Below are 100,872 nucleotides of genomic sequence, written 5' to 3' on the forward strand. Positions count from 1 at the left end.
TCGAGACAAGGGACTCAGTCTTCGATGAAGTGGTGCTGGGGGACTCGGTGCGGGTTTCGGCAGCTTCAGGGGACTGCCTCCCAGCTTGCCGGCGTCTCAGCCGGCGCGGCGGGCGCGAGCGGCGCGCCGCTTGAGAGCGCGACGTTCGTCTTCGCTCAGACCGCCCCAGACTCCGGCATCCTGACCGGACTCGAGGGCCCATTGCAGGCAGGTCTCTGCGACTTCACAGCGGCGACAGACAGTCTTTGCTTCCTCAATCTGGAGCAGCGCGGGTCCGGTGTTGCCGATCGGGAAGAAGAGCTCCGGATCCTCATTGAGGCATGCTGCACGGTGTCGCCAATCCATGGTGACCTTTCGACGAATTCAGTGAACGCGGTTGATCACACCCGAATTCCGGGCGTGCAACTCTCACAGTCAAGGTTCACATAACGCAATTGGGCGCACAAGGGTCCGGCAGTGTGAAATTTCTGACAAGAATTTTGACCATTGTCCTGCTATGAGGGCGATCGCGCAAATCGGTCCGCAATTCGTCCCCTCGCCCCCGGGGCAGCGTCTCCCCTTAGACTGTCAGGCACATGCAGACTGCAGATGAATGCAGACAGACATCTCGTGAACCAATGGAGGAATCATGACCAACGATCTCGCCGGCGCCCGCATCGTCTCTGTGGGCGGTCACACACCGCAGGTCGATCCGGACGCATTCGTCGCAGCCGGTGCCACCCTCGTCGGTGATGTGCATGTGAAGAAGGGAGCGAGCGTCTTCTACGGCTGTGTGCTGCGCGCCGAGGCCGCCCCGATCACGATCGGTCAGGACTCGAATGTCCAGGACAACACCGTCATGCACACCGACGCCGGCAAACCCGTCGTCATCGGTGCCCGGGTCTCCATCGGCCACCAAGCTCTCGTGCACGGTGCCGTCGTCGACGACGACGTGCTCATCGGAATGCACTCCACTGTGCTCAACGACGCCCATATCGGCAGCGAGTCCCTCATCGCCGCGGGCGCGGTCGTCCTCGAGGGCACACAGATTCCGGCACGGTCCCTGGTCGCCGGTGTTCCCGCGAAGGTGCGTCGGGAGATGACCGACGAAGGAGTGGAGAAGGTCCGGCAGAACGCCCAGTCCTATGTGCACCTGTCGACCCTGCACAAGGACACCGCCGAGGTGGTCGATCCGGGCTGACCGGACCGATCCCGAGTCGACCCGGCGGGGCCGTTCGCAAGCGTCGTGGCGATTTGAGACAATCTGAGTGTGAACACTGAATTTGATTCCACTGCAGATCGCGTCGTCATCATCGGCGGCGGCCCCGGCGGCTACGAAGCCGCACTCGTCGCGGCTCAGCTCGGTGCCGACGTCATGCTCATCGAGGCGAATCGATGTGGTGGTTCCGCCGTGCTCACCGATGTCGTGCCGTCGAAGTCGCTCATCGCCACTGCCGAGATGATGGATGAGATCGAGCGTTCCGGCGGGCTCGGAATCCGGATCGAGAACGCCGAGGACACCGAGTCCGGTGATCGCCGAGTCACCGCCGACCTCGAAGCGGTCAACAAGCGCATCCTCTCCCTGGCCGACGCTCAGGCCAACGACATCTACGAAGGCCTCATCCGGGCCGGTGTCAAAGTCATCCAGGGCAGGGCGACTCTGGCCGGTCGGGACCAGGTCCACGTCGTCGAATCCGGTGGCACCGAGTACACTCTCGAGGCTTCGACGATCCTGCTCTCGGTCGGCGCCCATCCGCGTGAGCTGCCCACCGCGCAGCCCGATGGTGAGCGCATCCTGACGTGGACCCAGCTCTACGACCTCGACGAGCTGCCCGAGCATCTCATCGTCGTCGGCTCCGGTGTCACCGGCGCCGAGTTCGCGTCGGCCTACCGTGCCGTGGGCACCGAGGTGACCCTCGTGTCCTCGCGTGAGAAGGTCCTGCCCGGACAGGACGAGGATGCAGCCGATGTGCTCGAATTCGTCTTCCGCAATAAGGGGATGAACGTCCTCTCCCGCTCCCGTGCCGCCTCGGTGACCCGCACCGACGACGGAGTCGAAGTCGTGCTCGCCGACGGCCGCCGCGTCGAGGGATCCCACTGCCTCATGGCGGTCGGTTCGATTCCGAACACCGAAGGTCTCGGCCTGGAGAAAGCCGGTGTGCGGGTCAGCGAATCCGGACACATCGTCGTCGATGGGGTCTCGCGGACATCGCGGGCCGGGATCTATGCCGCCGGTGACTGCACCGGAGTGCTGCCGTTGGCCTCGGTGGCCGCGATGCAGGGCCGGATCGCCATGAACCACGCACTCGGCGACGCGGTGCAGCCGCTCAAGCTGCGCAATGTCGCATCGAACGTGTTCACTGCGCCCGAGATCGCCACCGTGGGCTTCACTCAGCAGAACTACCGCGAGAACCCGACGGACATCGACACCGTGATGCTGCCGTTGGATACGAATCCGCGCGCCAAGATGCTCGGCATCGAGGACGGATTCGTCAAGATCTTCGCTCGACGCGGATCCGGCTCCATCCTCGGCGGTGTCGTCGTCGGACCCCGTGCCAGCGAGCTCATCCTGCCGATCACCATGGCCGTGGAGAACCGGCTGACCGTCGATCAGCTCTCCGCCTCCTTCGTCGTCTACCCATCGGTGAGCGGATCGCTGACCGAAGCGGCACGAAAGCTCCACCGCCACCTCTGAAGCCTCGAAACGGCGATCTCGCGAAAGTTCTGCTCCGCAGCTGTCGATCTTCTCGCTCCTCGACCGTCATGATGGTGTCAGGCCGCCCGGCATGACATGTGGAATGACGAAGGAGAACGAGATGAAGTACGCACTTCTGCTGATGGGACGCACACAGGATCCTGACTGCGGTGAGGACGGCGGAGCGGATCCGGACGAGTTCATGGCATTCGACCAGGAGATCAGCGAGGCCGGGGTCGTCGTCGGCGGCTTCGCCCTCGAAGGGCCCGAATTCGGTGTCCGCGTGAGTGGATCCGGAAGCGAGTCCCTTGTGACTTCGGGTCCGTTCGCCGAATCGAACGAATTCGTCGGCGGCAGCTACGTCATCGACGTCGCCGATATCGACGAGGCGATCGCCTGGGCGAAGAGGAGCCCCGCCGCGAAGACCGGACACATCGAGATCCGTCCGGTGGCCGACTACTGATGGACCCTGACCCCGATTCGGCCGCGCGTGTCCTCAGCGCCATCGGCGAGGAGGACTACGGGCGGCTGCTCGCGGCGCTGGTCACCCGGTTCCGGGACTTCGACCTCGGCGAGGAGGTGGACACGGCGGACCTGCCCGACGACGGTCTCGGCCTGTTCTTCACCTGCTCCCACCCGACCCTGCGCGAGGACGAACGCATCGTGCTCATCCTGCGCTTCCTCTCGGGACTGACCACTGCCGAGGTGGCTGCCGGGTTCCTCATCGAGACCGCGACGATGCAGCAGCGGATCGTCCGCGCCAAGCAGCGGATCCGCAAGACCGGGATTCCTTTCGGCCGCCCTGCGCCCGCTGAGATCGGCGACCGGCTGCCCGGAGTGCTGCGCGTCCTCTCCCTCATCTTCACCCAGGGCATCAACGCCACTGCAGGACGCGAACATACTCGAGTCGATCTGCAGCTCGAAGCCATCCGCCTGACCCGACTGCTCGTCGGATATCTGCCCGAGCAGACCGAAGCACGCGGACTGCTGGCCCTGCTCCTGCTCACCCGAGCCCGTGATCGCGCTCGGGTGACCGAGGACGGTCGGCCGGTGCCGCTGGCCGATCAGGACCGCAGCCGGTGGGACTCCCGCCTCATCGCCGAAGGCACCGGGATCGTCGGAGCGGCCGCCGGGGAACCGGGGGCCGGGGCCTTCACCATCCAGGCGGCGATCGCTGCCCTCCACGCCGACGCGGCGACGTTCGCCGATACGGACTGGAAGCAGATCCTCGTGCTCTATCGGATGCTTGCCGACCTCGACCCGTCGCCGGTTGTGGCTCTCAACACCGCGATCGCCCTCGGCCAGGTCTCAGGACCCGAAGCGGCCATGATGGCCCTGGACGAACTTGCCGATGACCCGCAGCTGCGGCGACACAGGCCCTTCCACATCGCCAGAGCCATCACCCTCGACGAACTCGGCCTCACGACCGAAGCTGAGGACGCCTATGCCGCCGGTCTGGAATGCCCCGGCAACGATGCCGAATCCGAATACATCACTGCCCGGATCACCGATCTTCAGCGGTGACCCGGGCAGGGATATCTGCATTCGGGACTGCCCGCATTCGGTGCGAACCGAATGCGGGCAGTCGACACTCCTCAGGCGGCGAAGCGGATGATCGCCTCACCGGACTTCACCGAGGCGCCTGCGTCGACGAGCACCTCGGAGACGGTGCCGGAGTGACCGGCCTTGAGCGGCTGCTCCATCTTCATCGCCTCGATGACGGCAAGGGTGTCACCGACTTCGACGGTGTCACCGGGATTGACGGCGATGGAGATGATGGTGCCCTGCATGGGAGCGTTGAGCGCGTTCGAATCGTCGGCGAGCTTCGCACCCTTGCGGCTGCTCAGCCCGCGTTTGCGCCGTGGCACGCTGGGGCTGGGAACATGACCGAGGTCCGAGATGACGTCCTTGGGGACCGACACGGTCATCCGACGGCCATCGACCTCGACCACAACACTGAAGCTGTCGGTTGCAGTACTCATCTGTTCTCCTAGCGGTGGATCGACAAGCGGATTGACGAAAGCGGTTTCGAGCCAGTTGGTCCAGACCTTGAAATCGGTCGCGAAGGACGGTTCGTCCACGAGCACCCGGTGCAGCGGCAGCAGTGTCGAGACGCCCTCGATGCGGTATTCGGACAGCGCCCGACGTGCTCGTGCCAGGGCCTCGTCACGGGTGGCGCCGGTGACGACGAGTTTGGCCAGCATCGGGTCGAAGTCCGTGCCGACGACGCTGCCTTCGCCGATGCCGGAGTCCAGCCGCACGCCTGGGCCCGACGGCGCACGGTAGTTCTTCACCGCGCCGGTGGCGGGGAAGAACGTGGTCGGGTCCTCGGCGTTGATGCGGAACTGGAAGGAGTGTCCGCGCGCGGCGGGGAACTCATCCGGCAGGGTCTCACCCGAGGCGATGCGCACCTGCCAGCCGACGAGGTCGACTCCGGTGACCTCCTCGGTGACGGTGTGTTCGACCTGGATGCGTGCATTGGCTTCCATGAAGATGATCGTGCCGTCCTCTCCGAGGAGGAACTCGCACGTCGCGGCGCCGACGTAGCCGACGTGGGCGAGCAGACGAACCGAGGCTGCGGAGACGATGCGCTCCTGTTCGGCGGTGAGGAACGGGGCGGGCGCCTCTTCGATGATCTTCTGGTTGCGACGCTGCAGAGTGCAGTCGCGTGTGGACACGACCCGCACATTGCCGTGGGCATCGGCCAGGCACTGGGTCTCGAGGTGGCGGGGGCGCACGATCTGCTTCTCGATGAGGCACTCACCGCGGCCGAAGGCGCTCTGGGCCTCGCGGGTCGCCGCAGTGTAGGCGGCTTCGAGGTCCTCGGCGGCAGAACAGGCGCGAAAACCGCGTCCGCCTCCGCCGTGGACGGCCTTGACGACGACGGGGAACCCGATCCGGTCGGCCACTTCGGCGGCTTCGGCTAGATCGGCCACGGCACCGTCGGAACCGGGAGCGACCGGAGCGTCGACAGCCTCGGCGACGGCCCGGGCTCCGGACTTGTCACCGAGGAGCTCGATCGCTGCCGGGGGAGGACCGACCCAGATAAGCCCGGCATCGATGACGGCCTGGGCGAACTGCGCGTTCTCGGCCATATAGCCGTAGCCGGGATGGACGGCATCGGCGCCGGAGCGCTTGGCCAGGGCGAGGATCTTCTCGATGTCGAGATACGTCTCCCCGGCTCCGGATCCGTCCAGCAGCCACGCATCGTCGGCGAGTTCGACGAAATCGGCATCGGAATCGGCACGGGTGTACACGGCGACGGCCTTGATGCCGAGGTCGTGGGCGGCCCGGATGATGCGCAGAGCGATCTCACCGCGGTTGGCGATGAGGACCCGGCGGACGGCCCCGGTCGGAACAGTGGTGCTCAGAACCGAGGTCGTGGAGTCGGAGAGGACTGTGGTCATGGTGCTCCTTTGTATGATCACAGAACAATTTAGAGAACAGCACCAAGGGTTTGTAGGACAGCGATAAAAAATTGGGACGAGAACTTCAATGTCCTCGGGCGTGTCATCGAACTCGTCTCGAGTCTACCGCTGGAGAGTCCACAGATCGGGCCAGAACAGGCCCATATCGGTGACCAGTTCGCGTACGACGGGCAGGCTGAGTCCGAGGACGGTGAGATGGTCGCCGTCGAGCCGGTCGACGAAGGCGCCGCCGAATCCGTCGATCGTCAGCGCCCCGGCCACATGAAAGGGCTCTTCGGTAGCGATGTACGCCTCGAGCTCCTCCGGGTCGGGTGAGCCGATGAGCACCGAGGTGGCCGACCGCTGAGAGCGCAGTGCGCTGAGTTCGAAGGCCTTCGGGTCGGTTCGATCGGCGTGATCAGTGCTGTCGCGGCGGTCGTCAGCTCCTGCCCGCCCGGCAGTGCCGTTCGCTTGCGGAGTCCGGATGAGGACGGCGACGGTATGCCCCGAGTGCAGCGTCGTCCATTGACCGGCGATCGCCGACCACACTTCGCGAGTGCGGTCGGCCGTTCCCGGTTTGCCGATGGCCCGGCCGTCGAATTCGAGCAGGGAGTCGCCGGCGATGACGACTACGGTGTCCGCGTCCTCGAGCGCCGGGGGAGCGGAACCGATGATCCGGTCGATGACCGCGCGGGCTTTCGCTTCCGAGAGAGCCGTGGTGAGATCGCCGACGGAACCAGAGAATTCGTCTTCGATAGCGCGTTCGTCGACCTCGGAGACGATGATGACCGGGTCGATCCCGCCGGCTCGGAGGATCTGGCGTCGAGATGGAGACTGGGAAGCGAGGACCACAGGGATCACGAGACGGCCTCCGAGTGATTCGGGACCGAGTCGGCCCTGACGCCTTCTGTCACCGCTGATCCTTCGGCAGCTGACTGAGCCTCGGCACCGGGGATCAGTTCGTGACGGCGGGCGGTTTCGCCATTCTCCGGGATATCGAGGCTGCGGTCGACGACGACCGGGGCTGCGATGCGCTCGGCGATCGCCGACAGCAGGGTCGAGGACAGCTGTGCATAGCCGAGTTCGCTGGGGAATCGTCCCGAGTCGTTGAGCAGAGACCGGCGTGTCGTTCCGCTCAGTGATCCCGTCGACCGCAGCGGAACCGCATGTGCGGCCAGCGCTGCCAGCCATTGGGAACCGGCGAGGACCCGTGAGGTCCGCCGCAGCGACGTCTTGAGCGGATCGCGCAGGCCCGGCAGACCGCCGAGGTTGGGGCAGACGAGGACGAACACGGTGTAGCGGCCCTCGCGCTGGAGCCTGTTGATGGCCTGGTTGAGCACGGGAACGCCGATGGTCGCCTGGATCGGGTGGATGATGTCGCCGGTGCCGATCGAGATGATCGCGAACCGGCGGTCTTCGGTCCAGTGGTCCGAGAGCTGTCGAGAGAGCCACGGCGAGCGCAGAACCTCGTCGACCTGCCGATGCAGATCATCCGACAGCGCCGAGGGGCGAGCCGTGGTCTGGACCCGCACAGTGGTGCCTAGCATCCGCGCCAGTCCGCGGCCGATGAGAGTCGGTGGCGCCTGCTCGGGGTCGACGTCGACCCCGCAGAGCCACGAATCGCCGATGATGGCCAGGGCGGCGGAGTCGTCATCGTCGTTGTGTCGGGGAGCGGCGATCGCCTCGGCGAAGGTGGAGAAGCGGCGATTCTTGTCGTCGTCGAAGGAGCGGCGCAGCGATCCTGCCTGGTGGCGGAGCAGCCCCGCAGCCGAGGCACCGGCGCCGACGACGGTCGCTCCCATGGTCGCCAGCGTATAGATCAAGCGTCTTCCCACTGTTTCCCTCCTCCGGCGTCATCATTGCACCTTTGTCAGTGCTTCAACAACTATTGTTGGACCATGACGGAAAACGATCAGCAGCAACCTCCGAACCGATTCCGTGGGGCGTGGGAGGCGTTCCGGAGGGGACGCGGATCCTCGCGTTCCCGGTCCGAATCCGAGCCGACCCCGTCGCAGGCCGTCAGTGCCGAAGAGATCGCACTCAGTCGAATCGAAGCCGAGGCCAAACCGTATGTGGCTCCGGGTCTCAAGCTCGCTGCTGCGTGGTCGTGGCGGTCGATCGTCGTACTCGTGGCGATCGGCGTGGCCCTGTGGCTCCTGTCGAAGATCTCCAGCGTCGTGCTGCCCGTGCTCATCGCTCTGCTGTTGGCCGCTCTGCTCGCTCCGCTGACCGGGTGGCTGAAGAAGAAGCGTGTACCGCGCGGCGGGGCCGCTGCGATCTCCTTCATCGGTTTCATCGTCATCGTGCTCGGGCTCTTCGGCCTCGTCGGTCAGCAGATCTATTCCGGCATGCCCGATCTCGTCAGACAGGTCATCGCCGGTGTGTCCGGAATCAGCGGCTGGCTGGCCACGAGTCCCTTCGGCATCGACGCCTCGACGATCTCGAGCTATATCGACGAGGCGATCAAGACCGCGACGAGCTTCTTCCAGAGCAACAGCAGCCAGCTTCTCGGCGGTGCCCTGGAGGCCACCTCCTCGGTGGGCACCTTCCTCACCGGTATGGCCGTCTGCCTGTTCGCGACGTTCTTCTTCCTCTACGACGGGGAGAACATCTTCAGATGGGTCATGAACCTGCTGCCGGTCCCGGCGCGTCCTGTCGCCACGGGTGCGGCTCGGCGCGGGTGGACGACCCTCGTGCAGTATGTGCGGGTCCAGATCCTCGTCGCCGCCGTCGACGCGATCGGCATCGGCATCGGCGCTGCGTTCCTCGGGATCCCGCTGGTCATTCCCATGACCGTGCTCGTCTTCCTCACCTCGTTCGTCCCCGTCGTCGGCGCCATCGCCTCCGGGGCGGTCGCCGTGCTCGTCGCTCTGGTCTCGAACGGACTGGTCAGCGCGGTGATCATGTTGGCAGTGGTCATTGCGGTCCAGCAGATCGAAAGCCAGGTCCTCCAGCCTTTCCTGATGGGCAAGGCCGTGTCCGTCCACCCGCTGGCCGTGATCCTCGCGGTCACCGGAGGCGGTTTCCTCTTTGGCATCGTCGGTGCCCTCTTCGCCGTTCCCCTGGTGGCGGTGCTCAACAGCGTCGTCAGCTATATTGTGCGCACGAACGCCGGTGACTCCGAGGCCGCAGAGGATGACCCGAAGCGAGACCCGGACGAGCGGGGGGCCACCGCTGTCCTGGAGACCGCGAAGGAACGGCTCACCGACGCCGTCCGCGAATCCGCGGAAGACGAACGCGCATCAGGCTCCGAATCGACCGATTCGGGCGAATCTGGGACGACCGGTTCGGCCGAGCCCGGACGGTCGAAGAACGCCCTCGATGACTGAGTCTCGGGCGAGGATGAGTCTCGGGCCAGGATGATCCGGCAGGTCGCGTCCGAACGGCGATCCGACGAGGATCTTCTGAGCGGAGTGCCGACGAGGATCCTCTGAGCCGGAGTGCATAGAGAAGTGGGCGGGTGCGATCGCACCCGCCCACTTCTGTCTGTTCTGTCTGTCGATGATCAGCCGGTGAAAGCCTCGACGGAATCGACCTTGACCTCGATGGTCTTGCCGTTCGGAGCCTCGTATGAGGTCGTGTCTCCGGCCTTGACGCCGAGGACAGCCGCTCCGAGCGGAGACTTCTCCGAGAAGACGTCGATATCGGAGTCCCCGGCGATCTCGCGGTTGCCCAGCAGGAACCGCATGCTGTTGCCGGCGACGGTCGCAGTGACGACGGTTCCGGGGGCCACGGTCTTGCCGTCGCTGTCGTTCGAGCCGACCTTGGCGTTGCGCAGCAGCACCTCGAGCTGGCGGATGCGAGCTTCCTGCTTGCCCTGCTCATCACGTGCTGCGTGATAACCGCTGTTCTCCTTCAAGTCACCCTCGTCGCGGGCGGCTTCGATCTTCTCAGCAATCTCTGCACGACCCGGTCCGGAGAGATGCTCGAGTTCCTTCGACAGGCGGTCAAAGGCTTCCTGGGTCAACCATGTCTCTTCCTGGGTGACTTCCTCGGTCATGACTTCTCCTTCTTCGGTCGGTGCACTGACGGGCGTGTCAGGCAACGAAAAAACCGGGCGTATGGGCACGCCCGGAAGTTGAATGAAACTACAGTGTAACGCATCTGCAGAGAAAAACGATGAGTTCGATCACGTTGCCTGCCGCGAGTCGGAACTTCGCGGCCGCAAGCGGCGTCCTCGTGCGAGAACTATTCGAACCAGCAGGAGTCCGCGTGACCGGAGGCAGCCAGCTGAGTCGTCGCCAGGTCGACGTCGACGCGTTTCGGCGCATTCGGATCGGCGTTCGGATCGGCGGGAACGGTCACCTCGGTGAAGCCGACGATCGCTTCGTGCTCGTTCGTGGCTTGGACGATGCAGTGCACGTCGCGTTCCTGATCCGGAAATATTCCGACACTGACGTGCGTTGACGAGTCGTCGACAACCGAATATTCAAGAGTGCGCGGTGTCGTGGGATTCGTCTGCGGACGGAAGGCCCAGACAGCGATGACCGCGACCACAGCGGCGAGGACGACGACGGCGATGACCTTCGCTCGACGGCTCAGCTCTCGCGTGGGTCTGGTGGTCCGGCCGTAGCGATCATCATGCAGTGGTGGTGCCACTGTTACCTCAGTCATTGAATTCCTCATTAAGTACTTCGCGCACTAATCTAGAGTAGTCGATCCTCTGCCGGCGATCATGTCAGCCGCAGCGCCGGCAGGAGGTGGCCACCAGGCTGAATCGAAAGGGACATTTAGGATATGACTTCGCTTCCGTACCATGGGCTGCGCCTGTTGGCCGTCCATGCCCACCCCGACGACGAATCCTCCAAGGGTGCGGCAACGACCGCGAAGTACGCGTCTCTGGGTGCCCGGGTGCTCATCGCCACGATGACCGGTGGTGAAGCCGGCGACATCCTCAACCCCGCCCTGCTGCAGAGCCCGAAGGCCAGCCGCGATATCGCCGGTCTCCGTCGTGAGGAGATGGCGACGGCCGCCGCCGCTCTCGGCGCCGAACATGTCTGGGTCGGGCACGTCGACTCGGGGCTGCCCGACGGTGATTTCGACAACCAGACACCTCCCGGATGCTTCTATCGGGTCCCCGATGAGGTCGCGATGCTGCCCCTGGTGCACATCATCCGCACCTTCCGCCCGCAGGTGGTGACCACCTATGACGAGCTCGGCGGATATCCTCACCCCGACCACATCAAGAACCATGCCGTGACCATGGCCGCCGTCGAGGCCGCCGCTGATGCGGCCTCTCATCCCGAGCTCGGTGAGCCGTGGCAGGTGCAGAAGATCTACTTCAATCAGGACCTGTCGGCGAAGAAGTGGATCACCATCCACGAGAAGATGCTCGAAGCGGGACTCGACTCCCCGTTCGCCGACCACCTCGAGGATTTCAAGAAGCGCGACAATCAACGCCGCAACTGGCTGAGCACCCGCATCGACTGCTCCGAGTTCTTCTCTGCGCGCGATCGGGCGCTTCTCTCCCATGCCACTCAGATCGACCCCGAGGGCGGCTTCTTCTCCGCTTCTCGCAAGGCCGCTCGCACATACTGGCCGACCGAAGAATTCGAACTGGCGGTCGACCTCACCGGCCGGGAACCGCTGAACCGGGATCTCGACTTCCAGGAGACCGATCTGTTCGCCGGCGTGACCTTCGACGACGGTCGTCGCGTTCCCGATGAGGGGATGCTCCCGGACTCACCGGCCGACGACCTCGACGCCGAAGCAGCCGTCCCGACCGAAAGCGATGCCCGAGCATGATATTCGCGTCCTCTCCGACCCCGACCCCGGACGGAGGCGCACCGGACCCGGATCTGGTGACTCCCGGAACGATCGGCTTCCTGGCCACGCTCGTCATCGTCATCCTGACGATCTTCCTCATCCGGGATGCTCTGCGCCGTGTCCGTCGGGTGCGGGCCCGATCGGGTGCGAATGATGCCTACCCGATCCCGCTGCGCAGGCATGTGGTGCCCAACCAGTCGACGCTCTCAGGTCCGGAGGCACCCGAACCGGAGACCGGTGAGCGCGACACCGACGCAGCCGCCGATACCGGACCCTCCGATGCGCATCGCGGAGGAGGCTCGACGGAGGAGCCGATCGATTCCTCCGAATCCTCCGACGAACGGAATGGACGAGCCTGAGGCTCTGAGGTCCTGTGCCCACGCAATCGGCGCGATCACCGATCGGTGATCGCGCCGATTGCGTCCGTGCGGACTCAGCTGGAGGGCGGAGAGCCGGGGCAGACGGACAGGCCGTCCGGACTCGGCCGAACGAGGGTCAGTAGGCGGCGACGGCGGCGATGATGAGCGCGGCGAGATGGCAGCCGTAGCCGAGGATCGTGAGGATATGGAAGATCTCATGGAAGCCGAGCCACTTCGGTGAGGGGTTCGGCCGCTTGATCCCGTAGATCACGGCACCGGCGATATAGCACACACCGCCGAGGACGACGAGGAGGCCGACGGCGAAGTTCGTCGCCCAGATCTGAGGGATGTATCCGACTCCGGCGACCCCGAACCCGACGTAGATGGGCACGAAGAGCCACCTCGGCGCGGTGGTGAAGATCGTACGGAAGGCCACTCCGAGTGCGGCGGCGCCCCAGAGCACGGACAGCAGGAGGATCGCCTGGTCGGCGGTGAGCATCAGCACGGCCAGCGGAGTGTACGTGCCGGCGGTGATGAGGAAGATGTTCGCATGGTCGAGTCGCCGCAGAACCAGGCGGACACGGGTGCGCCAGCGGCCCCGGTGGTAGACGGCGGAGGTGCCGAAGAGCAGCATGCCGGTGACGGCGAAGACTGCGGCCGCGATACGCGATTCGATCGTCGGGGAGATGATCACCAACGCCAGACCGCCGAGCATCGCCAGAGGGAATGCACCGGCGTGGAACCAGCCGCGCAGCTTCGGCTTGACCTGACCCGCCAGTTTCGTCAGTTCGGCTCGCAGGGCCGAGCGGCGACGCGCGATGCGGTGGTCATCGGCGGGTGGCGCAGCATCCGCACCTGCTGAACCGACGGGCCCGGAGCCGTCGGGGACGACTGGAGAGGAATCGGTGAGCGAAGCGTTCATGGGTCCATAGTAGCCAGCGCGCCTGAGGCCGCGTTCAGCATCGTCGGCTAGTAGTCTTAGACAGTGTTCGAGCCGACCGACGACCCAGATGGAAGAGGACAGCTGTGGCGCGACCCGTGAACCTGCTCTATCGGCTGTACGAGCGACGGCTCAAGCGTGAGCTCGACAAGTCGGTTCCGGTTCCGCGGCACGTCGGGGTCATCACCGACGGCAATCGCCGGTGGGCGAGGGAATTCGGGGCCACGACCGCAGACGGGCACCGGGCCGGAGCGGCGAAGATCGTCGAATTCCTCGGCTGGTGTCACGAGATCGACGTGGAGATCGTCACTCTCTACGTTCTGTCCAAGGAGAACCTCGCCCGTTCGGCCGAAGAGGTGTCGATCCTCATCGAGATCATCTCGGACCTGGTGGAGAAGATCGCAGCGCTCGACGGCGTCGGCGTCCAGCTCGTCGGTGATCTCGAGATCGTTCCAGCGGATCTGCGGGCCCGCTTGGAAGCCGTGACGACCACCGCGGACTGCGGCATGCGAGTCAATGTCGCCGTCGGCTACGGCGGTCGGCAGGAGATCGTCAACGCGGTGAAGTCCCTGCTGCGGACTCGGGCCGACGACGGCACGGATCTCGAGTCCATCATCTCCGAGCTGTCTCCCGAGCAGATCGGCGATCACCTCTACACCAAGGGCCAGCCCGATCCCGACCTCATCATCCGCTCGTCGGGAGAGCAGCGACTCTCCGGCTTCCTCATGTGGCAGAGCGCCTACTCGGAGTTCTATTTCTGCGAAGCCTACTGGCCGGACTTCCGCCGCACGGATTTCCTCCGTGCCGTGCGTGACTACGGACTGCGGCAGCGTCGCTTCGGCAAATAGGGCCTGCCGGCGGCCCGCGCGGATCTGAAGCTGTATGACGGTGGAATCCCGCATTCACTCGAAGTTCATGACCTCGACTTGCCCGAACACGCGTGCCGCTGCCGTCTGCGGAGGCGAACCGGGTTAGGTTGACTGTAGTTGGTCGACACCAACCCGAGATCGGGGGATGTCAGAACCGGATCTCGGCGGAACTCACGCCTCAGAGGTCCTCATGGCTGAAAAAGTCCACACCTACGTTCTCGACACCTCGGTGCTGCTGTCCGATCCCGGAGCGCTGCTGCGCTTCGCCGAACATCACGTCGTCATTCCACTCATCGTCGTCTCCGAGCTCGAGGGCAAACGCAATCATCCCGAACTCGGCTTCACGGCTCGCAAAGCACTGCACATCCTCGACGACTTCCGTTCCGACTACGACCGATTGGATCAGCCCATCCCGGTCGGCGATGCGGGCGGAACGCTGCGGGTCGAGCTCAATCACATCGACGCCTCCACGATGCCGGTCGGCTTCGACCGGTCGGAGAACGACACCCGCATCCTGGCCGTGGCCCGCAACCTGTCGGCCGAAGGCTGTGATGTCGTCGTCGTGACCAAGGACGTGCCGATGCGGGTGAAGGCGTCGGCCCTGGGTCTGCACGCGGAGGAGTACCTGGCGGAGCTGGCCGTCGACTCCGGGTTCACCGGAATGAGCGAGCTCGGACTCGACGACGAGCAGATGAGCGAATTCTACGATTCGGGATCGGTCGTCACCGAGGAGGTCTCCGACGAGGTGGTCAACACCGGTGTCGTCATCACCTCACCGCGCGGATCCGGTCTGGGACGGGTGCGCACCGGCAATCGCGTGTCGATGGTGCGCGGGGACCGTGACATCTTCGGCGTCCACGGCCGATCGGCAGAACAGCGGATCGCCATCGACATGCTGCTCGACGACGCTCTGGGAATCGTGTCGATGGGAGGGCGAGCCGGAACGGGGAAGTCCGCGCTGGCCCTCATGGCCGGTCTGCAGAAGGTGCTCGAGGAGAACAAGCACTCGAAGATCATGGTCTTCCGCCCCCTCTATGCCGTCGGCGGGCAGAACCTCGGCTACCTGCCCGGCAGCGAGGGGGAGAAGATGAATCCCTGGGCGGAGGCCGTGTTCGACACCCTCAGCGCGCTGGTGAGCAAGAACGTCATCGACGAGGTGGTCAACAGAGAGATCCTCGAGGTGCTGCCGCTCACGCACATCCGAGGACGGTCGCTCCACGACGCATTCGTCATCGTCGATGAGGCGCAGTCGTTGGAGCGCAATGTTCTGCTCACCGTGCTCTCACGCATCGGGATGAACTCGAAGGTGGTGCTCACCCACGATGTCGCCCAGCGCGACAACCTTCGAGTCGGCAGGCACGACGGAGTCGCTGCGGTGATCGAGAAGCTCAAGGGCCACGAACTGTTCGCTCATGTCACGCTGACACGGTCCGAGAGGTCTGAGATCGCGGCTCTGGTCACCGATGTGCTCGAGGAGTTCGACCCGTTCCGGTCGTGAGCCTCTGCTCCGGTCACCGACCGCTCACGTTACCGCCGGTGTATCGCGCTGTGCGGTGAGCGGTCGACGCTGGGGCGAGCGGTCGACGCTGGGGCGAGCGGTCGACGGGGCTCGAAAGGAGCCGCCGACACGACACGGCGCCCGGACGATACCGTCCGGGCGCCGTCTCGATCTGTCAGACCGGAGACTTACTTGTAGCTGCCGATCATCGTGGTGACGTCGAGGGCCTTGTCGAGGTCGGCTTCGGTGATGGAGCCGTTCTCGACGAAGCCGAGAGCGATCGTCGCTTCCTTCACCGTCATCTTCTCGGCCACGGCATGCTTGGCGATCTTCGCAGCGGCCTCGTAGCCGATGACCTTGTTCAGCGGCGTGACGATGGAGGGGCTCGCCTCGGCGAGGAAACGGGCACGCTCCTCATTGGCGGTGAGTCCGTCGATCATCTTCTCGGCCATAACGGTCGAAGCATTCGCGAGCAGGCGGATCGACTCGAGCAGGTTCGAGGCCATGACGGGGATGCCGACGTTGAGCTCGAACGCGCCGTTGGTCGACGACAGCGACACGGAGGTGTCGTTGCCGATGACCTGAGCGGCGACCTGAATGGTGGCCTCACAGATGACCGGGTTGACTTTGCCGGGCATGATCGAGGACCCGGGCTGCAGGTCGGGGATGGCGATCTCGCCGAGGCCGGTGTTCGGTCCCGAGCCCATCCAGCGCAGATCGTTGCAGATCTTCATGTAGCCGTAGGCGATGGTCCGCAGCTGGCCGGAGGCCTCGATGAGTCCGTCGCGGTTGGCCTGCGCCTCGAAGTGGTTGCGTGCCTCGGTGATCGGCAGTCCGGTCTCCTCGGCGAGGATCTCGACCACCCGGGAGGAGAAGCCGTCGGGGGTGTTGATGCCGGTGCCCACAGCGGTTCCGCCCTGCGGGACTTCTGCCACGCGCGGCAGGGAAGCCTCGATGCGTTCGATTCCGTAACGGACCTGAGCGGCATAGCCGCCGAACTCCTGACCGAGCGTCACCGGAGTGGCATCCATGAGGTGGGTGCGGCCGGACTTGACGATGGAGGAGAACTCGTTCGCCTTCTTCTCCAGCGAAGTCGCCAGGGTGTCCATGGCCGGGATGAGGGTGTTGACCAGGGCCTTGGTCACGGCCAGGTGCACCGAGGTGGGGAAGACGTCGTTCGACGACTGCGAGGCGTTGACGTGATCGTTCGGGTGGACGTTGATTCCGTCGGCTTCGAGCGCCTTCGTCGCCAGCGAGGCCAGAACCTCGTTGGTGTTCATGTTCGACGAGGTTCCCGAACCGGTCTGGAACACGTCGATGGGGAAGTGGGCGTCGAATTCGCCTGCGATGACCTGATCGGCGGCGTTCTGGATGGCGGTGGCACGAGCTTCGTCGAGCACGCCGAGTTCGGCGTTGGCCTTGGCTGCGGCCTTCTTCACCTGTGCCAGTGCGGCGATGTGAGCGGATTCGAGGGTCTTGCCCGAGATCGGGAAGTTCTCGACGGCACGCTGGGTCTGTGCGCTGTAGAGGGCGTCTTTGGGGACTTTGACCTCACCCATGGTGTCGTGTTCGATGCGAAATTCTTCGGTCATTGTTGTCCTTTCCGTTGGGTGCCGGGGAAATGATTGCGGAGTTCAGGCTCGTAGGGCTGAACGGCTGACCACCGAGGTGGCCGGTCGCTCAAGAAGCATAGGTGGAGACCGCGGCCTCGTCGCCTCCGTATTGGGCGACGACCGTGGTGTGGCCATCGTGGAGTTGGTAGGTGAGTCCGACGATGATGAGTCGGCCCTCATCGACAGCGGTCTTGATGATCGTGGACAGCTGCATGATTTTGTCGACCGTGTCCATGGTGTTCTGACCGACGGTCTCGTTGATCGTGGTGCGCCCGTTCTTGCGGGCCCGGGCCACTGTCGGCAGGATGCGGGCGACGACGTCGGAGATGAATCCCGGGGGAGTCTCACCCGAGTCGTAGGCGTTGTAGGCGGCGGTCACGGCCCCGCAGCTGTCGTGGCCGAGCACGACGAGCAGGGGAGTGCCGAGCATCTCGACTCCGTATTCGAGCGAACCCAAGGTGACCGGGTCGACGACCTGTCCGGCATTGCGCACGACGAACATGTCACCGAGGCCGACATCGAAGATCATCTCAGCGGCGACTCGGGAATCCGAGCAGCCGAAGAGAGTGACGAACGGGGTCTGGCTGTCCGACAGGGATTCGCGTCGCGCCGTGTCCTGGTTGGGGTGTCGAGGGACATCGTCGACGAAACGCTGATTTCCCTCGAGGAGTCGCTTCCACGCCTGATTGGGCATTGCTTTCGCACCTGCTTCCGAATTGTGTGCATCGTACCCGGGCCCGGGTACGATTGGAGGTCAGACCAGTCCGCGGCGTGCGGCTTCTTCGGCGGCCTCCACGTATGAGTGGGTCTTCGCTGCCTGGTGCTCGGCGAAGACCTGACGGACGGTTCCCGACTTCGACCGCATCACCAGGGAATGCGTGGTGACGTGGTTGCCCTGGAACTTCACGCCATCGAGCAGATCGCCGTTGGTGATGCCGGTGGCGACGAAGTAGCTGTTGTCACCGGTGACGAGGTCATCGGTGTTGAGCACCTGGTTGACGTCGAGGCCGGCCTTGGAGGCGGCTTCGCGTTCGGTGTCGTCCTGCGGCCACAGACGGCCCTGGATGACTCCGCCGAGCGCCTTGATGGCGCAAGCGGTGATGATGCCTTCCGGGGTACCGCCGATGCCCATGAGCATGTCGACGCCGGTTCCGGGACGGCAGGCGGCGATGGCTCCGGCGACGTCGCCATCGGTGATGAGCTGGATGCGGGCTCCGGCGGCGCGGATCTCATCGATCATCTGCTGGTGGCGGGGACGGTCGAGGATCATCACCGTCACCGAGGCGGGATCCTTCGTTCCCTTCGCCTTGGCGACGCGGCGGATGTTCTCGGCGATCGGCAGACGCAGATCGACGGCATCGGCGGCGTCGGGACCGGTGACGAGCTTCTCCATGTAGAACACGGCAGAGGGGTCATACATCGCACCGTCTTCGGTCACGGCCATGACAGAGATCGCATTGGGCATGCCCAGAGCGGTCAGGCGAGTGCCGTCGATCGGATCGACTGCGACATCGCAGTGCGGTCCGCCGCCGTCGCCGACCTGCTCGCCGTTGAAGAGCATCGGAGCTTCGTCCTTCTCGCCTTCGCCGATGACGACGGTGCCTGCCATGCGGACGGTGGAGATGACATTGCGCATCGCGGCCACTGCTGCCCCGTCGGCGGCGTTCTTGTCGCCGCGGCCGACCCAAGGAGCGGCTGCGATGGCTGCGGCTTCGGTGACTCGGACGAGCTCCAGAGCCAAGTTGCGGTCGGGAGCATCCGACTCGACCTGAGCCTTCTGTGACCATGAGTCGGTCACTGCAACAGGCGGAGTCTCCTCATCAACTCGTCCTCGGTCATGGTGAGATTTCACGTCAACAGGCTCTTTGGAGTCACTCATGCTTCCAATTGTGCCACCCCTGTGATCGGGGTCGCGACAGCGGTGCCCCCTTGTGGCCGCAGTCACGTCCTCGGGCCGGAATTGGCCCTTCGCGCGCGAGCCGAGGACAATGGCGGTGTGAATGTCCGAAATGCTGCCGACGAGACGGGTGCTCGAGCTGTCGTCGACGAGGCGACGTCGAGTCCTGAGGGAGAGTCCATGGCTGACGAATCCGGAGTGATGCTGCCGGGGTCCCGGGAAGAGATGCGCTTCCTGCGCAAGAACTCGAACTGGGTCAATATGGTCATCGCGATCCTCGCCTGTCTCGCAGTCGCCGTCGGGATCCTGTTCCTCGCCCCGCAGCCCGAAGTCGACTCGGAACGTGTCGTCGACTACCAGGGGATCGCCGAGCAGTCCCAGGGCAACGCCGAGTTCGATCTCATCGTTCCGCAGATCCCGCGTGGATGGACGTCGAACGAAGCCAGCCTCGATCGGGTCGGCGACTCCGAGTACACGTCGTGGTACATGTCGTTCATCGGCCCCGACGACCAGTGGGTGAGCATCGAACAGGCCGAAGCGAGTGAGAACTGGGCGAAGCGGAAGACCGATGAGTCCGTCGCTGCCGAGAAGGTGACCGTCGGCGGTGCCGACTTCCAGATCTATCGGACCGAAGAGGCGAAAGAATACTGGGTCACGCACAAGGGCGATATGTATGTCGTCCTGAGCGCCACTGCCGCGCCGGACACCGTCAACAGCTTCGCCGATCAGGTGGCCGCCGAACTCAAGTGACCTCAGGCTGACCCAAGGTTTTATTCGGTGTCGTCCGAGGTCTCCTCACGGGCCTTGTCGAGGCGTTCCCGTGCTCCGTCGAGCCACGCCTGGCACCGGTCGGCGAGAGCCTCGCCGCGCTCCCACAGCCGCAGTGACTCTTCGAGCGGCAGGTTGCCGGTCTCCAAACGCTTGACGGTCATGACGAGTTCTTCGCGTGCCTGCTCGTAGCTGAGGGTGCTGATATCGGGCTGGTCCTGTTGGGTGGTCGGTTCGGTCATCGGTGTCTCCTTCGCAGAGTGAGTGGAGTGTGGAGCTGTGGTCATCCGTCGGTCGTCGAATCGTCCGTTTCCGGTGAGACGTCGGTGATCGCGGCATCGAATCGACCATGGGCGACCCGGACGTGGACGGTGTCGCCGGTCGTGACCTCGTCGGCACTGCGGACGGCCTGTCCCTCGTCGGTCTGAACCACGGCGTATCCGCGCTCCAGCGTCCGCAGGGGAGAGAGTGACTGGGCCTGGGAACGGAGGTGCTGGATCTCGTTCTGAGCTTGGATGAGCAGTCCGTTCGTCGCCTGCAGACTGCGGCGGCGGATCATCGTCAGTTCGTTCTCATGCGCGGTGATCATCGTCTGCGGTTCGGCGAGCACCGGCCGTGATCGTACGGCGGTGAGCATCTCCTGCTCTCGATCGAGGATGCGATTGACGGCAGCTTCGAGCTCGGCGCGGGCTCGCAGCAGATTCATGCCTTCCTCGGCGACATCCGGAACGATCCTCTTTGCCGCATCCGTGGGCGTTGACGCCCGCATGTCAGCGACCTCATCGAGGATGGGCCGGTCGGCTTCGTGTCCGATCGCCGAGACCACCGGTGTCTGCGCGGCGGAGACGGCGCGGACGAGGGCTTCGTTGGAGAACGGCAGGAGGTCTTCCATGCTGCCGCCGCCGCGGGCGATGACGATGACATCGATCTGCGGGTCCGCGTCGAGTTCGGCGAGGTTCTTCATCACTCCGGGGACGGCGTCCGGGCCCTGAACCGCACAGTTGCGGACTTCGAATTCGGCGGCAGGCCAGCGCAGGTGCACGTTGCGGATGACGTCTTTCTGCGCATCAGAATCCCGTCCGGTGATCAGACCGATCCGGTTCGGCAGGAACGGCAGGCGCAGCTTCCGATTGGGGTCGAAGAGCCCTTCGGCGCCCAACTGCTTCTTCAGTCGTTCGAGGCGGGCGAGGAGTTCGCCGAGGCCGACGGCGCGGATGTCGTTGGCTCGCATCGTCAGTCGACCGGTCTTCGTCCAGAAGTCGGCTTTGAGGTTGGCGACGACATGGCTGCCCTCGGTCAGAGGTGCCCCGGTGCGGTCGAGGACGTTCTTCCAGATCTGGACCGGCAGGGACATCTCGACATCGGTGTCACGCAGGGTCAGGTAGCTGGCCTTGCCGCGGTGGTTGAGTTCGACGACCTGCCCTTCGATCCACACGCTCGACATGCGGTCGATATAGGACTTCATCTTCGACGACAGCAGACTCAGCGGCCACGGATTCTCCGCCGTGGTCTCTGCTGCGGTGGCGGCGAGCTCCTTCGGCTCGACGGATTCGCCGAGCGTGCCGGGAGTGCCGGAGATTCTTTGCGCCATATGGGTCCCCTTCCGAAACCCCAGCCTAACGAACGGCACAGACACAGCCCATTCCTGGCCGCCATCGACGCCTCCGGCTTAGACTGAATGGGTGAGCGTCGTTTCAGTACCTGCCCCGACCATTCCGCGCCGGCGTCTGGCGCCAGGCGAGATCCGCACTCCGGTCAATGCTGACAAGAGAGTGCTGCTGGCCGCGCCGCGCGGCTATTGTGCCGGCGTCGATCGGGCCGTCATCGCTGTCGAACGCGCCCTCGAGCATTACGGTGCACCGATCTACGTCCGCAAGGAGATCGTGCACAATCGCCACGTCGTCGAGACCCTGTCCGAACGCGGAGCCGTCTTCGTCGATGACACCGCGGAGGTCCCGGAAGGTGCTCGGGTCGTGTTCTCCGCGCACGGAGTCTCTCCGGCAGTTCATGCCGAGGCCGCTGGGCGTGGGCTGTCGACGATCGACGCGACCTGTCCGTTGGTGACGAAGGTTCACAAAGAAGCCATCCGGTTCGCTCGGGACGGCTTCCGCATCCTCCTCGTCGGCCATGCCGGACACGAAGAGGTCGAAGGAACAATGGGGGAGGCACCGGACCACATCACGTTGGTGCAGAGTCCCGAGGAGGCCCGCACCATCGAGGTGCCCGATGCCGAGAAGCTGGTGTGGATCTCCCAGACGACACTGAGCGTGGACGAGACGATGGAGACCGTTGAGATCCTGCGTAAGCGCTTCCCACATCTGCAGAACCCACCCAGCGATGACATCTGCTATGCCACACAGAACCGACAGGTTGCAGTGAAGAAAATCGGGCCCGAAGCGGATCTCGTCATCGTCGTCGGCTCGGCGAACTCCTCCAATTCTGTCCGCCTCGTCGAGGTCGCCCTCGAACACGGAGCGAAGGCGGCTCACCGTGTCGATTTTGCTCGTGAGATCGACGAGACGTGGTTCCACGACGTCGCCACCGTCGGAGTCACCTCCGGGGCGAGCGTTCCCGAGAACCTCGTCCAAGACGTGCTGCAGCTGCTGGCCGACCACGGTTTCGACACCGTCGAAGAGGTCGTCACCGCCGAAGAGGACCTCATATTCTCGCTGCCGAAGGAACTGCGCAAGCTCGGCTGACGATCCTCAGTCCGTCCCCGTCTGCCGATCACGCAGATGAGTCGGTCCGCGATCATCGAAGTCCATGGCTCGCGGCCGACTGAGCTCCTCGGCGCTGACGCCCCGAGCGCGAGTATCGAGTTCGGCCACGGCATCGAGTTCGTCGGCGACGATCCCGGTCGACGGGAACTTTCTCGCGGTGACGAGGAACCGGGACTCCAAGGACGAGACGAACCGGTTGTAGTCCTCGACGGAGCGGTCCAGGCTGGCCCCCATCCGTGACACATGAGTCACCAGAGTGCCGATACGTTCGTAGAGTTCCGTGCCCAGCCGCAGCACTTCGGCCGCCGAGGTGGACATGTCCGCCTGCCGCCAGTTGAGCGCCACGGTCTTCAGCAGCACCAGCAGAGTCGCCGGTGAGGCGAGGACGACGTTCTTGCCCAGTGCATGATCGATCATCTTCGGGTAGCTTGCCGCGGCCGCGGAGAGCAGACCGTCGGTGGGGACGAAGCAGACGACGAAGTCGGGGGAGGTCTCGAATGCCTTCCAGTACTCCTTCGAGGCCAGGGCATCGACGTGTCGCAGCAGCGCGCGGGCATGGTCCTGACCGCCCGTGCCAGAGTCGGCCGCCTCGTCGGAATCCTCGTTCATCCGCGCCGACAGGGGAGTCTTCGCATCGATGACGATCGTGCCGCCGCCGGGCAGGTGGACGACCATATCAGGTCGGTGTCGCTTACCATCGCGTTCGGCGCTGACCTGGGTGTCGAAGTCGACGTGGGGGAGGAGGCCGGCATATTCGACGATGCGTTTGAGCTGGACTTCGCCCCAGTCTCCGCGGTGGGTCGTCGAATTCAACGCGTTTGCCAGCGACCCAGTGGATTCCTGGAGGCGGAGGTTCTGTTGGCTGAGGTGCCCGATCTGGGAATTCAGTCGGGTGATCTGTTCGATCTGCGTGCGGTCCTGAGAGTGCAGGTTCTCCTGCAGGTTTTTCACGCTTGCCGCCAACGGCCCGATGGCCGCAGTGATCTCACCGGCCATCTGCGCATCGGCCTCGAGGTCTTCGGTGCGCTGAGACAGGATGCGTGATGTGGTTTCCGCGCGGGTGAGTCTCTCGAGGTAACGGGACCGTGTGAGACTGCGTCCGAGGAGGAATCCGAGCGCGGCGGCGAGGACGATGGCCACGATGAAGGCGATGATGACTGCGGCGGCGGGGAAAGCATTCATGACTCCAGGGTGACAGAGGGCACTGACACGAGAATTCGAGGACCACCTCGGCGACGGCTAGACTTGGATACCGTGGCTTTGACTATCGGAATCGTGGGACTGCCCAACGTCGGCAAGTCGACCATGTTTAACGCACTGACCAAGAACCAAGTTCTCGCGGCGAACTACCCGTTCGCGACGATCGAGCCGAACGTGGGCGTGGTCCCTCTGCCGGACGAGCGGCTGACGCGACTGGCTGAGATCTTCGGCTCCGAACGTATCCTCAATGCCACCGTCGACTTCGTCGACATCGCTGGAATCGTGCGCGGCGCCTCCGAAGGGGAAGGCCTGGGCAACCAGTTCCTCGCCAATATCCGCGAAGCCGACGCCATCTGCCAGGTCATCCGCGGATTCGTCGACGACGATGTCGTCCACGTCGACGGCAAGATCAGCCCAGCCGATGACATCGACACGATCAACACCGAACTCATCCTCGCCGACCTCCAGACATTGGAGAAGGCGCGGCCGCGGATCGAGAAGGAAGTCAAGGGCAAGCGCGCACCGGCCGAGCAGCTGACCGCGATCGACGCCGCCACCGAGATCCTCGAAGGCGGGCGGACGCTCTACCAGGCGATGCAGGCCGACAAGTTCGACGTCAGCGCCCTGCGTGAGCTGCAGCTGATGACGGTCAAGCCCTTCCTCTACGTGTTCAACGTCGACGACGAGGTGCTCGCCGACGAGGACAAGAAGAACGAGATGAGGGCCCTCGTGGCACCGGTCGAAGCGATCTTCCTCGACGCGAAGTTCGAGTCCGAACTCGCCGAACTCGACGAAGAAGAGGCCCGGGAGATGCTCGAATCGACCGGGCAGGAGGAGAGCGGACTCGACCAACTCGCCCGCGTCGGCTTCGACACTCTCGGTCTGCAGACGTATCTGACTGCCGGTCCCAAGGAATCCCGTGCATGGACGATTCCGAAGGGCGCCACCGCCCCCGAGGCGGCCGGAGTCATCCATACCGACTTCCAGAAGGGCTTCATCAAGGCCGAAATCGTGTCCTTCGATGATCTCGATGCCAACGGTTCGATGGCTGCCGCGAAGTCCGCCGGGAAGGTCCGGATGGAAGGCAAGGACTACATCATGGTCGACGGCGACGTCGTGGAGTTCCGGTTTAACGTCTAGCGTTAATGACGGACTCCGTCATACACTGGTCTCGTGATCAGATCGTTCGGCGACAAGGCGACCGAACGGCTGTGGCATCGTGAGCGCGTGCGGTCGATCGATCCGAGGATCCATCGAGTCGCATTGCGCAAGCTTCGTCAGGTGGGATCGGCGGAAGTCCTCGAGGATCTGCGCGTCCCGCCCGGCAATCGTCTCGAAGCCCTGAAGGGCGATCGAGCTGGGCAGCACAGTATCAGGATCAACGACCAATGGCGCATCTGCTTCGTGTGGACAGACGCCGGACCGGAGGAGGTGGAGATCGTTGACTACCACTGACAAGATCGAGCCGATCCACCCCGGGGAGGTCCTCATGGAGGACTTCATCGAGGGGTTCGGGATCACTCAGAACAAACTCGCCGTGTCCATCGGTGTCCCACCTCGGCGGATCAACGAGATCGTGCACGGCAAGCGTGGGATCACTGCGGACACCGCGCTGCGGCTGGCGAAGTACTTCGGTACGTCGGCGGAGTTCTGGATCAACCTGCAGAGTCATTACGAGCTCGACCGCGCCGAGGACCAGGCAGGTGAGCAGATCGCTTCGATCGTTCCGCTGCAGGTGGCGTGAGTTTGTCTGACCAGGGAGACCTGTTAGGCCAGCGCCGGTACTCCGTGCGCTTCGACTGGGGACCTCGTGGTGCGCGGGCTGTCGGCGATCTCGTTGCTGCCGGCGATGCTGCTCACAGGGTCGGTCGTTCCCTGACTAGTTTTGCCGTCGCCGTACGGATCAACGATTACGACGCTCCTCATGGAGACGGGAGCATCCGTCATCGCGGGGTGCTTGCGGAACGCGACTGCCGTGTCTGTCTGGCTGGCCATCCGGATGGGATAAGGTGACTCTGTTGCGATCATCGCAGCGGGGGAACGATGGCGGGACGACGACTCGCTGCGTCCGGCGCTTGAGGATCAACTTGGCGCTGGAGCGATCCTTTCTGCACTGTCAGCTCTCGGCTACCGGAGCGTGATGAGCCGAGAAGCGTCGTCTGCTGCCGATCTTTTCGATGCCGTACGCCCATGTTTGGATCGGGTGATGCGCGATTGTGTCGGCGCTCGAGAACTGGAAGTCATGGGGTTCGGTTCCGATGTTGAGGTCGCCCACTTGTTGGATGTCTCCCGAGTCGTGCCGCTGGCGGCCGAAGGGGCCTTTCTTGCTGCCTGGTAGTGCGGATCTCTGGAGGGGCATCGCTCACCGTTCTGCCCTGCGTCTGCGGCAGAGACTGGGGCACTGTGGCAACGACGGCTTGAGCCGCCTCTGCTCTTCCCGGGCTCAGACTGCCCGAATCATTGCGGAGAGGCCCGACGGCTCGGGACATGTGCGGATGAAGTGCGGCGGCGGTCAGCCCCTTGACGCAATCAGTTCCTCGCGGACGATCGCTGTTCCCGCACTCAAGGCGCTCATCTTCGCGAGGGCGACGTCGCGCGCGAAGGGGGCCATGCCGCAGTTCGTGCTCGGAATGAGCTTGTCCGCGTCGGCGAACTTCAGTGCCTTGCGCAAAGTGGCGGCGACCTCCTCCGGTGTCTCGATGGTCTCGTTTGCCACGTCGATGGCGCCGAGCATGACCTTCTTGCCGCGGATCAGTTCGATGAGGTCCATCGGGACATGGGAGTTGTGGCATTCGAGCGAGACGATGTCGAGGCTCGAGCGCTGCAGGAGGGGGAAGGATTCCTCGTACTGGCGCCACTCGGACCCGAGGGTCGTTTTCCAGTCGTTGTTCGCCTTGATCCCATAGCCGTAGCAGATATGCACTGCGGTCTCGGCCCGCAGACCTTCCGCTGCCCGTTCGAGCGCGGCGACTCCCCAGTCCTTCATCTCCTCGAAGAAGACATTGAATGCGGGCTCGTCGAACTGGATGATGTCCACTCCCGCCGCCTCCAGATCCTTTGCCTCCTGATTGAGGACCGTGGCGAATTCCCAGGCCAGCTTCTCACGGCTCTTGTAGTGGTCGTCATAGAGTGTGTCGATCATCGTCATCGGCCCCGGCAGCGCCCACTTGATCGGCTGATCGGTCTGCTGGCGGAGGAACTTCGCATCGTCGATGAAGACCGGTTCCTCACGGCTCACGGCGCTGACGACTGTGGGTACGCTTGCGTCGTAACGGTCGCGGATCCGAACCGTCTTGCGCTTCTCGAAATCGACTCCGCTGAGATGCTCGATGAACGTCGTCACGAAGTGTTGGCGGGTCTGCTCTCCGTCGCTGACGATATCGATGCCGCGGTTGGTCTGCTCATGAGTCGAGATGCGCAGGGCATCGCGCCTGCCCTCGACCAAGGCATCGCCCTGGAGGTTCCAGGGAGACCAGAGGGTTTCGGGCTGCGCGAGCCAGGACGGCTTCGGCAGACTGCCGACGATTGAGGTGGGCAGCAGTGGCTGGGTCATCGTTTCTTCTCCTGCGGTCATGCGACTGGGACGGGTCGGTCGGACGCCCACTGCTCGAGCATCTCTCGGTGCGGGTTGACGAAGAACTTCTCCGTGAACTTTCCCTGTCTGGTGCCGAGCTGGTTGCGTTCGACGCGATCATAGGTGACCGGCATCTCCGAGAAGTCGTGCCGGTCCAGCGTCGGCCGGTAGACCTCTCCGGCGGCGGTATTCGCGTTGTAGATCTCGGGCCGATAGATCTTCTGGAAAGTCTCCATCGTGCTGATCGTGCCGATGAGCGCCAGATCGGAATAGTCGCCGAGGAGGTTGCCGCGATGGTAGAAGGCCAGCGGTGCGACGCTGCCCGTCGGCATGAAATACCTCACCTGGAGTCCCATCTTCGCGAAGTAGTCATCGGTCAGCGAGTAATCGTCCTGCTGGTATTCGAACCCGAGAATCGGGTGGTGATTCTCGGTCCGACGGTACGACTTGCTTGTGGACACGCTGATGCAGATCACGGGTGCCGTCTGGAACCGTTCCCGATAGGCGACAGAGTCGAGGAAGTGTTGGAATAGTTTGCCATGCAGATCACCGAAGTCATCGGGGACCGTGAACTCGGTTGCGGCCTCATTGGCAGCCGGCAGCCGCACGCTGAAATCGAAATCGCGGACGAAGGACGAGAAATTGTTCCCCACGATCCCGGGATGACGTTTTCCAGTCAGTCTGTCGATGATCTGGATATCCAGGACTTCGAGCAGGGGGAACTCCTGTTCCCGGCCGCCCGAGGTGAAGTGAAGCCCTCCGGAGACGATGTCGAGTTCGAGGACATAGCGATCCCGATCGGGATTGTCCCAGGACGCGAGTTCGTTGAAGCGGCGATTGATAATGCTCAGAGCAGTGCGGAGGTTCTGCTGACGGTCCTCGCCCCTGGCGAGATTGGCGAAGTTCGTCGTCGCTCGGGTGCTCTCTGACGGCGAGTAGTCCTCGTCGAATCGAGTCGTGGTGATGCTGAATGAGAACTCAGGTGTCATGGACGTCCAATTCGGTGGGTGTGCGGCCGGTTGCGGTCGCTGGCATGTCTGTGAGCCATCCTGCCCGTCCCCGGTGGTCATCGGGTAACTCGGGGGAACTATGGATTCCTATAGCCTTGATCTATGTCTCGAGGTCTGAAGAACATCACGCTGCTGCAACTCCAGTACTTCATCGAGGTCGCGTCGGAGGGGTCGATCACCGCCGCCGCCGATCTCCTCTATGTCTCTCAGCCGACCATGTCTGCTGCGATGAAGGACCTGGAGACCCGTGTGGATCGCGCTCTGCTCGTCCGATCCGCTCGCGGGGTGACTTTAACTGACGACGGTGTGGAGTTCCTCGGCTATGCCCGGCAGGTCGTCGAACAGGTGGAACTCCTCGAGCAGCACTACCTAGGGCGCCCACCGTCACGGCGTCTGCTCGGAGTCTCGGCGCAGCACTACTCGTTCGTCGTCGATGCTTTCGTTCGGATGGTCAAGGCCAGCGATGCTGCCGAGTACGAGTTCTCACTGCGAGAGACGCGTACCTGGGACATCATCGAAGACGTTCGCACGCTCCGCAGTGAGCTCGGCGTCCTCTACCGCAACGACTTCAACAGGAAGGTCATCGACAAACTGCTGCGAGATTCCGGGCTTGCGTTCCACCCGCTCTTCCTCGCCTCCCCGCACATCTTCATCTCTCGTACGAACCCGCTTGCCTCCCGCCACCGCGTCACCCTTGACGATCTCGCCGCCCTGCCGCGGCTCACTTTCGACCAGGGGGCGAACAACTCGTTCTCCTTCGCCGAGGAGATTCTCTCCACCCAGTCGAGCAAGCAGGAGATCCGGGTTTCTGACCGTGCGACCATCTTCAACCTGATGATCGGACTCGACGGCTACACCATCTCGACGGGCATTATCAGCGACGATCTCGATCCGGCCATCGTCGCGATTCCACTCGAGGTCGATGAACGCATCGAGATCGGCTGGATCGATCATTCCGGGATCCCGCTGACCGAACAGGCGCAACGCTACCTCGACGAAGTTCGGGCCGTCGTCGGCGGTTTCGGCATTGCGCTGCTCGATCAGCCGTGACCGAGGACAGCACCAAAGGAGTTCTGGATGAACCTGCGGTCGAACGACGAGTTGCGGATGGTTCAGCGCCTGTTGCGTGATGCTGTCGCCGCATTCACACCTCTGGAGGCCGCATGTCTGTCGTCACATTAAGAGGCAGGCTCATCTGTGCCGACGGCAACGAGGCGGACATCGTCGCCGGCCATCTTGACCGGCATGTCGAGCTCACTCGCGCCGAATCCGGGTGTCTTCGCTTCAGTGTCGAACCGACGGCGGATCCACTCGTGTGGATGGTGTCCGAGAGGTTCGTCGACAAGCATGCGTTCGATTCCCATCAAGCGCGAGTGCGGGTCAGTGACTGGGGCCGAGTGACGGAAGGAATCATGCGGGAGTACACGATCGACTATGGTGCGGACTCCTGATTATCTGGGTTCGGAGGGTTGATCACTTTCCGTGAAGCATTCCGGTGGAGTTCCGGTTCAAGGTATGACTTGTACTGCGGGCGAGACTTGGTCAGCTGACAGTCTGCACGACCTGAGTCAGATGTCCTTCTGGGTCCTCGGCCCAAGCGATGAGCAGGTGGTCGAGCCAAGGTTCCGGTGGCTTGATCGCGGTTGCACCGAGATCGACCCGATGCGCGTAGCATGCGTGGACGTCGTCAGTCCAGAGGATCACCGCCGCGTGCTGGCCGTCGGCGACCGGGTCGAGGCAGTGGTCATTGCGGGTGCTCGTTTCAGTTGCGAGCCCGATTCGGTACCCATCTAGGGTGAGGTCGACGTGTATGGGTGTTCCAACTCGAGGGGTGCGAAATGCCTCCTCGAAGCCGAGGCGCCGATAGAAGGCCGATAGAAGTTCGCCGCGCGGTCGATGTCGCGGGTGAACAGCACGATCTGAGGCGTGCGAAAGAGCGTCATGCGGCTACATTGCCTCTGGGCTGCTGACGTCGTCAAAGATAGGCACGAATAGTCGTCATCGCACCTGATTCATCAAGGTCGTGAGAATCAGCCTGCGTTAGAGTGGCCCCTGGCGTCAGGAGGTGACCGCCACGATGAGATCTGCTGCAGCGGGAATCTCAACCCGAAAGATCGGAAGGCGAGGACCGAAGGTGACAGCCAGCAAGAATTCGTCACAGCCCGCGGTGCCTCAGCGCGTGACCAAAACAGTTCGGGCAACGGGTCTCATCCTCGCGCTCGTGTTCGGTGCGATCGCTGCGGTCATCGGCCTGGCATCGCTTATTCCCGGGCTTGGCCCGTTCAGTTCCGCTGCGGCCCGGTTTGCGCCGACGATTGCGCCGATGGCGACTGTGGTCGGAGCGATTGTGCTTGGGTTCGGAATCGTCTGGCTGCGCCGAGGCCGTCGATGGACCGGAGCTGTGGTGACAGGATTCGGAGTGGTGAGCACGATCGCGAATCTGGCGGTCGTCATTGTGCTCCTCGTCGCCATCGCCTCGGCTGGTGGTTCGGTGAACTTGTTCACTGCGACGTTCGGGCTCTCGGCGATCGACTCGGCGTCGCCTGATCGCAAGGAAGTGTACGACAAATCCAGCTCAGGCGATGACCTCTCCGTATCGATCTACGAACCTGAGAGAGCGAAGGGTTCAGCCCCGACGATCATGTACGTCCACGGAGGCGGTTGGATCGCAGGCGACCCGGACGCAGCGAGTTCAGAGCTCCGTGAACTCGCTGATCACGGCTACTTGGTCGTATCTGTCGAATACGAACTCGCCACCCTGGATAACGCAACCTGGCAGAGCGCACCGTCGCAGGTGGCCTGTGCGGCAAGCTGGATTCAGACCCACGCAGACACGATCGGTGCAGATACCGATCGCCTTGCGTTCTGGGGCGAGAGTTCGGGCAGCAACATGGTCGCCAATACCGCCGGTGCCGCAGCGCAAGGCGACGCCGAATCGTCCTGCGGTGGGAAGGTTCCGGTTCCGGCGGCGGTCATTGCCGACTACCCCGCATTCGACGTGACAGGTCTCTACGAGAACGCCCCCACCGGGCCAGGTGCGGGATCCGGCACGCGCCTATTCGCGACCAGCTACACGGGTGGCACACCAAAGGAATATCCGGACCGCTACTCAGTGGCCGATTCCGTCACGCATCTGAAAGCACCCGCGCCGCCGATGCTTATGATGACAGCGATGCGCGATGACGTGATCACCCCAACCGACCAGCTTTCATGGGCCGAATCGGCCCGAAGCCGCGGAGTCGACGTCAAGACGGTAAAAGTTCCCCTCGCCAATCATGCGTACACGCAGAAGGCGAAGAACTCAATCGGCAGCCAAGGGCATCTGAGCATCGCAGAAGCCTACCTGTCCGAACGCTTTCGCTGACCCCGACCTCCTGGGTGAGACCGGTGCTGACGACCACCAATTGGCTATGGTGGTCCTGAAAGGGCCGTGCCGGTCCCACGCCTATTGGAATCAGGAGTACTCGATCATGAGCTTCTCTGTCTACCTGTCCGGTGAGATCCACACCGATTGGCGCGACGAGATCAAGCGCGGCACCGAGGCGGCGGGTCTCGACATCGAATTCACCGCCCCGGTGACCGACCACCCCGCCAGCGATGCCGCCGGTGACCACCTCGGCGAGAACGACAGCTCCTTCTGGCGCGATCACCAGTCGTCGAAGGTCAACGCCATCCGCACCCGCACCCTGATCGAGAAGGCCGATATGGTCGTCGTGCGCTTCGGTGACAAGTACAAGCAGTGGAACGCCGCTTTCGACGCCGGCTACTGCGCAGCGCTCGGCACACCCTATGTGACCCTCCACGACGCCGACATCATTCATCCGCTCAAAGAGGTCGATGCCGAAGCCAAGGCCTGGTGCCAGACGACCGACCAGGTGGTCGAAACCCTGAAGTACATCCTCAGAGACTGAACCTGAAAAGGACTGAACCCGATGAGCTGAGTCCGCGAACGACCACCCGTCAAAGGGTCGTTCGCGGCCTCCACCCAGTAGACGCCGTCGACGTCATTGATGCTGACCTCGAGTGCCGGCGAGGTCGGAACGATCTCACGTCCGGATTCGAGGACCTCCTCGACCCACCTCAGAACGTCCTGAGCTTCAGCAGCCGGCGTCACGGTGAACGTGTGTTTGTACTTATTGGAGAAGTACCGTGCCTCGTTGGCACGTAGGCTCGCCAGCGCCTCGGCGACGGGAGAGGACTCGAGGCCTTCGGTGGTGACCTCGGTGAATGACACGGCTTCGAACGGCATGGACCATAGAATTGCCCGCTGTGATTGGATGAGGAACATGGAACCTCAACTTGATCTCAATGATGATGACCGCAGATTCCTCACCCGAAGCGTCGACCTGGCGCGCGAAGCCCTTGCCGCCGGAGACGAACCATTCGGTTCCGTGCTCGTCGACGCCGACGGTCGTGAACTCTTCGCCGACCGCAACCGGGTGGCCGGCGGCGACCACACCCGTCACCCCGAATTCGAAATCGCTCGCCGGGCAGCCGAACATCTCACACCCGAACAACGAGCTGAATCTGTCGTCTTCACCTCCGGCGAACACTGCCCGATGTGCTCAGCGGCGCACGCGTGGGTGGGCCTCGGCCGCATCGTCTACGCCAGCCGCAGCCAGCAGGTGAGCGCCTGGCACAAGGACTGGGGTCTGGCCCCCGGTCCCGTACTGCCGCTGCGCGTTCAGGACGTCGCCCCGGGAATCGAAGTCGCCGGACCCGATCCGGAATTGAGCTCCCAGGTGCGGAACCTGCACGCCCGTCTGCACGGAGTCGATGCCTGAGATCCGCGGTACAGTATCTGCATCATCTGCATCTCAGCGATTGTTCTGCCCGCACCGAAATCACGGGGCCGGCAGCGAAACTGACAAAGGAGTCCGGCCTTGGCCCTGCATGAAATCACGTTCCCCTCGAGCAACGATCGCGACACGATCAACGCGTGGCTCCACACTCCCACGACGGCGCCGAACGGCATCGTGCAGATCATCCACGGCCTCGGCGAACATTCCCGCCGCTACCTCCACCTCATCAGCACCTTGCTCGATGCCGGCTTCGCCGTCGTCGCCAGTGACCACGCAGGGCACGGGCGCACTGCCATGGAGTCGGGTGTCTGGGCCGACGCCGGAGACGAGGCCGCGCGCGTCGTCGTCGACGACGAGGTGACTCTGCAGGCGAAGGCGCGTGAGATCCTGCCCGGACTGCCCTATATCGTCTTCGGCCACAGCTGAGGGTCGATGATCGCCCGCTCCATGGCATCCCGCCCTGAAGCCGAACTCACCGGGCTGGCGCTGTGCGGAATCGCCGCGCAGATGAAGGGAATCGAACAGACCATCGACCGCGCTGAACTCGCCGAGGCGGCCGCTGGCGACCATCGTGCGGAACCTGCTGCAGACCATCTGGTGGGACAGCTCTTCGACGGGTTCCTCGACCGCTGCGGTCCCGATGCAGGACCCACTGCATGGGTTGCCCTCGACGAGGCGGTCGTCGCCGATCACGGCCGTGACCCGTTCAATAATTTCGGTGCCCCGATGAGTGCGCGGTTCCTGCAGGGGTTCGTCGACATCTATGACGAAGCCAATGCCGATTACTGGTATGAGACGATCTCAAGCGATCTGCCGGTGCTCATCCTCGCGGGTGACCAGGATCCGGTCGCGAACTACGGCGAAGGCGCTTACCACGTGGCCAACAGGCTGCGAGAGACCGGTCACGCAGACGTGCGCACACGAGTCTTTTCAGGAGTCCGGCACGAAGTCCACAATGAACCGACGACTCGCGCCGAGGCGGAAGCGGAGATCGTCGAATTCGCAACCCGCGTCATCGCAGGTTAAAGATCGAGGCTGGCCCACCATGATGATTCCGTCCGCCGAGGACCTTTCGAACATCATCGATGCTGTCGCGTCCTGGCAGTGCGAGGGGCTGCCCGTCCAAGTCCATCCTGGCGACTTCGGCTGGTATCAGCGCTTCGGCTCGCAAGCGCTTGCCTCGGGACTGCGGGTGTGGACGCGGTACGGCGAGATCGCAGCCGTCGGATTCCTCGACGAAACCGAACTCATTCGCATGGCGATCTCGCCCGACCATGCCGCGGATGAAACCCTCGCCGAGGCGGTCGTGACTGCTATCGAGACCACTCTGTCCGATCTCCTCCCACCAGGGACGGGAATCGTCGAATCCCGGTTCGGACCCGCGCTGCAGCACACCCTCAACGAGGCGGGATGGACACCCGACGAACCCTGGACCGTCCTGCACCGCGCACTGTCAGATTCTGTCCCACCGACCTCGTTGAGGTTCGAGACTGTCGAAGCGGACGACATCGCTGACCGGGTCAGCGTCGAATCCGCCGCATTCCCCGGCGCATCACTGACCGCTGAGCGATGGCAGCTGATGGCTGCAGGACACGCCTACCAACAGGCTCGGTGTCTCGTCGGCTATTCCACGGACGGTGCTGCCGTCGGCGCCACCACCGTCTGGTCAGCTGGACACGGTCGCCCCGGCATCATCGAACCTCTCGGAGTTCATGGTGACCACCGCGGCCTCGGGTATGGCACGGAAATGGCGCTCGGTGCTGCAAGCGCACTGCGGTTGATGGGAGCGTCGAGTGTCAACGTGGCCACTCCGTCATCGAACACCGCCGCCGTCGCCACCTATCGAGCGGCCGGGATGGACGGCCTCGGCGAGGTCAGGGACTTCCGCCGCCCTTGACCGGCGTTGGAGAACAGACCGGAGCGGCGTTGGAGATCAGGACAGCCGACGTCGGAGGTCAGGCCGGAGCGCCGGCGATGAATGCCGCCTGCGCGACGTGCTGAATCGCATCGTCGATGATCGAGACCATGCGGACGCCGCGAGTGACTGCCGGAGTCCAGTTCCTGTCGATGACTTCGTCGAAGTCATCCTCGGAGAGCGTCTTTGCATAGTCGGTGAACGCGTTCAGAGTAGCGGCGAGGTAGTCGACGAGCAGCTGTTGATCGTCGACCTTGATCTCTGCCGCCTGTTCGGGACTGTGTCCGTAGCCGAAGGTCTCGCCGATCTCGCCGAGATCGAACCGGTTCCGGAAGTCCTCCCACTGCTCGCGCTTGCCCGTGAGGGCTGAGAGCTGCACGTCGATCTCACGGCCGCTGTGCCACAGCAGCCAGGCCACGGAATTCGGATGACCGCCGAGGTGGTCGTTGAGTTGTTCGGGGGAGAGGTCGGGCAGTGCCTGTGCCGCTTGGAGGGGGCGCTGGGACAGGTCGGTGAGAATGTCGATGCTGTTCATGTCGCCCATTCTGCTCTTCGACACTGCTGCTGTCACGGCACCTCAGTCGAGGCGCGGCCTGCGGCGGTTGCGTTTGATCTCCGACCGCCGCTGTTCGGACTTCACTCGCCGGCGGCGGGAATTGCGGGACGGCTTGGTGGCTCGCCGCTGCACCGGCGGAGCCAACGCTTCACGCAGCAGCTGCGCGAGACGTATGCGTGCGTCCTGACGATTCTTCAGCTGCGACCGCTGCCTCTCCGAGGTCACAGTGACCACAGTGCCCGACAGGCGTGGCGCCAACCGACTGAGCACCCGATCGCGCTGAGACTCGGTGAGGAAGCTCGCCGCAGCCAGGTCGAGGCTCAGCTGCACCCGTGAATCGGAAGTGTTGACGTGCTGGCCGCCCGGACCGGACGACCGGGAGAACTGTTCGGACAGGTCGGACGCGGGGATGACCAGCCCGGCAGGGATCCCCGGCCCAGCGGGGACGCGCAGATCACCGTCCATCTCAGTCCTTCTCCACTTCGCCTTCGCGATCGTCACCGGCGAAGTCTTCTTCGCGCAGCCTCGGCGTGATCTGCAAGTGCGGGCGGATTCCACGCTTGTCGGCGTAGAATTTGCGGATCCGATCCATGTCTGCGGCGATGTCGCCGGTCATCTCCAGAGTCGGGCCCAGCCCCGTCGTCCGGGTCGCGGTATCCAGGTAGCCCAGCGTTACGGGCATACCAGTAGCCATCGCGATGCGATGGAACCCGGATTTCCAATGTGTGTGTCCGCCGCGGGTGCCGTCCGGAGTGATGACGAGCGCGAAGACCTCACCGTGACGCATGCGGTCTACCACCTCGTCGACGATCTTGCTCGGATCCGACCGATCGACGGGAATCCCGCCGAGCCCGCGCATGATCGGTCCACGCCATCCGGTGAACAGGGAATGCTTGCCCAGCCAATGGACGTCGACGCGCATGCGCCACGCGATTGCGAGCATCACGACAAAGTCCCAGTTCGAGGTGTGCGGAGCTCCGACGAGGATGGTCGGACGGTTCGGAGCGGGCTCGGTGACGAGGTTCCACCTGCTGAAGGTCCAGAAGGCGCGGGCGAGGAGGCGTCGGATCATGATCTCAACGGTAGAGCACGCGAGGGGGTGAACCTACCAGCGTCCCTGGGACTGTGTCGAAAACCGGGAATGCGCGGCCGCCAGCACCGGATGCAGTCGGCGGTGGCTGAGGACGAATCCGCTGCGGACAACGATGCGGGGATTGAGCTTCCGTCCGCGCAACCGGCGGGTCGCTTCCTCGGTGAGGATGTAGGCGAGCATCTTCGGGCCGCGGGAGACGGCACGTTCGAACACGACCATCTTGATGTCATTCCACGGCAAGAACGTCGCGGGCAGGATCCGGCCGTTTCGGGCCAGGGAGACTCCTGCAGGAGAGAGGACGAGGGATTCTCGTCGGTGCAGTCGCAGGAACACACCGATCGGAGCGACGACGAGGCAGCCGATGATGCCGACGACGACGGCCCACATGCGCAGATTGGCGATGATGAGCCACCAGCTGCGGCCGTCCCTGATCGTGGCGGTGACGATCCACACGAAGGCGGCGAGCAGCCCGAATCCGATGATGAGAGCGAGGACCAAGGTGAGGACGATGTGTCGCGTCGACGAGGGGATTGATACGGGTCGTCCGCGCTCCAACCGGTGCACGACGGCGGCAGGCGAATAGTCCTCGGGCATAGGCTTCAGCGTACCGGCCGCCGTGACCGACCTGAGCATTCGGACACAAACCCCACGGGCAGGCTTCAGCCAATCCCCGTCCTCGACGGTGGTCAGGCGCTGAGTCCAACACTTCTCGGGCGGTGACCGCTGAGCCTGCGATCTCGGTTGGAGACCGGCGGGAATAATCGCAGCAGCTTGATCGCTGTGCGAGGTACGACCATCACCAACAGCAGAGGAAGATATGTCTGATTCAGCTCGTGTCGTCGTTCTCGGCGGCCATGGAAAGATCGCACTTCTGGCCGCGCCCAAGCTCAAGGCCGCAGGCTTCGCCGTCGACTCGGTGATCCGCAACCCCGACCAGTCATCCGATGTCAAAACCGCTGGGGCCAACCCAGTCGTCCTCGACATCGAAACCGCCGACACCCAGGCGCTCGCCGACCTGTTCGCAGGAGCCCAGGCTGTCGTGTTCTCCGCCGGAGCCGGCGGCGGCAGCCCGGAGCGGACTAGGGCCGTCGACCTCGAAGCAGCCAAGCGATCCATCGACGCCGCCGAACAGGCCGGGGTCAAGCGCTTCGTCATGGTCTCTTACGCCAGCGCCTCCGTCGACTCGGACCGCGTCGACCCGGAGAGCTCCTTCTACCCCTACGTGCAGGCCAAGAGCGGCGCCGATGAGCACCTGCGAGCCAGCTCGTTGGACTTCACGATCCTCGGACCCGGCGGTCTGACCCTCGAGCCCTCCAGCGGCAAGGTTCTCATCGCCGATGCGGCCGGCGACCTCGATGGGCAGACGCCGGCCGACGATGTGCGGGTGACCTCACGCGACCTCGTCGCCGACGTCATCACCCACGTCATCGCCGAGTCCGCTGCGGTGCGCGAGACCGTGAACTTCTATGACGGGCAGACCCCCATCGCCGAGGCGATCCGCTGACCTGAGTCCGACCGCTCCGAGCCGTCACCCGGGTCCGAGCGGCCCACTGACCCGATGGCCCGCCGTTCCGTTAGGGAACGGCGGGCCATCGGGATTGTCGCACCCGCAGGGACCGGACCCCTGAGTCCTCGGGCAGATCAGCCTCGGTGATTCCACAATTGATGGGTCAGGCCGCTGGCCGTGGTGAGGCTCTCGATCGTGAAATCCTTCTCAAGTCCCTCGAGGCCCTCCCAGAGCCAGACCCCGCGGCCGAGGGTGACCGGGACGATGACGAGGTGCATGAAGTCGACGAGGCCGTCCGCAAGGAACTGTCTGACCATCGAAGGACCGCCGCCGATGCGGACATTGCCGCCGTCAGCGGCAGCGCTCGCCTCGGCCAGTGCCTCCGCGGGCGAGGCGTCGATGAAGTGGAAACTCGTGCCGTTGTCGAACTCCATCGGCTCCCGCTGATGATGAGTGAGAACGAAGCACGGGGTCTTGAACGGCGGCTCCTCACCCCACCAGCCACGCCAGCCGTCGTCAGGCCACGGCCCAGTCTGGGGACCGAACTTCTTCCGGCCCATGATCTCGGCTCCGATGCCCTGCCCCCACATGGCGAACAGAGCGCGGTCTGCGGTCACCGGGGCGTCGACCTTGTCCACTCCCTCGATGCCGCGGCCGTCGAAGAAAGAGAACAGTGCTTGGGCTTCGCCGATCGGCTGATCGAAGGTGACGAACTCGCCGGCAGCGAATCCGTCGAGGGAGACGAAGAGGTTGTTGACACACGCTTTGGCCATGAGCACTCCAATGTGCTGGTTCGGCTGATGTCTTCAGCCCGACGGATGGCGTCGGTTCCGGGGAAGTGGACCCAGTGTAGGATTAAGTAGTTTCAGAATGCAATCACTGGAGGTGGAACGATGTCTGCTCAGCCGCGCTCGGGATGTGCCATCAATGCCGCGGTCGAGGTGCTCGGGGACAACTGGTCGCTCATCGTCCTGCGCGACATCATCTTCGGCGATCGCCGCCACTTCCGTGAGCTGCTCACCCGCAATGACGAGGGCATCGCGTCGAACATGCTCTCCAGCCGGCTGAAGAAACTCGTCGATGAAGGGCTGCTGACAAGGGCGGAAGCCACGCGCGGGCAGCGAGCCGAATACTCCCTCACCGAGGCTGGAATCCAGACCCTGCCGGTCATGGTCGCCCTCGGCACCTGGGGGATGACCCACCGGGAGACCTCACCGGAGCTGACGATCCGATCCAGAATCATGGCCGATGACCCCCAACTCGTCGGCGGTCTCATGGATGAGCTTCGAGAGACCCACCTCGGGGCGCCGCGCCCGAATCCTGACGAACCGCGTTCCTCGGAGCGACTGCAGGCCGCCTACGAGGCGGAGCACTCGGCCCCAAGCGGACACGAGGAGGTGTTCTTCGGTGAGTGAAACAGCATCCGATCAGCGCGTGCCGGTGACCGCGACGATCCGCCTCGGCGCTGATTTCGAGCACCCGATCTCGGCGGTGTGGAACGCCTTCGCCGATACCGGCCAGCGTGTGCAGTGGGGAGTTCCCGAAGGCGAGGAGATGGTCTGCGACATCGACGATTTCCGTCCCGGGGGAGCGATCCATGCCCGCTGCGGATCACCGGGAGAACTCGAGTTCATCTCCACCGGTCAGTACTGCTCATTGGAACCGGAGCGTCATATCGTGACCACCGAGACTCTCACCAAAGACGATGAGATCCTGTCGACGGCCATCATCACCTGGACCCTGACCGCCATCCCGACAGGAACCCGGGTCGGGCTCGTCGACCAAGTCGTGTCCTTCGTCGGTGAGGGAATGATCGACGGACACCGCAACGGCCACGACATCTGCCTGCGACAGCTCGGCGAGTTCCTCAGTTCGTGAGATCCGCGGCCCACGGAAGATCTGCGCCGCCGCGGCCGACGGTGATCCCGGCCAGCGCAGATGCACGATCTCCCAGGGCCATGAGCTCTGCCGCACCGAGGGAGGACACCGGTGATGTCGAGGCATGCAGATCGTGGATGAGGGAGACCATGAACGTGTCCCCGGCCCCGATCGTATCCGTCACGTCAACCCGAGCCGAAGCCACCGTCACCCGCGCCGAGGCGGTCGCCAAGATCGCTCCGTCACCGCCGCGAGTCATCGCCACCAGACCCGGACCAAGATCGAGCAGACGATCGACCTGTGCTTCCTCAGTAAGATCGGGATAGAGCCAATCGGCATCGACATCGCTGAGTTTGAGGACGTCGACCCGACGCGCCAACTCCTCGAATCGTGGCAGCACATCCTCGTGGGAACCGACGATCGACGGCCGGATATTCGGGTCGAAGGAGATGAGCGTCCCTGCTCTCTGCAGGCCTGCCGTCTGCGGATCTGGCTGTTCCGGGACAGCGTCGAGGAGTCGGTCGATCACGGCGGAGCCCGGCTCGAGGAAAGCTGCGATCGACGCGAAATGCAGGGCCGAACAGGCGCTGCTTCCGAGCAGCGACGAATCGGGATCCCACCGCAGCCGGAACTCGTACTCGGCCGAACCGTCATCGGCCAGGCGGGCCAGCGCTGTGGAGGTGCCGCCTCGAGGGGTGGCGAGCACGTCAACCTGGGACTCCCGCAGATGAGCGAGAAGGAATCCGCCGTGGAAGTCATCACCGACATCGGTGAGGAACTCGACATCGTCGCCGAGGCGGCCCAAACCGAGAGCGACATTGGCCGGTGCTCCACCCGGTGCATAGCGGTCGGGAACCCCGGGCGAACTGACGATGTCGATGAGGGCTTCACCGATGACGAGAATGCTCATGGACACGATTCTAAGCTGAAAATCTTTTCAGGGTGCTGACCTGCATAAATAGGACAAAAATCGGTGAATGCTAGGAATCGACTTCATTTCATGTCAGTGACGTCTGCAACTGTGTGGTCATGGACAAGAACACCGTTGACAACGACGTCAGAACGATCATCGATGAGGAAACCGCCCGCGTCTTCGCACCGCGCCCCGGCGAATGCCTGGCCTGCTATGTGTTCCGCCAGCTCGGGGAATTCGGCTGCAATGGCACACACCGGTTCGCAGAAGGCTTCCGCGACCGTACGGCTCCACGTGCCACGGCACTGCTCGCGCGGCTGAGCAGCATGGGTGCCTGCTGCTGCGACTGTGAGATGTTCCTCAACGCCTTCACCTTCGCCGCCAAACCGTGGATCACCAGCATGCCGTTCGGCGAACTCATCGGTACTCCCTTCGGCAGTGAGGAAGCCATCGACATGAGAGAGAGGTTCGGAATCGACGAACCTCCTTCGACGAAGCTCTACCTCTGCTGTCGATTGGTGAGAAGGGGGTCCACGCAAGCCTGCGGAAATTGGGCCCGCGTCCGACGATGGTGAGCGCACGCGTCCGGCAGAATGGGACCATGTCTTGCACTCTGCCGCTCTTCCTCGACTGCGACCCCGGAATCGACGATGCCATTGCGCTGGCCTACCTGTGCTGCCAAGACGACGTCGACGTCGTCGGCATCGCGGCCTCTGGAGGCAACGTGGCCACCGCCCAGGTCGTCGAGAACACCCGCGGTTGGCTGACGCTGGCCGGGCGCAGCGACGTACCCGTCCACGCCGGCCACAGTCTTCCACTGGCACGGCAGGCCCTGCAGGCGGAATCGCAGGGATCGGAGACGGCAACGGGCGAAGCCCTGGAATACGCCGACCTCACCCATGGCGAGACCGGACGCGGATACGCGCGGGTGCCGGACCCGAGCGCCCCGGCGAGTTCGGTATCGGCTGCTCAAGCGTGGGTCGATGCTGCCCACGCCCATCCCGGCCAGCTCCTCGGCGTCGTCATCGGTCCGGCCACGAATCTCGCCTTGGCCCTCGAGATCGACCCGGATCTGCCGAGTCTGTTCAAGCGCCTCTTCATCATGGGCGGAGCATTCAACTACCGCGGCAACACCCACCCGACGACGGAATGGAACGTCACCTTCGACCCAGAGTCCACGGCCCGAGTGCTCGAGGCATTCGGCACAGCGCATGCGAGCGGTCACCTCAGTCAACTGCCGGCCATCGCCCCCATCGAAGCGACCGAAGCCGTTGAGATGACACCTGAGCGCCTCACCGCGATCCTCGACGGAGCCCCTGCCGACGGTGCCGACGACCACTGGCAGTCGGTCCTCGAACAGCTTTCCGAAGCTCTGCGCTTCTACTTCGAGTTCCACGAATCCGACGGACTCGGTTATCTCGCCCACATCCACGACCCTTTCGTCCTCGCCTGCGCCCTGTCCTGGGCACGACAGAACACCGCTGAGTCGCTCGGGACAGCGCCCAAAGATCCGAACACCAACGTCTCGGAGGCGGCCGCCTCGGTGCCCGAACGAGGATCTGCGGGGGAGCTGCCGTGGGCGTCGACGCTGTGGGCACCAGTCGATGTCGAACTCACGGGTACACTCACACGAGGCGAAACCGTCGCCGATTGGCTGGGACGGTGGAGCCGCCCCGTGAATGCAGAGATCATCCGCACCATCGACGCTCCTGCTTTCCTCGACCACCTCAGCTCCACCCTGATGAAAGGACCACAAGCATGACCGCACACTCCAGACAGTCTGGGCAGGGGCCGACCACGACGGTCGGTCCCGGACAAAACCGCAACCGCACCCTAGCTCTCGCCCTCACTCTGCTCGGCACCCTCATCGTCATCGGCACCTACGTCGCCGTGCTGCTGACCCAACCGGCCAACCTCGGTGTCGACCTCGGCCATACCACTCTGTGGGTCATGCTCGGCTATCTGGTCGGAGGCATTCTGCTCGCCGCCGGTACCCTCCCGCTGATTCCCCGCAGCGTTCTCGCCCTCATTCCGGTCGCCATCGCCCTCAACATCGTCATCGGGCAGATCATCGGCAACTACACTCCCGTACCCCTCTACCTCGACTCCATCGGAACGGTGCTCATCGGCGTCCTGGCAGGGCCCGCCGCAGGTGCCTTCACGGGAATCATCTCGAACCTCATCTGGGGCGTGACCCTGAGCCCCAGCGTCATCGCCTTCAGCTCCGGGGCCGCATTCATCGGAGCTGCCGCCGGCTGGGCAGCACGACTCGGGGTCTTCCGCACGCCCTGGACGGCGGTCATCGTCGGCGCCGTCGCCGGGGTTCCCGCCGGTGCCATCGGAGCACCCGTAGCCGCCTACGTCTTCGGCGGCGGACTCGGAGCCGGAACCGGGGGAGTCGTGGCCATCCTCCAAGCCGCGGGCCTCGAGATGTTCAACGCCACCTTCGCTCAGAGCATGGTCTCCGACATCGTTGACAAGGCGCTCATCTTCGCCCTCGCCTATGTCGTCATCCGGTCGCTGCCCAAACGCATCATCGGTCGCTACCCCTTCGCCCGGCACAGCCGCCCGAAGGCAGCGTCGATTGAGAGCACAACGCCTGCCGGAGCGACGGCCGGGTCGGCGCCTGCGGCGGAATGATCGCCGCCGATCCTGTGACCCCCAGCGCCGGAGACGCCGCCGTATCTCCAGACGACGGTCGCACTGACCTCGGTCGCCGGCTGCATCCGGCTACCGAGATCGTCATCCTCTTCAGCAGCCTCCTGCTCGTCTTCGGGGTGCCCTCACCCGTGGTGCCCATGGCCGTCATCGTCGCCACCGGGCTCACAGTCGTCGTCTCACCGGCGCTGCGTCTGCGGTCGTGGGCCCTCGGCGTCGCCGTGCTGTGCCTGCCGACGCTGTTCGTGCTCGTCATCGTGCAGGGGTTCTTCTACCCGGGCGCCGAGGTGCATGTCCTCTGGGAGGCAGCACCGGCGCATCTCAGCGTCGAAGGACTGAGCATCGCAATCCAGATCTGGCTGCGCGTGACCGCACTCATCGGCCTGTGTGCCCTCTTCGGCCTCGGCACCGATTCGGCTCGACTCTTCGATGGTCTGCGCATGCTCCGGCTGCCCGACAGCATCGCCTATGTGTGCGCCTCCGCAATCGGACTCATCCCTCTCATCGGCGCCCGAACCCGCCACGTCATCGAAGCCCGAAAGGCCCGAGGCTGGGCGACGCAGCGCTGGCGCGTGCGGATGCGGCTGCTGCCGGGCATCGTCACGGGCCTGTTCACCTCGGTGCTCATCGAGGTCGAACAGCGCCACGAGGTGCTCGAACAGAGCGGCCTCGGAGCGAACAGTCGCCGTGTCGAACTGCACGACTACCACACCGGTCGCGGACAGGGACTGCTGCGTCTCACCATCGCTGTCCTCGCGGTCGGTCTCGTCTCCGCCTCGGTGGCCGGTGTGCTGCCGCTGCCGAACTCCTCTCAACTGATCGGTGTCCGCTGAGGTGACGGCGATGACAGGTTTCGGATTCACCTACGCCGGTGAAGAGACCCAGGCTCTGACCGATGTCGCCCTGTCGCTGCCGGCAGGATCGATGACCGCGGTTCTCGGTCCCGTCGGATCGGGAACATCGACCCTGGCTCGGGCGTTGGCCGGTCTGCTCGGAGCCAGAGGAACTTCGACCGGGCACGTCGGTGCCGCTGGGACGGTCGGCCTCCTCGGCGATGATCCGGAAGCCCAGTTGAGCGGAATGACCAGCCACGTCGAGGATGAGGTCCAGTTGGCGTGCAGATTGCGCGGCATTGCTGGGGTCGATTCAGAGGAGCGGGCGCGGACTGCACTGGCACGGTTGGGGATCGATGGCCTGTGGGCCCGCCGTCTCGATACGCTCTCCGGCGGTCAGCGCCAATTGGTGGCGTTGTCGAGGATCACCGCACTCGACCCCGATCTGCTCATTCTGGACCAGCCCTCGCAGTCACTCGACCCCGATATGCGTCGAGGTCTGGCGGCGGCCCTGCGGGAGACCTGTGGTCGTGGGCGTTCGGTGCTCATCACCGGACACCAGATCGACGAGCTTGCTCTCTCCTGCCACGAGGTGCGCTTCCTTGACGCGGGCAGGCTGAAGCCGGCTCACGTCGCGCCCGAGGACTCCGGGGTCGACACTGACGCCGACGCCGACCCCGACACCGAATTCGACGCTGTCACTGACGCCGACGCTTTCGCAGGTACACGTGACGAGCTGGGCCGTTCCGCAGAGCTGCAGGGAGTCTGGGACACCCGTCCCGTTGATCCGCCCGGTCCGGTCATTCCGACCGCACCCGTGAGTACCGAAACCGTGCTTAAGGTGAGGGACTTCGGCGTGGACCGCGCAGGCACAGTTGTGCTCAAAGGCGTCGACTTCGACCTTCACCCCGGTGAGCTGAGCACCCTCACCGGCGCCAACGGAGCGGGGAAGTCGACTCTGCTGCGCGGGCTCATCGGACTCCTCGATCGGTCGGCTGACTGCGCGGGCACGGTCACGGCGAGCCGCCTCGGCGAAGGGACGAATCTGCTGGACCTGCCCGCCCACGTGCGCAGCGCTCATCTGGGATGGGTCGGACAGGACCCCGGTGTCCAGCTCTCGGCGGCGACCGTGCGATCCGAGCTCATGCGTGCGGCTCCGCTGCCGCGCCACCGGCGGCGCGACCGGCCGGAGATGATCGAACAGCGTCGCCGCATCGTCGACACGGCGTTGGACGAGGCCGATCTGGCTGCCGTGTGTGAGGAGCATCCATTCGACCTCGACACGCCCCGGCGCAAAGACCTCGTCATCGCCTCGGCCCTTGTCACAGGCGCAGAAGTCCTACTTCTCGACGAACCCACGATCGGTCGCGACCGGACGGGAATGGACCGACTGAGCGCGATCATCGATGGCTTCCTGGCTCGAGGCGGCGCCGTCCTCGCGACAACCCACGACCACCGGTGGGCCCAGGAATCCTCTCATCGTCGATTTCGCCTTGCTGATGGACGAGTGAACCTGTCCTGAAGCGGCACGGCCCCCGCGACAACGGACCTCCGAAGCGATTGTGTGGTGCAATGAGTCTGCGAGTTCTGTCGTCTGAAGGGAACGCAATGCGCGGACCGATCATGCTGTTCGCCGCTTGGGCTCTCCACGACGCGGAGGAGGCACTGACCTTCCCCGCGACGACCGACTACATCGCCGATCTCACTGGAATCGACGCTGTGCGGATGTCGACGAAGCAGAGCGTGGCCGCGATCGGAGTGGTCGGGGTCGGGCTCGCCGCTGCCGGCATCCGAGGGGTTCGGACAGGGGGAGCCTCACGCTTCTATCGGGCGTCGGTCGCCGGCCTCGAAGCTCACGTGTTCACCCACCTGCTCTCGGCAGTCGCAGCTCGACGATACACCGCGGGAGTGATCACGGCTCTGCCGATCATGTGGCCGGGCGCCGCTTATGCCCGACGGGAACTCGCCGTACTCGGCAGACCGCTGACCGCCGGCGACTGGGCCTGCGGTGCACCGACGATGGGCGCGGTGGCGGTGGCCGCCCACGTCCTCGTCAGGTTCGACTGGTCGTCCCTGTTCAGAAGTCGTATCCCGAGTCGGCGGTGACGCCGCTGGATCCGCGGAACCTCTGCAGATGCAGGTGCCGGATGAGTCGGATGACCGGGCGGATGAGCATCTCGATGCTGCCGATGACGAACAGCCAGGTGCCGGTGGTCATCAGAGCGTCGGAGAAGAACATGAAGCTGCCGATGAGGAACCACACGCCGATGAGCACATCATTGGCGATGCTGATGACCTGGTAGCGCTGGCGGATGACAAGCTCTTCGGGCCCGATATGCAGATGAATGTCGCCGTTGTTCTCAGCCATGTGACTCTCCTCTTCCGTCGCCGGGACTTCGCCCTGCTCAGTTCCTCAGTCCCTTATTCCTGGGATCTCGGCGGAGCTCTGCCGCTGTCCATGCAGTCCGAGCCTACTGCCCGACCGGCATGTCGTGCAGGTCCGAGGTTCGCCTAATCTCACGTCAGTGTCGAGTCCTAGATTGAGCGTATGGACGTAAACCCGCACTCATTCGACGCCCTCTACAGCGAGCCACGCGAGCGCAGCTCACTTCTGTCGTGGGACGAGCTGCTCTGTGCTATCCGCCGGTCTCCCCAGCTCACAGCACTCGATGCGGCGGTAGTCTCCCGATCCTGCCCGGAAGCGTCAGTCCCTTCCGCTGCGGAACCGTCAGTCCCTCCCGCTGCGGGATCGACGGCCTCCGCCGAGGCGGCCGGCCCCGACACCGCGAACCGTGCCCCGACCTGGGACGGCCTCAACACGGTCATCGCCGCCCTGCGCGGAAAGGATCTGCTGCCCGAGACGCTGCCGACGACCCGCAGCCCCACAGTTATGCTCGTGCACCTGATCGAGGAGTTAGCCCTCGTCTTCGCAGGTCACCGTGGCGACCGGCCGAAGCTCGGCGTCATCGGCAGTGAGCCCGGGATCGACAGGGCCCAGGTGCGTTTCGAAACCGAATGCATCACATGGTCCATCGCCGGTCGCCTCGGGTTGAGGGCAGCGGCGACCGGCTCACTCAAGCGCTACCTCAAGGACGGCGACCTCATGCCCCCGATCTCACGCGATCGAGTGCTGTACACCGTCGATGCGGTCGAAGGACTCTTCGGCGGGGCGCTCACCTTCGGGGAGACGATCAGGCACGAGACCCCGAGTCTGTTCTCCCTCGACGAGCCGTTGGCTGTCTGATCCGGTGCTGGTCGTTCTGACGAACAGGGAGGATGATGGGACCTGTGCGGTCCGGAAACCGGTGACTGGTCGGTGATGACACCGCTGGTCGGCGCTCGACCCTTACTCAGCGAGGAGAGACTGAGATGAGCAGAAGAGTCCAAGTCACTTTCGACTGCCATGACCCGGTGAAGACGGCGAGGTTCTGGGCATCGGCACTCGGCTACATCATTCCTGGCCCGCCGGGCGTCGAACTCGGCGACGACGATCCGTTCGACGCTTGGAAAGCCTTCATCGCCGAACTCGGGATCGAGCTCGGGCCGGAGAACATGCGCGCGGCCATCGAAGACCCCGAGGGCATCGGACCCCGCCTGTTCTTCCAGACCGTCCCCGAAGACAAAACGGTGAAGAACCGCATCCATCTCGACGTCCGATCGGCACCGGGCCTCGAAGGCGAGGAACGGATGGAGGCACTGGAAGCCGAATGCGTGCGCCTGTCAGAGATCGGAGGACGTCGGCTCAGACGTGTCGATCCCGATCCGCCGATGGAACAGGGCTTCATCATCATGGCCGACCCTGAGGGCAACGAGTTCTGCCTTGACTGAGGATCCGAACCCATCGAACGCCGGGCCTCGAGGATGAGGCATGGTCCGAGCTCGCCCGAGAATCGGCGTTCGCGCAGATGAGACTTTTCTCAGAAGCTCTGCTGCCCGACGCGTTCGCTGCTAGCGTGAGCCCCATGAAGACGCAACGCATGGCATTGAGCGCAGTGGCAGGACTCGCGGCTCTTTCTCTCGGTTTGGCCGGGTGTACCGGAAGCGGCTCGGAGAACGGCGGTGATGACACTCAAGACAGTCCCGCCGCCAGCGACTCGTCGTCGGACAACGCCGATGAGGCCACGGACGACAAGGATGATAACGCCGGCGACGACAGCGAGCAGGAATCGACGCAGGACTCGTCCGGACAAGGGCTCCCCGCCGATGCCGATCTGAGCAAGGATGCGCCGGCGGTCAGTGCCGGCGACGCGATCGAGACGGCGGAGAAGGAAGTCGGAGATGGAATCGTCCACGGCATCGAACTCGACTGGGACGAGAAGGACGGGGCCTGGCAGTACGACGTCTCGATCCTCGACGGCACCACCGACCACGACGTCGAGATCGACGCCGACTCCGGAAATATCGTCGAACACGAGCAGGATTCGACCGACGACAAGGAAGAGCCCATCGACCTCAACGACCCGATGACCTTCGACGACGCACTCGAACTCGCGCAGGAGAAGGCGTCCGGCAAGCTCGTCGGCTGGAAGCTCGAATACGACGACAGCATGCAGGAATACCAATTCGACTTCTCCGATGGCGGGGAGGAGACGGAAGTCACCGTCGACACCGACACCAAGCGCGTCACCGTCGACGATGACTGACACCGGTCGCCTCACCGTCATCGCCGGGCCCATGTTCTCCGGCAAGTCCGAGGAGCTCATGCGCCGGGTGAGGAGGGCAACCATCGCCGGCGTGGCTGTCCTCGTGGTGTCCCATTCGCTCGACACCCGCTCGCCGATCTCGACGATCACCTCACATATCGGAGCCCACATCCCCGCGGTGCCTCTGTCGGACGTGGACTCCCTCGCCGAGGCGGCCCGCTGTGCCGACTATGATCTCGTCGCCATCGATGAGGCTCAGTTCTTCGGACCCGAGCTCATTCCCATAGTCGAGGGGCTCCTTCGCGACGGGATCGACGTCATCGTCGAGGGGCTGTGCGTGACCTTCGACGGAGAGCCATTCGAACCGCTGCCGAGTCTCATGGCCGTGGCCGAAGGAGTGCTCAGGCTCACCGCGGTCTGCACGATCTGCGGCCGCGATGCCGTCTTCCATCAACGGCTCAAAGACTCGCAGCGCGGATCGAGTGCTGCAGAGGCATCGGAGGCGGCCTCGGATGAGGACCCACCGAGTCCTGTCGCCACCGCCATCGATGCCAGCCACGTCGGGGGCCTCGACGCCTATGTCGCCCGCTGTCGCGAACACTTCAATCGGAGGCGTGCCACAACGTCAGCCGTCAGCAGTTCTCAGACATAGCCGGTGACAGGACTCTCGCCTTTGCCGGTGGGGTGTTGCTTCTGACACGGGAGAACGTCGGTCAGGATTCTTATGTCAGTGGCGACCGATAGTGTTTTGGGCATGGAAGCAGAGCAGGTTCCAGACGTTCTCACCGAGATCCGTCGGTGGCGTGTCAGCCTGTCCGAACTGCCCCCGGCGAAGACCGAGGAAGAAGCCATCGATCGCATCACTGCACTCGAGGAACTCACGTCGGCGAGTGCGGCGGCGCAGGCCCGTGAGACCCTGACGTTCGACATGCTCCGCCGCAACCGCGAAGCCGAAGACGGTGTCGCCAGCAAGAAGCAGGGACGTGGCCTCGGAGCCGAGGTGGCCCTGGCGAGGAAGGTCTCGCGCTCCCGCGGAGACACACTGGTGAAGTTCTCCCGGACTCTGCTCATGGACCTGCCGAGGACGTTTGCGGCGATGAAGGGCGGTGACATCTCGGAAGAGAAGGCGCGGGTTGTCGCCAAGGAGTCCGACTGGCTGCCGCGGGAGAAGAAGCATGAGCTCGATGAGAACATGGCCGAACGCCTTTCCGAGGTGGGTGTCAGGCGACTCGGCAACGAGGTGCGAGCGCTTGCGCAGAAGCTCGACCAGCAGGCCGCGGTCGACCACCTGGAACGCTGCGTCGAAGAGCGTTCGGTGAGCGTGCGTCCGGCTCCGGGGAACATGGCCTACCTGACCGCACTGCTGCCGATGCCGCAGGCGGTTGCCGCCTGTGCGAACCTGACGAAATCGGCACAGTCTGTCATCGCCACGGGCGAAGCCGACGGTCGCTCGCAGAGTCAGATCGCGGCGGACCTCCTTGTCGAACGCCTGACCGGGCAGGAATCGGCCAAGGCCGTGCCGACGGAGGTGCACCTGATCATGCAGGCGAGCAGTCTGTTCGCACCGGGGGAGGATCCGGCATGGTTCCCCGGAGTCGGACCGATCCCGGCCAAGGCAGCCAGGGATTTCGTGGCCGAGAGTGATGCTGCGGTGTTCCTGCGTCGCCTGTACACGCGGCCGGAGGACGGACAGCTTGTGCGGATGGATTCTCGACGCAGGGAGTTTGCCGGACTGCTCCGGCGCATGATTGTTATGCGTGATGATGTGTGCCGCTCACCTTGGTGCGAAGCGCCGATCAAGCAGGCCGATCACGCGGTCTCCTTCGCCGCCGGCGGAGACACCGAATGGGAGAACTCCTCCGGCCTGTGCGTGGCCTGCAATTATGCGAAGGAACTCGCGGGGTGGCGGCATAGGGCAACGCCGGATGCGCTCGAAGTGGTCACGCCCACGGGCCACCGCTACCGCTCGCGCACCAAACCGATCAGCGAGCCCGACCCGGGTCTGGTTCGCGGCGAGAGCGTCGCCGAGACGACTGCGCCGCCGGGTATTCTCGCGGGAACCGGTCCGTCGAACCCGGCAGTCGGTTCCGACCCACCAACTGTTGAGGGTGGACCAAGACCACCGGCCGCCACGGTCGAAGACAGCACAGCTGCGGGCCCTGTAGCTGCAGACACCGCACGTGGGGCTGGTGTGCCTGCGTCGGGCGAGTCGTCTGCATCGGGCGAAGCGCCTGCATCAGGAGAGGTCGAGGGTGCTGACGAAGGTCCCGACGACCAGCGGCGGCAGATCTTCCTACCATGGCGGTTCATTCGCCGGGCCGAGCAGCCGCCACCGCTGAGAATCGGGAGCACCACCGTCAGCGTTGATGTCTACGACGCGGACTTCGAGCCGCTGAGCCCGGTCGAGGAGCTGCTGCTCACCGGCATCCGGGAGCATGTCGGGTCCCGGCGAGCCGAGGCAGCGGCTGGAGGCCATGGTGGCAGCCAACCTGCATTCAGCTACTCGTTCCACAATTCTGCTGGGCGGAAGTCCAAAGGCGAATGAACGTGCCCGCCATCCCCGAAATCAGGTCTCCACGACCTCATCGTCGATGCTCTCCCACACCTCGCGCCAGATCCGGGCGAGGTCGGCGACCTGGTAGTGGGCGTTGAGCCCGCTGGGCTGCGGCACCACATGCAGAGCCACCTCATCGGGCCACTCTTCGATCAGCGTCGTATCCTGCTGACCGAGCTGAGCCTTCGGCTGTGCGAAACCAGTCCTGAACGCGGTGATCCCGGCGATCGCCACGGCACGGGGGCGGACATCGGAAAGACGACCGATGAGGTGGGCCGCTCCCTCACGCAGCTCCTGCCGGGAGAGTTCGTCGGCCCGGACAGTGGCTCGCCCGATGAGGTTCGTCAGGCCGATGCCGCGACGCAGCAGCTGCTGTTCATCGCCAGGTGCGAGCCCACGAGAGGCATCGACCTGGTGGTCGGTCAGGCCCGCCTGATGCAGAGACGGCCAGAACCGATTGCCGGGACGCGCGAACGGCGCATTCACCGCAGCCGTCCACAGCCCCGGGTTGATGCCGACGATGAGCAGCTTCAGCCCTGAGGAATCGCTCGGCAGAATATCGTCGATCGCATTCGGATCATCCGTCGCGAAATCCGCAAGATCGTCCTTGGTCGGTTTGCGGCCGCCCAGAGGCGATGGCCGACGGCTGCTGACGAAGTTGTCCTCACTCACACCTTCCACACTACCGTCGTACCATGAGCCACGATCATGTGACCCCACAGCCCGGAGAGTCCGCGCCCTTCCATTTCGACGACCGGTGGATCGTCGACGCCGGAATCGAATCGGTGTGGGCGGTTCTGGAACGGGTCGACGATTGGCCGGGGTGGTGGCCGGGACTGACAGCAGCCGAACGGGTCGGGGCCGCGCAGGCGGACGTTGATGCAGCCGATCTGCCGGTGACCCCAGGCAGCCGAGCCCGCCTTCTGGTCCACGCCCCGATCGGGTGGTCCCTGCGCTTCTCCATCGAAGTCGACGAGGTCGATGCGCCCGATCTCATCCGGTTCCGGGCGAATGGTGATCTGCGCGGCGAAGGCCGATGGGCCCTGACCGCCTTCGACGGGGTGACGACCATCGATTCTCTGTGGTGTGTGACGACGAGCAGAACGATCATCAGAGCGATGCGACCGCTGTCCGGACTCATGCACGGGGCAGTGATGAGAGCCGGAGAACGGGGACTGCGATCACGACTGGCCGCCCGGTCCGGCTCATGAGCTAAGCGGTCGCTGGGCGTTCGAAGCTGCCGGTTGCTGGTCCCTTTGGTCTGCCGAGGCCCGAGTGACGTGCTGCCACGCATCGATGCCGCCGGCAAGGGAGCGCAGACGGACTCCGGCCGGCACCGAACCGGACAGAATCTGGGCGGCTTCGGCCGACCGGGCCCCGGACTTGCAGTGGATGACGATATTGACCGGTGATCTTGCTCGACCGGAGTCACCGAGCGCCGACTCCAGAGCCTTCCACCCGCCGTCTCGGAGGCCGCCGAGAGGCAGATGCACCGAGCCGGGGATGACCGCCAGTTCACGTTCCCAGTCGTCCCGCACATCGACGACAAGCACATCGTCTTCGACGGACAGGAATTCGGCGACGTCGATCTCGTCCGCCGCAGGCTCTGCCACGCCGCCGCCGTCAAGGTCCACAGCACAGGCGGCAGCCACCTCGGTGAGGTCGGTGACCGGGGGACGGTCGGGATCGGGGGAGAACCGCAGGGTCGAGTACTCCCCGGTCAACGCCTCATAACGCAGCAGCCGACCGATGAAAGGGGCACCGATGCCGCAGATGAGTTTGATCGCCTCGGTCGCCATCGCCGAGCCCACGGTTCCGCACAGGACTCCGAGGACCCCGCCCTCGGCGCAGTTGGGCACCGAATCGGGTTCCGGGATATCCGGGAACAGGTCGCGCAGCATCGGCCCGTGACCGGGAACGAACGTGCTCACCTGACCGGCGAAGCGGAAGATCGTGCCCCACACCAGCGGGGTGCCGGTGAGCTCGGCGGCATCATTGGACAGGTATCGGGTGGCGAAGTTGTCCGCTCCGTCGATGACGACATCGTGTTCAGCGAAGAGGTCGAGCGCATTCTCCGGGCTCAGCCGTTCCTCGACCGCGCGCACCTCGAGGTTCGGATCGAGCCGGTGCACGGCATCGGCGGCAGAGGCGACCTTCGGTCGGCCCACATCTTCGTCGCGATGGATGATCTGGCGCTGCAGGTTCGACGACTCGACCACATCGTCATCGATGATGGTCAGCTGTCCGACCCCGGCAGCGGCGAGATAGCTGAGCACCGGTGAACCGAGTCCTCCGGCCCCGATGACCAGCACCGAGGCGGCCCGCAGACTCCGTTGTCCCTCGAGCCCGAAACCCGGCAGGCTCAGGTGTCGGGAGTAGCGATCCAGCTCCGCCCGGGACAGGGAGTCCGCGGGGTCGACGAACGGAGGCAGCGACGGCGGAGAGGCAGCAGCGGCGGTCATTGTGCTGCGACCATTCCGTCGAACGGCGATGATGCCAAAGCCAACGGCCGCTTGGGAATCCTCCCGGCTCCGGCCGCCAGATGCCCGGCCTCGACGGCCAGAGCCATCGCCCGAGCCATGGCGTGTGCGTCGTGAGCGCGAGTGACCGCAGAAGCCAGGAGAACCGCAGTGCACCCGAGCTCCATCGCCAGAGCCGCGTCCGAAGCGGTGCCGACACCGGCGTCGAGGATGACGGGCACCTGCGCCCGGGAGACGATGGTCTCGATGTTGTGAGGGTTGAGGATGCCCAGCCCGCTGCCGATCGGGGCACCTGCCGGCATCACCACGGCCACCCCGGCATCCTCCAGACGTTTCGCCAGGGCCGGATCGTCGTTCGTATAGGCGAAGACCGTGAAACCGTCGAGGACGAGTTCCTCGGCGGCGGTGAAGAGCTCGACGGGGTCCGGGAGCAGGGTGACCTCATCGGCGATGACCTCGAGTTTCACCCAGTTCGTCTCCAGGGCCTCCCTGGCCAGTCGGGCGGTGAGCACGGCATCCCGGGCCGTATAGCAGCCGGCCGTGTTCGGCAGCACCCGGATTCCCAGACGCTGCAGCATGGTGAACACCGAATCCCGGGACTCGGCGTCGAAGCGGCGCATCGCCACCGTGGTCAGCTCGGTTCCCGAGGCCACGAGGGCGTCTTCGAGGATGCTCAGGGAACTTGCCCCGCCCGTGCCCATCACGAGGCGAGACGACATCTCCACGTCATCGACCATCCAGCTCATCTCAGCCTCCCTGCACTGCGGTGACGATGTCGACGGTATGCCCGTCGGCCAGGGCGAACCCGGACCAGGCACCGCGACGGATGACCTCGCCGTCGACGGCCAGGGCCAGCCCTAAGCGTCCGCCGTCGGCCGGTGTCCCATCGGGGTTCAGCTCCCGTCCGGTGACCTCGGCGATGAGGTCGAGCGCCGAGGTGGCACCCGGCAGCTCATGATGGTCGCCGTTGAGGACGATGGTCGGTGAGTGTTCGCGATCGGTCATGAGTTGCTCCTCATCAGGTGGGCAGTGGTGTGGTTTGTGGCGAAGCGGTGCGGGGACACGGACTCGAGCGCTCCGTCAGGAGGCCAGTCGGAGGCGACACCCAGGGCGAGCTCGGCGCCGAGGCGGCCGCCGAACGGGGCCAAGAGGATGCCATGGCGGAAGTACCCCGTGCTCACAACGCAGCCGGGATCGATGCGCCCGATCATCGGCAGGTCGTCGGGAGAACCGGGGCGAGCGCGGGTGGTGATGTCGGTGATCTCCGCGTCGACGATGCCCGGGACCAATCGCTGCCCGTCAGAGAGCAGCCGGTGGATCGCCCCGGCAGGGGTGCCGGAGAGTCCGTCCTCGCGGGAACTGGCACCGAGCACGATCTCACCGTCGGGGCGGGGGACCAGGTAGACGGGGCGGCCGTTGACCAGCCCGCGGATGGTCCGAGTCAGCAGGGGAGTCGCCTCGGCGGGGGCACGCAGGCGCAGCACATCACCCCAGACTTCCCGGATCGGCAGCGGCGGGACACCGGCGATCTCGGTGATGGCGCTGCCGGCGCAGACGACCACCTGATCGGCTTCCAACAGGCGGCCGTCTCCCAGCGTGACGCCGGTCGTCGCCGCACCATCGCCCAGCAGCTCGGCCACCCGCTGCCGAATAAGAAGCGACTCTGAGCCGGCCGTAAGAGCAGACAACAGTCCCGCCGATACACGACGGGGGTCGATCGAGTGATCACCGGGAATGTGCACGGCCCCGGCCACGGCAGGCGACAGCGACGGTTCGATACGGCGGGCGGCACTGCCGGTGATGAGCTCGGTGGCGAAACCCGATCGCGATTGTGCTTCGCGCAGCTCCCGCAGAGCCTGCAGATCAGCCCGGTCACCCGCACACACCACGGTCCCGGCATCTGTGAAACCGAGATCGGTGCCGGTGGCGCTCGCCACCTCTGCGGCGAATTCCGGGTACATCTGAGCCGAGGTCCGCATCAGCGGATACAGGGGAGTCTGCCCCCAGACTACCTCGGCGGCGGGAGCGATCATCCCCGCGGCGGCATGGCTCGCACCCTGGGCGGGGGCAGGATCGACGATGGTGACTTCGGCACCGAAACGGCGCAGATACCAGGCCGTGGACAGGCCGATGATCCCGGCGCCGACGACGATGACTCTCACAGCTTCTCCCTCCGGCGGCATGATCCGCATCAGGTCTGACGGTCGGCTCCTACGCCCTCTCAGCCTCGTTGGGAGGCTCCCGCGAACTCCTCTACTCTATGACCATGACCACACAGATGCCACCGCGCACCGCAGCGCGGCAGAAAAAGAGGACCTGGAGGCAGGCCCGATTGGCCGAAGCGTCGCTCTACCTGTGCACCGATGCCCGAACCGCTCAAGGCGACCTCACCGAGTTCCTCGACGCCGCCTACCGTGGGGGAGTCGACATCATCCAGCTGAGGGACAAGAGCCTCGAGGCCCGCGCCGAGATCGCCGCATTGGAAGTCCTCAGGAATGCCGCCGCACGCCACGGCAAGCTCTTCTCCGTCAACGACCGCGCCGATGTCGCGCTGCTGACCGACGCCGACGTCTTCCACGTCGGTCAGGGAGATCTCACCAGTGCTCAGGCCAGAGCCGTGCTCGGCCCCGACGTCCTCCTCGGCCGCTCCACCCATTCCCTCGAGCAGGCGCTCGCCGCCGAGGCGGACCCGGAGACCGACTATTTCTGTGTCGGGCCGGTCTGGGAGACCCCGACGAAACCCGGCCGTGCCGCTGTGGGGACGGCACTGCTGACCGCTGCCGCCGCCGAGGCGAGCAAACCGTGGTTCGCGATCGGCGGCATCGCGGCAGGGGAGAGACTGGACGCGATCCGGCAGGCGGGCGCGAACCGTGCCGTCGTCGTCCGTGCGATAACCTCGGCAGACGACCCCGCTGCGGCCGCACGGGTGCTCAAGGAGGAGTTGGAATGACCCCAGCAGCTGACAGCGCATCCGACGGAATCGATGCAGGTGCCGGCCTGTCGATTCTCATCGCCGGGGCAGGCGCCACCGGCGGAGCGTTCGGCACCTATCTGCAGGAGGCCGGACGCGATGTCACGTTCCTGCTCCGGCAGGCTCGGGCGGCGACGGTCCGCGCGAACGGACTGCGCTTCACCGCTCCCGGTGCCGATCGGACGAACCAGGTCGATGTCATCACCGCCGAGGAGCTCAGCGCCTCACCGAGGATCTTCGACATCGTCATCGTCGCGGTCAAAGCGGGTGGACTCGACTCGGTCATCGACGATATCGGACCGGCTGTGGGGGAGCAGACGACGATCATCCCGTTCCTCAACGGCATGGCTCAGATCGAGAAGCTGCAGCACAGGTACCCCGGTCAGGTGCTCGGTGGGTTCGTCAAGATCGTCGGCACGATCAGAGACGGAGCCGTCGTCCAGCTCACCGACCTTGCGGTGATGACCATCGGCGACCTTCACGCCGCGGCCGTACCCACGCGAATCTCCGCGGCTCTCGACGTCCCCGGATTCAAGCTCCAGCTCGTCGACGGAATCATCGACGGGCTGTGGGAGAAGTGGACCTTCATCGCCGCGGCGGGAGTCGTCACATGCCTGTTCCGCGCTCCCGTCGGGGCGATCATGGCGGCCGGCGGCAGATCGCACGTGCATGCCATCATCGACGAACTCGAAGCCGTGGCGGCCGCGGCCGGACACCCGGTGTCGGAGGCCTCCCACGACATGACGCTGCAGATGCTCACCGCGGACGGTTCGGCCTTCACCTCATCCCTCTACCGGGATGTGACGGCAGGGCTGCCGAGCGAAACGGAGCACATCCTCGGCGACCTGTCGGCCAAGGCAGAGGAGTTAGGAGTCGCGACTCCGCTGCTCGACCTCACGCTTGTGCAGCTGCGGGCTGGGGAAGCCCAGAAGCGGCTCTGACCTCGGCCGTGCCCGTGCGCAGCATCGCCAGATACGGCTCCTGCGGCTGAGTGTGTTCGATGTCGGTCGAACTGTGGGCAGCGGTGAATGTGACCATGGGGATGCCGTCGGCATCATCGAGGACGAGCAGCGTTTCGTAGCCGCCCGGACCCAGAGAATGTGAGCTGCCTACCGGCAGGTCGAAGACGAGGCGTTCGAGCGGACTGTCGGGCTCGGGCGGACGGTTCATCTCCTGGGCGGCCACATCGGCGAACTGTTCGGCCGTGATGAGGTAGGCCTTGGCCGGGGTCGGTCCGGGGGCGGAATGATCATAGAAGGCCATGCCGCCGCCCCACACCGTCGATTCGCCGGCGAAGTAGATCGTTCCGGGCAGTTCGATCCCGGCTTCGGCACGGGGCAGTGCTGCGTCTCTGGCACCCGGATAGGTCACCTTAGCGCCTGGCGGTCGCCCGCCCTGCAGATAGCAGGCGAGCCGATCGCGAGCCATGTTCGATCCGTAGCTGACGTACCACACATGTGTTTGAGACATCCTCTCCATCATGACATCTCGGGCTCGGAATTCGTCGGATCGGCATCCGCCGCGGCCGGCGCGTCGGCTGCGTTCGCCTCCGCTGCGACTGAGGCGGCGAAGGCGGCGAACGGCTCTTCGTCTCGGTCAGCTCCGTCGAAAAGGCGATCAGCTCCATCTTCGATAAACTCGGCCTCCAGGCAGGGGAGACCATGAGCCGACGTGTCGCGGCAGTGCTCGCCTACCTCAACCGAGAACGAGGAGAGAAATGAAGCGCCGACTGCCCGATCTGAGAGAACTCGCCCCCTTGCTGCAGTTCGACCTGCCCCGACTCGACCGGGTTGCAGCGAGATTGGAGTCGGCCGCGGACATCTGGGACCTTCGCCGCATCGCCAAGCGCGTGACACCGACCGCACCGTTCGACTATGTCGACGGTGCGGCTCTGGATGAGCGGACCCTGGCGAAGAACCGTGAGGCGCTCGGCACCGTCGAGCTCCTTCCCCGCATCCTCCACGGCGTCGATGCGCCGGATACGTCGACGACGATCGCCGGCGCCCGAGCCCGGCTGCCCTTCGGCATCGCCCCGACCGGCTACACGCGCATGATGCACTCCGCAGGCGAGGTCGCCGGAGTCCGAGCGGCGGCGAAGGCCGGAATTCCGTTCTCGCTGTCGACGATGGGCACGACCTCGGTCGAAGACGTCGCGCAGGCGGCACCGGATTCCACCCGGTGGTTCCAGCTCTACCTGTGGAAGGACCGGCAGCGCAGCCTCGACCTGATCCAGCGGGCCGCCGCCAGCGGATACGAGACCCTGCTGGTCACCGTCGACACCCCGATCACCGGTCAGCGTCTGCGCGATCACCGCAACGGGCTGACGATCCCGCCCCGTCTGACACTGGGAACGATCCTCGACGCCTCCTATCGTCCCGGCTGGTGGTTCAACTTCCTCACCACCGAACCGCCGAAATACGCGTCGCTGTCGAACACCTCCCAATCCCTGGCGGAGATGACGAAGACGATGTTCGACCCGACCCTCGACCTCGATGACCTGCGGTGGATCCGCGACCAATGGAACGGACGCCTGTTCGTCAAGGGGATCCTCACCGCCGAGGATGCCCGGCGCGCCCGATCCGTCGGAGCCGATGGACTCGTCGTCTCCAACCACGGCGGCCGCCAGCTCGATCGGGCCCCCGATTCGCTGACCTCCCTGGCCGAAGTCCGTGCGGAGGTCGGACCGGAGATGGAGCTCATCTTCGACTCCGGCATCATGTCCGGCACCGATGTCGTCGCCGCGCTGTGCGCCGGAGCCGACTTCGTACTCATCGGCCGGGCGTACCTGTACGGGCTCATGGCCGGCGGCCAACGAGGCGTCGAGAGGGCGATCGCCCTCATCCAGCAGGAGATCCTCACCGCCATGGGGCTCATGGGCGCCCGGAGCATCTCCGATCTGGGCCCCGACCTCGTCCGCGGCCTGCCTCAGGGACCGGTCTCGGACCGGGAGCTGCCGGTCGTCGACTCTGTGTGAGCCCGTCTCAGGCACTCAGCAGACGCGTGAGCAGCCTGAACTGATGGACTGAGATCTCCTCCGGGCCGACGGTTGGGCTATCGCTTTCCGTCAGGTGCAGAGCCCATTCGTCGAACGTCCGCAGCAGTGAGAACACCGCCAGAGTCTGGAGCTCGAGCGGACACTCGACATCGATCGCTGCGGCTTCACGTCCGGCGATGAGCACGGCGCGCACCCATTCTTCGACGCGGTCGGCGAGGCGTCGCACAGCCGGACTGTCCGTATTCGCATAGACGATGTGCCACAGGAGCGTGAGCTCAGGGCTGTCGGGCCATGTTCGCGCAATGTCGTCCCAGACCGAGCGCGCACGGTCCCAGAACCCGTCCGAAAAGCTGTCCGGAGCAGGCGGAATCCAGAACCCGCGGGCAGCCGCAGCGAGATCGGTGACGACGAGGGCGAAGAGGTCGTCCTTCGAGTCGACGACATGGTAGAAGGAGCTCTTGCTCATCCCACAGGTGGAGATGATGCGATTGAGCGACGCCTCCTCGAACGTCCGCGAAGCGAATTCTCGCGCGGCGGCATCGATGAGCGCGGCGCGCTTCTCGGGGCGCATACGCGCCAACGCAGTCTCGGACACGCCGTCAGTGTAGCAATGCTCGACACGATTGTGGACCATGCGGTCCACTCGGTGATACCGTGTGTGGACCATCCGGTCCACTTGGGTCGGCACACTGGTACGGCCCGACGAAGGAGACCACGTATGATCATCGCGGCAATGGTCGACGACCAGCTGAAGCACGTGAGCCCGGAAGAGCCGCGTATTCTCATCGTCGGAGCCGGAATCGCCGGCATCACCCTGGCTCAGCTCCTGCGGGCCCGCGGGATGCGCCCGGTCCTCATCGACCGGTCGCCGGATTCCCGTCGGATGATCGGTGACAACCGGGCCGGGTACATGCTCGCCCTCATGCCCATGGTCGATCCCATCATCGACGAACTCGAGTGCCGGGAGGCTTACCTCGAGGCCAGCGTCGGCATCGATTGCTATATCGCCCATGCGCACACCGGAAAAGTCCTCCGGCAGGACCACCTCGGTGATCTGCTGGCCGACTACGGCGACTATCGCGGAATCTCCCGCTCCGCACTGCTCGACGTGCTCACCGACGACGACTGCCCGATCGCCTTCGGCACCACAGTGACCGGGCTGTCCGACGACGGTGCCACCGTGAATCTGGTCCAGGACAGCCGATCCGTACAGCACGGTGGGCGACGGCAGCAGAACCTGGGCCAGGAGGAAGTACTCGAATTCGATGCCGTCGTCATCGCCGACGGAATGAACTCCCGCACCCGCAGACTCGTGACCTGTGGGCCCGCCGCAACCGCCGCGAGCGAATCAGGCAGCACTGCCGCTGCCGTCTCCGGCGAGACCTCCCCGGAGTCGTCAGTGGACACGACCTGGGGCGGATGGGTCTGCTGGGCCGAGGCCGATGGCGATCAGAGTGCCGTCGATGAGATCTGGGGCGATGGATTCTTCCTCGGCATGTACCCGGTCAAGGGGGCCGTCGGGGTCTTCCTCGGTTGTCCCGACACCCGGCAGCCGCTCGGCCCCCGGCGACTCGCAGCCGAGGTTCGCAGGCGGCTGTCGGTACTGACGCCGCGGATCGACGCCTGCCTCACCGCGGTCGAGGAGGCCGAAGCGCCGTTCTTCTGGCCGCTGCGGGATTCCCGGGCATTGAAGTGGAGCCATGGTCGCACCGTTCTGCTCGGCGATGCGGCCGCAGGGTTCCTTCCGACTGCCGGAATCGGCGCCGGAATGGCGATGGAATCGGCCGGGGTGCTCGCCGACGAACTCTCCGCCTCAGCGGTTGGGACGAGCGCAGCCGCCGCACTCGAACGCTTCGAAGCCCGCCAACGGCCCCGCGTCGAGGCCGCCCACGACAACTCACGGTCCCTCGCCCGGCTGATGTTCGGCCGGTCCCGGCTCTTCGCGTTCGTCCGCGACCAGGCGTTCCGCGTCATCAGCATCCGCTCCGCTCTCAAGCCGATACTGCAGCTGCTCGAATCCCCGCCGAAGAGGATGTGACCCTCCTCCCACCCGGCGCCTGCAGCGGCCGGGGGGCGACCCCGATTGTGGTAGGAATGGCCAGGGTCCTCGTGCGCGGACCTGCCGAACCACGAACGAGGATGACCATGGGAATGCCAGCCGCCTCGGCGAACGACGAACGCCGACTCCGACGGGGACTGAAGTCTCGCCACCTGCAGATGATCGCCATCGGCGGCGCCATCGGCACCGGACTCTTCCTCGGCTCCGGCGGCACGATCTCACAGGCCGGCCCCGGCGGCGCCCTGGTGGCCTACGCCGCGATCGGGATCATGGTCCTCTTCGTCATGCAGTCCCTCGGTGAGATGTCGACCCACCTGCCGGTGGCCGGGTCGTTCCACACCTACGGCACCAAATACGTCAGTCCCTCATTCGGCTTCGCCATGGGCTGGAACTACTGGTTCAACTGGGCGATCACCCTGGCCGCCGAACTCGTCGCCGCCGGTGTCATCATGTCCTTCTGGTTCCCCGACGTGCCGTCGTGGATCTGGGCGGCGGTCTTCCTCGTCCTGCTGGCCGGGCTGAACTTCCTGTCCGCGAAGGCCTTCGGCGAGGGCGAATTCTGGTTCGCGGCCGTCAAGGTCACCGCCGTGCTCGCATTCCTCGTCCTCGGTGTGCTCATGATCGCCGGCATCCTCGGCGGAACCGCGCCCGGTCTGAGAAACTGGACGACGGGAGAGGCTCCGTTCGTCGGCGGGTGGATGTCGGTCATCAGCGTCTTCATGATCGCCGGATTCTCCTTCCAGGGCACGGAACTCGTCGGCGTCACCGCGGGGGAGTCGGAGAACCCGCGCAGGGACATGCCGCGCGCCATCCGCACCGTGTTCTGGCGCATCATGCTCTTCTACATCGGCGCCATCGCCGTCATCGGCTTCCTCCTGCCCTACACCGACCCCTCCCTGCTGGCCTCGGCGAACAATGACGACATCACGGCCTCACCGTTCACTCTCGTCTTCGAACGCGCCGGCATCGCCGTGGCCGCCGGAATGATGAATGCCGTCATCCTCACCGCGATCCTCTCCGCCGGCAACTCCGGCCTCTATGCCTCCACCCGCATGCTCTACGCCATGGCGAAAGAGGGAACCGCGCCGAGGCTGTTCGCCCGCCTCAACGAACGCGGAGTGCCCGTCATGGCACTGCTGGCCACCGCCATGATCGGACTCTTCGGATTCCTCACCGAGATCATGGGTGACGGTGGGGCCTATACCTGGCTGATCAACGTCTCCGGGCTCTCCGGCTTCATCGTCTGGGTCGGCATCGCCTGGTGTCACTTCCGGTTCCGCCGCGCCTATGTGCGGCAGGGGCACAAGGTTGCGGACCTGCCCTACCAGGCGCCGCTGTTCCCGATCGGGCCGGTCATCGCGCTCATCATGCTCATCGTCGTCATCATCGGCCAGAACGTGCAGGCCATCGTCAACGGCCAGCTGCTCCAGGTCGCCAGCGCCTATGCCGGGCTTCCCGCGTTCCTGCTCCTGTGGGGCATCCACCGCATCGTCACCGGCCGGCGCTCACGAATGGTCGCCCTCGATGACATGGACGTCGAGGGACTTGAGATCAAGGCGTCCTGACCCGAGGGTCGCTTCTTCGCCGAGGCGGCCTCGCGGTGGGAGTCACACCACCGGAAAAATGAGTTAAGCTAGGCTCGCCTAACCACTCAAGAAGGATTCCATGCGCCGTATTCTCGCCCCAGTGATCGCCTCCGTCCTCGTCCTCGCCGGCTGCGGCGGAGGAGGGGGCACAGCCGAGGAAGCCTCGGGTCCCACCGTCGAAACGAAATTCGGCGCCGTCGAGGTGCCTGCCGATCCGCAGAGGGTCGTGGCTCTGGGGTGGGGTGATGCCGAGACCGCGCTGGCGCTCGGCGTCCAGCCCGTCGGTGCCTCCGACTGGGTCGAATTCGGCGGCACGGGCGTCGGCCCCTGGGCCGAGGGTCTCTACGACGAAGCTCCGGAGATCATCGAGACGATGGAACCCGACTACGAGGCCATCGCCGCCCTGGAGCCCGACGTCATCCTCGATACGAACAGCTCCGGAGAGAAGAAGCGCTACGACCGCCTCTCCGAGATCGCTCCGACGGTCGGAGTTCCCGAAGGCGGCGACAACTACCTGACGACGATGGACCAGCAGGTCGAGCTCGTCTCCCAGGCACTCGGCAAGGCCGACGACGGGAAGAAGCTGCTCGACGACCTCGACAAGACCTACGCCGATGCGCGCGAAGCTCATCCGGAGTTCCAGGACAAGTCCGTGACCGTGGCAGCGAAGACCGCCGAAGGATGGGCCGCCTACGTCGAGGAATCAGGTCGTGTGCAGGTCATGAAACAGCTCGGCTTCAAGCAGTCCGAGACGATCGCCGGAATGAAGGCCGAAGGCTTCTCCGTGCCGATCTCCGAGGAAAACCTCGATCAGCTCGATGCGGACCTGCTCCTGACATTCCCGATCTACATCGAGGATTCCGATGTCACCGAGGACGCTGCCTACAAGCGCATCCCGGCCGTCGAAGGCGGACACGACTTCGTTCTGACCAAGGACAACGACGACATCCGCAAGGCGTTCTCACTCAACTCGATCCTCTCGGCCGAGTACACCGCGGAGCAGCTCCCGGGACTCATCGCCGACAAGGTGAAGTAACCGACTGACGAGCGCTGCTGCGCGCCCCTGCGCAGAACTTAAGCGGAACTCACACGGCGGCACGCCACGCATCGAGGCCGAGGTCGATGATGCGGGCGTGCCGGACGTTCGGCAGCGAAGTGATCGGCAGCCATTCCGCCCGATCCGTCGTCCCATCGACTTCGAGAGTGCCCAGGGTGCCCCCGATGATCCGAGCCTCATAGACGACGCGGGCTCCTTTGAAGGGGCGAGCCGTCGAGTCGCCGAAAGCCGGATTGCGACGTGACTCCGTGAATGAATGTGTGGTCAGGGGGCGGACCAGTTCAGCATCGAACCCGGTCTCCTCCTTGATCTCCCGGAGTGTGCCCGCTTCGATGCTCTCGTCGAACTCGATTCCGCCTCCGGGCAGCGTCCAGATCGCGTGCAGGCGGTCCTTGCCGCCGTTGAACCAGCTGAGGAGAATTTCGTCGTCGTCATTGACGATGACCGCGTAACCGGCAAGTCGAGTGTCGTATTCGGAGAAGTGCATGACCTCACCCTACCCGCGCTGTCAGCCGATGCCGACGGGACCGGAGGCGTTGGGTCGCACTGGCAGAAACTCACCCGACCGATAGGCTGGGATCGTGACCACCATCAACAGCACTCGAATCGGCGAATCCGGGCGCCTGGTCGTCTTCCTCCACGGACTGTTCGGCCGAGGCAAGAACTTCACCCGCATCGCCAAGGACATCGAGCCCGATTTCTCCAGCCTGCTGGTCGACCTGCCCAACCACGGCGAGTCCGAATGGACCGAGACCTTCGACTACGTCGAGCTCGCCGATGCCGTGGCGGCCCATATCGGCGAGGCTGTCGCCCCCGATGATCAGCCCGTGCACCTGGTCGGACATTCCCTCGGTGGAAAGGTCGCCATGGTGCTCGCGCTGCGTCACCCGGATCTCATCGACCGCCTCGTCGTCGTCGACATCGGCCCCAATGCCGGCGGGTCCACCGGAGTCTTCGACCACCTGCTCTCCAGCCTCGCCGCCCTCGATCTCGATCGGATCGAATCACGCACCGAGGCTGATGAGGCACTTCGGGACCCGATCCCGGAGGCTGCGATCAGGGGATTCCTGCTGCAGAACCTGCGCCCCACCTCGGCGGGGTATTCCTGGCAGCCCAACCTGGCGCTGCTGCACTCGAGCCTCGATGTCATCGGGGACTTCCCGGACATGGCCGATGCCGTGTTCGACCATCGCGTCCTCTGGGTCGCCGGTGAGAGATCGGAATACGTCGACCGTGACGACCTGCCGCAGATGCGCCGTCTGTTCCCACGCGCCACACTCCTCACGGTCAAAGGCTCGGGACACTGGGTGCATTCTGAGAAACCGCGGGAGTTCGTCTCAGCGCTGACGGCATTCCTCAGCCGCCCCTGAAAAGGAATATGCTGAACGCGCTCGACGTTGCCACATCGAGCACAATTGGACTCAAACTCTCAGGAGGAATGCGTGAGCACTGCGATCCCGGCCGATCCCGCACAGAAGTTCGCCGAATACGCGGACGGAACCCGACTGGTCAGCACCGACTGGGTGGCCCAGCATGCAGGCGCTCCCGGACTCGTCATCGTCGAAAGCGATGAAGACGTGCTGCTCTACGAAACCGGACACATTCCGGGAGCGGTCAAGGTCGATTGGCACACGGAACTCAACGATCCCGTCACCCGTGACTACGTCGACGGTGAGGGATTCGCCGCGCTCATGTCCGCCAAGGGCATCTCCCGCGATGACACCATCGTCGTCTACGGCGACAAGTCCAACTGGTGGGCGGCCTACGCGCTGTGGGTCTTCACTCTCTTCGGCCACGAAGACGTCCGGCTCATGGACGGCGGTCGTGCGAAATGGCAGGCCGAAGGCCGTGAGATGACCACGGAGAAGCCGCAGCCCGCACCCACCGAATACCCTGTCGTCGACCGCGACGATTCCGTCATCCGCGCCTTCCTGCCCGAGGTTCGCAGCAGCCTCGGCGATGTCCCGCTCATCGATGTGCGCAGCCCGGAGGAATACACCGGCGAACGCACCCATATGCCCGCCTACCCGGAGGAAGGCGCACTGCGCGGCGGCCATATCCCCGGCGCGAAGTCGATGCCGTGGGGCAAGGCAGCCAACGAAGACGGCACCTTCAAGTCCGCAGCCGAACTCAAGGCGCTCTACACCGAAGAAGCGGGACTGGGCACCAGCGATGAGGTCATCGCCTACTGCCGGATCGGCGAACGCTCCAGCCACACCTGGTTCGTCCTCAAGCACCTCCTCGGGTACAGCAACGTGCGCAACTATGACGGCTCCTGGACCGAATGGGGCAATGTCGTCGGCGTGCCGATCGTCACCGGAGCCGAGCCCGGAGAGGTGCCCGGACGCTGATGACCGAGACGACGACGCCCAAAACCGACGACCTGCCGGAGGCGCTGGCAGAGATCGTCACGGACTTCGCCGAAACGCCGGCCGATGATCGCCTCCAGGTGCTGTTGGAGTTCGCGACGGACCTGCCCGACCTGCCGGAGAAGTACACGGACCACCCGGAGCTGCTCGAGCCCGTGCCCGAGTGCCAGTCTCCGATCTTCCTCGTCACCGAGGTGGCCGACCCCGAGGCGGGGGAGCAGGCCGAAGTGCGCCTGCACTTCTCCGCTCCTCCGGAAGCGCCGACGACACGAGGCTTCGCCGGAATCCTGCACGAAGGGCTCGACGGTGCCAGCGCCGGGGCGATCCTGTCGGTTCCTGCCGACCTGCCCCTGCGGCTGTCGATGTCGGAGGTCGTCAGCCCGCTGAGGCTGCGCGGAATGAGTGGAATGCTCTCCCGGATCCAGCGACAGGTGTCCGAGAGGATCGGCAAGATCACAGCCGAGTGAGACCTCTCTCGCTTGGCTGAGGTGGTCCGGTGAGTTACAGTGTGGTTAGCCTGCCCTTAGTCACCTGACCGCCATTTCACTCAAAGGACCACCTCGATGACCGGTTCCGCCACCTCTGCCGAGGCGAAGCCGTATACCGACACCAGTCATCCGGCCGGTGGCAGCCTGCGGCTCAGGCGAGTGCTGGGGCTGGTCGCGGCGATCATCGCGCTGATTCTCGTGATCGCAGCGTCTCTGGCCATCGGCGCCAGGGATATGCCGCTCTCGGAGGTCCTCGGAGCCTTCTTCGCCCCCACCGGCAGCGACGATCAGCTCGTCGTCCTCGAACTGCGCCTGCCGCGCACAGTGCTCGGCATCCTCGTCGGCATGGGGCTGGGTCTGGCCGGTGGACTCATCCAAGCTCTCACGCGCAACCCGCTGGCCGATCCTGGCATCCTCGGCGTCAATGCCGGAGCGTCCCTGGCGATCACGATCGGGGTCGCGTTCTTCGGGATCTCCTCGATCACCGGATACATCTGGTTCGCCTTCGCCGGTGCCCTCGTCGCCACAGTCGGGGTCTATGTCATCGGGTCCGCGGGCCGCAGTCGCACGGTCGATCCGATCCGCCTGACTCTGGCCGGAGTCGCCGTCGCCGCGGTCCTCACCGGACTGACCAAAGCGATCCTGCTGACCAACGAACGTGCCTTCGACGCATTCCGATCCTGGGATGTCGGTGCGATCGCCGGCCGTGATTTCGATACGATCACCGCCATTCTGCCGTTCATCGGCATCGGCACCGTGCTCGCTCTGGCGCTGTCCCACTCACTCAACGCCGTGGCCCTCGGCGATGATCTGGCCGCCAGCCTCGGCACCTCGGTCAACCGCACCCGAGTGCTCTCCATCATCGCCGTGACCCTCCTGGCCGGAGCGGCCACGGCCGCGGCCGGGCCGATCGGATTCATCGGTCTGATGATTCCGCACATCGCGCGGTGGATCGTCGGTCCTGACCAGCGCTGGATCCTCGGCTACTCACTCGTCCTGGCACCCATTCTGCTCCTGGCCTCGGACGTCATCGGCAGAGTCGTGATGAAGCCCGGCGAACTCCAAGTCGGAGTCGTCACCGCGTTCGTCGGTGCTCCGGTGCTCATCGCCCTTGTCCGTCGAAAGAAGGCGAGCGGCCTGTGAAGACCACCAACCTCGCGGTTCCCGAACGCACCCTCACCGCGCATCCGAACGCACTGCCGGGGGAGAGGGTCGACTTCGGTCGGCCCATGCTGCGCGTCTTCGGATTCCGCATCGACCTGCGGGTCGTCATCACCGCCGGAATCATCACGCTTCTCGCTCTGACCTGCGGTTTCGCCGGTCTCATGCTCGGCAAGTTCTCGGTGACTCCGACCGAAGTCTTCCAAGGGCTGTTCGGGGCAGCAGACAAGCGCATCGTCAACACCGTCGTCGGAGAATGGCGGGCGCCGCGCATCATCGCCGGAATCGTCCTGGGCGCCGGACTCGGAGTCTCCGGAGCCGTGTTCCAATCGCTGACGCGCAACCCTCTCGGCTCTCCGGACATCATCGGCTTCTCCACAGGGGCCTACACCGGAGGCATCGTCACGATCATCGTCTTCGGCACGAGCTTCGTCTCCACTGCGGCAGGTGCGATCATCGGCGGGCTGCTCACCGCAGTGGTCGTCTACCTGCTCACCTGGAAAGGCGGGGTGCAGGGGTTCAGGCTCATCATCGTCGGAATCGCGCTGACAGCGATGCTCAACGCCTTCAACACCTGGCTGATCATGCGTGCCGATCTCGAGCTCGCGATGGCCGCGGCCACCTGGGGCGCCGGCACCCTCAACGGAATGAGCTGGTCGACGATCGCCCCTGCGGCTGTGGCCGTGATCGTCCTCGGACTGGCCTGCGGACTCTTCTCTAGAGATCTCGGAACCTTGGAACTCGGCGATGATACGGCGAAGGCATTGGGTGTGCGCAATGAGCCCATCCGTGCCGTGCTCATCGTCATCGCCGTCGCCCTCGTCGCAGTTGTCACGGCCGCCGCCGGCCCGATCGCCTTCGTGGCCCTGGCCGCCCCGCAGATCGGACGGCGGATCGCGCGGGCACAAGGCACCAGCCTGCTGACGTCGGCGGCTGTCGGAGCGCTGCTCCTGATCGCCGCCGATCTCGTTGCCCAGCATGCGTTCGGCGACATCCAGCTGCCGGTCGGCGTGATCACCGTGAGCATCGGCGGCATCTACCTCATCTGGCTCCTCATCCAAGAAGCTCGGAAGGCATCATGAGCAATCCCAACGCTGGGAGCACAGTCTCCCCGCTGATCGCCGAGAACCTCGACCTGGCCTATGACCAGCGCCAGATCGTCAGCGATCTCGATGTGAGCATTCCCGACGGCAAGTTCTCGATCATCGTCGGCCCCAATGCCTGCGGCAAGTCGACACTGCTGCGCGCTCTGGCACGGCTGCTGCCGCCGGCGAAGGGCTCGGTGCTGCTCGACGGGAACAATATCGAGAAGATGAAGACGAAGAAGATCGCCCAACGGCTCGGTCTTCTCCCACAGTCGTCCATCGCCCCTGACGGGATCACGGTCGCCGAGCTCGTCTCCCGTGGACGGCACCCTCACCAGTCGTTCCTGCGCCAGTGGACCGACGCCGATGACGCCGCTGTGCTGTCGGCGCTGCGGGCGACGAACACCGAAGAGCTGTCCTCACGGCTCGTCGACGAACTCTCCGGCGGTCAGCGTCAACGCGTCTGGGTGGCCATGGTGCTCGCTCAGGAGACATCGCTCCTTTTGCTCGATGAACCGACGACCTTCCTCGACGTCGCCTACCAGATCGAGCTGCTCGACCTGTTCTCGCAGCTCAATCACGATTACGGGCATACGCTGGTCGCCGTCCTCCACGACCTCAATCAGGCCTGCCGGTACGCCGACGAGATCATCGCGATGAAGAACGGTGCCATCGTCGCTCAGGGACCGCCTGAGGCGATCATCACCTCGGAGCTCGTCCATGAGGTCTTCGGCATCGACTGCACGGTCATCGACGATCCGGTCACTGGTGCTCCGATGATCGTGGCGGGAGCACCGAAGAAGACCTTCGCTCAGCGCTGATTCTGCTTATTCTTCGTCCCCGTGAACACGGCCTTGGCGCCGAAGATCACTGCGACGACGATTCCTCCCCAGATCGCGCCGAGGACGAGGGAGAAGAACGTGTTGACCAGCCAGCCCAGGAAGCCGCCGACGGCTGCGATCGCGGCGACGGGTTCTTCGAGGTGGTGGACGACGCCGTAGAGGGCATGGAACCCGAGCTCGTCGGTGCCGACGAGGATGATGTGGCCGCCGACCCACAGCATGGCGAAGGTGCCGACGACGGAGAGCAGTGCGAGCAGCTTCGGCATGGCACGGACGAGGAACCGTCCGAACTTCTGCTGCCCGGAGGAGTCCTTCTTCGCCATATGCAGCCCGATGTCATCCATCTTCACGATGAGTGCGACGACTCCATAGACGCCGAGGGTGATCGCGACTCCGACGATGGCGAGGATGACGGCACGGCTGGTCAACGACTCACCGGCCACCTCGTTGAGAGCGATGACCATGATCTCGCAGCTGAGGACGAAGTCGGTGGTGATGGCCGACCGCACGACCTTCTTCTCTGCTGCGGCGCCGTCGGTCGACTGTTCGGCGGCCGGGGTCTCTTTCTCATCGTGGGCGATCCAGCCGAGTTTCTCGAAGATCTTCTCTGCACCCTCAAAACAGAGGTAGGTGCCGCCGACCATGAGCAGCGGGGTGAGGAGCCACGGCAGGAACTGGCTGAGCAGCAGAATGATCGGGAGGATGATGACGAGCTTGTTGAACAGCGATCCCACAGCGATGCGCTGGATGATCGGAAGCTCGCGTTTCGGGTCCACCCCCTCGACGAACTTCGGGGTCACCGCCGCATCATCGACGACGACGCCCGCGGCCTTCGCACCGGCGCGTGATGCCCCCGCGGCGACATCGTCGAGGCTGGCCGCCGAGAGCCTGACGAGCGCGGCGACGTCGTCGAGAAGTGCGATCAGACCCCCGGCCATCTAGCGACCGCCGAGCTGATGCGTGGGTCCCGGCGGCTGACGATGAAGGTCGCCGAGGTGGTTGTCCGCTGCATCGAAGAGCTGCAGACGGTCGCCGTCGGGTTCGACTCGCTTGGCTTTGGGTACCCAGGTGAGCATTCCGGGAGCGGCCTTGAGCGTCATCAGCGACGATTTGATCATCAGGCCCTCTGGTTCGGCCGACCAAGTGGTCACGAGGTTGTTGGCGCCGTCGCTGCCGCGCAGTGAGCCGTCTTCGGAGAACTCCAGGAAGGCCCGGTCGTTCGTCTCGGCCACCCAGCGGCCGATGAGTTCCTGTGTCATTTGTCGTCCTTCTCCAGTCCGCCGATGACTTTGCCGTTGCTGTCCATGATCTTCATGACGTCGCCTTCGATGGTCGCAGCCGAGGCCTTACTCAGCCAGGTGTCGACACCGGCGCACGCCTTCTGAGTGGTCATGAAGGAATCGATGGTGATCTCATCGCCTTCGACCTTCCAGCTGGTGACGATCGCATTGCAGCCGTCCGATCCTTCGAGCGAGCCGTCTTCGGCGAATTCGAGGAAGGGGTCACCAGCCTCGGGGGAGGTCCACTTGCCTACCGGATCGAGGGACTCGGCATCGTCGCTCGGTGATTCGGACGCGGCGGATTCGCTCGGCGAGGGAGTGTCGGGATTGCGCGGGTCGACTCCGGTATCGCAGGCGGCAAGGGAGAACGTGAGAGCGAGTGCGCCCACTCCGAGCACGAGGCGGCCGCCCATGTGCGTCGTCGACAGCGGTCGAAGCAGTGTGTGTTTCGGCATGCCCCGATCATAACGGCCTGGGTTCGGCATCACCTGTCAGAACGCTGAAGTCGGGGACGTCGGTGACTTCTGTAAGTTGTGTTCACTCGCAACACTCATTGTTCTTGCACGACGTCGTGACCAAACCGTAATCTTTCACACGGTTGGAAAGCTGACACCGAAAACACGAGCCGCCGGGCTGCGGCGACGCCTGTTGACGGGGTCGGGCAATCGAAGCATCGACAACGATCAAGGGAATCAACCTTATGCAGAAGAAACTCGTGCAGAGTTCGCTGGCAATCAGCGCCGCTGCTGCGCTGGGCCTGAGCGGCGCGCTCGTCGCTTCGCCGGCGATGGCTGACAACGCTCCGCAGAAGCTGGACCTTCAGAATGAAGCTCACGTCCAGAAGGCGCTGTCCGGCATTGAAGGTGTCAACGCCTACGGCACCGACGGCGGCGAGCTCAGCATCGGCGTTGCCGAGAAGACCGACGAGATCAAGAAGCTCGAAAAGAAGTACAAGAACATCAAGGTCACCGAGGGCATCAAGGAACTGAAGCCCTACGCGAGCAACGATCTCGTCGGCGGTGCCGGTTACCTCGTCAAGGCCGGCGACGGCGGCGGAGCCTGCTCGACCGGCTTCTCCGGTTGGGACGGAGACGGCAAGCCCGTCGTCCTCACCGCCGGACACTGCTCGAAGATCATCAACGAGCAGACCAATGAGTTCGACGGTGACACGACGGTTGACCAGACCGAGAAGCCCTCGATCGCTCAGGCGAACGGCGGAGAAGGCTTCCAGGCCTCCGGCGCCGGCGTGATCGGCAAGTGGGGCTTCCACAACTTCGGAGGCGACCTGCTCGAAGGCGCCGATGAGGACCAGTGGCCCGAGCCCAGCGAGTCCGACATCGACTTCGCCGTGATCAATGTCGACGAGTCGAAGTACAACGTCAAGAACGGCATCACCGACTGGACGACTGCTGATTCGGACGACCTGGCCAAGTCGACCACTGAAATCACCGAGGTGGGAGCCGAGAAGAGCGGCGCGATCAAGAAGTCGGGCCGCACCACCGGAGTGACTACCGGCACGACCTTCGACGAGTACAACGACCAGTTCCAGTACGCGAACGTCGGCGGCCGCTGGGTCCACGGTTTCGGTGTCACCGCTCCGATCGACAAGCCCTTCTCGCAGCCGGGCGACTCCGGCGGCGGTGTCTACCAGGGCAACACTGCAGTCGGCGTCATCTCCGGTGGCGGCGATTACGATGACAATACTTCGTTCAGCTGGGTGGCCGACCTCGATCACTCACTCGAGCAGTCCGGTACCGACTTCCACCTCGAGAAGCCCGGCGAGGAGACCCCTGAGGCTCCTGCCGCTCCGAAGGCCGAAGACCAGACCATCGAGCCCAATGGCGAGGTCAAGGGCAAGGCCGAGGCCGGTGCGAAGGTTGAGGTGACGTGGGAAGCCAAATCGACGACCGACGGTCAGAAGACCGAAGCTCAGGCAGCTGAAGACGGGTCCGAGACTGTCACGGCCGACAAGGACGGAAACTTCTCCGTCGAAGGCCCCAAGGCAGAAGGCGACTACGCCTTCACCGCAACCGCGATCGTCGATGGACAGGAATCCAAGACGACCGAATTCGATGTGACCGTTGAGAAGGACGAGTCCGAGACTCCCGCTCCTGTCGAGCGTGAGATCAGCATCGATCCCAAGCAGATCGCCGCTTCCGACTTCGTGAAGGAAGACGAGGGCGTGACGATCACGGTCCAGGGCTTCGACGAGGGCGAGAAGGTGACCCTTGAGGTCGCCAACGGACCCGAAGGCGTCGAAGGCATCACCCTCGATGAGACCGCCAACGAAAATGGTGCCGCCGCATTCTCCATCTACGGCACCAGTGCGTCGAACCCCGAGGCCTACCTCGGCAAGTACGACGTCGAGGTCACCGGCGCTAATGACACCGAGGATGAGCCGGCCCTGACCGGTTCGTTCGAGGTTGTCGCTGACGAAGACGGATCCGGTGGCGGATCCGGCGGCGACGATGACGGCAACAACGACGACGGCGATGCCGGCGACGGAAACGACGATGACGGCGGTTCTGATCTGCCTCGCACCGGTGCCGAGCTGACCGGCCTCGCTGCCGGAGCCGGACTGCTCCTCGTGGGCGGAACCGCAGTCGTTCTGACGATGCGTCGCAAGAACAACAACTGAGTACAGTGATGCTGATCGTCTGACGGTCTGCTGAACACTCACTGACGATGCCCCCGGTCTTCTGACCGGGGGCATCGTTGATTCATGGGGGAATCTCAGTGGAGGTAACAGCCAGGGGCCGTGTACATCTCCTGAAGTTTCGTACATTAAGTTCACAGCTTTGAACGTACTTTTTTGGTAGTACCTGAGGGTGGCCCGTAACCTTATCGTGACTTAGGTCAACAACTTGTGACATTGATCCCTCAGAACAGAGAGACAACAACTTATGCAGAAGAAACTCGTGCAGAGTTCGCTGGCCATGGCGGCGGCTGCGGCATTGGGGCTCGGCGGCGCGTTCGTCGCAGGGCCAGCGGCGGCTGATCAGCCAGAGGTGAAAGTCTCCAGCGAGAATGCTGTCCAGACTGCCGTTTACAAGAACCTCTCCGACAATAGTGGAAAGCTGGTCTCGGAAGTCGGACGTTTCGGCGTTGACGGCGACGACCTCGTGGTCGGAGTGGCGAAGAAGACGGACAAAGTCAAGTCCTTTGCTTCCAAGTACGATAACGTCGAGATTGTCGTCGATCCCAAATACGTTGCCGGTGAGCCTCAGGCCAAGACCGACCTGGTCGGTGGTGCAGGATACCTAGTGTCGCATCCGAAAGGCGCCGCTGTTTGCTCCACAGGGTTTGCTGGCTGGGACGATCAAGGCAATCAGGTAATTCTTACTGCCGGTCACTGTGCAGTCGACACTGCCGGCGGAACTCAGAATGAGATCCTGGACATGGAACTTCCCTCTTCGGCGGAAGCAGTAGGCGGCGAAGGCTTTGTAAAGGCTGGTGTAGGGTCGATCGGCTCCTGGGGCTTCAACCAGTACGGGTCGGAGATCATCGACAACGGTGACGGCACCGGCACGGTGGCTGACGAAGACAAGGCGATCGACTTCGCAGTAGTCAAGGTCGATGACAAGTTCAAGACCAAAGCTGAAGTGACCGATTGGACTACTGCGAAAGCAGAAAACGACCTTTCGGCCAGCACTACTAAGGTCACAAAAGTCGGTGCGGCCGTTCCCGGGCAGTCCATCCAGAAGTCCGGGCGGACCACAGGCGTAACTACGGGTACCGTCCTCGACGATCCAGAAGCGTTTGAATACGCCAACATTGGTGGACGTGCCGTTCACGGCTTCGAGGTCACCTCCGGCGGGAAGCGCTTCTCGGACCACGGTGACTCCGGCGGCGCCGTTTACCAGGGCGATACCGCTGTCGGTGTCATCTCGGGTGGACCCGAGACTGGCGCGTGGACCTGGGTCGCCGACCTTGAAAACTCACTCACCAAATCCGGTGAGTCGTTCACGCTCGAAGACCCGGGCGATCAGCCTGAGGCTCCTGCAGCTCCGACTGTCGAGGACCAGACCATCGAGCCCAAGGGCGCGATCACGGGCAAGGCTGCGGCCGGTGCTGACGTGAAGGTCACCTGGACCGGAGCCGCGGAAGGCGAAGCCACCGCGAAGGCCGATGACAGCGGAAACTTCACTCTCGAGGGTCCCGAAGCAGAAGGCGACTACGAAGCGAAGGCCGTGGCGACCGTTGACGGTCAGTCCTCGGAGGCCGCTTCCTTCACAGTGACGGTCAAGGCATCAGACGACTCCGACGGCGGTGCTGATGCCGACGGCGCCGATTCGAATGCCGAAGCTGACGCTGACAGCACGGATGCAGACGCTTCCGCAAGTGCCGACGGCAAGGACGCAGACGCCGGTGCCGACGGCAAGGACGCAGACGCCTCCGCTGCCGCCGACGGTGACGACGCCGACTCTTCCGCCGCTGCAGACGGCAAGGATGACGAAGCCGATTCCGACGCAGACGGTGACGAGAAGCCTGAAGCCCCGAAGGTCGGAGACCAGACGGTCGTCGAAGGCGGAAAGATCAGCGGCAAGGCTGCTCCGAACGCCGAAGTGACGCTGACCTGGAAGCCCGCCGGCGCCAACGCCGGTTCCGCTCAGGCTCAGGCCGCACCGGCTGAGGGCAGTGTCACGGTCAAGACCGATGCTGACGGAAACTTCTCCACCGAGGCTCCTGCTGAGGCTGGCGACTACAACTACACCGCAGTCGTCAACGTCAACGGTCAGAGCTCCGAAGCGGCTCAGTTCGTCGTGACCGTCGAGGCTGAAGAAGCCCCGGCCGAGCGCAAGCTGACCGTCGAGCCGAAGGAGATCGCTGCTTCGGACTTCGTGAAGGAAGACAAGGGCGTTCAGATCACCGCTGAAGGCTTCGACGAGGGCGAGAAGGTGACCCTCGAAGTTGTCGGCGGTCCTGAAAACGTCGAGGGCATCACTCTCGAAGAGACCGCCAACGCTGACGGCGTCGTCGGATTCTCGATCTACGGCACCAGCGCTTCGAACCCCGAGGCCTACCTCGGTAAGTACGACGTCCAGGTCACCGGCGCCAACGACACTGAAGACGAAGAAGCCCTCACCGGTTCCTTCCAGGTCGTTGCCGACGAAGACGGCAACGGCGGCGGCGACGATGGTGACGACAACGGCAACGATGATGGAAACGGTGATGGCGGTTCTGATCTGCCTCGCACCGGTGCCGAGCTGACCGGCCTTGCTGCCGGAGCCGGACTGCTCCTCGTCGGTGGAGCCGCTGTTGTTCTGACCATGCGTCGCAAGAAGAACAACTGAAACACACTCTGACAGTCACTCGCTGACTGACTGAGAGAAGGTGCCCCTGGCCGGAAGGTCAGGGGCACTTTCACGTCATCGGACGAAAGCACGGACCGTCGCCCCTGCCGACGGGGCGGCCTCGCTGAAGCCGAGCGACGTGTAGAACACAGTCAGTCCTGAATCGGCATCGGTGAGCAGAACGGTCTGTCGGACATCGGCGAAAGGTGCGAGGACGCGAACGACGAGTTCAGCCCCAATGCCGCGCCGCTGCATTCCTGGATCGACGAGGACGTCTTGAAGGTAGACAAGCGTTCCGAAGTCAGTGACCACGCGCGCCATTCCCACGAGCGTCCCCGCCTGACGAGCACAGACGACGTGCGCGGAGCTGAGCACACTGCGGATCAGCCGTTCCGGTTCGCTTGTATAGGCAGACCATCCGACCGAGTCATAGAGCTTGAGCAGCTCACTGCGCGAAGGCAGAGTATTCGACGAATACGTGATCCCAGATCGAGTCTGATCACGGAAATGACGGCGATCATGCCAGCGCAATTCATCCCTGACGCCTGTCTCCCATTCCTCGCGCAGGATCGCATAGCCGACCGAATCCAGAGGATCGCCACCATTGACTGGCCACGAGCGGCGGTAGTGAGCTTCTTTCGTCCAGCCTGCCCGGTCGAAAACCGACCTCATGGAGTGATTGTCTTCGCGTGTCTGACCTTCAAACCGAATCGCGCGGGTGGTGGAGAAGACATGAGCGGTAATGGCGGTCAACGCCTCAACGCCGAGGCCCCGACCTCGAAATCGCGAAGCCAATCGGAGGTCGAACAGCGGAGTCTCGTCACGAAGATCCTCGAGGCGGACGATGCCGATCCGACCCAGCTCGCTGTGGACGAGCCAGAACGTTTCGGTCTCCTCACTGATGAAGTAGCCGTCCGCGATCCGTTCGCGCACTTCTTCGGTCGACCAGACGGACAACTTGGCGTGGAAAGGGAACTCTTCCGTGGTGTAGAAATCAATAAGATGATCATCGTCGCGGCCATGTGGATCGACCCGGGTCAGCTTCACACTCATGCGCATAGACTAGTCGGTGTGCTCTCGCCGCGGTTCAATGAAGAGGTGCGAGAGCCTGAGCGCGCGATCAAGGAGTCCAGACATGAGCCTCGAAGGTGATCCATTCGAATACCACGTCACCAAGTCCGGGGTCCTCCTCATTCGCCGAGGTGGCCGAACCGTCATGGAACTCGGCGGGAAGAAGGCTGCCGCACTCATCCCCAAGCTCGGCCGAGATGACGAGAGCGATCAGCAGCTATTGGCACGGGCGACGGGAAACTACCGGCACGGCAACGAACGGCAGCTCGGACGGCATTGAATCTGGCTGGACGTTCGTTCAGCTCTTGGTACTGTATGTGATATGAGTCAAACGACCGCCAGCGAATTCTCCCGAGCCACCGCAGTCACCCGTCACGGTGACCACAGCTTCACCGCCGAGCTCGACGCCGGCTGGAAAGTCGCCGGCGCCGTCAATGGAGGTTACCTCCTCGGAGTCGCCGGACAAGCCCTGCGTGCCGTCAACCCGAGTACTCCGGACCCTCTCGTCATCTCGACCTTCTATCTCGGGCCCAGCAGAGAGGGGTCAGTCGACATCACCACGCGCACTCTGCGCGAAGGCCGATCGACGGCGAGCTACGGAATCGAACTCGTCCAGAACGGGGCACCGACGATCTCTGCGATGGCCACGATGGGCAACCTCGGCGAGCTTCCCGACGATGTCGGCACGACAGCCACCCCGCCGCACCTGCCACCACCGGAAGAATGCGTCGGTGTTGCCGAAGCCAGCGAGGACTTCAAGAAAGCGGCACCGCTGATCGAACGGTTCGATATGCGACTCGACCCGGCCACCGCCGGATTCGCGGTCGGCAAACCCAGCGGTCGCGGAGTGCTCCAAGGCTGGATTCGGTTCATCGACGGGAGTGACCCGGACCCTCTGTCCCTGCTGACCTTCCTCGACTCGTTCCCACCGGTGATGTTCGACCTCGGTCGCTTCAACTGGGCACCGACGATGGAACTGACCGCGCACGTCCGCGCCCTGCCCGCTCCCGGCTGGATCAGCGCACGACTGTCCACTCGGAACATTGCCGGCGGCATGTTCGAAGAGGACTGCGAACTGTGGGACTCGGCCGGCCGCCTCGTCGCTCAGTCGCGGCAGTTGGCGCGCCAGCCCCGCGGTTGACGTGACGATGACGGCGGATAACCGACGATGACGCCGTCGAGGTGCCGTGTCGGTGCGGTGCTCTAGAGTCGGGTCAACACCGATCCGACTGTGAAAGGACTGCGCTAATGGCATCGCTGGCATCTTTGAGCATCACCTTCGACTGCCTCGATGTGGAGGCGCAATCGATCTTCTGGGCGGACCTCCTCGGCACCGACATCGACCCCGGCGCCAACGAGTTCGTTGCGAGCATCGGGGGAGTCCACAACAGCGAGTCACCGGCCCCGGGAATGCTCTTCCTCAAAGTCGACGAACGCGCGGAGGGGAAGAACCCTCTGCACATCGACCTCGACGATCCGCACTATCCGGCAGACGTCGACCGCGCGGTCGCCTTGGGCGCGCACAAGCTCGCGTCCTTCGACGAATACGGGATCGAATGGACGACCTTGAAAGATCCCGAAGGAAATCTCTTCGATATCGGCCGGCGAAAACTAGACTGAGCTTCACACGCCTGGTTCCAACATCAGGCCGTCTGCATGATCAGAGAGCCTCGGCATGACCCTGCCGTTGACCGATCCGAGCAATTCCCCGAACGAACGACGAGGGCTCGAAGAGTACGCGCGGCACGCCGGGCATGCGGACATCTTGCGCGAGGACATCGACGGTGAGATCGGCGACTGAGCCGCAGGCTCCCAGCCACAGGTTGATCAAATAAGCTGGGAGGTATGACGAACACCCCAGTGACTGGAACCGACACTGCGCCGAAACGATCCAAAGCACTCCTGCCGCTCGACCTGATCCGCGGATTCCTCATCGGCAGTGCCGAACTCGTCCCCGGGGTCTCCGGCGGAACTATCGCCTTGGTCACCGGAGTCTACGACCAGCTGATCGACTCCGCAGCGCACGTCGTTTCGGCGGCGAAGATCTTGGTGACAGGACCGAACCGTGTCGCGGGAGCACTGGCGGAGCTGCGGCGCACCGACTGGTTCCTCGTCATCCCGGTTCTGGTGGGGATGGCAGTGGCCGTATTCACCATCGCCGGTGTCCTGGAATCCTTCGTCACCGGCAATCCCGAACTCTCCCGAGGACTGTTCTTCGGTCTCGTCGCCGCCAGCATTGCGGTGCCGCTGCGCATGTTGCCGGCACGCTCTTCGCGGCAACCAGTGCTCCTCGGCGTTCTGGCCTTCATCGTCGCTGCCGCTCTCGCGTTCTTGATGACGAGTCTGGCCGGCGGGGCCGATGTGCAGAACCCACCGCTCATCGCCGTCTTCTTCGTCGCCTCGATTGCCATCTGTGCACTCGTGGTTCCAGGAGTGTCCGGATCATTCTTCCTGCTGGCAGTCGGCATGTACTCGACCACACTGCGCGCCGTGGACACACGCGATTTCGGGTACCTCGGAATCTTCCTGCTCGGCGCAGTCGTCGGCCTTGCGGTCTTCGTCAATCTCCTCAAGTACTTCCTGCGCAATCACCGGTGGTGGACACTCATCGTCATGGCCGGACTGATGTTCGGGTCCCTGCGCGCACTCTGGCCCTGGCAGTCATCTGCCGAGGTGGGCGCCGACGGCAAAGAACACGGGGCGGGCGGTCTGCTGGCTCCCGTCGACCCGGTGCTCGGCCCGATTCTGCTCGCCGTTCTCGGCGCGGCCGTTGTCGTCATCCTCATCGTCGTCGAGGCGAAATCTGCGTCTGCGAAGGATCAGGCCGACGGCACCGATTCTTCTGTGGCGTGAGAGCAATAGAGTTTGTTCAAATTTTTCTCACGATCCATTCAGAAAACGGTCAGCGCCCACTAGGGTAAGAGAGTTGAATCACTGTCATCCTCATTGACCAGTTCTCTGGAGACATATGCGCCTGCGCACCCTGACCTCGTCCTCGCTCGCCCTCGCTCTGATCATCACTGGACCCGCGGCCGCCTCCGCGACCGGCCTCGACGGCGCCCATGCCCCCACCGACTCGCAGGTGGCGGAGACCGGGGAGCTGACTCTGTTGGCCACGACCGATGTTCACGGCCACGTCCTCAACTGGGACTATTTCGCGAACAAGCCCTACCCGGCAGGGGAGGAGCTGGGCATGTCCCGAGCCTCAACGCTGATCAAGGGAGTACGCGAGGACAAAGGTGCCGACTCCGTGCTCCTCCTCGACAACGGCGACACCATCCAAGGCAGTCCGTTGGCCTACTACTACGCCAAACAGGAGCCGATCACGACCAGCGGCCAAACACACCCGCTGGCCAAGACCTACAACCATCTGGGATACGACGCACAGGTCGTCGGCAATCACGAATTCAACTATGGCCTCGACCTGCTGTCTACCTACAGCGACCAAGTCGACTTTCCGCTTCTCGGCGCCAATGTCATCGACGACGCAGACGGCCAAACCCATCTGGACCCGTACGCGCTGGTCGACAAACAGGTCGATGGTGAGACGATCACCGTCGGCGTCCTCGGCGTGACCACTCCCGGCAGCCGAATTTGGGACAAGAACAACTTGTCCGGAAAAGTGCACTTCGACGATCCCGTCGAGACAGCCCAGAAGTATGTCCCCGAGATGAAACAGAAGGGCGCCGACGTCGTCGTCGTGCTCTCCCACTCCGGCAAAGATCCGAACGGACAGAACTGGGATCCGGACCAACTGCAGGAGAACGTCAGCACTTCGGTGGCGAAAGTTCCCGGAATCGATGTCCTCGTCGCCGGCCATACCCACCAGAACGAACCCAGCCAAGTCGTGACCCGCGATGACGGCAGCCAGGTGCTCATCACCCAACCGAACTACTGGGCCCGTTCGGTCTCAGAGGTGGGGCTGCCGATCAACCTCGACACCCACCACGTCGACTGGGGCGAGACCGAGCCGCACGCAGACGCTCTCGCCACCCAAGGCGAAGTCGCTGAGGATCAGGAGATCAAAGACCTCGTCGAAGAGCAGCACCGGACCACGATCGATTACGTGAACACGAAGATCGGGTCAGTGACCGAAACACTGTCGGCGAAGACCTCATACTATGAGGACACGGCGATCCTCGACTTCATCTCTCACGTCCAGACCGAGACGGTGGAAGAAGGACTGAAAGGAACGGACTATGACGATCTTCCCGTGATCTCACAGGCATCTCCCTTCAGCCGCACCGCAGAGTTCCCGGCTGGTGACATCACGATCCGAGACGTGGCCGGACTCTACGTCTACGACAACACTCTTGCCGGAGTCGAGATCAACGGTGCCCAACTGCGCGATTACCTCGAATACTCGGCACGCTATTTCAAACAGACCGAGGAGGGCGCCGAATTCGACCCGATCGACGGTACGAACGCGATCGACGAAGTCTCGGAATCTCCGATCCCGGACTACAACTACGATGCTCTGGCCGGAATCGACTACGACATCAATGTCTCCAAACCGACCGGGGAGAGGATCGAGAACCTCAAACAGGCCGACGGCAGCGAAATCGGAGACACCGACCGGTTCATCCTCGCGATCAACAACTACCGACAGTCCGGGGGAGGCGGCTACCCGGTCGACGGACTCAAAGAGGTCTACAACGAACAGGTCGAGGTGCGCCAGGCCCTCATCGACTGGGCGGAAGAGAAGCAGATCGTCGACCCCGCCGATTTCTTCGACGAGAACTGGCAAGTCGTCACCAGCAGCCGTGCACCGGGCGGAGACGATGACGATTCCGGCGACAGCGAGGATTCCGACAGCTCCGGCGAAGCCACTGCCGAGGCAGGCTCGAATGCGTCCGCTGGAGCCGAGTCCGACGCCGGTGGGTCCTCCGACGGAGCGGGTTCCGGGAACTCCGGAAGCGCTGACGGGGAGGACAATGCCGGAGAAGCAACATCCGAGAACGACGGCTCGACGAACAGTGCATCGGACGGCAATGCTGAAGGCGGCGAAGCTGACGACTCGGCAGCCGGCGCAGGCGGTGGCGCTGACCTGCCACGGACCGGTCTCGAGCTTGCCGCAAGCATCGGCATCGCCGCCGCGATCATCGCACTCGGTACGGCTCTCGTGTTCTTCTCACGCCGCCGTCGCCGTTGAGCGACCGGCTGCAGCGGGTGGGACTCAACGATCAGAAAGTCGGTCGAATGTCCGGTCCATGTTGATCGGGTTCGCCTCGGCGGCAACTCACGTAGAGTGAGAGTGACAGCAGTCAGCTCTGAAGAAGGAGAGAGTCAAGCATGGCCAACACAGCATTTCAGGGATCTCCGGTCAAGACCGTCGGCGACCTGCCAGCCAAGGGCGAGCAGTCTCCGGCCTTCAGCCTCGTCGGCAGCGACCTCGGCGATGTGAACTCCCAGGATCACTCGGGCAAGCGCGTCGTGCTCAACATCTTCCCCAGCCTCGATACTGGCGTGTGCGCCGCCTCGGTGCGCAAATTCAACGAACTCGCCGCGGGTCTGGAGAACACCACCGTTCTGTGCGTGTCCAACGACCTTCCATTCGCTCAGGCTCGCTTCTGCGGTGCCGAAGGCATTGAGAACGTCGTCACGGCATCGGGATTCCGCAGCTCGTTCGGCAAGGACTTCGGCGTGACCATGGTCGATGGCCCGCTCGCCGGTCTGCTCGCACGGTCCGTCGTCGTCCTCGATGAGAAGGGCACCGTAACGTACACGCAGCTCGTCGACGAGATCACGACCGAACCCGACTACGATTCGGCAATCGCGGTTCTGGGAGCCTGATCTCCTCCTCGCAGGTCGGAGCATCGCCCTGCGAATAGTGAACCGGGCGGGACTCACGTGAGTCCCGCCCGGTTCGCTTTCTGTCAGCGACGTGTGCCGATACGAGTCGTTGCCTTGTTTGCCGACAGGCGGCACATGCCAATAGCCGGCACATGCTGACGAGCTCACATGTCGATGACGGTGATCGGCAGGGCATAGTCGACGCCGGCGAGTTCTCCACCGCTCGTGGTGATTCCGGGAATCATGTCCTTCGGTGCCGGATGGTCGCCGAGCGCGTTCAAGTAGACCTTGTGCGCCTCGAGGGACCGCACACCACGATTGACGTGCTCGGCCGTGAGCGCCACGGCGTGTGTGGGCTGTCCTCCGTTGATGAGCAGGCGATCCGCCTTCCACGCTTCGAGTCCCTCGTCCCTGAGGTCGGTGAAGACCCAGGGATTGTCGGCATCGCGGATCGCATCGACGGTGGCGACGCCGGCATGGCGATGGTCGACATGATTGAGTCCCCACTGAACCTTGAGGTCGAAGGTTGTCACGACAACCGCGTTCGGTCGGAACTCACGGATCTTCCGTGCAATCGCCTTTCGCAATTCGTGCGTGGGTTCCAGCAGACCATCCTGGAAGTCGAGGATCTCCAGATCGTCGACACCGACGATATTGCACGCCCGACGCTGCTCCTCCGCGCGCAGCGGTGCCACCTCCTCAGGGGGCATGTTCCGGATCCCCGCCTCCCCGCGGGTGAGCAGGAGATAAGCGACCTCCTTGCCCTCATCGGTCCATTTCGCCACTGCCGCGGAACCGCCGTATTCCATATCGTCGGGGTGGGCCACCACGCAGAGCACACGGTTGATATCAGAATCATCGAAAAGCGGGATCTCAGTCATGATTCCAGGCTAGGCGGCAGCTCGCAGTTGCGCTAGAGAGCGGGGACGGGTCGGCGATTGGGTAAGATATGGATGACCCACGGATCGAGTGAAGGCAGACGATGATGAACAGACCACTCGTAGCGGTGACTCTGGCCCTGGGGCTGGTTCTCAGCGGATGTTCGGCGTTCCGGGTCAGCAGCTCGGACGATGCGGGATCCAAGCCGGCAAACGTGGGGATCGGTGACGGGCAGTCACCTTCGCCGACAGCAACCGGTCCGACGATTCCCGATGGCATGAGTGAGACCACTGTCGAACTGGGTGGACAGTGTCCCGTCGAAGTCAGCTTGGCCTTGAGCGCTGACTGGGCCGACGGGTCCGGATACGACGGATATCGACTCTATGAAACCGATTCCGGAGCGATCATCACGGTCAACTGTCTCGACGATGACGAGTCGACACCACAAGCATTGGTGGACAAGGCACGAGAGCGGATGTTCAGCACTTCGGGGTCATCCATGGGCAGCGAGTCCACCGGTTCGCTCAGCGGGGGAGAGTACTGGGTCTTCCACGGCACGCTGGCTCCCGACGATATGCGAGCAGTCGACAAAGAGGATTCCGTGATCTTCGGTGCCGTTGCCGGAGTGTCCGTTGACGGCCGACTATTCAAAGTCAGCGTCGACATGCTCGCGCAAGCCGATGACACCGAGGCACAGGACCAGTTCAGACAGATGCTGCCGACGGTTCGCCTCGACGATCAGGTGCTCAAAGCCCCAGACCTGCGCTGAGGCTGCCGACCGTCGGACATGCGTTTGAGCAGTTCCCGGGCCGCAATCCTTCCCGCTCTGGTGGCTCCGACCGTAGAACTGGCCGATCCGTAGCCGACGAGGAACAGCCGCGGATCGTCTTTGACCGCGACTTCGGTGTCCATGGAGATCCCGCCATCCGGTGTGCGAAGACGCAGCGGTGCAAGGTGTTTGAGCGCCGCCCGGAACCCTGTATTCCAGAAGATCACGTCGATCTCTTCGTCTCGTGGTTCGTCGAATGGAGCCCATGACTCGGGCACTGCCAGATGGTCGCTGGCTGAAGGACCGAGACCCTCCGCCGAGGTCGGCAGTTCGGAGTCGCCGATTCCGGGGAAGTGGACGCCGTGCGGAAGGATGCGGTCGAACATGCCGCGAGAGACCAGAATTCCCGTGTCGATTCCGTCTCGGAATTCGCTGCGGATCGGCAGCCCGGTGGTTCGGACGACGCTGGCGGGGGCCATACCGGACAGTGTTCGTTCCCGGACGGCTCGTTCGACTTCGAGGCCCCACTGGCCGTCGAATTCTCTGGACGTGAAGTTCGGGGGACGGCGTGTGGCCCAGAGAGTGTCGGTCACCTCGGCGAGTTCGAGGAGAAACTGGGTGGCGGAGATTCCGCCGCCGACGACGAGTGTGCGCAGTCCCCGAAAGTCTTCGACGTCTCGGAAGTTCACGGTATGCAGCTGGTGCCCCTCGAACTCCGCGATGCCGGGGACGAAGGGGACGTAAGGCTGGGTCCAGGTGCCGGTCGCGTTGATGAGAAAGTCGGTGGAGAGCGTCACCTGTCCGCCGTCGATGGTGGCAACTATAGTGAACCGTCCCTGTCCGGGTTCTTCGGACCGCACGGTCTCCACTTCAGCCGGGCGGATGACACAGAGTTCGAGCTCGCGTTCGAAGCGGGAGTAGTAGTCGGAGACGATCTCCGAGGCGGGGACGTTCGGGTCGGGACGTTCGAGAGGGAATCCAGGCAGGTCGGAGATGTGGTTGGTGGTGCCCAAGGTCAGGGAGTCCCACCGTTCGCGCCAGGCTCCACCAGGTCCGTCTCCGGCATCGAGGATGATGAAATCCTTGCCCGGAGCGAGGCCGTCGCGCCAGAGGTAATGTGCTGCGGACAGTCCGGCTTGGCCCGCACCGATGATGACGATCGGCCAATGAGAATCGATCAGGAGCTCGTTGATTCGGCACACCATGAGGCCATTGTTTCAGGTTACTGTGGTCAAGGTCCTACTGCCCTCACGAATGCGATGTTCTGATCAATTCCGGCCGATGACTACCGCATCATCGAGCAGATCGGGCGCAGTCTGGCCCGCGGGGATTGGAATAGCAGTCTTCGTCGACGAGGTAGCGGTGATAACGGTAGACCTCGATGCCGATGTCGTTGCTGGCGACGTGAGCGAATCCGTCGATTGGAAGCCAGGGGCCACCGTCGACGGAGAATTCTCCGCTGAATGTTGCAGTCATCGACGCCGACACCGTGCCTGACTCTTGATATTCGTGTCCGATCTGTGGGGCGCCGCCAGGCAGCGGCTTCGCACCCTTCGAGGTGGTTGTCGTTCCCGATCCGTCTCCGAAGTCCCAGTTGAAACGCTCTGGGGTGACTTTGACTTTGACGGCATAGGTCAGCAGGGTCATGTCGATATAGCTGACATCGGTGTCCGTCCAGAAGGCAGCCGGTTTGCCGACGACGGCCCAATCCTTGGGCCAGGCATAGATTGTAGGTGCCGGAATGTCGAAGTTCTGAAACTGCGATTCCGGGATGTGAGTCGGGGGATCGGGCCGAGCCGGAGCACCTCCGCCACCGCCTCCACCGCCGGGGCCGGGTTCGCTCACGCACAGATAGCCGACCTCTTCCGTCGGACAGTCAGGCAGTCCACCGCCGCCACCTCCGCCGCCGCTACCACCGCCTCCGGAGCCGCCGCCATTGCCGCCTCCGCCAGAGCCGCCACCTCCGGAGCCACCGCCACCGCCAGAGCCGCCCCCGCCGCCTGGGGTGTCAGCCGAGCAGCTATTGATATTTCGCATATCGCAGGTAGGAGAAGCCCACGCAGGTGGCGGCAGAAGTAAAACTTGGGTCAGGATAACTGCGAGGAACACACCCAAAAGAGCATTCGCCTTCAACATTTGCGTTCTCGAAGGGTTTGTTCCGTGACTTTCCAGTTGCCAGATTCTTTGTAAATGTTGTGTTCCATTGTTACCAGCTCATCGCTTTTGGGTGTTTGCGATTCGTTCTTTGGCAGCAATGACCACTTCGAAAGGTCGAAACAGAAGTGGACTGTGACAGCAGTGGGTGAAACAGATCCCGCCTCGGACTCAACTTCCTCTATTTCGATATTGCTGGGGGTGACGTCGCCGGTGAATCTATACGATCCATCTTCGATGACCTCAACATCTCCGTTGACGGATTTCAGCGCTTCGCCATCGGCGTATTCTGGAAAGTCATCTGCGGCGGCGAAATCCCCTGAATACGCCTTATTTACTGTCTGAAAGTACCCGACGAACGCCACCAACGCGCCCTCTACGGCCTTCTTCTCCTCTTGGTCGAGGTCAAGGTCGGTTTCGTAATCGGGGATGGCCACCTCGGTGGGGTCATCAGTCGCTCCTCCGTCCGGCTGCTGAGCGGGCAGAGTCGACGTCGGTGCGGCTACCGGGGAATTATCGGAGCAGCCGACGACCGAGACCAAACTCAGCGCGCAGAATACGGCAACGAATACTTGGGCAGGTCGACGATACGGTCGGGACGATCCAGTTCTCATTCCACGCCTCTGTGGTCTGCAACTGCGGCGCGACCCGGTCGGTCGACACCCGGATTCCCTACATTATTCGACAGGCACGCTTTTTAGAACAGGCGAAGTCGAATCTGTGGATAACTCACGTCCGAGTGCGCGGAAGTACGCGACTCTGGGCGACCAACGCTATTTGTTTGCAGCCTTTGCCGCCTTGGCCGCAGCCTTCTGCTGCTTCTTGAAGGCACGCACCTCTTGCAGAGTGACGTCATCGCGGACATCGGCGATCGAACGGCGGGCATCTGCGTCTCCGTAGTCACCAGCGGCCTTCTGCCAGCCCTCGGCCCGAAGTTCGAACTGCTTGCCGAGCAGGGCCAGGAAGATCTTGGCCTTCTGTTCACCGTAGCCGGGAAGCTTCTTCAGGCGTTTGAGGACCTCAGCACCGCTGGGGTCACCCTCAGTCCAGATCGCCTCGGGATTCCCGTCGTAGTCGTCGATGATGGCTGCCGCGAGCTTCTGCACGCGTCCGGCCATCGACTTCGGGAATCGGTGCACCGCGGGAGTCCGCGCGAAGATGTCGAGGAAATCATCCGGATTCATCGCTGCGATCTCGTCGATGTCGAGCTTGCCCAGTCGGTCAGCGAGCTTGGCCGGACCCGCGAAGGCACTCTCCATGGTCACCTGCTGATCAAGCAGCATTCCGACGAGCAGGGCGAAGCGGTCTTCGGCCAACAGCGCATCGGCCTTCGGGTCTCCGGACAGGAACAGTGAAGTCATGTCCCCATCTTCGCACGCCTGCCCCCGCTGTCCACGCCCGATATCATCGACAGATGATCTGCCCCTGCTCCGGAATGCCTCCGGGTACCGACTACGACGATTGCTGCCGCCCGGCCCTCGACGGTGAAACCTGGCCCACCACCGCTGAGGCGCTCATGCGCTCCCGCTACACCGCCTTCGTCCGCGGCAACGAAGACCACCTCTTCCGCACGTGGCACGCCAAGACCCGACCCGGCGATGTCGGCGTCGATGACGCCACCACATGGCTCGGCCTCGAAATCGTGTCCACCGCGGGCGGGGGAGTCGACGATGCCACCGGCACTGTGCACTTCCGCGCGCGATTCCGGGACCACCTCGGCGATCATGTCCTCGAAGAGCACTCCTCCTTCGTCCGCAGAGCCGGCCGGTGGATGTACCTCGAAGCCCTCGAGACTTGACCCGACTACTTCGAGAATCGACGATGGCTGTGCCTATACTGGAATCCGGCGCATCCAACGCCCAGCCGAGGTCGTGTTCCCAGCACACCGACCGCATGGCGAAGGGGAGAGAATCCTCGGACGAAACCGGCACGGTGATTTCCTGACCAGGTTTCGTGCTGGGGGAGACTTGGTCGCCAAAGGAAGCGACACCATGACCAAGGACAAGGATTTCAAGAATCTCGTTCGCACAAGGATGACCGAAACCGGTGAGAACTTCACCACGGCCCGCACCGCGCTGATCGCCGCGAAACAGAACGCCAACCGCAGTGCAGTGCCCGGGTCCACTACCGGTCGCGGAGCCACCATCGACCCGGAGATCGCACGGTTTCGGGCGAAGACACTGAGAACATTCATGCCCGACGGGCGCCTCGTCGCCATTCCGACGAAACGCCGCGCCCTCGTGCTTATCCTCATCGAGGTGCTCGCCGCCCTTGAGCCGGATCGGGTCTACAGCGAGAAACAGCTGGGCGCCATCCTCAGTGATTTCCACCCGGACTTCGCCCTGCTGCGGCGTGAACTCATCGACTACCGCCTGCTCGAACGCAATGCCCACACCGGCGAATACTGGGTCAACCCGAACCCGCCGACCCATACCGGATCGCAGGCGCAGGAGATGGCCGGACTCGAGGTATTTCTGCGCTGAACCGGCGACGGCGTATCCTTGAAGTTCGAACCACACACGGGCAGACACGAGGAGCATCCATGGCCTACCACGCCGATTCGACCGATCTCGACGAAAAAGAGATTCTCAGCTGGGACATGTTCGGCCGATCGGCGCGGGAGATGGCACAGACCATCGCGGATTCCGACTACGACCCCGAGATCGTCATCGCCGTGGCCCGTGGTGGACTGCTGCCCGCCGGAGCACTGGCCTACGCCCTCGGGCTCAAGCTCTCCGACGCCATCAATGTCGAGTTCTACACCGACGTCCACGAGACCCTGCCGGATCCGATCCTGCTCGCCCCGATGCTCGACATCGAAGCGATCAAGGGCAAGAAGCTGCTCGTCGTCGACGACGTCGCTGACTCCGGACGCACCCTGGCCCTCGTCCTCGAGCTGCTGCGCAAACACGGCGCGGAAGCCCAGTCGGCCGTCATCTACGCGAAGTCCGCGTCGATCATCGACCCGGACTTCGTGTGGAAGCGCACCGATCAGTGGATCGTCTTCCCCTGGTCGGCCGAGCCGCCGGTCGAGCCCAGCAAGTAAGCCGACCGAATGGAGGAGACACGGGACATCGCCGCCCCGTGCGGACGTGTGCGTGCCCACGTCTTCGACGATGTGATCCGCGCACGGGGCATCCGCTATGCCCGCGCAGGCCGTTTCCTCCCTCCCGTCGATGAACCTCCGGTGGACGTCATCGACGGCGGTCAGCCCGGCCCGGCGAGCCCGCAGCTGCGCCGCGACCCGAACGCCGGAATGACCTTCGACCAGCTCGGTGGGCTTCCCATCAGCGAAGACTGTCTGCGCGTGAGCGTGACCATGCCGAAGGGCACCACCACCGAGGCGGGGCTGCCCGTCCTCGTCTGGATCCACGGCGGAGCCTACGTCGCCGGTGCCGGAGACGCGGAGATCTACAATCCGCACGCCCTGGCCGCCGAGCAGAACATCATCGTCGTCTCCGTGACCTACCGCCTCGGGGTCCTCGGATACCTCGGAACCGGGCGAGACGAACACCTCAACCTCGGAGTGCTCGATCAGATCTCCGCACTGCGCTGGGTGCAGAGGAACATCTCCGCGTTCGGAGGCAACCCGGACAATGTCACGGTCGCCGGTCAGAGCGCCGGAGCAGACGCCTGCGCGCACCTCATGATCGCCGACGGCACCGCAGGACTCTTCCGACGGGTGCTCATGGCCTCAGCCCCCTTGGGACTGGCCGGCGGCACGGACGCAATGAACTGGGCGATGGGGAAAGTCGCCCAGAAGATCGACCCGGCAGCCGGCGTCGATGACATTCTCCAAGCGCAGGAGGAAGTGCACAAAGCCGCCCTCGTCGGAGGCCTGCACGCCGGAATGTGCTTCGGCGTCCGCTACGGTCAGTACCCTTTGCCATCACGCTCGAACGCAGCCGAAGCCTGGGCTGCAGTCGCCCCGAAATTCGACGTCCTCATGACCCGCACGGAACGCGAGATGGCCTTCTTCGCCGGCTTCGTTCCCGCTCTGCGTCGCCTCCACGACCGCACACTGACCTCCCCGATGCTCGAATCCCTCATCTCCGGCATCACCTCGGCGGTCTACACCCGGGCCGGACGCGAATTCTACGACCGTCACCGGATGTCCGGCGGTCAGGGCGCCCGCCTGCTCATCGTCTCCCGCGGAGACGGCAGCTTCTTCGACGCCGCCCACTCCGGAGACCTCCCGCTGATCTTCCCCGGCGAGATCTGGCACGACTCCTTCCTCGACTACGGAAAGACCACCGATGTCGCCGGTCCCGAGCTGCGCCGGATCTGGGGAGAGTTCGCCACCTCGGGCTGCCTGCCGCGCGTGCGGGTGCCCGGCCTCATAGACATCATGGGCTGAACGATTCAACTGCACGATCACCGTCCTGCGTCCCCGGTCTGTCGTCTTTTCACAACTGTCGTGTCACCGGCGTGCACTACCGTTGGATCATGGACGCACATCAGATCTCGGCAGCCCGTCTGATCTCACAGGGACTCGTCGGTCCTCCGCCCTCATCCCCAGGAACCGGCCTCTCACCTGCCGGAGCCGTCGTGGAACATCTCGGCTGCGTCCAAGCGCAAGCCCTCGGCGGAGCGCTGGTCTCCGTCGCACTACGGCTGGGGCCCGACCTCACCGCGGGCGTGGCCGCCGTCCGAACCGCCATCGATTCCGGAGAGATCGTGCGTTCGTGGACTCAACGCGGCACCATCCACCTGACCACGGCCAAGGACATCGGGTGGATCCTCGGCCTCACCGGGGCGCGGACCATGAAATCCACGGCCAAGCGGCGTGAGCACTTCGGCATCACCGACGCCATGCTCGACACTGCAGCCGAACTCGCCACAGCAGCCATCCGGGAACGGGGACCGCTGACGCGCGACGAGCTGCTCGACGCATTCGCTCCCATCGGCGCCGGAGACGAATACGGCCACGCCCGGTACCTCATCACCTCCCTGGCGCTGCAGAACATCATCGTCCAAGCCCCCATGATCGAGGGCAAGGACGACATGAAATACGTGCTCATAGCCGATTGGGTGCCCACACCTGCGAAGTTGGACGCCGACGCGGCCGACCACGAATGGATGAGACGCTTCGTGACCAGCCACGGACCGGTCACGGTCGACGACGCGGCACGCTGGACGGGACTGCCGAAGACGAGGATGAGAAAGGCCATTCAGGCCGGAGTCGATGCCGGTGAGATTGTGAGCTCCGATATCGACGGCACCGACTACGTGCACGCACCGGATCTGGAGGGCCGGCTGGCCGAATGGGAGGCTGCGGCGCAGGAGACCATGTTGCTGCCGGGATTCGACGAGATCATCCTCGGCTACAAGGATCGCAGCGCCACGCTCGACCCGGTCCACGAAAAACTCGTTGTGCCCGGCGGCAACGGAATGTTCAAGAACACAGTTCTGACCGGCACGCGTGCGCGCGCCACGTGGAAGCGATCACCTCGCAAGACCGGTCCGCGAGTCCTTGTCGACACATTCCCAGGGGAGAGAGTCGACCTGGAGGCCGTCGAATCGGTGAGCACAACCCACCCGGCCTTCGTCTGAGAACGCAATCACGACCGACGATGGACGAACTCAACACGACACGCACACCGTTGGCCGGCCGGGTGGCCGAGACTGACAGGCCGGGATCGACGCCGCAGAACATCTCCGTCGGAATCATCCTCAACCCCAAACACCCGGCGACCCTGCGGGCGTATGCCGAACTGGTGCCGGAACTGCGCAACGCCGGCGCGCACTACCGAAGCATGACCACCAGCGTCGAACGCTCCGGTCGATGGCAGGCCGCACAGCTCATCGCGTGGGGAGCCGACACTGTCATCATCCTCGGTGGTGACGGCACCATCCGTGCGACAGCCCCCGTCCTCGCCGAGGCAGGGACTCCCACATTCCTCATCCCGACTGGGACCGCGAACGTGCTCAGCCGCCATATCGGCCTCCGATCCTCCAGACATGCAATCGATCTGTGCGTGCGCACGCTGCCATCGATCTCCCGCGACGGTCAGATGAACCTGTGTGGCATCCCGATCAATACTGCAGATTTCCAGACGGCCGATGGCAGACGGCATCGCACCGACTTCATCAGCCTCGCCGGAATCGGGGGAGATGCCCGGGCCGTGGCCCACCACCGGTCCGCTCCCGGACTGCTCGGCTACGCCTGGGGAGCCGCGCGAGCCCTCTTCGCCGCGGACTTCACCGCGAGCACGGCAGACAGCGCAAGCATGAGGGACACCGCAAGCATCAGGGACACCGCAAGCATCAGGGACGCCGCAAGCATGAGGGACGCCGCCGGTATGAGGGACACCGCCGGCGCAGGGGAGGCAACCGCCTCGGGGCCGGTGTGGTCGGTGATGGTCTCGAAAGTGGCCCGGCCCGCAGGACCCATCGCCGTGTTCCCCGAGGCGCGGATCGGTGCTCAGACCTTCTCCATGCTCACCGTCGGCCCGTTCCCGCGCTCACCCATCGAGCGATGTCGAGCCTGGGCAGAAATCGCCGCAGCATGCCTGCGGGGCAGACCGGACGCTCACCGGCTCATGGACTATCGCAGTACGACCGTGACGACAGTCGCGGTCGAACCACCGGTCCCGGCTCAACTCGACGGAGACTTCATCGGCGACTGCCTGGAACTGCGGGTGAGCACCGGCGAGAAGACACTGCTGGTCTCAGCGCCGACGGCGTGAGGTGCCGAAGATTCCACGTGCGATCTCTCGTGCCGCGGTCCTTGCGAACTGTTTGAACGCCGATGACTTCACGACCTGAGTGAACAGATTCTCATCGTCCTTCTTCGCCGTCTTCTTACCGCCGGCACCGGCCTCCTCCGGGAAGTCGATCGTGTCGTTCGGTGCTGACTTCTGCTCCTCGGCGTGGGCTTCGGCCCCTCCTTCGAGGCGTTCGGCGAGGATTTCGCGAGCCGATTCGTTGTCGATCGCGGTGCCGTACTTCTCGTGCTGAGGCGACGCCGCCACAGCCGCTTTGATCTCGTCTTCGCTCATCGGCCCCATCTTCGACTCCGGAGCCCGCATCCGCGTCGGCGCCACCGGAGTCGGAGCGCCATCGGGGTCCATGACGGTGACCACGGCTTCGCCGATGCCCAGTGATGTGAGCAGCTCTTCGAGGTCGTAGCCGGACTTCGGGAAGGTCTGCACAGTTGCCTTGAGGGCCTTGGCGTCGTTGGGTGTGTGCGCCCGCAGCTGGTGCTGAATGCGTGAACCCAATTGTGCGAGCACATCCTCGGGAACATCCTTCGGCGTCTGCGTGACGAAGAAGATGCCGACACCCTTCGACCGGATGAGCCGCACCGTCTGCGTCACCGACTGGAGGAAGGCCTTCGACGCGTCGGCGAAGAGCAGATGCGCCTCGTCGAAGAAGAACACGAGGGAGGGTTTGTCCGGGTCGCCGACCTCCGGCAGATCCTGGAACAGGTCGGCCAGCAGCCACATGAGGAACGTGGAGAACAGCGCCGGCGACTGACTGAGCTTCTGCAGCTCGAGCACGGAGACGATTCCGGCACCGTTGTCGTCGGTGCGCAGCAGATCGGCGGTGTCGAATTCCGGTTCTCCGAAGAACACGTCGCCGCCCTGAGCGGCGAGTTCGGAGATCTTGCGCAGGATGACTCCGACAGTGGCCTTCGACGCTCCGCCGATGCCCTCGAGGTCTGCCTTGCCCTCGTCGGAGGTGAGGAAGGTGAGGACAGCTTTGAGATCCGAGAGGTCCAGCAGCGCCAATCCTGCCTGATCGGCATAGTGGAAGACCAGAGAGAGTACAGATTCCTGAGTGTCGTTGAGTTCGAGCACCTTGGCCAGCAGGATCGGACCGAACGAGGTCACCGTCGCCCGCAAGGGCGTGCCCAGTCCCGAATCCCCGAGAGTGTAGAACTCGGTCGGATTGCCCTTGGGCTGCCAGTCCTGACCGGCGGCATCGAGGCGCTTGCGCAGCTTGTCGGATTCGACACCGGCAGCGCCGATGCCCGACAGGTCGCCCTTGATATCGGAGGCGAAGACCGGCACCCCCGCCCGGGACAGCTGTTCGGCGAGCACCTGAAGAGTCACGGTCTTTCCGGTTCCCGTGGCCCCGGCGACCAGTCCGTGCCGGTTGAGCATGGACAACGGGATGGAGATCGGAGTCTCCTTCGAGGGGTCCTCACCGTCGAGGGCGACCCCCAGGTCGAGGGTCGGCCCATCGAAGGTGTATCCGTCTTTGAGTGTCTGCAGTGCCTGCTCAGTCATGAGTCAATCTTTACACAGCAGCACCGAGGTGGTGGAGGAATTCTGCATGGATCCGCAGGTCCGTTCCCAGTTCCGGATGGAAGCTGGCTCCCCACACCGACCCTTGCCGAACGAGGACGGGCACATCGTCATAACGGGCGAGCACCTCGGTGTCGGGTCCGAGCTCGAGGATCTGCGGGGCCCGGATGAATGTGCCCTCGACCGGTTCGTCCAGGCCATGGACAGTCAGCGGAGCGGTGAAGGACTCGCGTTGTCGACCGTAGGCGTTGCGGGCCACGGTGACGTCCAGGCCGCCGAGGCGGTCGTACCCGCCCAGCGAATCGTCGCTGAGCCGGTCGGCCAGGAGAATGAGCCCAGCGCACGTGCCGAAGACCGGCAGACCGCCTGACATCCGTTCGCGCAGTCTCGCGAAGAGATCCGTGCCGGCGGCGATGCGCACCATGGCTGTGGACTCTCCGCCGGGAAGGATGAGTGCATCGAGGCCGGCGAGGTGTTCGGACTTGGTGACCCTGAGGGTGTCGACCCCCAGCGAGCCGAGCATGAGCAGATGCTCACGGAAGGCTCCCTGGAGGGCGAGGACGCCGACTCTCACCAGCCGCGCTCGGCCAGGCGGTGCGGTGCGGGGACATCGGCGACGTTGATGCCGACCATCGCATCGCCGAGGCCGCGCGAGGCCCTGGCCACTGCGTCAGAGTCGTCGAAGTGCGTGGTCGCCTCGACGATGGCCTTCGCGCGAGCCTCCGGGTTGCCGGACTTGAAGATGCCGGAGCCGACGAAGACGCCGTCGGCACCGAGCTGCATCATCATCGCAGCATCTGCCGGGGTGGCGATGCCGCCGGCGACGAAGGTCACGACGGGCAGACGGCCGAGGCCGGCGACCTGCTTGACCAGATGGTACGGGGCGGCGATCTCCTTGGCCGCGACGTAGAGCTCGTCGTCGCTCTTCGCCCCCAGAGCACGGATCTCGGAGTTGATGGTGCGCAGGTGGCGCATCGCCTCCGAGACGTCGCCGGTGCCCGCTTCGCCCTTCGAGCGGATCATCGAGGCGCCCTCCTGGATGCGGCGCAGCGCCTCACCGAGGTTGGTCGCACCACAGACGAACGGCACCTTGAAGACGGACTTGTCGATGTGGTTGACATAGTCGGCAGGGGAGAGGACCTCGGATTCGTCGATGTAGTCGACACCGAGGGTCTCGAGAATCTGGGCCTCGACGAAGTGTCCGATGCGGGCCTTGGCCATCACCGGGATGGATACGGCACCGATGATCGAGTCGATGAGGTCGGGGTCGCTCATCCGCGCAACGCCGCCCTGTGCGCGGATGTCGGCGGGGACGCGTTCGAGGGCCATCACGGCGGAGGCACCCGCGGCCTCGGCGATGCGTGCCTGCTCTGCGTTGACGACGTCCATGATGACGCCGCCCTTGAGCATCTCAGCCAGTCCGGTGTTGAGCAGGGTCTGTGTTTCGGTCATTGTGGTGCAAGTCCATTCACTGTCGCGGAGTCGATCCGGGTCGCCGAGGGCGAACAGAACCGAGCGATCTCGGTCTGCTGCCCAGCGTCGGAGGGATCGTGTTTCTTCGGAGTGAACGGCCGTTCCAGACCAGCCTAAACCGATGAGTGGCTCAATCAGAGAGCCAGAAACATGCCAGTATTTTAGGCCAGATGACCATGATCGTTCTATGATCGACGGATGGTCACGAAATCGCGGCACGGCACCCGGGCCGAGGGCATCGCCCTGCCGGTGAACGTCGACAGGCGACTGCCGACTCCGCTGCCGGATCAGCTCACTCAGGAGCTGCGTCGTCTCATCTCGGACGGGACTCTGCACCCGGGGGACGCGGTGCCCTCGAGCCGTCGTCTGGCCACACACTTGGGGATCTCCCGCGGCAGTGTGGAGACAGCGTATGCGCAGCTCGCCGTGGAAGGGTTCCTCATCGCCGCCGAGCGTTCGGCGACGCGGATCAATCCCGAGCTGCCGGCCGCTTCGACACCTGTGCCTCAGCGCAGAAGCATCCCGGACTCGCCGAGGCGGCGGCTGCGCAACTATGTCGACCTGCGTCCGGGATTCGGCGGTGACGATCCTCTGCGTGAGCCGGCATTTCGCCGGGCGTGGAGGCAGTCGCTCGACGTCGATCCGGGGCCGATCGATCCCTTGGGCCAGCCCCGGGCCCGGTGGGCGATCGCTGACCACCTGCGGCTGACGCGTGGGATGGCCGTCGATCCGGACGAGATCATCCTCACCAGCGGGTCTCGCGACGGTCTGCGTCTGCTGCTGAGCGTCGGCGTCTCCGGGTCCATCGCCGTGGAGAACCCCGGATTCCCCGGTCTGCGTCAGGCGATGACCGACCATCATCTCGTGCCCCTGGACATGGTCGGTTCCTCGCCGGCACCGGCCGATGTGGGTGCGGCCGTCGTGACACCGAATCACCAGTTCCCGCACGGAACGCCGATGCCGGTCGACCAGCGTGCGCGTCTGCTCGATTGGGCGGCGCGGGGTGATGCGCTGCTGATCGAGGACGACTACGACAGTGAGGCACGGTTCACCCGCACCGTGCTGCCGACCCTCTTCGATCTCGCCTCATCGACCGGCAGCAGCGCACAGGTCGTCCACATCGGCACCTTCTCCGCTCTGCTGACCTCGGCCGTATCGACCGGGTACGTGATCGCTCGCGGACCGATCGCGGAGCGGCTCATGAGCATGCGCGCGGCCCTCGGACCGGCGTTCTCACCGATTCTGCAGATGGCCATCGCCTCCTACCTCGGCTCCGGTGGGCTGCGCCGTCGCATCTCCCGTGGTCGGCGACGACTCCGGGCCGCCGAGGAGGTCGTGTCCGAGATCGGGCCGATTCCCGGGCTGGTCCACGACGGTCGCACGCTCGTCATCGAAACGTCTCAGGAACAGGCCGCGACACTGCTGCGCGGGCTGGCCGAGCGCGGCATCCTTGTCGCCTCTCTGGCCCGCGGCTGGACCGGCGGCGATGAAGTCAGGCACGGTCTGGTCATCGCACATTCGAATGTCGAGGCGTCTGTGCTGCGGGAGGCCTTGGGAGAGGTGAAGACCCAGTTGAGTAGGATTCAGTCATGAGGAATTCCGGGTTTGCTGTCGACGGCATCATCAAGCTGCTGCTGGCCGTGGCCGGCTTCATCTTCCTCGGTGGGCTCGAGGACTTCTTCCTCGCCCCACGCTGGCTGGTCATCACCGCTCTGGTGCTGCTGTTCCTCAGCGCCGCCACCCAGATCTCCTATGCCGTGACCAAGGGAGAGAAGCGCTATCTGAGGTTCCCGATGGTCTTCGACGCCCTTGTCATCGTCGCTGTCGTCGTCGGCCTCATCCTCGCGGCGGCGAGCAATCCGGCCGGTGCCTGGATACTCTTCGGACTTGTCGGTGTGGGCTCATTGGGCATCGCCGTGGTCTTCACGACCGGCGAGAACGGCCCGTCGTTCAGCGACGACGAGGCGCAGACCTCCTGAGCGGGGCGAAGCGTGCGGCGGGGCGGTCAGCGGTTGAAGGCGATGGCCGCGATATGACCGTCCGGAATGCCGTCGGCGAGATCGTGGATGTCGACATCAGGGTGCGGTGAGTTCGGGTGCGGCCCGGCACCGATGTAGTCGAGACCGGGGTCGCGAGCCAGGCCGGTGCTCAGTGCTTTGAGGAAGGCTTCGGTCCGCGCCCACACGCGGACGAAGCCGGCAGCGAAGTCGTCGTCGGGAAGCTCGTCGAGCTCAGCCCGTTCTCTTTCGTGAAGCAGCTGCATCGCCTCAAGGGCGACCCCGCGCTCGGGGATCGGTTCGATGTCGAGTCCGACCGGATCGTCGGAGACGGCGACGAGGACGAGGCGACGAGACCGGGACACCGAGAACTCGCACTCGTCGTGGCGCGGTTTGCCCGCTGAATCGAGGCGGATCTCGATCGCAGCGGGATCCTGATCCAGATGCGCTCCGAGGACGTGGCGGAGGACGACACGGCCGGCAGACCAGGTGGCGGCCGCCTCGGCGTCGAATTCCTTCGCATAGTTGCGTTCCTGCTCGGTGAGCACGGAATCGTCATCGCGCGCCCACGCCGCCTCTGCCGAGGTATCGGCGAGGACGAGGGTGACGGGAAGGTCTGTGCGCAGTTCGGTGAAGCTGGGGTGGTGCGCCATCGATCAGCGGCCCAGGGCCTTGTTGATCTTCTTCAGTTTGCGGCCCAGGACGAAGATCCGCACCGAACCGATGATCCCGGCGATGAGGATGCCCCCGATCGCAGCGAAGAGCATGGCCACGCCCAGGGGCAGTTCGAACTGCCAGCCGAAGTACTTGAACTCGGCCGGGACGTTGTTCTGCAGAATGAAGATGAGCAGCAGGACGACGATGACGGCGCCGAGGATGAGGGAGATCCACATGCCCGCCGACATTCCCGACCCCGCCTTCGTCGACGGCAGCTCGCCGGCCTGCTCGGACGGAGGCTGCGTCTGTTCATGCTGCTCGTGCGGGGGCAGCTCCCGAGTCTGGTCCACAGCAGCGATCTCGCCCGTCGCGGGAGTATCGCTGCCGAGGACTGAATCGGTTTCGGCCAAGAGCTCTTCGGGCGTCTGCGAATCGCCACGCGGGTCTTGAGTACTCATGTGCCCATCATATCTGCTGATGGGGCGGTGAGGTCAGGAACACAGAACGAGTCCC

112 protein-coding genes, 2 pseudogenes and 1 riboswitch are annotated in these 100,872 nt (G+C 64.3%); of the genes and pseudogenes, 67 read left to right on the plus strand and 47 right to left on the minus strand.

From position 1 onward, the window contains the following. Positions 1-96 precede the first annotated feature (96 nt). Complete coding sequence (locus tag AD89_RS0108000; RefSeq protein ID WP_009374875.1) at positions 97-345, minus strand: WhiB family transcriptional regulator; 249 nt, start codon at positions 343-345, stop codon at positions 97-99. A gap of 283 nt (positions 346-628) precedes the next feature. Between AD89_RS0108000 and AD89_RS0108005 the strand changes: the two genes are divergently transcribed. From AD89_RS0108005 to AD89_RS0108020, 4 genes are all read left to right on the plus strand, one after another. Beyond that, the gene (locus AD89_RS0108005) at positions 629-1,180 is read left to right on the plus strand and encodes a gamma carbonic anhydrase family protein (RefSeq protein ID WP_025778083.1); all 552 of its coding nucleotides are present in this window, start codon (positions 629-631) and stop codon (positions 1,178-1,180) included. A gap of 69 nt (positions 1,181-1,249) precedes the next feature. Further along, complete coding sequence (locus tag AD89_RS0108010) at positions 1,250-2,674, plus strand: NAD(P)H-quinone dehydrogenase (RefSeq protein WP_025778084.1); 1,425 nt, start codon at positions 1,250-1,252, stop codon at positions 2,672-2,674. A gap of 121 nt (positions 2,675-2,795) precedes the next feature. Continuing rightward, positions 2,796-3,137, plus strand: coding sequence for a YciI family protein (locus tag AD89_RS0108015; protein WP_025778085.1), 342 nt, complete (start codon positions 2,796-2,798; stop codon positions 3,135-3,137). Then, positions 3,137-4,198 (plus strand): RNA polymerase sigma factor, encoded by a 1,062-nt coding sequence (locus tag AD89_RS0108020; protein WP_025778086.1) that lies wholly within the window; start codon positions 3,137-3,139, stop codon positions 4,196-4,198. The genes AD89_RS0108015 and AD89_RS0108020 overlap by 1 nt, the downstream gene beginning before the upstream one ends. Positions 4,199-4,269: 71 nt before the next feature. Here AD89_RS0108020 and AD89_RS0108025 read toward each other — a convergent pair whose 3' ends face one another. From AD89_RS0108025 to AD89_RS0108035, 3 genes are all read right to left on the minus strand, one after another. Continuing rightward, positions 4,270-6,081 carry an acetyl/propionyl/methylcrotonyl-CoA carboxylase subunit alpha gene (locus AD89_RS0108025; RefSeq protein WP_025778087.1) on the minus strand — a complete coding sequence of 604 codons (1,812 nt, stop codon included), beginning with the start codon at positions 6,079-6,081 and terminating at the stop codon, positions 4,270-4,272. Between the two features lie 123 nt (positions 6,082-6,204). Further along, entirely contained in the window at positions 6,205-6,942 is a 738-nt protein-coding gene (locus AD89_RS0108030; RefSeq protein WP_025778088.1) for a Maf family protein, read from the minus strand. Further along, positions 6,939-7,916: an SGNH/GDSL hydrolase family protein gene (locus AD89_RS0108035; protein ID WP_231488530.1), complete on the minus strand. Its 978-nt coding sequence runs from the start codon at positions 7,914-7,916 to the stop codon at positions 6,939-6,941. The genes AD89_RS0108030 and AD89_RS0108035 overlap by 4 nt, the downstream gene beginning before the upstream one ends. 63 nt (positions 7,917-7,979) lie before the next feature. Here AD89_RS0108035 and AD89_RS18310 point away from each other — a divergent pair, with 63 nt between their 5' ends. Further along, positions 7,980-9,410 (plus strand): AI-2E family transporter, encoded by a 1,431-nt coding sequence (locus AD89_RS18310; RefSeq protein ID WP_025778090.1) that lies wholly within the window; start codon positions 7,980-7,982, stop codon positions 9,408-9,410. 176 nt (positions 9,411-9,586) lie between these two features. Here AD89_RS18310 and greA read toward each other — a convergent pair whose 3' ends face one another. Both greA and AD89_RS0108050 read right to left on the minus strand, forming a co-directional pair. After that, positions 9,587-10,081: a transcription elongation factor GreA gene (greA, locus tag AD89_RS0108045; protein ID WP_025778091.1), complete on the minus strand. Its 495-nt coding sequence runs from the start codon at positions 10,079-10,081 to the stop codon at positions 9,587-9,589. Positions 10,082-10,269: 188 nt separating this feature from the next. Then, positions 10,270-10,695 (minus strand): DUF4307 domain-containing protein, encoded by a 426-nt coding sequence (locus AD89_RS0108050; protein ID WP_035320249.1) that lies wholly within the window; start codon positions 10,693-10,695, stop codon positions 10,270-10,272. 123 nt (positions 10,696-10,818) lie between these two features. Here AD89_RS0108050 and mca point away from each other — a divergent pair, with 123 nt between their 5' ends. Both mca and AD89_RS20335 read left to right on the plus strand, forming a co-directional pair. Beyond that, positions 10,819-11,826: a mycothiol conjugate amidase Mca gene (mca, locus tag AD89_RS0108055; RefSeq protein ID WP_025778093.1), complete on the plus strand. Its 1,008-nt coding sequence runs from the start codon at positions 10,819-10,821 to the stop codon at positions 11,824-11,826. Next, positions 11,823-12,206, plus strand: coding sequence for a hypothetical protein (locus tag AD89_RS20335; RefSeq protein ID WP_025778094.1), 384 nt, complete (start codon positions 11,823-11,825; stop codon positions 12,204-12,206). The genes mca and AD89_RS20335 overlap by 4 nt, the downstream gene beginning before the upstream one ends. Positions 12,207-12,342: 136 nt before the next feature. On the opposite strand, the gene trhA is transcribed toward AD89_RS20335, so the two are convergent. Beyond that, positions 12,343-13,128: a PAQR family membrane homeostasis protein TrhA gene (gene trhA, locus AD89_RS0108065; RefSeq protein ID WP_025778095.1), complete on the minus strand. Its 786-nt coding sequence runs from the start codon at positions 13,126-13,128 to the stop codon at positions 12,343-12,345. A gap of 104 nt (positions 13,129-13,232) precedes the next feature. On the opposite strand from trhA, the gene AD89_RS0108070 reads away from it, so the two are divergent. Next, entirely contained in the window at positions 13,233-13,994 is a 762-nt protein-coding gene (locus AD89_RS0108070; RefSeq protein WP_025778096.1) for an isoprenyl transferase, read from the plus strand. Positions 13,995-14,205: 211 nt separating this feature from the next. Beyond that, positions 14,206-15,513, plus strand: coding sequence for a PhoH family protein (locus AD89_RS0108075; RefSeq protein ID WP_025778097.1), 1,308 nt, complete (start codon positions 14,206-14,208; stop codon positions 15,511-15,513). Between the two features lie 188 nt (positions 15,514-15,701). Here the strand turns inward: AD89_RS0108075 and AD89_RS0108080 are convergent, their stop codons facing one another. From AD89_RS0108080 to glpX, 3 genes are all read right to left on the minus strand, one after another. After that, positions 15,702-17,105 carry a class II fumarate hydratase gene (locus AD89_RS0108080; protein ID WP_025778098.1) on the minus strand — a complete coding sequence of 468 codons (1,404 nt, stop codon included), beginning with the start codon at positions 17,103-17,105 and terminating at the stop codon, positions 15,702-15,704. Between the two features lie 88 nt (positions 17,106-17,193). Beyond that, entirely contained in the window at positions 17,194-17,820 is a 627-nt protein-coding gene (locus AD89_RS0108085; RefSeq protein WP_025778099.1) for a carbonic anhydrase, read from the minus strand. A gap of 60 nt (positions 17,821-17,880) precedes the next feature. After that, positions 17,881-19,005 (minus strand): class II fructose-bisphosphatase, encoded by a 1,125-nt coding sequence (gene glpX, locus AD89_RS0108090; protein WP_025778100.1) that lies wholly within the window; start codon positions 19,003-19,005, stop codon positions 17,881-17,883. Between the two features lie 198 nt (positions 19,006-19,203). Here glpX and AD89_RS0108095 point away from each other — a divergent pair, with 198 nt between their 5' ends. Further along, positions 19,204-19,773: a DUF4245 domain-containing protein gene (locus tag AD89_RS0108095; RefSeq protein ID WP_231488532.1), complete on the plus strand. Its 570-nt coding sequence runs from the start codon at positions 19,204-19,206 to the stop codon at positions 19,771-19,773. A gap of 20 nt (positions 19,774-19,793) precedes the next feature. On the opposite strand, the gene AD89_RS0108100 is transcribed toward AD89_RS0108095, so the two are convergent. Then, positions 19,794-20,033: an exodeoxyribonuclease VII small subunit gene (locus tag AD89_RS0108100; protein ID WP_025778102.1), complete on the minus strand. Its 240-nt coding sequence runs from the start codon at positions 20,031-20,033 to the stop codon at positions 19,794-19,796. Positions 20,034-20,074: 41 nt separating this feature from the next. After that, entirely contained in the window at positions 20,075-21,382 is a 1,308-nt protein-coding gene (gene xseA, locus AD89_RS0108105; RefSeq protein ID WP_025778103.1) for an exodeoxyribonuclease VII large subunit, read from the minus strand. A gap of 91 nt (positions 21,383-21,473) precedes the next feature. Between xseA and AD89_RS18315 the strand changes: the two genes are divergently transcribed. Beyond that, entirely contained in the window at positions 21,474-22,490 is a 1,017-nt protein-coding gene (locus tag AD89_RS18315; protein WP_035320251.1) for a 4-hydroxy-3-methylbut-2-enyl diphosphate reductase, read from the plus strand. Between the two features lie 6 nt (positions 22,491-22,496). On the opposite strand, the gene AD89_RS0108115 is transcribed toward AD89_RS18315, so the two are convergent. Continuing rightward, the gene (locus AD89_RS0108115; protein ID WP_025778104.1) at positions 22,497-23,693 is read right to left on the minus strand and encodes a DNA recombination protein RmuC; all 1,197 of its coding nucleotides are present in this window, start codon (positions 23,691-23,693) and stop codon (positions 22,497-22,499) included. A 72-nt stretch (positions 23,694-23,765) separates the two neighbouring features. Here AD89_RS0108115 and ychF point away from each other — a divergent pair, with 72 nt between their 5' ends. Genes ychF through AD89_RS0108130 form a run of 3 tightly spaced genes read left to right on the plus strand, consistent with a single transcriptional unit; the run spans position 23,766 to position 25,455 of the window. Continuing rightward, positions 23,766-24,851: a redox-regulated ATPase YchF gene (gene ychF, locus AD89_RS0108120; protein WP_025778105.1), complete on the plus strand. Its 1,086-nt coding sequence runs from the start codon at positions 23,766-23,768 to the stop codon at positions 24,849-24,851. A gap of 33 nt (positions 24,852-24,884) precedes the next feature. Beyond that, positions 24,885-25,166 (plus strand): type II toxin-antitoxin system RelE/ParE family toxin, encoded by a 282-nt coding sequence (locus AD89_RS0108125; protein WP_025778106.1) that lies wholly within the window; start codon positions 24,885-24,887, stop codon positions 25,164-25,166. Then, positions 25,153-25,455: a HigA family addiction module antitoxin gene (locus tag AD89_RS0108130; protein ID WP_025778107.1), complete on the plus strand. Its 303-nt coding sequence runs from the start codon at positions 25,153-25,155 to the stop codon at positions 25,453-25,455. The genes AD89_RS0108125 and AD89_RS0108130 overlap by 14 nt, the downstream gene beginning before the upstream one ends. A gap of 23 nt (positions 25,456-25,478) precedes the next feature. Here AD89_RS0108130 and AD89_RS0108135 read toward each other — a convergent pair whose 3' ends face one another. Further along, the gene (locus AD89_RS0108135; protein ID WP_025778108.1) at positions 25,479-25,706 is read right to left on the minus strand and encodes a hypothetical protein; all 228 of its coding nucleotides are present in this window, start codon (positions 25,704-25,706) and stop codon (positions 25,479-25,481) included. 67 nt (positions 25,707-25,773) lie between these two features. On the opposite strand from AD89_RS0108135, the gene AD89_RS20640 reads away from it, so the two are divergent. Next, positions 25,774-26,049, plus strand: coding sequence for a 2-phosphosulfolactate phosphatase (locus AD89_RS20640; RefSeq protein WP_442853638.1), 276 nt, complete (start codon positions 25,774-25,776; stop codon positions 26,047-26,049). A 174-nt stretch (positions 26,050-26,223) separates the two neighbouring features. Here AD89_RS20640 and AD89_RS0108145 read toward each other — a convergent pair whose 3' ends face one another. After that, on the minus strand, positions 26,224-27,264 hold the full coding sequence (locus tag AD89_RS0108145) for a methionine synthase (protein WP_025778109.1): 1,041 nt from the start codon (positions 27,262-27,264) through the stop codon (positions 26,224-26,226). 17 nt (positions 27,265-27,281) lie between these two features. Beyond that, the gene (locus AD89_RS0108150; RefSeq protein ID WP_025778110.1) at positions 27,282-28,274 is read right to left on the minus strand and encodes a putative oxygenase MesX; all 993 of its coding nucleotides are present in this window, start codon (positions 28,272-28,274) and stop codon (positions 27,282-27,284) included. Between the two features lie 123 nt (positions 28,275-28,397). Between AD89_RS0108150 and AD89_RS0108155 the strand changes: the two genes are divergently transcribed. Together AD89_RS0108155 and AD89_RS19635 are read left to right on the plus strand one after the other, a co-directional pair. Further along, complete coding sequence (locus AD89_RS0108155) at positions 28,398-29,345, plus strand: LysR family transcriptional regulator (protein ID WP_025778111.1); 948 nt, start codon at positions 28,398-28,400, stop codon at positions 29,343-29,345. Positions 29,346-29,458: 113 nt separating this feature from the next. Further along, positions 29,459-29,746: a putative quinol monooxygenase gene (locus tag AD89_RS19635; protein WP_081770381.1), complete on the plus strand. Its 288-nt coding sequence runs from the start codon at positions 29,459-29,461 to the stop codon at positions 29,744-29,746. Between the two features lie 91 nt (positions 29,747-29,837). On the opposite strand, the pseudogene AD89_RS20645 reads toward AD89_RS19635, so the two are convergent. Then, positions 29,838-30,155: pseudogene (locus AD89_RS20645) on the minus strand (hypothetical protein); the annotation flags it as partial. 562 nt (positions 30,156-30,717) lie between these two features. Between AD89_RS20645 and AD89_RS0108180 the strand changes: the two are divergent. Then, the gene (locus AD89_RS0108180) at positions 30,718-31,659 is read left to right on the plus strand and encodes an alpha/beta hydrolase (protein WP_197021724.1); all 942 of its coding nucleotides are present in this window, start codon (positions 30,718-30,720) and stop codon (positions 31,657-31,659) included. A gap of 106 nt (positions 31,660-31,765) precedes the next feature. Beyond that, a complete protein-coding gene (locus tag AD89_RS0108185) occupies positions 31,766-32,206 on the plus strand; it encodes a YtoQ family protein (protein ID WP_025778115.1) in 441 nt (146 codons plus the stop codon). Here the strand turns inward: AD89_RS0108185 and AD89_RS20135 are convergent. Further along, positions 32,113-32,544, minus strand: coding sequence for a hypothetical protein (locus AD89_RS20135; RefSeq protein WP_197021725.1), 432 nt, complete (start codon positions 32,542-32,544; stop codon positions 32,113-32,115). The two genes, AD89_RS0108185 and AD89_RS20135, sit on opposite strands and share 94 nt — an antisense overlap. A 37-nt stretch (positions 32,545-32,581) precedes the next feature. On the opposite strand from AD89_RS20135, the gene AD89_RS0108190 reads away from it, so the two are divergent. From AD89_RS0108190 to AD89_RS0108200, 3 genes and pseudogenes are all read left to right on the plus strand, one after another. Then, a complete protein-coding gene (locus AD89_RS0108190; RefSeq protein WP_025778116.1) occupies positions 32,582-33,079 on the plus strand; it encodes a nucleoside deaminase in 498 nt (165 codons plus the stop codon). 99 nt (positions 33,080-33,178) lie between these two features. After that, positions 33,179-34,123, plus strand: a pseudogene (locus AD89_RS18320) (alpha/beta fold hydrolase). A 19-nt stretch (positions 34,124-34,142) separates the two neighbouring features. After that, positions 34,143-34,994 carry a GNAT family N-acetyltransferase gene (locus AD89_RS0108200; RefSeq protein WP_025778117.1) on the plus strand — a complete coding sequence of 284 codons (852 nt, stop codon included), beginning with the start codon at positions 34,143-34,145 and terminating at the stop codon, positions 34,992-34,994. A 58-nt stretch (positions 34,995-35,052) separates the two neighbouring features. Here the strand turns inward: AD89_RS0108200 and AD89_RS0108205 are convergent, their stop codons facing one another. The 4 genes from AD89_RS0108205 to AD89_RS0108220 are packed head-to-tail and all read right to left on the minus strand — an operon-like array spanning position 35,053 to position 37,255. Next, positions 35,053-35,547 (minus strand): mycothiol transferase, encoded by a 495-nt coding sequence (locus tag AD89_RS0108205; protein ID WP_025778118.1) that lies wholly within the window; start codon positions 35,545-35,547, stop codon positions 35,053-35,055. A gap of 42 nt (positions 35,548-35,589) precedes the next feature. Further along, the gene (gene arfB, locus AD89_RS0108210) at positions 35,590-36,033 is read right to left on the minus strand and encodes an alternative ribosome rescue aminoacyl-tRNA hydrolase ArfB (RefSeq protein WP_025778119.1); all 444 of its coding nucleotides are present in this window, start codon (positions 36,031-36,033) and stop codon (positions 35,590-35,592) included. Position 36,034: 1 nt separating this feature from the next. Beyond that, complete coding sequence (locus AD89_RS0108215) at positions 36,035-36,640, minus strand: 1-acyl-sn-glycerol-3-phosphate acyltransferase (protein ID WP_025778120.1); 606 nt, start codon at positions 36,638-36,640, stop codon at positions 36,035-36,037. Between the two features lie 33 nt (positions 36,641-36,673). Further along, positions 36,674-37,255 carry a hypothetical protein gene (locus AD89_RS0108220; protein ID WP_025778121.1) on the minus strand — a complete coding sequence of 194 codons (582 nt, stop codon included), beginning with the start codon at positions 37,253-37,255 and terminating at the stop codon, positions 36,674-36,676. Positions 37,256-37,478: 223 nt separating this feature from the next. Between AD89_RS0108220 and AD89_RS0108225 the strand changes: the two genes are divergently transcribed. Further along, positions 37,479-38,165 carry an SDR family oxidoreductase gene (locus AD89_RS0108225; protein WP_025778122.1) on the plus strand — a complete coding sequence of 229 codons (687 nt, stop codon included), beginning with the start codon at positions 37,479-37,481 and terminating at the stop codon, positions 38,163-38,165. A gap of 137 nt (positions 38,166-38,302) precedes the next feature. On the opposite strand, the gene AD89_RS0108230 is transcribed toward AD89_RS0108225, so the two are convergent. Continuing rightward, positions 38,303-38,941, minus strand: a complete 639-nt coding sequence (locus AD89_RS0108230) for a dihydrofolate reductase family protein (protein WP_025778123.1) — start codon at positions 38,939-38,941, stop codon at positions 38,303-38,305. Positions 38,942-39,061: 120 nt separating this feature from the next. Here AD89_RS0108230 and AD89_RS0108235 point away from each other — a divergent pair, with 120 nt between their 5' ends. Together AD89_RS0108235 and AD89_RS0108240 are read left to right on the plus strand one after the other, a co-directional pair. Further along, positions 39,062-39,583 (plus strand): winged helix-turn-helix transcriptional regulator, encoded by a 522-nt coding sequence (locus AD89_RS0108235; RefSeq protein WP_025778124.1) that lies wholly within the window; start codon positions 39,062-39,064, stop codon positions 39,581-39,583. Further along, on the plus strand, positions 39,576-40,046 hold the full coding sequence (locus AD89_RS0108240) for an SRPBCC domain-containing protein (RefSeq protein WP_025778125.1): 471 nt from the start codon (positions 39,576-39,578) through the stop codon (positions 40,044-40,046). The genes AD89_RS0108235 and AD89_RS0108240 overlap by 8 nt, the downstream gene beginning before the upstream one ends. Here AD89_RS0108240 and AD89_RS0108245 read toward each other — a convergent pair. After that, the gene (locus AD89_RS0108245) at positions 40,036-40,956 is read right to left on the minus strand and encodes a carbohydrate kinase family protein (RefSeq protein WP_025778126.1); all 921 of its coding nucleotides are present in this window, start codon (positions 40,954-40,956) and stop codon (positions 40,036-40,038) included. The two genes, AD89_RS0108240 and AD89_RS0108245, sit on opposite strands and share 11 nt — an antisense overlap. A gap of 119 nt (positions 40,957-41,075) precedes the next feature. Between AD89_RS0108245 and AD89_RS19270 the strand changes: the two genes are divergently transcribed. The 6 genes from AD89_RS19270 to AD89_RS18330 all read left to right on the plus strand — a co-directional run bounded on the left by AD89_RS19270 (position 41,076) and on the right by AD89_RS18330 (position 46,556). Next, positions 41,076-41,534: a DUF2695 domain-containing protein gene (locus tag AD89_RS19270; RefSeq protein WP_025778127.1), complete on the plus strand. Its 459-nt coding sequence runs from the start codon at positions 41,076-41,078 to the stop codon at positions 41,532-41,534. 26 nt (positions 41,535-41,560) lie between these two features. Continuing rightward, complete coding sequence (locus tag AD89_RS0108255) at positions 41,561-42,721, plus strand: nucleoside hydrolase (RefSeq protein ID WP_025778128.1); 1,161 nt, start codon at positions 41,561-41,563, stop codon at positions 42,719-42,721. Beyond that, positions 42,718-43,599, plus strand: coding sequence for a histidine kinase (locus AD89_RS0108260; protein WP_025778129.1), 882 nt, complete (start codon positions 42,718-42,720; stop codon positions 43,597-43,599). The genes AD89_RS0108255 and AD89_RS0108260 overlap by 4 nt, the downstream gene beginning before the upstream one ends. Beyond that, entirely contained in the window at positions 43,596-44,450 is an 855-nt protein-coding gene (locus AD89_RS0108265) for an energy-coupling factor transporter transmembrane component T family protein (protein ID WP_025778130.1), read from the plus strand. Before AD89_RS0108260 ends, AD89_RS0108265 begins: the two co-directional genes overlap by 4 nt. A 10-nt stretch (positions 44,451-44,460) precedes the next feature. Further along, positions 44,461-45,972 (plus strand): ATP-binding cassette domain-containing protein, encoded by a 1,512-nt coding sequence (locus AD89_RS0108270; protein ID WP_155807390.1) that lies wholly within the window; start codon positions 44,461-44,463, stop codon positions 45,970-45,972. Between the two features lie 86 nt (positions 45,973-46,058). Continuing rightward, entirely contained in the window at positions 46,059-46,556 is a 498-nt protein-coding gene (locus AD89_RS18330; protein WP_025778132.1) for an HXXEE domain-containing protein, read from the plus strand. On the opposite strand, the gene AD89_RS0108280 is transcribed toward AD89_RS18330, so the two are convergent. Continuing rightward, positions 46,528-46,818: a YrhK family protein gene (locus AD89_RS0108280; protein ID WP_025778133.1), complete on the minus strand. Its 291-nt coding sequence runs from the start codon at positions 46,816-46,818 to the stop codon at positions 46,528-46,530. The two genes, AD89_RS18330 and AD89_RS0108280, sit on opposite strands and share 29 nt — an antisense overlap. A gap of 180 nt (positions 46,819-46,998) precedes the next feature. On the opposite strand from AD89_RS0108280, the gene AD89_RS0108285 reads away from it, so the two are divergent. The 5 genes from AD89_RS0108285 (at position 46,999) to AD89_RS18335 (ending at position 51,638) form a co-directional block, all read left to right on the plus strand. Then, positions 46,999-47,694, plus strand: a complete 696-nt coding sequence (locus AD89_RS0108285) for a hypothetical protein (protein ID WP_025778134.1) — start codon at positions 46,999-47,001, stop codon at positions 47,692-47,694. A 125-nt stretch (positions 47,695-47,819) separates the two neighbouring features. Further along, positions 47,820-48,278 (plus strand): VOC family protein, encoded by a 459-nt coding sequence (locus AD89_RS0108290; protein ID WP_025778135.1) that lies wholly within the window; start codon positions 47,820-47,822, stop codon positions 48,276-48,278. A 134-nt stretch (positions 48,279-48,412) separates the two neighbouring features. Continuing rightward, positions 48,413-49,093, plus strand: a complete 681-nt coding sequence (locus AD89_RS0108295) for a PepSY domain-containing protein (protein ID WP_025778136.1) — start codon at positions 48,413-48,415, stop codon at positions 49,091-49,093. Continuing rightward, positions 49,086-49,745: a thymidine kinase gene (locus AD89_RS0108300; protein ID WP_025778137.1), complete on the plus strand. Its 660-nt coding sequence runs from the start codon at positions 49,086-49,088 to the stop codon at positions 49,743-49,745. Before AD89_RS0108295 ends, AD89_RS0108300 begins: the two co-directional genes overlap by 8 nt. A 102-nt stretch (positions 49,746-49,847) precedes the next feature. Next, positions 49,848-51,638: an HNH endonuclease gene (locus tag AD89_RS18335; protein ID WP_025778138.1), complete on the plus strand. Its 1,791-nt coding sequence runs from the start codon at positions 49,848-49,850 to the stop codon at positions 51,636-51,638. A 21-nt stretch (positions 51,639-51,659) separates the two neighbouring features. On the opposite strand, the gene AD89_RS0108310 is transcribed toward AD89_RS18335, so the two are convergent. Next, positions 51,660-52,319 (minus strand): mismatch-specific DNA-glycosylase, encoded by a 660-nt coding sequence (locus tag AD89_RS0108310; RefSeq protein WP_025778139.1) that lies wholly within the window; start codon positions 52,317-52,319, stop codon positions 51,660-51,662. 23 nt (positions 52,320-52,342) lie between these two features. Between AD89_RS0108310 and AD89_RS0108315 the strand changes: the two genes are divergently transcribed. Beyond that, a complete protein-coding gene (locus AD89_RS0108315; protein WP_025778140.1) occupies positions 52,343-52,858 on the plus strand; it encodes an SRPBCC family protein in 516 nt (171 codons plus the stop codon). Here AD89_RS0108315 and moeB read toward each other — a convergent pair. From moeB to thiO, 4 genes are all read right to left on the minus strand, one after another. Next, positions 52,853-54,109 (minus strand): molybdopterin-synthase adenylyltransferase MoeB, encoded by a 1,257-nt coding sequence (gene moeB / locus AD89_RS0108320; protein WP_051505159.1) that lies wholly within the window; start codon positions 54,107-54,109, stop codon positions 52,853-52,855. The two genes, AD89_RS0108315 and moeB, sit on opposite strands and share 6 nt — an antisense overlap. Continuing rightward, complete coding sequence (locus AD89_RS0108325) at positions 54,106-54,873, minus strand: thiazole synthase (protein WP_025778142.1); 768 nt, start codon at positions 54,871-54,873, stop codon at positions 54,106-54,108. The genes moeB and AD89_RS0108325 overlap by 4 nt, the downstream gene beginning before the upstream one ends. Position 54,874: 1 nt before the next feature. After that, complete coding sequence (gene thiS / locus AD89_RS0108330) at positions 54,875-55,132, minus strand: sulfur carrier protein ThiS (protein ID WP_025778143.1); 258 nt, start codon at positions 55,130-55,132, stop codon at positions 54,875-54,877. Beyond that, entirely contained in the window at positions 55,129-56,289 is a 1,161-nt protein-coding gene (gene thiO, locus AD89_RS0108335; RefSeq protein WP_025778144.1) for a glycine oxidase ThiO, read from the minus strand. The genes thiS and thiO overlap by 4 nt, the downstream gene beginning before the upstream one ends. Then, positions 56,279-56,382, minus strand: a riboswitch (TPP riboswitch). It overlaps the preceding gene by 11 nt. Positions 56,383-56,393: 11 nt before the next feature. Between thiO and thiE the strand changes: the two genes are divergently transcribed. Together thiE and AD89_RS0108345 are read left to right on the plus strand one after the other, a co-directional pair. After that, positions 56,394-57,077 (plus strand): thiamine phosphate synthase, encoded by a 684-nt coding sequence (gene thiE, locus AD89_RS0108340; RefSeq protein ID WP_081770389.1) that lies wholly within the window; start codon positions 56,394-56,396, stop codon positions 57,075-57,077. Next, positions 57,074-58,039 carry a ketopantoate reductase family protein gene (locus AD89_RS0108345; RefSeq protein WP_081770386.1) on the plus strand — a complete coding sequence of 322 codons (966 nt, stop codon included), beginning with the start codon at positions 57,074-57,076 and terminating at the stop codon, positions 58,037-58,039. The genes thiE and AD89_RS0108345 overlap by 4 nt, the downstream gene beginning before the upstream one ends. On the opposite strand, the gene AD89_RS0108350 is transcribed toward AD89_RS0108345, so the two are convergent. After that, positions 57,993-58,568 carry a hypothetical protein gene (locus AD89_RS0108350; protein WP_025778147.1) on the minus strand — a complete coding sequence of 192 codons (576 nt, stop codon included), beginning with the start codon at positions 58,566-58,568 and terminating at the stop codon, positions 57,993-57,995. The genes AD89_RS0108345 and AD89_RS0108350 overlap by 47 nt on opposite strands. Before the next feature lie 247 nt (positions 58,569-58,815). On the opposite strand from AD89_RS0108350, the gene AD89_RS0108355 reads away from it, so the two are divergent. After that, positions 58,816-60,072 (plus strand): alpha-hydroxy acid oxidase, encoded by a 1,257-nt coding sequence (locus AD89_RS0108355; RefSeq protein WP_025778148.1) that lies wholly within the window; start codon positions 58,816-58,818, stop codon positions 60,070-60,072. A 7-nt stretch (positions 60,073-60,079) separates the two neighbouring features. On the opposite strand, the gene AD89_RS19275 is transcribed toward AD89_RS0108355, so the two are convergent. Further along, positions 60,080-60,688 (minus strand): TetR/AcrR family transcriptional regulator, encoded by a 609-nt coding sequence (locus tag AD89_RS19275; protein ID WP_197021726.1) that lies wholly within the window; start codon positions 60,686-60,688, stop codon positions 60,080-60,082. 123 nt (positions 60,689-60,811) lie between these two features. Between AD89_RS19275 and AD89_RS0108365 the strand changes: the two genes are divergently transcribed. The 3 genes from AD89_RS0108365 to AD89_RS0108375 all read left to right on the plus strand — a co-directional run bounded on the left by AD89_RS0108365 (position 60,812) and on the right by AD89_RS0108375 (position 64,774). After that, positions 60,812-62,131, plus strand: coding sequence for an FAD-dependent oxidoreductase (locus AD89_RS0108365; protein WP_025778150.1), 1,320 nt, complete (start codon positions 60,812-60,814; stop codon positions 62,129-62,131). A 107-nt stretch (positions 62,132-62,238) separates the two neighbouring features. Beyond that, the gene (locus tag AD89_RS0108370) at positions 62,239-63,717 is read left to right on the plus strand and encodes an amino acid permease (RefSeq protein ID WP_025778151.1); all 1,479 of its coding nucleotides are present in this window, start codon (positions 62,239-62,241) and stop codon (positions 63,715-63,717) included. A 100-nt stretch (positions 63,718-63,817) separates the two neighbouring features. Continuing rightward, positions 63,818-64,774, plus strand: a complete 957-nt coding sequence (locus AD89_RS0108375; protein WP_025778152.1) for an iron-siderophore ABC transporter substrate-binding protein — start codon at positions 63,818-63,820, stop codon at positions 64,772-64,774. Positions 64,775-64,823: 49 nt separating this feature from the next. On the opposite strand, the gene AD89_RS0108380 is transcribed toward AD89_RS0108375, so the two are convergent. After that, the gene (locus AD89_RS0108380; protein WP_025778153.1) at positions 64,824-65,282 is read right to left on the minus strand and encodes an NUDIX hydrolase; all 459 of its coding nucleotides are present in this window, start codon (positions 65,280-65,282) and stop codon (positions 64,824-64,826) included. A gap of 94 nt (positions 65,283-65,376) precedes the next feature. Here AD89_RS0108380 and AD89_RS0108385 point away from each other — a divergent pair, with 94 nt between their 5' ends. From AD89_RS0108385 to AD89_RS0108410, 6 genes are all read left to right on the plus strand, one after another. Then, positions 65,377-66,165, plus strand: a complete 789-nt coding sequence (locus AD89_RS0108385) for an alpha/beta fold hydrolase (protein ID WP_025778154.1) — start codon at positions 65,377-65,379, stop codon at positions 66,163-66,165. Positions 66,166-66,237: 72 nt separating this feature from the next. Continuing rightward, on the plus strand, positions 66,238-67,146 hold the full coding sequence (locus AD89_RS0108390) for a sulfurtransferase (RefSeq protein ID WP_025778155.1): 909 nt from the start codon (positions 66,238-66,240) through the stop codon (positions 67,144-67,146). Then, positions 67,146-67,631 carry a SufE family protein gene (locus AD89_RS0108395; protein WP_025778156.1) on the plus strand — a complete coding sequence of 162 codons (486 nt, stop codon included), beginning with the start codon at positions 67,146-67,148 and terminating at the stop codon, positions 67,629-67,631. Before AD89_RS0108390 ends, AD89_RS0108395 begins: the two co-directional genes overlap by 1 nt. A 96-nt stretch (positions 67,632-67,727) precedes the next feature. Next, complete coding sequence (locus AD89_RS0108400; protein ID WP_025778157.1) at positions 67,728-68,795, plus strand: iron chelate uptake ABC transporter family permease subunit; 1,068 nt, start codon at positions 67,728-67,730, stop codon at positions 68,793-68,795. Positions 68,796-68,881: 86 nt separating this feature from the next. Further along, on the plus strand, positions 68,882-69,895 hold the full coding sequence (locus AD89_RS0108405; protein WP_035320287.1) for a FecCD family ABC transporter permease: 1,014 nt from the start codon (positions 68,882-68,884) through the stop codon (positions 69,893-69,895). After that, on the plus strand, positions 69,892-70,719 hold the full coding sequence (locus AD89_RS0108410) for an ABC transporter ATP-binding protein (protein WP_025778159.1): 828 nt from the start codon (positions 69,892-69,894) through the stop codon (positions 70,717-70,719). Before AD89_RS0108405 ends, AD89_RS0108410 begins: the two co-directional genes overlap by 4 nt. Here AD89_RS0108410 and AD89_RS0108415 read toward each other — a convergent pair. The 3 genes from AD89_RS0108415 to AD89_RS0108425 are packed head-to-tail and all read right to left on the minus strand — an operon-like array spanning position 70,710 to position 72,475. After that, complete coding sequence (locus AD89_RS0108415) at positions 70,710-71,678, minus strand: DUF808 domain-containing protein (protein ID WP_025778160.1); 969 nt, start codon at positions 71,676-71,678, stop codon at positions 70,710-70,712. The genes AD89_RS0108410 and AD89_RS0108415 overlap by 10 nt on opposite strands. Beyond that, positions 71,679-71,999 carry an META domain-containing protein gene (locus AD89_RS0108420; protein ID WP_025778161.1) on the minus strand — a complete coding sequence of 107 codons (321 nt, stop codon included), beginning with the start codon at positions 71,997-71,999 and terminating at the stop codon, positions 71,679-71,681. Beyond that, entirely contained in the window at positions 71,996-72,475 is a 480-nt protein-coding gene (locus tag AD89_RS0108425) for an META domain-containing protein (RefSeq protein WP_025778162.1), read from the minus strand. Before AD89_RS0108425 ends, AD89_RS0108420 begins: the two co-directional genes overlap by 4 nt. A gap of 245 nt (positions 72,476-72,720) precedes the next feature. Here AD89_RS0108425 and AD89_RS0108430 point away from each other — a divergent pair, with 245 nt between their 5' ends. Further along, positions 72,721-74,658, plus strand: a complete 1,938-nt coding sequence (locus AD89_RS0108430; protein ID WP_025778163.1) for an LPXTG cell wall anchor domain-containing protein — start codon at positions 72,721-72,723, stop codon at positions 74,656-74,658. Between the two features lie 265 nt (positions 74,659-74,923). Beyond that, positions 74,924-77,314, plus strand: coding sequence for a trypsin-like serine protease (locus AD89_RS19280; RefSeq protein ID WP_025778164.1), 2,391 nt, complete (start codon positions 74,924-74,926; stop codon positions 77,312-77,314). A 75-nt stretch (positions 77,315-77,389) separates the two neighbouring features. Here the strand turns inward: AD89_RS19280 and AD89_RS20545 are convergent, their stop codons facing one another. Next, positions 77,390-78,367 carry a GNAT family N-acetyltransferase gene (locus AD89_RS20545; RefSeq protein ID WP_025778165.1) on the minus strand — a complete coding sequence of 326 codons (978 nt, stop codon included), beginning with the start codon at positions 78,365-78,367 and terminating at the stop codon, positions 77,390-77,392. 82 nt (positions 78,368-78,449) lie between these two features. Between AD89_RS20545 and AD89_RS0108445 the strand changes: the two genes are divergently transcribed. From AD89_RS0108445 to tpx, 7 genes are all read left to right on the plus strand, one after another. Next, positions 78,450-78,665, plus strand: a complete 216-nt coding sequence (locus AD89_RS0108445) for a hypothetical protein (RefSeq protein ID WP_025778166.1) — start codon at positions 78,450-78,452, stop codon at positions 78,663-78,665. 42 nt (positions 78,666-78,707) lie between these two features. Then, positions 78,708-79,526: a thioesterase family protein gene (locus AD89_RS0108450; RefSeq protein ID WP_025778167.1), complete on the plus strand. Its 819-nt coding sequence runs from the start codon at positions 78,708-78,710 to the stop codon at positions 79,524-79,526. Positions 79,527-79,633: 107 nt separating this feature from the next. Next, the gene (locus AD89_RS0108455; RefSeq protein ID WP_025778168.1) at positions 79,634-80,005 is read left to right on the plus strand and encodes a VOC family protein; all 372 of its coding nucleotides are present in this window, start codon (positions 79,634-79,636) and stop codon (positions 80,003-80,005) included. A gap of 55 nt (positions 80,006-80,060) precedes the next feature. Further along, positions 80,061-80,186 carry a mycothiol transferase gene (locus AD89_RS19650; RefSeq protein WP_081770388.1) on the plus strand — a complete coding sequence of 42 codons (126 nt, stop codon included), beginning with the start codon at positions 80,061-80,063 and terminating at the stop codon, positions 80,184-80,186. Between the two features lie 44 nt (positions 80,187-80,230). Beyond that, entirely contained in the window at positions 80,231-81,238 is a 1,008-nt protein-coding gene (locus AD89_RS0108465) for a DUF368 domain-containing protein (RefSeq protein WP_025778169.1), read from the plus strand. Between the two features lie 115 nt (positions 81,239-81,353). Next, positions 81,354-83,537: a bifunctional metallophosphatase/5'-nucleotidase gene (locus AD89_RS0108470; RefSeq protein WP_025778170.1), complete on the plus strand. Its 2,184-nt coding sequence runs from the start codon at positions 81,354-81,356 to the stop codon at positions 83,535-83,537. A 140-nt stretch (positions 83,538-83,677) separates the two neighbouring features. Beyond that, positions 83,678-84,178: a thiol peroxidase gene (tpx, locus tag AD89_RS0108475; RefSeq protein WP_025778171.1), complete on the plus strand. Its 501-nt coding sequence runs from the start codon at positions 83,678-83,680 to the stop codon at positions 84,176-84,178. Positions 84,179-84,342: 164 nt separating this feature from the next. On the opposite strand, the gene AD89_RS0108480 is transcribed toward tpx, so the two are convergent. Continuing rightward, positions 84,343-85,059: a PIG-L deacetylase family protein gene (locus tag AD89_RS0108480; RefSeq protein ID WP_025778172.1), complete on the minus strand. Its 717-nt coding sequence runs from the start codon at positions 85,057-85,059 to the stop codon at positions 84,343-84,345. Positions 85,060-85,334: 275 nt separating this feature from the next. On the opposite strand from AD89_RS0108480, the gene AD89_RS0108485 reads away from it, so the two are divergent. After that, positions 85,335-85,826 carry a hypothetical protein gene (locus tag AD89_RS0108485; protein ID WP_155807391.1) on the plus strand — a complete coding sequence of 164 codons (492 nt, stop codon included), beginning with the start codon at positions 85,335-85,337 and terminating at the stop codon, positions 85,824-85,826. Here AD89_RS0108485 and AD89_RS0108490 read toward each other — a convergent pair. From AD89_RS0108490 to AD89_RS0108510, 4 genes are all read right to left on the minus strand, one after another. Beyond that, complete coding sequence (locus AD89_RS0108490) at positions 85,796-87,031, minus strand: NAD(P)-binding domain-containing protein (protein WP_051505161.1); 1,236 nt, start codon at positions 87,029-87,031, stop codon at positions 85,796-85,798. The genes AD89_RS0108485 and AD89_RS0108490 overlap by 31 nt on opposite strands. Before the next feature lie 88 nt (positions 87,032-87,119). Beyond that, positions 87,120-87,671, minus strand: coding sequence for a hypothetical protein (locus AD89_RS19285; protein WP_025778175.1), 552 nt, complete (start codon positions 87,669-87,671; stop codon positions 87,120-87,122). A gap of 284 nt (positions 87,672-87,955) precedes the next feature. Beyond that, a complete protein-coding gene (locus AD89_RS19905; RefSeq protein WP_025778176.1) occupies positions 87,956-88,417 on the minus strand; it encodes a hypothetical protein in 462 nt (153 codons plus the stop codon). A 336-nt stretch (positions 88,418-88,753) separates the two neighbouring features. Then, on the minus strand, positions 88,754-89,341 hold the full coding sequence (locus tag AD89_RS0108510) for an HhH-GPD-type base excision DNA repair protein (protein ID WP_025778177.1): 588 nt from the start codon (positions 89,339-89,341) through the stop codon (positions 88,754-88,756). 53 nt (positions 89,342-89,394) lie between these two features. On the opposite strand from AD89_RS0108510, the gene AD89_RS0108515 reads away from it, so the two are divergent. The 6 genes from AD89_RS0108515 (at position 89,395) to AD89_RS0108540 (ending at position 94,669) form a co-directional block, all read left to right on the plus strand. After that, entirely contained in the window at positions 89,395-89,778 is a 384-nt protein-coding gene (locus AD89_RS0108515; protein ID WP_025778178.1) for a YchJ family protein, read from the plus strand. 193 nt (positions 89,779-89,971) lie between these two features. Further along, positions 89,972-90,463, plus strand: coding sequence for a DUF2087 domain-containing protein (locus AD89_RS0108520; RefSeq protein ID WP_025778179.1), 492 nt, complete (start codon positions 89,972-89,974; stop codon positions 90,461-90,463). A 59-nt stretch (positions 90,464-90,522) separates the two neighbouring features. Next, positions 90,523-91,026 (plus strand): phosphoribosyltransferase, encoded by a 504-nt coding sequence (locus AD89_RS0108525; protein WP_025778180.1) that lies wholly within the window; start codon positions 90,523-90,525, stop codon positions 91,024-91,026. Positions 91,027-91,035: 9 nt separating this feature from the next. Beyond that, entirely contained in the window at positions 91,036-92,337 is a 1,302-nt protein-coding gene (locus AD89_RS0108530; protein WP_025778181.1) for a carboxylesterase family protein, read from the plus strand. A gap of 89 nt (positions 92,338-92,426) precedes the next feature. After that, on the plus strand, positions 92,427-93,533 hold the full coding sequence (locus tag AD89_RS0108535) for a winged helix DNA-binding domain-containing protein (protein WP_025778182.1): 1,107 nt from the start codon (positions 92,427-92,429) through the stop codon (positions 93,531-93,533). 20 nt (positions 93,534-93,553) lie between these two features. After that, positions 93,554-94,669, plus strand: coding sequence for a diacylglycerol/lipid kinase family protein (locus tag AD89_RS0108540; RefSeq protein ID WP_025778183.1), 1,116 nt, complete (start codon positions 93,554-93,556; stop codon positions 94,667-94,669). On the opposite strand, the gene AD89_RS0108545 is transcribed toward AD89_RS0108540, so the two are convergent. The 3 genes from AD89_RS0108545 to pdxS are packed head-to-tail and all read right to left on the minus strand — an operon-like array spanning position 94,652 to position 97,684. Then, positions 94,652-96,214, minus strand: a complete 1,563-nt coding sequence (locus tag AD89_RS0108545; protein WP_025778184.1) for a helicase HerA-like domain-containing protein — start codon at positions 96,212-96,214, stop codon at positions 94,652-94,654. The two genes, AD89_RS0108540 and AD89_RS0108545, sit on opposite strands and share 18 nt — an antisense overlap. Before the next feature lie 10 nt (positions 96,215-96,224). Beyond that, positions 96,225-96,806, minus strand: a complete 582-nt coding sequence (pdxT, locus tag AD89_RS0108550) for a pyridoxal 5'-phosphate synthase glutaminase subunit PdxT (protein ID WP_025778185.1) — start codon at positions 96,804-96,806, stop codon at positions 96,225-96,227. Next, positions 96,803-97,684 carry a pyridoxal 5'-phosphate synthase lyase subunit PdxS gene (gene pdxS / locus AD89_RS0108555; protein ID WP_025778186.1) on the minus strand — a complete coding sequence of 294 codons (882 nt, stop codon included), beginning with the start codon at positions 97,682-97,684 and terminating at the stop codon, positions 96,803-96,805. The genes pdxT and pdxS overlap by 4 nt, the downstream gene beginning before the upstream one ends. 219 nt (positions 97,685-97,903) lie before the next feature. Between pdxS and pdxR the strand changes: the two genes are divergently transcribed. Both pdxR and AD89_RS0108565 read left to right on the plus strand, forming a co-directional pair. Further along, positions 97,904-99,298 (plus strand): MocR-like pyridoxine biosynthesis transcription factor PdxR, encoded by a 1,395-nt coding sequence (pdxR, locus tag AD89_RS0108560; protein WP_035320259.1) that lies wholly within the window; start codon positions 97,904-97,906, stop codon positions 99,296-99,298. Beyond that, positions 99,295-99,684, plus strand: coding sequence for a hypothetical protein (locus tag AD89_RS0108565; RefSeq protein ID WP_025778188.1), 390 nt, complete (start codon positions 99,295-99,297; stop codon positions 99,682-99,684). The genes pdxR and AD89_RS0108565 overlap by 4 nt, the downstream gene beginning before the upstream one ends. A gap of 26 nt (positions 99,685-99,710) precedes the next feature. Here the strand turns inward: AD89_RS0108565 and AD89_RS0108570 are convergent, their stop codons facing one another. Continuing rightward, a complete protein-coding gene (locus AD89_RS0108570; RefSeq protein WP_025778189.1) occupies positions 99,711-100,355 on the minus strand; it encodes a 4'-phosphopantetheinyl transferase family protein in 645 nt (214 codons plus the stop codon). Between the two features lie 3 nt (positions 100,356-100,358). Then, entirely contained in the window at positions 100,359-100,817 is a 459-nt protein-coding gene (locus AD89_RS0108575; protein WP_035320260.1) for a LapA family protein, read from the minus strand. Between the last annotated feature and the right edge of the window lie 55 nt (positions 100,818-100,872).

This window comes from Brevibacterium sp. VCM10, from assembly GCF_000583215.1.
GTDB lineage: Bacteria > Actinomycetota > Actinomycetes > Actinomycetales > Brevibacteriaceae > Brevibacterium > Brevibacterium linens.

Excerpts from the sequence above, each read along its gene's own strand:
- AD89_RS0108085 (WP_025778099.1), bottom strand. The coding sequence starts at position 17,820 with ATGCCCAATCAGGCGTGGAAGCGACTCCTCGAGGGAAATCAGCGTTTC.
- mca (WP_025778093.1), top strand. The coding sequence starts at position 10,819 with ATGACTTCGCTTCCGTACCATGGGCTGCGCCTGTTGGCCGTCCATGCC.
- AD89_RS0108510 (WP_025778177.1), bottom strand. The coding sequence starts at position 89,341 with ATGACTTCACTGTTCCTGTCCGGAGACCCGAAGGCCGATGCGCTGTTG.
- AD89_RS19280 (WP_025778164.1), top strand. The coding sequence starts at position 74,924 with ATGCAGAAGAAACTCGTGCAGAGTTCGCTGGCCATGGCGGCGGCTGCG.
- pdxS (WP_025778186.1), bottom strand. The coding sequence starts at position 97,684 with ATGACCGAAACACAGACCCTGCTCAACACCGGACTGGCTGAGATGCTC.
- AD89_RS0108295 (WP_025778136.1), top strand. The coding sequence starts at position 48,413 with ATGAAGACGCAACGCATGGCATTGAGCGCAGTGGCAGGACTCGCGGCT.
- AD89_RS0108290 (WP_025778135.1), top strand. The coding sequence starts at position 47,820 with ATGAGCAGAAGAGTCCAAGTCACTTTCGACTGCCATGACCCGGTGAAG.
- AD89_RS0108075 (WP_025778097.1), top strand. The coding sequence starts at position 14,206 with ATGGCTGAAAAAGTCCACACCTACGTTCTCGACACCTCGGTGCTGCTG.
- AD89_RS0108415 (WP_025778160.1), bottom strand. The coding sequence starts at position 71,678 with ATGGCCGGGGGTCTGATCGCACTTCTCGACGACGTCGCCGCGCTCGTC.
- AD89_RS0108410 (WP_025778159.1), top strand. The coding sequence starts at position 69,892 with ATGAGCAATCCCAACGCTGGGAGCACAGTCTCCCCGCTGATCGCCGAG.
- arfB (WP_025778119.1), bottom strand. The coding sequence starts at position 36,033 with ATGGACGGTGATCTGCGCGTCCCCGCTGGGCCGGGGATCCCTGCCGGG.
- AD89_RS0108395 (WP_025778156.1), top strand. The coding sequence starts at position 67,146 with ATGACCGAGACGACGACGCCCAAAACCGACGACCTGCCGGAGGCGCTG.
- AD89_RS0108570 (WP_025778189.1), bottom strand. The coding sequence starts at position 100,355 with ATGGCGCACCACCCCAGCTTCACCGAACTGCGCACAGACCTTCCCGTC.
- AD89_RS0108000 (WP_009374875.1), bottom strand. The coding sequence starts at position 345 with ATGGATTGGCGACACCGTGCAGCATGCCTCAATGAGGATCCGGAGCTC.
- AD89_RS0108545 (WP_025778184.1), bottom strand. The coding sequence starts at position 96,214 with ATGACTGAGCAGGCACTGCAGACACTCAAAGACGGATACACCTTCGAT.
- AD89_RS0108380 (WP_025778153.1), bottom strand. The coding sequence starts at position 65,282 with ATGCACTTCTCCGAATACGACACTCGACTTGCCGGTTACGCGGTCATC.
- tpx (WP_025778171.1), top strand. The coding sequence starts at position 83,678 with ATGGCCAACACAGCATTTCAGGGATCTCCGGTCAAGACCGTCGGCGAC.
- AD89_RS0108445 (WP_025778166.1), top strand. The coding sequence starts at position 78,450 with ATGAGCCTCGAAGGTGATCCATTCGAATACCACGTCACCAAGTCCGGG.
- AD89_RS0108465 (WP_025778169.1), top strand. The coding sequence starts at position 80,231 with ATGACGAACACCCCAGTGACTGGAACCGACACTGCGCCGAAACGATCC.
- thiE (WP_081770389.1), top strand. The coding sequence starts at position 56,394 with ATGACCACACAGATGCCACCGCGCACCGCAGCGCGGCAGAAAAAGAGG.
- AD89_RS0108530 (WP_025778181.1), top strand. The coding sequence starts at position 91,036 with ATGGAGGAGACACGGGACATCGCCGCCCCGTGCGGACGTGTGCGTGCC.
- pdxR (WP_035320259.1), top strand. The coding sequence starts at position 97,904 with ATGGTCACGAAATCGCGGCACGGCACCCGGGCCGAGGGCATCGCCCTG.
- AD89_RS0108225 (WP_025778122.1), top strand. The coding sequence starts at position 37,479 with ATGTCTGATTCAGCTCGTGTCGTCGTTCTCGGCGGCCATGGAAAGATC.
- AD89_RS0108325 (WP_025778142.1), bottom strand. The coding sequence starts at position 54,873 with ATGAGCTGGATGGTCGATGACGTGGAGATGTCGTCTCGCCTCGTGATG.
- trhA (WP_025778095.1), bottom strand. The coding sequence starts at position 13,128 with ATGAACGCTTCGCTCACCGATTCCTCTCCAGTCGTCCCCGACGGCTCC.
- AD89_RS0108260 (WP_025778129.1), top strand. The coding sequence starts at position 42,718 with ATGACCGCACACTCCAGACAGTCTGGGCAGGGGCCGACCACGACGGTC.
- AD89_RS0108300 (WP_025778137.1), top strand. The coding sequence starts at position 49,086 with ATGACTGACACCGGTCGCCTCACCGTCATCGCCGGGCCCATGTTCTCC.
- AD89_RS0108245 (WP_025778126.1), bottom strand. The coding sequence starts at position 40,956 with ATGAGCATTCTCGTCATCGGTGAAGCCCTCATCGACATCGTCAGTTCG.
- AD89_RS0108155 (WP_025778111.1), top strand. The coding sequence starts at position 28,398 with ATGTCTCGAGGTCTGAAGAACATCACGCTGCTGCAACTCCAGTACTTC.
- AD89_RS0108535 (WP_025778182.1), top strand. The coding sequence starts at position 92,427 with ATGGACGCACATCAGATCTCGGCAGCCCGTCTGATCTCACAGGGACTC.
- AD89_RS18330 (WP_025778132.1), top strand. The coding sequence starts at position 46,059 with ATGCGCGGACCGATCATGCTGTTCGCCGCTTGGGCTCTCCACGACGCG.
- AD89_RS19270 (WP_025778127.1), top strand. The coding sequence starts at position 41,076 with ATGGACAAGAACACCGTTGACAACGACGTCAGAACGATCATCGATGAG.
- AD89_RS0108485 (WP_155807391.1), top strand. The coding sequence starts at position 85,335 with ATGAGTGAGACCACTGTCGAACTGGGTGGACAGTGTCCCGTCGAAGTC.
- greA (WP_025778091.1), bottom strand. The coding sequence starts at position 10,081 with ATGACCGAGGAAGTCACCCAGGAAGAGACATGGTTGACCCAGGAAGCC.
- AD89_RS0108575 (WP_035320260.1), bottom strand. The coding sequence starts at position 100,817 with ATGAGTACTCAAGACCCGCGTGGCGATTCGCAGACGCCCGAAGAGCTC.
- AD89_RS0108185 (WP_025778115.1), top strand. The coding sequence starts at position 31,766 with ATGAGCTTCTCTGTCTACCTGTCCGGTGAGATCCACACCGATTGGCGC.
- AD89_RS0108020 (WP_025778086.1), top strand. The coding sequence starts at position 3,137 with ATGGACCCTGACCCCGATTCGGCCGCGCGTGTCCTCAGCGCCATCGGC.
- AD89_RS0108270 (WP_155807390.1), top strand. The coding sequence starts at position 44,461 with ATGACAGGTTTCGGATTCACCTACGCCGGTGAAGAGACCCAGGCTCTG.
- AD89_RS0108025 (WP_025778087.1), bottom strand. The coding sequence starts at position 6,081 with ATGACCACAGTCCTCTCCGACTCCACGACCTCGGTTCTGAGCACCACT.
- AD89_RS0108285 (WP_025778134.1), top strand. The coding sequence starts at position 46,999 with ATGGACGTAAACCCGCACTCATTCGACGCCCTCTACAGCGAGCCACGC.
- AD89_RS0108100 (WP_025778102.1), bottom strand. The coding sequence starts at position 20,033 with ATGACCGAACCGACCACCCAACAGGACCAGCCCGATATCAGCACCCTC.
- AD89_RS0108400 (WP_025778157.1), top strand. The coding sequence starts at position 67,728 with ATGACCGGTTCCGCCACCTCTGCCGAGGCGAAGCCGTATACCGACACC.
- AD89_RS0108470 (WP_025778170.1), top strand. The coding sequence starts at position 81,354 with ATGCGCCTGCGCACCCTGACCTCGTCCTCGCTCGCCCTCGCTCTGATC.
- AD89_RS0108455 (WP_025778168.1), top strand. The coding sequence starts at position 79,634 with ATGGCATCGCTGGCATCTTTGAGCATCACCTTCGACTGCCTCGATGTG.
- AD89_RS0108540 (WP_025778183.1), top strand. The coding sequence starts at position 93,554 with ATGGACGAACTCAACACGACACGCACACCGTTGGCCGGCCGGGTGGCC.
- AD89_RS0108215 (WP_025778120.1), bottom strand. The coding sequence starts at position 36,640 with ATGATCCGACGCCTCCTCGCCCGCGCCTTCTGGACCTTCAGCAGGTGG.
- AD89_RS0108145 (WP_025778109.1), bottom strand. The coding sequence starts at position 27,264 with ATGACCCAGCCACTGCTGCCCACCTCAATCGTCGGCAGTCTGCCGAAG.
- AD89_RS0108375 (WP_025778152.1), top strand. The coding sequence starts at position 63,818 with ATGCGCCGTATTCTCGCCCCAGTGATCGCCTCCGTCCTCGTCCTCGCC.
- AD89_RS0108115 (WP_025778104.1), bottom strand. The coding sequence starts at position 23,693 with ATGAATGCTTTCCCCGCCGCCGCAGTCATCATCGCCTTCATCGTGGCC.
- AD89_RS0108135 (WP_025778108.1), bottom strand. The coding sequence starts at position 25,706 with ATGGCCAGCCAGACAGACACGGCAGTCGCGTTCCGCAAGCACCCCGCG.
- AD89_RS19650 (WP_081770388.1), top strand. The coding sequence starts at position 80,061 with ATGACCCTGCCGTTGACCGATCCGAGCAATTCCCCGAACGAACGACGA.
- AD89_RS0108315 (WP_025778140.1), top strand. The coding sequence starts at position 52,343 with ATGAGCCACGATCATGTGACCCCACAGCCCGGAGAGTCCGCGCCCTTC.
- AD89_RS0108150 (WP_025778110.1), bottom strand. The coding sequence starts at position 28,274 with ATGACACCTGAGTTCTCATTCAGCATCACCACGACTCGATTCGACGAG.
- AD89_RS0108235 (WP_025778124.1), top strand. The coding sequence starts at position 39,062 with ATGTCTGCTCAGCCGCGCTCGGGATGTGCCATCAATGCCGCGGTCGAG.
- AD89_RS0108205 (WP_025778118.1), bottom strand. The coding sequence starts at position 35,547 with ATGAACAGCATCGACATTCTCACCGACCTGTCCCAGCGCCCCCTCCAA.
- AD89_RS19635 (WP_081770381.1), top strand. The coding sequence starts at position 29,459 with ATGTCTGTCGTCACATTAAGAGGCAGGCTCATCTGTGCCGACGGCAAC.
- AD89_RS0108420 (WP_025778161.1), bottom strand. The coding sequence starts at position 71,999 with ATGACACAGGAACTCATCGGCCGCTGGGTGGCCGAGACGAACGACCGG.
- AD89_RS0108480 (WP_025778172.1), bottom strand. The coding sequence starts at position 85,059 with ATGACTGAGATCCCGCTTTTCGATGATTCTGATATCAACCGTGTGCTC.
- thiS (WP_025778143.1), bottom strand. The coding sequence starts at position 55,132 with ATGACCGATCGCGAACACTCACCGACCATCGTCCTCAACGGCGACCAT.
- AD89_RS0108520 (WP_025778179.1), top strand. The coding sequence starts at position 89,972 with ATGACCAAGGACAAGGATTTCAAGAATCTCGTTCGCACAAGGATGACC.
- AD89_RS0108450 (WP_025778167.1), top strand. The coding sequence starts at position 78,708 with ATGAGTCAAACGACCGCCAGCGAATTCTCCCGAGCCACCGCAGTCACC.
- AD89_RS0108280 (WP_025778133.1), bottom strand. The coding sequence starts at position 46,818 with ATGGCTGAGAACAACGGCGACATTCATCTGCATATCGGGCCCGAAGAG.
- AD89_RS0108050 (WP_035320249.1), bottom strand. The coding sequence starts at position 10,695 with ATGACTGAGGTAACAGTGGCACCACCACTGCATGATGATCGCTACGGC.
- AD89_RS0108525 (WP_025778180.1), top strand. The coding sequence starts at position 90,523 with ATGGCCTACCACGCCGATTCGACCGATCTCGACGAAAAAGAGATTCTC.
- AD89_RS0108005 (WP_025778083.1), top strand. The coding sequence starts at position 629 with ATGACCAACGATCTCGCCGGCGCCCGCATCGTCTCTGTGGGCGGTCAC.
- AD89_RS0108405 (WP_035320287.1), top strand. The coding sequence starts at position 68,882 with ATGCTGCGCGTCTTCGGATTCCGCATCGACCTGCGGGTCGTCATCACC.
- moeB (WP_051505159.1), bottom strand. The coding sequence starts at position 54,109 with ATGACCGCCGCTGCTGCCTCTCCGCCGTCGCTGCCTCCGTTCGTCGAC.
- AD89_RS18310 (WP_025778090.1), top strand. The coding sequence starts at position 7,980 with ATGACGGAAAACGATCAGCAGCAACCTCCGAACCGATTCCGTGGGGCG.
- AD89_RS0108200 (WP_025778117.1), top strand. The coding sequence starts at position 34,143 with ATGATGATTCCGTCCGCCGAGGACCTTTCGAACATCATCGATGCTGTC.
- AD89_RS0108355 (WP_025778148.1), top strand. The coding sequence starts at position 58,816 with ATGAAGCGCCGACTGCCCGATCTGAGAGAACTCGCCCCCTTGCTGCAG.
- AD89_RS0108425 (WP_025778162.1), bottom strand. The coding sequence starts at position 72,475 with ATGCCGAAACACACACTGCTTCGACCGCTGTCGACGACGCACATGGGC.
- glpX (WP_025778100.1), bottom strand. The coding sequence starts at position 19,005 with ATGAGTGACTCCAAAGAGCCTGTTGACGTGAAATCTCACCATGACCGA.
- AD89_RS0108345 (WP_081770386.1), top strand. The coding sequence starts at position 57,074 with ATGACCCCAGCAGCTGACAGCGCATCCGACGGAATCGATGCAGGTGCC.
- AD89_RS20135 (WP_197021725.1), bottom strand. The coding sequence starts at position 32,544 with ATGCCGTTCGAAGCCGTGTCATTCACCGAGGTCACCACCGAAGGCCTC.
- AD89_RS0108255 (WP_025778128.1), top strand. The coding sequence starts at position 41,561 with ATGTCTTGCACTCTGCCGCTCTTCCTCGACTGCGACCCCGGAATCGAC.
- AD89_RS0108080 (WP_025778098.1), bottom strand. The coding sequence starts at position 17,105 with ATGACCGAAGAATTTCGCATCGAACACGACACCATGGGTGAGGTCAAA.
- AD89_RS0108350 (WP_025778147.1), bottom strand. The coding sequence starts at position 58,568 with ATGTCTCAAACACATGTGTGGTACGTCAGCTACGGATCGAACATGGCT.
- AD89_RS0108370 (WP_025778151.1), top strand. The coding sequence starts at position 62,239 with ATGGGAATGCCAGCCGCCTCGGCGAACGACGAACGCCGACTCCGACGG.
- AD89_RS0108515 (WP_025778178.1), top strand. The coding sequence starts at position 89,395 with ATGATCTGCCCCTGCTCCGGAATGCCTCCGGGTACCGACTACGACGAT.
- AD89_RS0108490 (WP_051505161.1), bottom strand. The coding sequence starts at position 87,031 with ATGGTGTGCCGAATCAACGAGCTCCTGATCGATTCTCATTGGCCGATC.
- AD89_RS0108015 (WP_025778085.1), top strand. The coding sequence starts at position 2,796 with ATGAAGTACGCACTTCTGCTGATGGGACGCACACAGGATCCTGACTGC.
- AD89_RS0108365 (WP_025778150.1), top strand. The coding sequence starts at position 60,812 with ATGATCATCGCGGCAATGGTCGACGACCAGCTGAAGCACGTGAGCCCG.
- AD89_RS0108190 (WP_025778116.1), top strand. The coding sequence starts at position 32,582 with ATGGAACCTCAACTTGATCTCAATGATGATGACCGCAGATTCCTCACC.
- AD89_RS0108565 (WP_025778188.1), top strand. The coding sequence starts at position 99,295 with ATGAGGAATTCCGGGTTTGCTGTCGACGGCATCATCAAGCTGCTGCTG.
- AD89_RS0108430 (WP_025778163.1), top strand. The coding sequence starts at position 72,721 with ATGCAGAAGAAACTCGTGCAGAGTTCGCTGGCAATCAGCGCCGCTGCT.
- AD89_RS0108265 (WP_025778130.1), top strand. The coding sequence starts at position 43,596 with ATGATCGCCGCCGATCCTGTGACCCCCAGCGCCGGAGACGCCGCCGTA.
- AD89_RS20335 (WP_025778094.1), top strand. The coding sequence starts at position 11,823 with ATGATATTCGCGTCCTCTCCGACCCCGACCCCGGACGGAGGCGCACCG.
- AD89_RS0108220 (WP_025778121.1), bottom strand. The coding sequence starts at position 37,255 with ATGCCCGAGGACTATTCGCCTGCCGCCGTCGTGCACCGGTTGGAGCGC.
- AD89_RS18335 (WP_025778138.1), top strand. The coding sequence starts at position 49,848 with ATGGAAGCAGAGCAGGTTCCAGACGTTCTCACCGAGATCCGTCGGTGG.
- AD89_RS0108230 (WP_025778123.1), bottom strand. The coding sequence starts at position 38,941 with ATGGCCAAAGCGTGTGTCAACAACCTCTTCGTCTCCCTCGACGGATTC.
- AD89_RS0108095 (WP_231488532.1), top strand. The coding sequence starts at position 19,204 with ATGGCTGACGAATCCGGAGTGATGCTGCCGGGGTCCCGGGAAGAGATG.
- xseA (WP_025778103.1), bottom strand. The coding sequence starts at position 21,382 with ATGGCGCAAAGAATCTCCGGCACTCCCGGCACGCTCGGCGAATCCGTC.
- AD89_RS20545 (WP_025778165.1), bottom strand. The coding sequence starts at position 78,367 with ATGAGTGTGAAGCTGACCCGGGTCGATCCACATGGCCGCGACGATGAT.